Origin of the sequence: Sagittula marina, from assembly GCF_014196795.1 — a bacterium.
Lineage (GTDB): Bacteria > Pseudomonadota > Alphaproteobacteria > Rhodobacterales > Rhodobacteraceae > Sagittula > Sagittula marina.
In genome coordinates, this window is the sequence record NZ_JACIEJ010000012.1 from 1 (window position 1) to 115343 (window position 115343).

At 60.3% G+C, this 115343-nt stretch carries 104 protein-coding genes, 1 tRNA gene, 2 pseudogenes and 1 riboswitch (1 of these 108 running past the window's edge); of the genes and pseudogenes, 45 read left to right on the forward strand and 62 right to left on the reverse strand.

Annotated features, from left to right (window positions below):
* Positions 1-421: 421 nt before the first annotated feature.
* From msrQ to GGQ68_RS19470, 3 genes are all read right to left on the reverse strand, one after another.
* Positions 422-1021, reverse strand: coding sequence for a protein-methionine-sulfoxide reductase heme-binding subunit MsrQ (msrQ, locus tag GGQ68_RS19460; RefSeq protein ID WP_183968963.1), 600 nt, complete (start codon positions 1019-1021; stop codon positions 422-424).
* Positions 1021-1920 carry a protein-methionine-sulfoxide reductase catalytic subunit MsrP gene (gene msrP, locus GGQ68_RS19465; RefSeq protein WP_183968965.1) on the reverse strand — a complete coding sequence of 300 codons (900 nt, stop codon included), beginning with the start codon at positions 1918-1920 and terminating at the stop codon, positions 1021-1023. Before msrP ends, msrQ begins: the two co-directional genes overlap by 1 nt.
* A gap of 166 nt (positions 1921-2086) precedes the next feature.
* On the reverse strand, positions 2087-3652 hold the full coding sequence (locus GGQ68_RS19470; protein WP_183968967.1) for an FMN-binding glutamate synthase family protein: 1566 nt from the start codon (positions 3650-3652) through the stop codon (positions 2087-2089).
* 116 nt (positions 3653-3768) lie between these two features.
* On the opposite strand from GGQ68_RS19470, the gene GGQ68_RS19475 reads away from it, so the two are divergent.
* Positions 3769-4209 (forward strand): DUF302 domain-containing protein, encoded by a 441-nt coding sequence (locus GGQ68_RS19475; RefSeq protein WP_183968969.1) that lies wholly within the window; start codon positions 3769-3771, stop codon positions 4207-4209.
* 195 nt (positions 4210-4404) lie between these two features.
* Positions 4405-4887: a fasciclin domain-containing protein gene (locus GGQ68_RS19480; protein WP_183968971.1), complete on the forward strand. Its 483-nt coding sequence runs from the start codon at positions 4405-4407 to the stop codon at positions 4885-4887.
* A gap of 81 nt (positions 4888-4968) precedes the next feature.
* Here GGQ68_RS19480 and clpB read toward each other — a convergent pair whose 3' ends face one another.
* Complete coding sequence (clpB, locus tag GGQ68_RS19485) at positions 4969-7581, reverse strand: ATP-dependent chaperone ClpB (protein WP_183968973.1); 2613 nt, start codon at positions 7579-7581, stop codon at positions 4969-4971.
* Positions 7582-8000: 419 nt separating this feature from the next.
* On the opposite strand from clpB, the gene pyrF reads away from it, so the two are divergent.
* Both pyrF and GGQ68_RS19495 read left to right on the forward strand, forming a co-directional pair.
* Complete coding sequence (pyrF, locus tag GGQ68_RS19490; protein ID WP_183968975.1) at positions 8001-8735, forward strand: orotidine-5'-phosphate decarboxylase; 735 nt, start codon at positions 8001-8003, stop codon at positions 8733-8735.
* Between the two features lie 398 nt (positions 8736-9133).
* Positions 9134-9406 (forward strand): hypothetical protein, encoded by a 273-nt coding sequence (locus GGQ68_RS19495; RefSeq protein WP_183968977.1) that lies wholly within the window; start codon positions 9134-9136, stop codon positions 9404-9406.
* A gap of 260 nt (positions 9407-9666) precedes the next feature.
* Here GGQ68_RS19495 and GGQ68_RS19500 read toward each other — a convergent pair whose 3' ends face one another.
* The 3 genes from GGQ68_RS19500 to GGQ68_RS19510 are packed head-to-tail and all read right to left on the reverse strand — an operon-like array spanning position 9667 to position 11247.
* Entirely contained in the window at positions 9667-10095 is a 429-nt protein-coding gene (locus GGQ68_RS19500) for an NUDIX domain-containing protein (protein ID WP_246429457.1), read from the reverse strand.
* Positions 10088-10354, reverse strand: coding sequence for an NfeD family protein (locus tag GGQ68_RS19505; protein ID WP_183968979.1), 267 nt, complete (start codon positions 10352-10354; stop codon positions 10088-10090). Before GGQ68_RS19505 ends, GGQ68_RS19500 begins: the two co-directional genes overlap by 8 nt.
* The gene (locus GGQ68_RS19510) at positions 10354-11247 is read right to left on the reverse strand and encodes an SPFH domain-containing protein (protein WP_183968981.1); all 894 of its coding nucleotides are present in this window, start codon (positions 11245-11247) and stop codon (positions 10354-10356) included. The genes GGQ68_RS19505 and GGQ68_RS19510 overlap by 1 nt, the downstream gene beginning before the upstream one ends.
* Positions 11248-11345: 98 nt before the next feature.
* Between GGQ68_RS19510 and GGQ68_RS19515 the strand changes: the two genes are divergently transcribed.
* Entirely contained in the window at positions 11346-12599 is a 1254-nt protein-coding gene (locus tag GGQ68_RS19515) for a DNA polymerase IV (protein WP_183968983.1), read from the forward strand.
* On the opposite strand, the gene GGQ68_RS19520 is transcribed toward GGQ68_RS19515, so the two are convergent.
* The 5 genes from GGQ68_RS19520 to GGQ68_RS19540 all read right to left on the reverse strand — a co-directional run bounded on the left by GGQ68_RS19520 (position 12596) and on the right by GGQ68_RS19540 (position 16360).
* The gene (locus GGQ68_RS19520; protein ID WP_183968985.1) at positions 12596-12937 is read right to left on the reverse strand and encodes a DUF3775 domain-containing protein; all 342 of its coding nucleotides are present in this window, start codon (positions 12935-12937) and stop codon (positions 12596-12598) included. The genes GGQ68_RS19515 and GGQ68_RS19520 overlap by 4 nt on opposite strands.
* A gap of 72 nt (positions 12938-13009) precedes the next feature.
* Complete coding sequence (locus GGQ68_RS19525) at positions 13010-13741, reverse strand: SDR family NAD(P)-dependent oxidoreductase (RefSeq protein ID WP_183968987.1); 732 nt, start codon at positions 13739-13741, stop codon at positions 13010-13012.
* Positions 13738-14295, reverse strand: a complete 558-nt coding sequence (locus GGQ68_RS19530) for a DUF3833 family protein (RefSeq protein ID WP_183968989.1) — start codon at positions 14293-14295, stop codon at positions 13738-13740. The genes GGQ68_RS19525 and GGQ68_RS19530 overlap by 4 nt, the downstream gene beginning before the upstream one ends.
* Positions 14292-15068 carry a DUF1365 domain-containing protein gene (locus GGQ68_RS19535; protein ID WP_183968991.1) on the reverse strand — a complete coding sequence of 259 codons (777 nt, stop codon included), beginning with the start codon at positions 15066-15068 and terminating at the stop codon, positions 14292-14294. Before GGQ68_RS19535 ends, GGQ68_RS19530 begins: the two co-directional genes overlap by 4 nt.
* Positions 15065-16360 (reverse strand): NAD(P)/FAD-dependent oxidoreductase, encoded by a 1296-nt coding sequence (locus GGQ68_RS19540; RefSeq protein WP_183968993.1) that lies wholly within the window; start codon positions 16358-16360, stop codon positions 15065-15067. The genes GGQ68_RS19535 and GGQ68_RS19540 overlap by 4 nt, the downstream gene beginning before the upstream one ends.
* 234 nt (positions 16361-16594) lie before the next feature.
* Here GGQ68_RS19540 and GGQ68_RS19545 point away from each other — a divergent pair, with 234 nt between their 5' ends.
* Together GGQ68_RS19545 and GGQ68_RS19550 are read left to right on the forward strand one after the other, a co-directional pair.
* Positions 16595-17173: a sigma-70 family RNA polymerase sigma factor gene (locus GGQ68_RS19545; RefSeq protein WP_343056004.1), complete on the forward strand. Its 579-nt coding sequence runs from the start codon at positions 16595-16597 to the stop codon at positions 17171-17173.
* Entirely contained in the window at positions 17170-17817 is a 648-nt protein-coding gene (locus tag GGQ68_RS19550; RefSeq protein ID WP_183968997.1) for a ChrR family anti-sigma-E factor, read from the forward strand. Before GGQ68_RS19545 ends, GGQ68_RS19550 begins: the two co-directional genes overlap by 4 nt.
* Positions 17818-18385: 568 nt before the next feature.
* Here the strand turns inward: GGQ68_RS19550 and GGQ68_RS19555 are convergent.
* From GGQ68_RS19555 to GGQ68_RS19585, 7 genes are all read right to left on the reverse strand, one after another.
* Positions 18386-19363 carry a hypothetical protein gene (locus GGQ68_RS19555; RefSeq protein WP_183968999.1) on the reverse strand — a complete coding sequence of 326 codons (978 nt, stop codon included), beginning with the start codon at positions 19361-19363 and terminating at the stop codon, positions 18386-18388.
* A gap of 451 nt (positions 19364-19814) precedes the next feature.
* The gene (lpdA, locus tag GGQ68_RS19560) at positions 19815-21539 is read right to left on the reverse strand and encodes a dihydrolipoyl dehydrogenase (RefSeq protein WP_183969000.1); all 1725 of its coding nucleotides are present in this window, start codon (positions 21537-21539) and stop codon (positions 19815-19817) included.
* Between the two features lie 5 nt (positions 21540-21544).
* On the reverse strand, positions 21545-22819 hold the full coding sequence (locus tag GGQ68_RS19565) for a 2-oxo acid dehydrogenase subunit E2 (RefSeq protein WP_183969002.1): 1275 nt from the start codon (positions 22817-22819) through the stop codon (positions 21545-21547).
* Positions 22820-22895: 76 nt separating this feature from the next.
* Positions 22896-25553, reverse strand: a complete 2658-nt coding sequence (gene aceE / locus GGQ68_RS19570) for a pyruvate dehydrogenase (acetyl-transferring), homodimeric type (protein WP_183969004.1) — start codon at positions 25551-25553, stop codon at positions 22896-22898.
* 242 nt (positions 25554-25795) lie between these two features.
* The gene (locus tag GGQ68_RS19575; protein ID WP_183969006.1) at positions 25796-26965 is read right to left on the reverse strand and encodes a DNA recombination protein RmuC; all 1170 of its coding nucleotides are present in this window, start codon (positions 26963-26965) and stop codon (positions 25796-25798) included.
* Positions 26962-28866, reverse strand: coding sequence for a DNA mismatch repair endonuclease MutL (mutL, locus tag GGQ68_RS19580; protein WP_183969008.1), 1905 nt, complete (start codon positions 28864-28866; stop codon positions 26962-26964). Before mutL ends, GGQ68_RS19575 begins: the two co-directional genes overlap by 4 nt.
* Before the next feature lie 390 nt (positions 28867-29256).
* The gene (locus tag GGQ68_RS19585) at positions 29257-30483 is read right to left on the reverse strand and encodes a urate hydroxylase PuuD (protein ID WP_183969010.1); all 1227 of its coding nucleotides are present in this window, start codon (positions 30481-30483) and stop codon (positions 29257-29259) included.
* A gap of 192 nt (positions 30484-30675) precedes the next feature.
* On the opposite strand from GGQ68_RS19585, the gene GGQ68_RS19590 reads away from it, so the two are divergent.
* Both GGQ68_RS19590 and GGQ68_RS19595 read left to right on the forward strand, forming a co-directional pair.
* Positions 30676-31569, forward strand: coding sequence for an MBL fold metallo-hydrolase (locus GGQ68_RS19590; protein ID WP_183969012.1), 894 nt, complete (start codon positions 30676-30678; stop codon positions 31567-31569).
* 11 nt (positions 31570-31580) lie between these two features.
* On the forward strand, positions 31581-31955 hold the full coding sequence (locus GGQ68_RS19595; RefSeq protein ID WP_183969014.1) for a rhodanese-like domain-containing protein: 375 nt from the start codon (positions 31581-31583) through the stop codon (positions 31953-31955).
* A gap of 99 nt (positions 31956-32054) precedes the next feature.
* Here GGQ68_RS19595 and GGQ68_RS19600 read toward each other — a convergent pair whose 3' ends face one another.
* Complete coding sequence (locus GGQ68_RS19600; RefSeq protein WP_183969016.1) at positions 32055-32636, reverse strand: DUF1285 domain-containing protein; 582 nt, start codon at positions 32634-32636, stop codon at positions 32055-32057.
* 69 nt (positions 32637-32705) lie between these two features.
* On the opposite strand from GGQ68_RS19600, the gene GGQ68_RS19605 reads away from it, so the two are divergent.
* From GGQ68_RS19605 to GGQ68_RS19620, 4 genes are read left to right on the forward strand one after another with little or no spacing between them, the layout of a single operon-like run.
* The gene (locus GGQ68_RS19605; protein ID WP_183969018.1) at positions 32706-33725 is read left to right on the forward strand and encodes an AAA family ATPase; all 1020 of its coding nucleotides are present in this window, start codon (positions 32706-32708) and stop codon (positions 33723-33725) included.
* Complete coding sequence (locus tag GGQ68_RS19610) at positions 33722-34597, forward strand: DUF58 domain-containing protein (protein ID WP_183969020.1); 876 nt, start codon at positions 33722-33724, stop codon at positions 34595-34597. The genes GGQ68_RS19605 and GGQ68_RS19610 overlap by 4 nt, the downstream gene beginning before the upstream one ends.
* A complete protein-coding gene (locus GGQ68_RS19615) occupies positions 34594-37371 on the forward strand; it encodes a DUF4159 domain-containing protein (protein WP_183969022.1) in 2778 nt (925 codons plus the stop codon). Before GGQ68_RS19610 ends, GGQ68_RS19615 begins: the two co-directional genes overlap by 4 nt.
* The gene (locus tag GGQ68_RS19620; protein ID WP_183969024.1) at positions 37368-39422 is read left to right on the forward strand and encodes a glutamine amidotransferase; all 2055 of its coding nucleotides are present in this window, start codon (positions 37368-37370) and stop codon (positions 39420-39422) included. Before GGQ68_RS19615 ends, GGQ68_RS19620 begins: the two co-directional genes overlap by 4 nt.
* Positions 39423-39732: 310 nt before the next feature.
* Here GGQ68_RS19620 and GGQ68_RS19625 read toward each other — a convergent pair whose 3' ends face one another.
* The gene (locus GGQ68_RS19625) at positions 39733-40458 is read right to left on the reverse strand and encodes a DUF599 family protein (protein WP_183969154.1); all 726 of its coding nucleotides are present in this window, start codon (positions 40456-40458) and stop codon (positions 39733-39735) included.
* Entirely contained in the window at positions 40458-40868 is a 411-nt protein-coding gene (locus GGQ68_RS19630) for a CopD family protein (protein WP_183969027.1), read from the reverse strand. Before GGQ68_RS19630 ends, GGQ68_RS19625 begins: the two co-directional genes overlap by 1 nt.
* A gap of 207 nt (positions 40869-41075) precedes the next feature.
* Between GGQ68_RS19630 and GGQ68_RS19635 the strand changes: the two genes are divergently transcribed.
* The 6 genes from GGQ68_RS19635 to GGQ68_RS19660 all read left to right on the forward strand — a co-directional run bounded on the left by GGQ68_RS19635 (position 41076) and on the right by GGQ68_RS19660 (position 46961).
* Positions 41076-42521, forward strand: a complete 1446-nt coding sequence (locus GGQ68_RS19635; RefSeq protein WP_183969029.1) for an FAD-linked oxidase C-terminal domain-containing protein — start codon at positions 41076-41078, stop codon at positions 42519-42521.
* Between the two features lie 46 nt (positions 42522-42567).
* Entirely contained in the window at positions 42568-43677 is a 1110-nt protein-coding gene (locus tag GGQ68_RS19640) for an FAD-binding protein (RefSeq protein ID WP_183969031.1), read from the forward strand.
* Positions 43677-44015, forward strand: a complete 339-nt coding sequence (locus tag GGQ68_RS19645) for a hypothetical protein (protein WP_183969033.1) — start codon at positions 43677-43679, stop codon at positions 44013-44015. The genes GGQ68_RS19640 and GGQ68_RS19645 overlap by 1 nt, the downstream gene beginning before the upstream one ends.
* Positions 44016-44029: 14 nt before the next feature.
* The gene (gene glcF, locus GGQ68_RS19650) at positions 44030-45316 is read left to right on the forward strand and encodes a glycolate oxidase subunit GlcF (protein ID WP_183969035.1); all 1287 of its coding nucleotides are present in this window, start codon (positions 44030-44032) and stop codon (positions 45314-45316) included.
* A 157-nt stretch (positions 45317-45473) separates the two neighbouring features.
* Positions 45474-46196, forward strand: coding sequence for a trypsin-like serine protease (locus tag GGQ68_RS19655; RefSeq protein WP_183969156.1), 723 nt, complete (start codon positions 45474-45476; stop codon positions 46194-46196).
* A gap of 294 nt (positions 46197-46490) precedes the next feature.
* Complete coding sequence (locus GGQ68_RS19660) at positions 46491-46961, forward strand: Hsp20 family protein (RefSeq protein WP_183969037.1); 471 nt, start codon at positions 46491-46493, stop codon at positions 46959-46961.
* Here the strand turns inward: GGQ68_RS19660 and GGQ68_RS19665 are convergent.
* The 7 genes from GGQ68_RS19665 to GGQ68_RS19695 form a co-directional block, all read right to left on the reverse strand.
* Positions 46954-47184, reverse strand: a complete 231-nt coding sequence (locus GGQ68_RS19665; RefSeq protein WP_183969039.1) for a zinc-binding dehydrogenase — start codon at positions 47182-47184, stop codon at positions 46954-46956. The genes GGQ68_RS19660 and GGQ68_RS19665 overlap by 8 nt on opposite strands.
* Positions 47178-47627, reverse strand: coding sequence for a zinc-binding dehydrogenase (locus GGQ68_RS19670; protein ID WP_183969041.1), 450 nt, complete (start codon positions 47625-47627; stop codon positions 47178-47180). Before GGQ68_RS19670 ends, GGQ68_RS19665 begins: the two co-directional genes overlap by 7 nt.
* Positions 47628-47890: 263 nt before the next feature.
* Positions 47891-48442, reverse strand: a complete 552-nt coding sequence (locus GGQ68_RS19675; protein WP_183969043.1) for a hypothetical protein — start codon at positions 48440-48442, stop codon at positions 47891-47893.
* A 125-nt stretch (positions 48443-48567) separates the two neighbouring features.
* Positions 48568-49632 (reverse strand): Hint domain-containing protein, encoded by a 1065-nt coding sequence (locus GGQ68_RS19680; RefSeq protein WP_183969045.1) that lies wholly within the window; start codon positions 49630-49632, stop codon positions 48568-48570.
* A 170-nt stretch (positions 49633-49802) separates the two neighbouring features.
* Positions 49803-50867, reverse strand: a complete 1065-nt coding sequence (locus GGQ68_RS19685) for a lipid A-modifier LpxR family protein (protein WP_183969047.1) — start codon at positions 50865-50867, stop codon at positions 49803-49805.
* A 360-nt stretch (positions 50868-51227) separates the two neighbouring features.
* Entirely contained in the window at positions 51228-52007 is a 780-nt protein-coding gene (locus GGQ68_RS19690; RefSeq protein ID WP_183969049.1) for a metallophosphoesterase, read from the reverse strand.
* A gap of 80 nt (positions 52008-52087) precedes the next feature.
* Positions 52088-53485 carry a polysaccharide biosynthesis/export family protein gene (locus GGQ68_RS19695; RefSeq protein WP_183969051.1) on the reverse strand — a complete coding sequence of 466 codons (1398 nt, stop codon included), beginning with the start codon at positions 53483-53485 and terminating at the stop codon, positions 52088-52090.
* 318 nt (positions 53486-53803) lie between these two features.
* On the opposite strand from GGQ68_RS19695, the gene GGQ68_RS19700 reads away from it, so the two are divergent.
* Complete coding sequence (locus tag GGQ68_RS19700) at positions 53804-56005, forward strand: NADP-dependent isocitrate dehydrogenase (protein WP_183969053.1); 2202 nt, start codon at positions 53804-53806, stop codon at positions 56003-56005.
* Between the two features lie 556 nt (positions 56006-56561).
* Here GGQ68_RS19700 and GGQ68_RS19705 read toward each other — a convergent pair.
* The 4 genes from GGQ68_RS19705 to GGQ68_RS19720 form a co-directional block, all read right to left on the reverse strand.
* Positions 56562-56637 (reverse strand) — tRNA-Thr (locus GGQ68_RS19705).
* Between the two features lie 822 nt (positions 56638-57459).
* Positions 57460-59007 carry a heme biosynthesis protein HemY gene (locus GGQ68_RS19710; RefSeq protein WP_183969055.1) on the reverse strand — a complete coding sequence of 516 codons (1548 nt, stop codon included), beginning with the start codon at positions 59005-59007 and terminating at the stop codon, positions 57460-57462.
* A gap of 13 nt (positions 59008-59020) precedes the next feature.
* Positions 59021-60586, reverse strand: a complete 1566-nt coding sequence (locus GGQ68_RS24735) for a mitofilin family membrane protein (protein WP_183969057.1) — start codon at positions 60584-60586, stop codon at positions 59021-59023.
* A gap of 19 nt (positions 60587-60605) precedes the next feature.
* Positions 60606-61373, reverse strand: a complete 768-nt coding sequence (locus GGQ68_RS19720) for a uroporphyrinogen-III synthase (protein WP_183969059.1) — start codon at positions 61371-61373, stop codon at positions 60606-60608.
* A 93-nt stretch (positions 61374-61466) separates the two neighbouring features.
* Here GGQ68_RS19720 and tsaD point away from each other — a divergent pair, with 93 nt between their 5' ends.
* From tsaD to GGQ68_RS24430, 4 genes and pseudogenes are all read left to right on the forward strand, one after another.
* Positions 61467-62546, forward strand: coding sequence for a tRNA (adenosine(37)-N6)-threonylcarbamoyltransferase complex transferase subunit TsaD (tsaD, locus tag GGQ68_RS19725; protein WP_183969061.1), 1080 nt, complete (start codon positions 61467-61469; stop codon positions 62544-62546).
* Complete coding sequence (locus GGQ68_RS19730; RefSeq protein ID WP_183969063.1) at positions 62543-63505, forward strand: NAD(P)H-dependent glycerol-3-phosphate dehydrogenase; 963 nt, start codon at positions 62543-62545, stop codon at positions 63503-63505. The genes tsaD and GGQ68_RS19730 overlap by 4 nt, the downstream gene beginning before the upstream one ends.
* A gap of 3 nt (positions 63506-63508) precedes the next feature.
* Entirely contained in the window at positions 63509-63778 is a 270-nt protein-coding gene (locus GGQ68_RS19735) for a YciI family protein (protein WP_183969065.1), read from the forward strand.
* Between the two features lie 300 nt (positions 63779-64078).
* Positions 64079-64446 (forward strand): annotated as a pseudogene (locus tag GGQ68_RS24430) (IS3 family transposase); the annotation flags it as partial.
* Positions 64447-64483: 37 nt separating this feature from the next.
* On the opposite strand, the gene GGQ68_RS19740 reads toward GGQ68_RS24430, so the two are convergent.
* On the reverse strand, positions 64484-64930 hold the full coding sequence (locus GGQ68_RS19740) for an EVE domain-containing protein (RefSeq protein WP_183969067.1): 447 nt from the start codon (positions 64928-64930) through the stop codon (positions 64484-64486).
* A 1574-nt stretch (positions 64931-66504) separates the two neighbouring features.
* On the reverse strand, positions 66505-66846 hold the full coding sequence (locus GGQ68_RS19745; protein ID WP_183969069.1) for a DUF2853 family protein: 342 nt from the start codon (positions 66844-66846) through the stop codon (positions 66505-66507).
* Between the two features lie 211 nt (positions 66847-67057).
* On the opposite strand from GGQ68_RS19745, the gene GGQ68_RS19750 reads away from it, so the two are divergent.
* Positions 67058-69319 (forward strand): response regulator, encoded by a 2262-nt coding sequence (locus GGQ68_RS19750; protein ID WP_221235649.1) that lies wholly within the window; start codon positions 67058-67060, stop codon positions 69317-69319.
* Here the strand turns inward: GGQ68_RS19750 and GGQ68_RS19755 are convergent.
* Both GGQ68_RS19755 and GGQ68_RS24435 read right to left on the reverse strand, forming a co-directional pair.
* The gene (locus GGQ68_RS19755; protein WP_183969073.1) at positions 69316-69639 is read right to left on the reverse strand and encodes a transposase; all 324 of its coding nucleotides are present in this window, start codon (positions 69637-69639) and stop codon (positions 69316-69318) included. The two genes, GGQ68_RS19750 and GGQ68_RS19755, sit on opposite strands and share 4 nt — an antisense overlap.
* Before the next feature lie 163 nt (positions 69640-69802).
* Positions 69803-69985, reverse strand: a pseudogene (locus tag GGQ68_RS24435) (transposase); the annotation flags it as partial.
* 212 nt (positions 69986-70197) lie between these two features.
* Between GGQ68_RS24435 and GGQ68_RS19765 the strand changes: the two are divergent.
* A complete protein-coding gene (locus tag GGQ68_RS19765; RefSeq protein ID WP_183969077.1) occupies positions 70198-70620 on the forward strand; it encodes a hypothetical protein in 423 nt (140 codons plus the stop codon).
* 7 nt (positions 70621-70627) lie between these two features.
* On the opposite strand, the gene GGQ68_RS19770 is transcribed toward GGQ68_RS19765, so the two are convergent.
* The 6 genes from GGQ68_RS19770 to pncA all read right to left on the reverse strand — a co-directional run bounded on the left by GGQ68_RS19770 (position 70628) and on the right by pncA (position 77292).
* Positions 70628-71263, reverse strand: a complete 636-nt coding sequence (locus GGQ68_RS19770) for an extensin-like domain-containing protein (protein ID WP_221235650.1) — start codon at positions 71261-71263, stop codon at positions 70628-70630.
* A gap of 12 nt (positions 71264-71275) precedes the next feature.
* Positions 71276-72202, reverse strand: coding sequence for a prephenate/arogenate dehydrogenase family protein (locus GGQ68_RS19775; protein WP_183969079.1), 927 nt, complete (start codon positions 72200-72202; stop codon positions 71276-71278).
* Complete coding sequence (gene hisC / locus GGQ68_RS19780; RefSeq protein WP_183969081.1) at positions 72199-73284, reverse strand: histidinol-phosphate transaminase; 1086 nt, start codon at positions 73282-73284, stop codon at positions 72199-72201. Before hisC ends, GGQ68_RS19775 begins: the two co-directional genes overlap by 4 nt.
* A gap of 110 nt (positions 73285-73394) precedes the next feature.
* On the reverse strand, positions 73395-74684 hold the full coding sequence (gene pncB, locus GGQ68_RS19785) for a nicotinate phosphoribosyltransferase (RefSeq protein WP_183969083.1): 1290 nt from the start codon (positions 74682-74684) through the stop codon (positions 73395-73397).
* Positions 74621-76585 (reverse strand): hybrid sensor histidine kinase/response regulator, encoded by a 1965-nt coding sequence (locus tag GGQ68_RS19790; protein WP_183969085.1) that lies wholly within the window; start codon positions 76583-76585, stop codon positions 74621-74623. The genes pncB and GGQ68_RS19790 overlap by 64 nt, the downstream gene beginning before the upstream one ends.
* A 113-nt stretch (positions 76586-76698) precedes the next feature.
* Entirely contained in the window at positions 76699-77292 is a 594-nt protein-coding gene (gene pncA / locus GGQ68_RS19795) for a bifunctional nicotinamidase/pyrazinamidase (protein WP_183969087.1), read from the reverse strand.
* A 102-nt stretch (positions 77293-77394) separates the two neighbouring features.
* Here pncA and GGQ68_RS19800 point away from each other — a divergent pair, with 102 nt between their 5' ends.
* The gene (locus GGQ68_RS19800) at positions 77395-78612 is read left to right on the forward strand and encodes an Hsp70 family protein (RefSeq protein ID WP_183969089.1); all 1218 of its coding nucleotides are present in this window, start codon (positions 77395-77397) and stop codon (positions 78610-78612) included.
* A gap of 39 nt (positions 78613-78651) precedes the next feature.
* Positions 78652-79581 (forward strand): oxygen-dependent tRNA uridine(34) hydroxylase TrhO, encoded by a 930-nt coding sequence (gene trhO, locus GGQ68_RS19805; protein WP_183969091.1) that lies wholly within the window; start codon positions 78652-78654, stop codon positions 79579-79581.
* Here trhO and GGQ68_RS19810 read toward each other — a convergent pair.
* From GGQ68_RS19810 to fliF, 5 genes are read right to left on the reverse strand one after another with little or no spacing between them, the layout of a single operon-like run.
* Positions 79578-80789 (reverse strand): MFS transporter, encoded by a 1212-nt coding sequence (locus GGQ68_RS19810; protein WP_183969093.1) that lies wholly within the window; start codon positions 80787-80789, stop codon positions 79578-79580. The two genes, trhO and GGQ68_RS19810, sit on opposite strands and share 4 nt — an antisense overlap.
* A gap of 58 nt (positions 80790-80847) precedes the next feature.
* The gene (fliP, locus tag GGQ68_RS19815) at positions 80848-81579 is read right to left on the reverse strand and encodes a flagellar type III secretion system pore protein FliP (RefSeq protein WP_183969094.1); all 732 of its coding nucleotides are present in this window, start codon (positions 81577-81579) and stop codon (positions 80848-80850) included.
* 4 nt (positions 81580-81583) lie between these two features.
* Positions 81584-81868, reverse strand: coding sequence for a FliM/FliN family flagellar motor switch protein (locus tag GGQ68_RS19820; protein ID WP_183969096.1), 285 nt, complete (start codon positions 81866-81868; stop codon positions 81584-81586).
* Positions 81861-82478, reverse strand: coding sequence for a FliH/SctL family protein (locus GGQ68_RS19825; RefSeq protein ID WP_183969098.1), 618 nt, complete (start codon positions 82476-82478; stop codon positions 81861-81863). Before GGQ68_RS19825 ends, GGQ68_RS19820 begins: the two co-directional genes overlap by 8 nt.
* Positions 82475-84079, reverse strand: coding sequence for a flagellar basal-body MS-ring/collar protein FliF (gene fliF, locus GGQ68_RS19830; RefSeq protein ID WP_183969159.1), 1605 nt, complete (start codon positions 84077-84079; stop codon positions 82475-82477). Before fliF ends, GGQ68_RS19825 begins: the two co-directional genes overlap by 4 nt.
* Before the next feature lie 126 nt (positions 84080-84205).
* Here fliF and GGQ68_RS19835 point away from each other — a divergent pair, with 126 nt between their 5' ends.
* From GGQ68_RS19835 to GGQ68_RS19860, 6 genes are all read left to right on the forward strand, one after another.
* Positions 84206-84727 carry a flagellar basal body-associated FliL family protein gene (locus GGQ68_RS19835; RefSeq protein ID WP_183969100.1) on the forward strand — a complete coding sequence of 174 codons (522 nt, stop codon included), beginning with the start codon at positions 84206-84208 and terminating at the stop codon, positions 84725-84727.
* An 11-nt stretch (positions 84728-84738) separates the two neighbouring features.
* Positions 84739-85083: a hypothetical protein gene (locus tag GGQ68_RS19840; protein WP_183969102.1), complete on the forward strand. Its 345-nt coding sequence runs from the start codon at positions 84739-84741 to the stop codon at positions 85081-85083.
* Positions 85084-85092: 9 nt separating this feature from the next.
* Positions 85093-85749, forward strand: a complete 657-nt coding sequence (locus tag GGQ68_RS19845; protein WP_183969104.1) for a MotE family protein — start codon at positions 85093-85095, stop codon at positions 85747-85749.
* Between the two features lie 134 nt (positions 85750-85883).
* Entirely contained in the window at positions 85884-86432 is a 549-nt protein-coding gene (locus tag GGQ68_RS19850; protein ID WP_183969105.1) for a L,D-transpeptidase, read from the forward strand.
* Between the two features lie 32 nt (positions 86433-86464).
* Entirely contained in the window at positions 86465-87625 is a 1161-nt protein-coding gene (locus GGQ68_RS19855; protein ID WP_343056007.1) for a geranylgeranyl reductase family protein, read from the forward strand.
* A gap of 36 nt (positions 87626-87661) precedes the next feature.
* Positions 87662-87859, forward strand: a complete 198-nt coding sequence (locus GGQ68_RS19860; protein ID WP_183969107.1) for a hypothetical protein — start codon at positions 87662-87664, stop codon at positions 87857-87859.
* Position 87860: 1 nt separating this feature from the next.
* On the opposite strand, the gene GGQ68_RS19865 is transcribed toward GGQ68_RS19860, so the two are convergent.
* Positions 87861-88559 (reverse strand): arylesterase, encoded by a 699-nt coding sequence (locus tag GGQ68_RS19865; RefSeq protein WP_425502990.1) that lies wholly within the window; start codon positions 88557-88559, stop codon positions 87861-87863.
* On the opposite strand from GGQ68_RS19865, the gene GGQ68_RS19870 reads away from it, so the two are divergent.
* From GGQ68_RS19870 to GGQ68_RS19890, 5 genes are all read left to right on the forward strand, one after another.
* Positions 88558-89256, forward strand: a complete 699-nt coding sequence (locus GGQ68_RS19870) for an ABC transporter ATP-binding protein (RefSeq protein ID WP_183969108.1) — start codon at positions 88558-88560, stop codon at positions 89254-89256. The two genes, GGQ68_RS19865 and GGQ68_RS19870, sit on opposite strands and share 2 nt — an antisense overlap.
* Positions 89253-91769 carry an ABC transporter permease gene (locus GGQ68_RS19875; protein WP_183969109.1) on the forward strand — a complete coding sequence of 839 codons (2517 nt, stop codon included), beginning with the start codon at positions 89253-89255 and terminating at the stop codon, positions 91767-91769. The genes GGQ68_RS19870 and GGQ68_RS19875 overlap by 4 nt, the downstream gene beginning before the upstream one ends.
* A 145-nt stretch (positions 91770-91914) precedes the next feature.
* Entirely contained in the window at positions 91915-92799 is an 885-nt protein-coding gene (locus GGQ68_RS19880; protein WP_183969110.1) for an inositol monophosphatase family protein, read from the forward strand.
* Positions 92800-92856: 57 nt separating this feature from the next.
* Entirely contained in the window at positions 92857-94092 is a 1236-nt protein-coding gene (locus tag GGQ68_RS19885; RefSeq protein ID WP_183969111.1) for a putative DNA modification/repair radical SAM protein, read from the forward strand.
* Positions 94092-95510 carry a UdgX family uracil-DNA binding protein gene (locus tag GGQ68_RS19890; protein WP_183969113.1) on the forward strand — a complete coding sequence of 473 codons (1419 nt, stop codon included), beginning with the start codon at positions 94092-94094 and terminating at the stop codon, positions 95508-95510. Before GGQ68_RS19885 ends, GGQ68_RS19890 begins: the two co-directional genes overlap by 1 nt.
* A gap of 5 nt (positions 95511-95515) precedes the next feature.
* Here GGQ68_RS19890 and gcvP read toward each other — a convergent pair whose 3' ends face one another.
* The 5 genes from gcvP to GGQ68_RS19915 form a co-directional block, all read right to left on the reverse strand.
* Positions 95516-98362, reverse strand: coding sequence for an aminomethyl-transferring glycine dehydrogenase (gene gcvP / locus GGQ68_RS19895; protein ID WP_183969115.1), 2847 nt, complete (start codon positions 98360-98362; stop codon positions 95516-95518).
* A 96-nt stretch (positions 98363-98458) separates the two neighbouring features.
* The gene (locus GGQ68_RS19900) at positions 98459-98782 is read right to left on the reverse strand and encodes a hypothetical protein (RefSeq protein WP_183969117.1); all 324 of its coding nucleotides are present in this window, start codon (positions 98780-98782) and stop codon (positions 98459-98461) included.
* Positions 98751-99110: a glycine cleavage system protein GcvH gene (gcvH, locus tag GGQ68_RS19905; RefSeq protein WP_183969119.1), complete on the reverse strand. Its 360-nt coding sequence runs from the start codon at positions 99108-99110 to the stop codon at positions 98751-98753. Before gcvH ends, GGQ68_RS19900 begins: the two co-directional genes overlap by 32 nt.
* A gap of 17 nt (positions 99111-99127) precedes the next feature.
* Complete coding sequence (gene gcvT, locus GGQ68_RS19910; RefSeq protein ID WP_183969121.1) at positions 99128-100249, reverse strand: glycine cleavage system aminomethyltransferase GcvT; 1122 nt, start codon at positions 100247-100249, stop codon at positions 99128-99130.
* 147 nt (positions 100250-100396) lie between these two features.
* Positions 100397-100495, reverse strand: a riboswitch (glycine riboswitch).
* Positions 100496-100503: 8 nt separating this feature from the next.
* Positions 100504-101022: an RrF2 family transcriptional regulator gene (locus GGQ68_RS19915; protein WP_246429458.1), complete on the reverse strand. Its 519-nt coding sequence runs from the start codon at positions 101020-101022 to the stop codon at positions 100504-100506.
* 53 nt (positions 101023-101075) lie between these two features.
* On the opposite strand from GGQ68_RS19915, the gene GGQ68_RS19920 reads away from it, so the two are divergent.
* The gene (locus GGQ68_RS19920) at positions 101076-101705 is read left to right on the forward strand and encodes a gamma-glutamylcyclotransferase family protein (RefSeq protein ID WP_246429459.1); all 630 of its coding nucleotides are present in this window, start codon (positions 101076-101078) and stop codon (positions 101703-101705) included.
* Between the two features lie 78 nt (positions 101706-101783).
* Here the strand turns inward: GGQ68_RS19920 and gltX are convergent, their stop codons facing one another.
* Positions 101784-103103: a glutamate--tRNA ligase gene (gene gltX, locus GGQ68_RS19925; protein ID WP_183969123.1), complete on the reverse strand. Its 1320-nt coding sequence runs from the start codon at positions 103101-103103 to the stop codon at positions 101784-101786.
* Between the two features lie 144 nt (positions 103104-103247).
* On the opposite strand from gltX, the gene GGQ68_RS19930 reads away from it, so the two are divergent.
* From GGQ68_RS19930 to GGQ68_RS19945, 4 genes are all read left to right on the forward strand, one after another.
* Positions 103248-104189 (forward strand): 1-phosphofructokinase family hexose kinase, encoded by a 942-nt coding sequence (locus GGQ68_RS19930; protein WP_183969125.1) that lies wholly within the window; start codon positions 103248-103250, stop codon positions 104187-104189.
* An 81-nt stretch (positions 104190-104270) separates the two neighbouring features.
* Complete coding sequence (gene thpR / locus GGQ68_RS19935) at positions 104271-104795, forward strand: RNA 2',3'-cyclic phosphodiesterase (protein ID WP_183969127.1); 525 nt, start codon at positions 104271-104273, stop codon at positions 104793-104795.
* Between the two features lie 92 nt (positions 104796-104887).
* Complete coding sequence (locus GGQ68_RS19940) at positions 104888-105244, forward strand: metallopeptidase family protein (RefSeq protein ID WP_425502991.1); 357 nt, start codon at positions 104888-104890, stop codon at positions 105242-105244.
* Between the two features lie 135 nt (positions 105245-105379).
* Positions 105380-105901, forward strand: coding sequence for a PRC-barrel domain-containing protein (locus tag GGQ68_RS19945; RefSeq protein WP_183969131.1), 522 nt, complete (start codon positions 105380-105382; stop codon positions 105899-105901).
* A 54-nt stretch (positions 105902-105955) separates the two neighbouring features.
* On the opposite strand, the gene GGQ68_RS19950 is transcribed toward GGQ68_RS19945, so the two are convergent.
* Positions 105956-107614: an NAD+ synthase gene (locus tag GGQ68_RS19950; RefSeq protein ID WP_183969133.1), complete on the reverse strand. Its 1659-nt coding sequence runs from the start codon at positions 107612-107614 to the stop codon at positions 105956-105958.
* A gap of 149 nt (positions 107615-107763) precedes the next feature.
* Between GGQ68_RS19950 and GGQ68_RS19955 the strand changes: the two genes are divergently transcribed.
* Positions 107764-109215: an MORN repeat-containing protein gene (locus tag GGQ68_RS19955; RefSeq protein ID WP_183969165.1), complete on the forward strand. Its 1452-nt coding sequence runs from the start codon at positions 107764-107766 to the stop codon at positions 109213-109215.
* Positions 109216-109286: 71 nt separating this feature from the next.
* Here the strand turns inward: GGQ68_RS19955 and GGQ68_RS19960 are convergent, their stop codons facing one another.
* From GGQ68_RS19960 to dgt, 6 genes are all read right to left on the reverse strand, one after another.
* Positions 109287-110813 carry a cryptochrome/photolyase family protein gene (locus GGQ68_RS19960; protein ID WP_183969135.1) on the reverse strand — a complete coding sequence of 509 codons (1527 nt, stop codon included), beginning with the start codon at positions 110811-110813 and terminating at the stop codon, positions 109287-109289.
* Positions 110807-111472, reverse strand: coding sequence for an SDR family NAD(P)-dependent oxidoreductase (locus GGQ68_RS19965; RefSeq protein WP_183969167.1), 666 nt, complete (start codon positions 111470-111472; stop codon positions 110807-110809). The genes GGQ68_RS19960 and GGQ68_RS19965 overlap by 7 nt, the downstream gene beginning before the upstream one ends.
* 31 nt (positions 111473-111503) lie before the next feature.
* Complete coding sequence (modC, locus tag GGQ68_RS19970) at positions 111504-112571, reverse strand: molybdenum ABC transporter ATP-binding protein (protein ID WP_183969137.1); 1068 nt, start codon at positions 112569-112571, stop codon at positions 111504-111506.
* Positions 112571-113260 (reverse strand): molybdate ABC transporter permease subunit, encoded by a 690-nt coding sequence (gene modB / locus GGQ68_RS19975; protein ID WP_183969139.1) that lies wholly within the window; start codon positions 113258-113260, stop codon positions 112571-112573. Before modB ends, modC begins: the two co-directional genes overlap by 1 nt.
* Positions 113261-113263: 3 nt before the next feature.
* The gene (gene modA / locus GGQ68_RS19980) at positions 113264-114013 is read right to left on the reverse strand and encodes a molybdate ABC transporter substrate-binding protein (RefSeq protein ID WP_183969141.1); all 750 of its coding nucleotides are present in this window, start codon (positions 114011-114013) and stop codon (positions 113264-113266) included.
* Positions 114014-114092: 79 nt separating this feature from the next.
* Positions 114093-115343, reverse strand: partial view of a dGTP triphosphohydrolase gene (dgt, locus tag GGQ68_RS19985; RefSeq protein ID WP_246429460.1) — the 3' portion only. It continues 99 nt past the right edge of the window; 1251 of the gene's 1350 nt are visible here — the last part of the coding sequence; its start codon lies beyond the right edge, outside the window; it ends in the stop codon at positions 114093-114095.

The following is a 115343-nucleotide window of genomic DNA, read 5'->3' on the forward strand; positions in this document are numbered from 1 at the left end:
AAATAACGTTGAGGGCAAAAACCAGACCGCCGCGCTAATCTCTCAGCGCGCCCGCCTGACAATATCCTCGGTATGCTTCAACCTCGCTTCGCTTCAGTGTCGCCTCTCAGCGCCTCGTCCGCTCCGTCCGGTCCGTCCCGCAGCGCCTCAGCGCCGCCGGTGAAGGGGCTTCTACGGCTACCCCAAACGACTCGCAACCCCTTTTTTTGGCGCTTCGTCACATTTTCTTCGCAAAACGCCACAAGGCTCTGAAAACACACGCATTAAAACGGGCAACCGAAAGAACTATCGGTCGAAACGCGTTCGTTGAAACAGCTTCAGGAGGTTCCGGATGTTATTGCGGGCCAGTCACCCGCAAGGTCACCACCTATCATGCAATGACTATAGCCGTTTTTCCCGACAATGACTGTTGCCCGAGTGCCTAGGCAAGCCGCTGGTACAGTCCTCGACGCGGCAGACGCAGCGCCAGCAGCGATGCGATAAGTGCCATGTATAAAATCGGTTCGATCTGGAAACCCTTCACAAGCATGACGAAATGCAAGGCCCCCAACAAAGCGACTGCATACGTAACCTTGTGCAGTTGCCGCCAGCGGCTGCCCAGCGCACGGATCGCTCGGTTGGAGGAGGTGATCGCCAATGGGATCATCAGCACAAACGCCCCCATTCCAACGGTGATGTACGGGCGTTTCACAATATCGGCCCAGATCTGTGAGGGCTGTTGAACATCAAGCACCAGCCAAACCAGCAAATGCAGCGCCACGTAGTAAAAGGCCATAAGCCCGATCGCCCGTCGGAACTTCAGCAGGTTTATCCCCGCATGTTTGCGCAACGGCGTTATCGCCAGACCCGCGATCAGAAGCCACAGCGCCCACTTGCCCAGCTCATGCTCCAAAGCCTTTATAGGCTCGACACCGAGGCCCCCTGTGAGGCCCAGGTACAGAAGCCACGGCGCCGGAAGCGCCAATCCCAGATACACCATCCAGGTTGGCACCCGCCGGACATATGCGTTGAGCGCCTGCATCAGAAGTTTTTAACCAAGTCCATGCCCTCGTACAGGCCTGCGACCTCGTCATACCCATTGAACATCAAGGTTGGTTTCCGCCGGGCGAACAGGCCACCGCCCAATGGGCGCTCGGACGCCTGTGACCAGCGAGGGTGATCCACCTCCGGGTTCACGTTGGAATAAAACCCGTATTCTCCCGCATTTGCTTTATTCCATGCGGTCGCAGGCTGGGTGTCGGTCAGAGTGATCCTGACCACCGACTTGATCGATTTGAAACCGTACTTCCATGGCACGACCAGGCGCAACGGTGCACCATTCTGGTTTGGCAGCGGTTTGCCGTACAGGCCGGTTGCCATCAGAGTCAGCGGGTGACGCGCCTCGTCCAAACGCAAACCTTCCACATAGGGCCAGTCGAGGACGGGATACCTGACACCCGGCATTTCTTCGGGGCGCAACGCGGTTTCAAAGGCAACGTATTTCGCCTCCGGCTTTACCCCGACCATGTCGAGCAAGTCTGCCAACTCAAATCCATTCCAAGGCACCACCATCGACCACGCCTCGACACAGCGGAAGCGGTAAATGCGCTCTTCGATGTCCATCTGGCTCATGATGTCATCAAAGCTGTAGTCGCCGGGCTTGTCGACCATACCGTCGATCTGCACAGTCCAAGGGTCGGTGGTCAAAGCGCCCGCGTATTTCGCAGGATCTTCTTTGCCCGTGCCAAACTCGTAGTAGTTGCAGTAGTTGGTGATGTCTTCAAAGGCGTTGGGCTCCAGTGTTTCGGCATTTGCCGCGCCCGCCAGACCACCAGCAATGCCCAGAGCTCCCGCACCGGCCATCACCTGGCGACGATTCAGAAACAATGCTTCGGGTGTCACGTCTGAAGCGGTCAGGTCATTGGTCCAGCGGCGGCTCATGGGGCTCTCCTCGATATCGGTTGCCCCATAGGTAAGGTGAAGCCGTCAATGCACCAACAAACACTATCTCACGATGACGGTAGAGCGCTGTAACAAAGCATCGCTGGAAGGTCGGGAGTTGGCGCTTTCGACCTGTCGGGGCTCAAAGAGATCACCCACCTGCGTGCTACAGAGTCTCGCCCTCGATCTGCAAGCGACGCATGGCGTCCTCGAATTGCTTGTGACCGCGTGCGCGCTCCAGCCCGTCCAGCCCAAGATGCACCGACGGGTGAATGTCGTTCATCTGCACGGATGATCCATCGTTCACCACGACCCTCACATGGCGTCGACGCATCTGGCGCGGCTCGGCCACACCGACAGAGTGCGCAATGGTCTCCACCTCGTTGATAACAGCCTTGGCGTAAGCCGCGACACGCTTGTCCTTCTCTTCGACCACCAACCCCTTTTGCAGCGAAGGAATATGTGTCGTGATCCCCGTGGGGCAGGTGTTCTTGTTACACTTGAGGGCCTGAATGCAGCCGAGCGAAAACATGAAGCCCCGCCCCGACACAACGAAATCCGCGCCCATGCAGATAGCCCAGGCCACATCGCCCGGCGCGACCATCTTGCCCGCCGCGATGATACGGACGCGATCATGCATCCCGGCCAAGTCGCGCAGGTCCACCATACGGATCAGCGCGTCGCGCAGCGGCATCCCTACAAGGTCGATCAGCGGCATCGGCGCCGCGCCTGTGCCGCCTTCACCACCATCCACAGCGATAAAATCCGGCGCGCATTCGGCGCCACGCTCCTTGATCCGTTTGAAAAAGTCGAACCAAGGGTCGGCGGATCCGATGCAGGTCTTGATCCCCACCGGTTTGCCCGTGACCTCGCGGATGTGGCCGATGAGGTCCAGCAGATCATCCCAATCGTCCACCTCACGGTGACGGTTTGGCGAAATCGCATCCTTGCCCATCGGCACACCACGAATTGAGGCCACTTCTTCGTCGATCTTGGCGGCCGGAAGGATCCCCCCCTTTCCAGGCTTTGCCCCTTGGCTGAGCTTGATCTCGAACATCTTCACGTTGGGTTTTGCCGCCATATGGCGCAGCTTTTCATCTGACAGGTTGCCCGCTTCGTCGCGCACGCCGAACTTCGCCGTGCCGATTTGATAAACAATGTCACAGTTCCCTTCGAGGTGGTCCGGTGCCAAGCCGCCCTCCCCCGTGTTCAGCCAGATTCCCGCCAGCCCTGCTCCGCGGGACAATGCGCGGATGGCAGGCTTGGACAGCGCACCATAACTCATGCCTGAGATGTTGAAGATCGACGTGGCTGCGTATGGCTCCCGGCAGTGCGGTCCGATGATCATCGGCTCCGTTGAGGCGAACTGGTCATCCAGCGGCGGAAACACCGCATTCATGAAGATCGGCGTCCCCGGCAACGACAGGTTCCGCGTGGAGCCAAAGGCCACCGTGTTCGATTTTGTTTCTGCCGCGCGATAGACCCAGTTGCGTTGCGCCCGATTGAACGGCATCTCCTCGCGGTCCATGGCAAAGAAATACTGGCGAAAGAACTCCCCCAGCTCCGTGAACAGTCCGCGAAACCGGCCGATCACCGGGTAGTTGCGCCGGATCGCGTCACCAGTTTGCCGTGTGTCCAAGTAGAACATGGCGCAAACGGCCATTACCCCCAGACCCACGACGAAGACGAAAAGCAACGCCAGGTATTGCAGGGCGGTCATCGCGTATTCCATATTCACCTCCAGGAATGCTTTGATTTGACTGAATGCAAATGCACAAATTTCACGCTACCTTGTCATCATCACACCCAAATGGCACCCCGGCCAATCACAAGTGTAAGGGAGAGAGCATGAAAAAATTCCTGACATCTGCCGCTCTGATGCTGGTAGCGACCACCGCAACCGCAGATATCGTCCGCTATGACACAGAACAATCGTTCGACGACGTCATATTTGGTCTGGAAAACGCCATCCTCGACGAGGGTCTGGTGGTTGACCACATCAGCCACACCGGCGAAATGCTCGCCCGCACCAAGGAAGACGTGGGCGGCACGGTCGACCTGTTTATCCACGCGGACGTTTACAGCTTTTGCTCGGCCCGGATCTCGCGCGAGGTGATGGAGGCCGATCCAATGAACGTTTCCTTCTGTCCCTACCAGATCTTCGTGATCGTGCAGCCGGATACTCCGGACACCACGACCATAGGCTTTCGCAGCTATCCCGAAGGCGCCATGCAAAAGGTTGAGGCATTGCTCGACGGCATTGCCCGCGCTTCTATCGGGTTGGAATGACGTTCAATCCGTTCACAATGGATCACTTGGAATAACGCTATTGTCATTCGACGGCGAAAGGTGGTGCGGCTTAGGGGGCTCGCGCCACGTTTCAAGTCGAAGGACAACACTTATACGCGAAGTCCAATCGCGCTTCTCCTCCGTAGTCCTATCCGATGCAACAAGCATCACGGACTGACCAACAGGAGAGACAAAATGCTACGTTCAACCATTCTCGCCGCATCGATCGCCCTTGCCGCGCCAGCCTTTGCCGAAAGCCACGCCATGTCCAAAGACATTGTGGAGACTGCCACCGAGGCAGGCACATTTGAAACTCTGCTCGCTGCAGCACAGGCTGCCGATCTCGTTGATACCCTTAAGGGCGACGGACCGTTTACCATCTTTGCACCGACCGATGCCGCCTTTGATGCCTTGCCGGATGGCACTGTAGAAGACCTGCTGAAGCCGGAAAACCAGGACAAGCTGGCAGAAATTCTGACCTACCACGTCATCGCAGGCAAGGTCATGTCCACAGATCTGACAGATGATATGAAAGCCGCCACTGTCGAAGGCGCGGACGTCACGATCGACCTCGACAACGGCGTCATGGTGAACGATGCCACCGTGACCCAAGCGGATATCGAAGCGTCAAACGGCGTGATTCATGTCATCGACAAGGTAATCATGCCGCCGATGTAAGGCCAGAGAGCGGCGAAGCGCGCTCGCCGTATCGTAAAAAAGGCCCGCCAGATCGGCGGGCCTTTTCAGTTTTGGCAGACCTCAGTGGACGACCGCATCATCCGGTTTGGGCCGGTTGGTCGCACCGACCCGATCGCCGATCAGCAGCCCCTCGGCCCCGGCGGACACTGGCACGACGTCACCGTCAGACACGTCTCCGGACAGCAGCATCTCGGCCAGCGGATCCTGCAACGCACGCTGGATCACCCGCTTCAAAGGCCGCGCGCCGAACACCGGGTCATACCCGTCATCCGCCAGCCACTGCTTCGCCTCGTCGTCCAGCTCCAGCCGGATCTTGCGGGCTGCCAGTCGCTTGAGCAGACGCCCAAGCTGAATGTCCACGATCCCGCCCATGTCCTCGCGCTTGAGCCGATCAAATATGATCGTCTCGTCGAGACGGTTCAGGAACTCGGGGCGGAAATGCGCCCGCACAGCGTCCATGACATCACGCTTGGCCTGCGCCGCGTCGCCACCATCAGGTAGCTGCGACAGGGCTTGCGAGCCAAGGTTCGACGTCAACACGATCAACGTCTGCTTGAAGTCCACTGTCCGGCCCTGACCATCGGTCAGCACACCATCATCGAGAACCTGCAACAGCACGTTGAACACATCCGGGTGCGCCTTTTCGACTTCGTCGAACAAGACAACCTGATAAGGCCTGCGCCGCACGGCCTCGGTGAGGACACCGCCTTCATCGTAGCCCACGTAGCCCGGAGGCGCACCGATCAAACGGCTGACCGCGTGTTTCTCCATGAACTCCGACATGTCGATCCGCACCATTGCGTTGTCGTCGTCAAAGAGGAACTCCGCCACAGCCTTCGTCAGCTCGGTTTTACCCACGCCGGTCGGGCCCAAGAACAGGAACGAGCCCAAGGGCCGCCCTTCGTCGTTCAGCCCGGCACGCGCCCGGCGCACCGCATTGGCCACCGCCGTCACTGCCTGGTTCTGGCCGACAACCCGACGATGCAGGTTGGCCTCCATGCCCAGCAGCTTGTCGCGCTCCCCTTCGAGCATCTTGCCCGCCGGGATACCGGTCCAGCGTTCAACCACCGAAGCGATCTGATCCGGGCGTACAGCCTCTTCGACCATCATGTCGTCAGCGTTCTCGGCCTCCGCCAGCTGCTTTTCGAGCTCCGGGATAGAGCCATACTGCAACTCACCGGCGCGCGCGTAGTTGCCCTCGCGCTTGACGATTTCCAGCTCTGCCTTGGCGTGGTCGAGCTTTTCCTTCAGATCGCGGGCGAGGCTCAGCTTGTCACGCTCCGCTTGCCACTGTGCCGTCATCTCGGCACTGCGCTCCTGAACCTCGGCAAGATCCTTTTCCAGCTTTTCGAGCCGGTCCTTGGACGCCTGATCCTCTTCGAGTTTCAGGGCCTCGACCTCGATCTGCATTTGCAGAATGTTGCGGTCGAGCTGGTCCAGCTCCTCGGGTTTGCTGTCGACTTCCATCCGCAGACGCGACGCAGCCTCGTCCATCAGGTCGATGGCCTTGTCCGGCAGGAAACGGTCCGTGATATAGCGGTGCGAGAGAGTCGCCGCCGCCACGAGGGCCGAGTCCGAGATCCGCACACCGTGGTGCAGCTCGTACTTTTCCTTGATGCCGCGCAGGATGGAAATCGTATCCTCCACGGTAGGTTCCTGCACCATCACAGGCTGGAAACGACGGGCCAAGGCCGCGTCTTTTTCCACGTGCTTGCGATACTCGTCGAGCGTTGTTGCGCCGACGCAGTGCAATTCCCCGCGCGCCAGAGCCGGTTTCAGCAAGTTGGACGCATCCATCGCGCCATCCGCCTTACCCGCGCCGACCAGCGTGTGCATCTCATCGATGAACAACACGATCTCACCGGCAGCTGTAGTGACCTCGGACAGGATGGCCTTCAGCCGCTCCTCAAACTCGCCGCGATACTTCGCACCAGCAATCAGCGCGCCCATGTCCAGCGAGAGCAGGCGCTTGTTCTGCAGGCTTTCCGGTACGTCGCCATTAACAATGCGCAGCGCCAGACCTTCGGCAATCGCGGTTTTACCCACGCCGGGTTCGCCGATCAAAACCGGATTGTTCTTTGTCCGGCGGGACAACACCTGCATGGCACGACGAATTTCCTCGTCCCGACCAATGATCGGGTCGATTTTCCCCTCACGCGCACGCTCGGTCAAATCCAAGGTATATTTCTTCAGCGCCTCATAGGCATCCTCGGCAGACGCGCTGTCTGCCGTCCGTCCTTTGCGCACGTCATTGATCGCGCCGTTCAAGCCTTGCGCGGACACCTTGCCCGCATCCAATGCCTCTTTCGCCGGGGATTTCACCATGGCCAACGCCATCAGCATCCGCTCCACCGGAACAAAGCTGTCGCCCGCCTTCTTGGCGATCTTTTCCGCCTCATCCAGCACCTTGCCGGTGGCGGAATCAAGGTAGACCTGCCCAGCGTCTCCAGACACCTTTGGGATCTTTGCCAGTTTGGTATCAAGCACTTGCACAACGCGCTTGGGATCGCCCCCGGCCGCGCTGATCAAGTTGGACGCCAGCCCCTGGTCATCATCCATCAGGGCTTTCAATACATGCTCGGGTGCCAGCTTTTGATGGCTTTCCCGCATCGCAATCGTCTGGGCGGCCTGAATGAAACCGCGCGCACGATCCGTGAACTTCTCCAAGTTCATCACACTTCTCCTTTAACAAGCACCCAACCTCGGTCACGCCCACGATCTGTGGCACGCGCCCCTTTTCGGGCCTCAGAGTAAAGATGGGGCACTGGCGGTGCTGGTTCAAGCGCCTTGTTGTAAAAATATCACTGAACTGATGCTGCCTATTTTAAACCTCTCATCGCATCAGGTTTCGATTGAGGCACCTGAAAGAAGTTCGTGACGGATATCGAAATCGCGGGTCCCCAAACGACGTCATACATAGCCGTCAGCAGTGGGCCGGCCGATGCTGCCGACCAAAACGCTGAATCAAGCCCGATGGGTTCCAGATCACATGGTCCACGGTTTGCGCCCGGCATGCAACGAGTTGCACTGACCCGCGCTTGACGTGGCCTCTCCAGCCCGCCAAACGGAAGGCGCGTTAGAGGAGCCCTGCCATGAGCCAAGCCACCACCAAGCCCGCCGATGACCGCCTGATCGTCGCCATTGATGTGCCCAACGTGATCCAGGGCCTTGAACTTGTTCAGACACTGGGGCCATCCGTCTCTTTTTATAAAATCGGTTTGGGCATGCTGACCGGCGGGGGCCTCGCTTTGGCCAATGAACTCAAGCAGGAGCACGGCAAACGCATCTTTCTCGATATGAAATTTTTCGACATCGGTGCCACCGTCGAAGCTGCCGTGCGCGGCATCGCGCAGTTCGATCTCGATTTTCTGACGGTGCATGGTGACCCTCATGTGGTTCGCGCCGCCAAAGAAGGCGCGGCAGGCTCTGATCTGAAAATCCTTGCCGTGACCGTCCTGACCTCGCTTGACCGCGAAGATCTCAACAATTCGCTATATAAAGACGGTGCCATCCCCGATCTGGTGACCGAACGGGCCGGACGCGCTTTTGACGCCGGAGCCGATGGGGTCATCGCTTCTCCGAATGAAGCCGCGCTGATCCGCGCGCTTCCAGAATCCGATGGCCGCCTTATCGTAACCCCCGGTGTGCGCCCCGCAGGTGCCGACAAGGGCGACCAGAAACGTATTGCAACCCCCGCTCAGGCAATCCGGGACGGCGCTGACCATATCGTTGTGGGACGTCCGGTGCACCGCGCCAAAGATCCTCGCGCCGCGGCAGCGGCTATTGTTCAGGAAATGAACTCCGCGCAGGCAAGCCGTAGCCAATAACACGTCGCCAGCCTAACCCCGTGCGGGGCATTCCTGATGACAGCGGATGCCCTGCGCGCAGCTTTCCGGCTCTGAAGCGGCTTGAACGAAGCTCCCTCCGTCACACACACTCACGATAAGGAACCTGCATGCCTGCACATCCGTTGGGAAGGTGGGCCGCGTGCGAGGGTGTGAGAATTGTGAATGTCACGCTCGAATGCCGGTAACGCCCGAATCACATACCAGTGTGTGGATAACTCTGGGCATAAATCCACTCATTGTTGCGCCGATTCCCGCCAACGCCTTGAGCTCAGAAGAAAACCTTTTTCAAAAGATACGTGAAACTTTTCCACAGGTCGTTACGTTAATACCACATGAAGGTTAACGAAGAGCAGTCAAGGACAGAAGGGAATAGAAGCATGAGCGATATGACACCACGCATCCATGACGTCCGTTACAACGCCGTCGAACAGTGTTTTGAAGCCTTGGTCACCCTCCACACCCCCGGTGGACGCGTTAGGGTAGCAAGCCAGTTCGATGCTCCCATGACCACAGATTTTGAAGCTGCATCTCGCGGCCTGTTGAACGCCGCCCTGATTGGCCTGAGCGATCGCAGCGCCCTTAAGTCCCGCGAAATGCGCAAGCCGATCATGCCGCCGCGGCGCGTTGGCGATATGTCACACGCAGCCTGAGCTTCAGACAAAGTTTAGCCTTGGAGGCTGTCCTCCCGCAGCCTTGGGCTCACCCCTGTGCCGTCTCTTGCCATTGATGGCGCAACACTCGCCGAATCACGATTACGTGGTGTTCGGCTCCCCTCCGGGGGAGATCTGCCTGCGGTTCATACACCTGTATGAGCCTGCCATCTGGTTCTCTGCTTGTCCCCTGAGAGCCGGAAAACTGACCGGGGCGTCGCTGGATTTTCAGCACGCCCCGGTTTTTTCTTTCCCAAAAGCTAAAGTGTCTTCAGATACCCGGCCAGCACGGTGCGGAACTGCGGTATTGCGTCCTCTGCCGCGACGAAGTCCTTGGGCCGCATGGCTTTCCAGCCTTGCCCCTCGTCGCCGAACCGGACCTGATCGATCAAATCCTCAGACCCGTGTGCAGCGAAAAACCACTCCACCCCTTTCGGACCCTGATACAGATGCACCGGACGCAGCAAGGCAGACGGCACGTCCAACCCTAATTCTTCCCGTGTTTCACGCAAGACGCAGGCCTCAGGCGTTTCGCCCGGGTCACGCAGTCCACCGGGAAAGTCGAGATATCCAGGCCAGTCGATCCACGACAGATCGTCCCGGCGCAAAACCAATACATCGTCGCCCGCAAACAACATCAGCTTTGCACCACGAAACCGGGCACGCGGCGCGCCGGGCCAATCAATCATTAATGTCGGTGTCCCATATTTTAACTTGTCCTTTGCGCTCCCCCGCCATTTTGCGAATGGCAAACCATGCTATGGCAGAAACCACCGCCCAAATCAGCAGCGCCCAAGGCAAAGAGCCAATCCCGACCGTCAGTAACAACAGTCCCACGACAATGGCCCCGACCGCCAATCCCAGCGCGACAAAGCCGGGTGCCAAAACCTCGACAATCAACAGAACCACACCGAAGGCCACCCACAGCCACCAGGCATCCCACCCCATCAGGTCCGCCTTTTCAACAACTTGAATGCATCACCAAAGGCGTCCAGCGCACTGGACGGCAACAAGATTGTCTGAGTGCCAGGCCCCTCGGCCACCTTGCGCAACGCCTCGACCTGTTTCAAAGCAACCTCGTACTGCGCGGCCTCAATGCCATTGTCCTTGATGACGCGGGCGACGATCTCTGTGGCATAGGCCTCTGCCTCGGCGGTGATACGGCGTGCCTTGGCCTCTTGTTCAGCGGCATACAGCTGTGCATCCGCAGCCAATTCCACGGCCCGGCGCTTGCCCTCCGCTTCCGTCACTTGCGCGCGACGGGCGCGTTCGGCATTGAGCTGTTGCAACATGGCGTCCCGCGTTGCCTGGTCGAGATTCACATCAAGAATTTCGGCGCGCGTGACCTCTATCCCCCAGTTATCTACCGCGTCCTCGACGCTGGACTTGATCTCGGAGATCAGCCGATCCCGGTTGGACTGCACTTCGTCCAGCTCCATCTTGCCGATCTCGGCGCGCACGATACCTGCAACGGTCGTGGCAATCGCCCCGTCCACATCGCGGATCCGGTAGACGGTCTTTTCCGGCTCCAGAATGCGGTAAAACACGCTGGTTTCCACCTGCACCAACACGTTGTCCATGGTGATCGCGTCCTGCGACGCCGTGGGCAACTGGCGTTCCAGGATGGAGATCTTGTGCCGGACCTTATCTAGAAACGGGATTATGAAGTTGATCCCCGGCCCCAAAACCGCGCGCAGTCGCCCAAAGCGCTCCACCACGAACTTCTCCGACTGCGGCACGATCCGCACACCGAGGAAGATACAAATGATAACGAACACCGCCAGCAGCAGCACGATGATGTTGGACCCGACAAAATTCGCCAGCATCTCTTCGGGTGGCATAGGAAAACCTTTCGCTGAAAATAACTGAGACCTATGTAAGCATAAGGGCGCCCACGCGCCAGATTGTCCGCACCCGCTACAGGCGATATTCTCCGCACATGCCCTCCCTTTGCCGCGATTGCCTCACCACGTTCGACAGCGGACAGCGCTGCCCCGCTTGCGGGCGGCCGCGCATTGTGGCGCATCCGGAACTCTTCAGTCTGAGCATCGCGCATATGGATTGCGACGCATTTTATGCGTCTGTGGAAAAGCGTGACAACCCGGAGCTCGCCTCCAAACCTGTCATCATCGGTGGCGGGCGACGCGGCGTGGTGTCCACGGCTTGCTATATCGCGCGGATACGCGGTGTGCGCTCGGCCATGCCGATGTACAAGGCCCTGCAACTGTGCCCAGATGCCGTGGTCATCAAGCCGCGCGGTGCAGTCTACGCCGAAGTTTCGAAACAGATCCGCGCATTGATGGAGGAACTGTCCCCTGCCATTGAACCGCTCTCGCTCGACGAGGCTTTCATCGACCTGACCGGCACCGCGCGCCTGCACGGCCATCCGCCAGCGGTGATGCTGGCCAAGCTGGTCAAACGCATGTCCGAAGAAATCGGTGTCACAGGCTCTATCGGTCTGTCACATAACAAGTTTCTGGCAAAGATCGCCTCTGATCTCGACAAGCCGCGTGGTTTTGCAGTGATCGGCGCAGCAGAGACGCAAGCGTTTCTCCGGCCCAAATCCGTGCGTATGCTATGGGGTGTGGGCGAGGCCGGACAGGCGTCCCTTGATCGCGCAGGCATTCGTACGTTCGAGGATCTGTTGCGCTGGGAAAAGCGCGATCTGATGCATCGTTTCGGCAGCATGGGTGAGCGGCTTTATCACTTGGCACGCGGCGAGGACCGCCGCCGCGTGACTCGCAATGCACCGGTCAAATCCATCTCCAACGAGACGACATTCAACGAGAACACTGCGGACAGCGACATTCTTGACGGGCATCTGTGGCGGCTGTCAGAAAAGACCACGGACCGCGCCAAGGCCAAGGGTTTGGCCGGCCGGACCGTCACACTGAAGCTGCGGCGAAGCAATTTCAGCCTGCTTTCCAAACGCATGACCCTGCCTGATGCGACACAAATGGCCGACACGCTGTATCGTGCTGCACGCGGGTTATTCGACCAAGTGCCCGAGAACGGACCGTGGCGGTTGATCGGCGTAGGCCTGTCGGACGTGGTGCCGGACAGCATGGCCGACCGCGTGCCCGACCTGCTGGATCCGCAGGCGCAAACCCGCGCCAAGGCTGAACGCGCCGCAGATGAGATCCGCAAGCGTTTTGGCGATGGCGCAATCCTCAAAGGGCGCGCGCTGCGTTAGGTTCCGCGATTCAGCAGACCATCTTCTTCCTCGGTGACGTCGTAGCCCATGGCCTCCAGCCCCGCCTCCAGATTGTCAGCCAGATGTGGTGTGCCGATCAAATAATCCGCTGTTGGGGTCGAAGCCTCCGCCAGAGCGGTCTGATAGGCTTCGCTCGCCTCGGCGCTCTCGAAGGTGCCACGTCCGATCCACATGATCGCGGTGAGCGCAGCCGCTTCCTCTTCGTCCATTCGATCAATCAGACCGCGCAACTCTGCTTCGCCGCGATCCAATTCGCGGGCCATCAGGATGACCGCAGCCACCTGCCGCGGGCTAATTTTGTCGTTAAATCTGTCCATGACACGCCTCCTGTCGCCTTATCTGCAAGATGGTGGGAAAAGAGATATGTTTCTTTGACCTTAAACAAGTTCTCAGGCGAAGATTCGATAGTATAGCCAATCGGGAAGAAACTGACTGCCTCGAAACACCCATGAAAACATTCTGGGAAACGCCTTTTGGAATCCCCCCTTCGACATGTGATCGAAATAGACCTGAGCGGCTTCTTCCGGCTGCATTTTGAACGGCATTTTGAAATCGTTTTTATCGGTCAGCCGCGTCTCAATGAAACCGGGGCTGAGCAATTGCACCTCCACCCCGGTTTTATGCAGGTCCGCGTAAAGCGATTCTGCCAGGGACATAACCGCGGATTTGGTCGAAACGTAGGCCGCCGACCCCGGCAACCCGCGGTATCCTGACAGCGAACCAGTCATGACAAAATGGCCTTTGTTCCGCTCTACAAAGCGGGGGATGACGGCACTCACCAATCGCATCGCGCCGCCAATGTTCACATCCGTCATAAGATTCGCGTGTTCCGGCTCCCATGCCTTCGCACCAAAGGGCCAGTACACCGCCGCCAGTTGGACCACACCGTCAATGTCCCCGATGTCATCGGCGACCTTTTTCAACGCGTCGTAATCCGTCACATCAACCGGTTTTACAATTGCATGACCGGGCAGACTGTCTGCCACCTCCTGTAACTTATCCTCTGATCGTGACGACAGGATCAACTCGACACCGGCCCCGCTCATCTTTTTGGCCAGAGCCGCGCCAAGGCCTTCGCTTGCGCCAACAATCCAGTAGCGTTTACCAGTCCAGTTTCTCATGTCTTCTCCTTTGGCCGCATCACCGCGACAAGTTCGGCCACCTTGATACCAAACTTGCGAAACTGGGATCGGTTCACCACTGCGCCGTCGGGGGCAAGATACATCCAGTCGGTCGCGCTCAGGACATGGCCGCCCGCATCGTCGGGCAATTGCAACCGATAGCGCAACCGCAGGGCTGGCCCCGCCAATTGCCCGCGCGCCTTGCCAATAACATCGTCCGCTTCGCCGGTTACAGTCGCATCATTCCCCAATATCAGCCGCCATTCACGAGCTTCCTCACGGCCTGACGCATAGCGGTAGTGTTCCTTCAAGATCCCAGTGTTGCCTTGCCACGTTCCGACAAAATCAGCGGCAAAGCGCGACACAACCCGCCCTGTGGGTCCGTAGATCACACCATGTGCTTCTATTGGTCCGCTCAGATGACGGCGAAGGTCCAGCGCCTCACCCGGCTCATCACGATAATCGCCCAGATGTTGCGCCGGAAAATCTGCCAGTCTGCGCCGTGCCAACACCATCAGCGCCACGATTGCAGCCCCCGCCAAGGCCCAAATCATGACGCCTCCTGCTGGTGCATCGGCAACTCGCCAGAGACCTCGTCCGCCGGCGGTTCAGGTCGTGGGCGATACCCAGCGCCTTTCCACCAAAGTTTCAACGCTTGCCAATGGATCAGCGCCAGGACGCGCCGCGAGCCAAACGGTCTGCGCAAAGCAGAGTACAGCATTGCGCGATTGCTCAACTTTGCCCGAGGCCCCACGAGCGTTGCGACCAGACCGCCATGTCCGTGGTCCAGATCGATCCATATCCCAATTCGGTCGGGCCGAATATCGAAGCGGAATTCATACTGTCCTTGAATGGGCTGAAACGGAGAGACGTGGAAAATCTTCTGCGCCGTGATCCGGTCCTCCGGCGTGATCCCTGATCCGTCGGATTTCGCACAGAGGTAGGAGTGACGGTCGCCAAACGTGTTCGACACTTCCGCGATCACCGCGCGCAAGGTTTCTCCGTCATAGGCCAGCCAGAACGACACCGGGTTGAACACATGCCCCAGCAAGCGTGGCTGGGTCAGCAGCTTCAACGGTCCGGAGAAAGTGACACTGTTGGCGGCAAAGACCTCACGCGCCCAAGCGGCCCCGCGTCCCTGTTTCGGCGCACCACCGTGATCGCTGTCCTGCACCGACATGAGGCCCGCGCGGTTGCGCCCGAACATAATGGGCTCCTGCGTCTCGGTTTCCGGCTCCAACAGCACGTAATCCACGGAATAGCGAAAGGCGTTTTCAATCGCCCCTTTGCGCCCGTGGAAGGTGTGTGCCCGAATGAAGTCGGTCATGCGGCCTCCTCACAGCGCGCACGTTCGGCGATGCCGCGGGCGACCTCAGCCGCGCTGGCCAAGCCATCCTCGTGGAAACCATTGCGCATCCAGGCACCGCAGAACCAGGTGTTCTGCGCCCCATTAAATCCCGCGACCGCGCGCTGCGCCTCCAGCATTCCCGTATCGTAGACCGGATGGCGGAGGGTCACTTCGTCATGCACCTTCGACGGGTCTATGGGCCGGGTCGAATTCAGCGTCACAAACAGCGGCAGAGTTTCGGGGATCGGCTGCAAGCGGTTCATCCAGTAGGTCAGGTCGATCGCCTCGGTCGTCTTGTCAGGCGCCTCGACGTAATTCCACGACGACCAGCAGGCCCGGCGTGTCGGCATCATCGTTTCATCGGAATGCAAGACGACCTTGTTGGGCTGATAGGCGACTTTGCTCAACGCTGCGTGCTCCTCGGCAGATGGATCGGTCAGCAGCTTCAGCGACACGTCCCCATGTGTTGCAAACACGACGTCATCGAATGCTTCCCAATCGCCGCGTGCCTTCACCATGACCTGCTGGCCCGACCGCTGCACCGCGTCGACCGGGGTGCCCGCGCGCAGTACAGTGCCTTGTGCCTTCAAGGCAGCCACCAATCGCTGCACATATTCGACCGAACCGCCCTGCACGGTGTACCATTGGTGCTGACCCGTCGCGCTAAGCAGGGCATGGTTTTCGAAAAAGCGGACCAAGGCATGGGCCGGGAAGTCCATAATCTTTTCCGTAGGCGTTGACCAGATTGCCCCGGACAAGGGCAAAAGATAGTGCTTCTGAAACCATTCCCCGGTGCCCAGCTTTTCAAGAAACTGGCCAAGCGTGAGGCTTTCATCCTTGGCAACCGCGACAGCGTGCTTGTTGAACCGCATCACGTCGCGCAGCATCCCCCAATAACGTGGGTTCAAAGCGTTCCGCTTCTGGGCAAAGATCGCTCCGACGTCGCGCAAACCATATTCCAGACCACTTTTCAGCGATGCGGAAAAACTCATGTCGGATTTCACCACCGGCACATCCAGCTCGTCAAACAGCCGGGTCAGAAGCGGGTAGTTGGCGTAATTGAACACGATGAAGCCTGTGTCCACCGGCTGATCGCCGACTTTACGGGTACGGGCATGACCGCCCAACCGGTCCTCCGCTTCATACAGCACGACCTCCGCATCGGCCCCAAGCATATGTGCCGCCCCAAGACCAGAGATCCCGCCCCCGATCACGGCAATGCGGCGACGCGCACCGGAACGCGGCGGGATTGGGCTGTTTTCAAACGGCATGCAGTCGGTCCTTTTCGAATGTAATACTGATAACTACGCACGCGACCGCCAAATGGATGACAACGCAGCGGAAATTTTTTAACGCGGCACTGTGATCCAATGCCGAAAGCGTTGCGTACCAGTTTCATGTACAGCCTTTTGACCACCGACGCGCAACGCGACCCTCCGCCCCTTGCACCGACCCGTCGGGACAGGCCATCAAGGACGTCAGCGACCAAGGAGCGACCCAAGCCGGTGACAAGCCGTCCGTCAACACCACGCGAAAGCGAGGCCGCCACTTGGGCTGCCTTGCTCATTCGCATCCGCGACGACCGGGACGAGGCTGCATTCGCCACGCTCTTCCGGCACTTTGCGCCGCGTCTGAAGGGCTTCCTCATGCGATCCGGGGCCGATGCGACCGAGGCTGAGGAATGCGCACAAGAGGTTATGACCACACTGTGGGTCAAGGCCGCGCAATTCGATCCCGCCCGGGCCTCGGCGGCGACATGGCTGTTTACGATTGCACGGAACAAGCGAATTGACCGCATCCGCCGCCAACGCCGGCCCGAGCCAGAGGATCTTCCCTGGGGCCCTGAACCGGACCCGGATCAGGCAAGTCTGTTGGGCCTGCAACAGGAAACCGAACAGTTGGCTGCGGCCATGAATGCCCTGCCTGAAAAGCAAAGAGATCTGATCCAAAAGGCTTATTTCGGCGATATGACGCACAGCGAAATCGCTGATGCCACCGGACTGCCGCTCGGCACGATCAAATCCCGCCTGCGGCTGGCGCTGGACCGCCTGCGCCATGCGATGACCACGAGAGACCAATCATGACAGACCCGATTCATCATTTAACCGAAGACCTGCTTCAAAGCTATGCCACCGGCACGTTGCCCGAAGCGGTCAACCTGATCGTCGCAAGCCATGTGTCGTTGTGCGACACCTGCCGCGCGGCGGTTGAAAGTTACGAGGCTCTCGGGGGAGCCGTGCTCGACACGCAAGAGGTCGAAGCGCTTTCTGACGATGCGCTGGACCGCGCTATGGCCGCCATTCGCTGTGTCGCGCCAGAGACGCGGCCGATCCAACTGCCCGACCCGGATCCCGTTGTGCCTGCGCCTTTACGAAATTACATAGGCTCGCTGGACAAGGTCCGGTGGCGGCCTTTGGGTCTGGGCGTGAAACAGGCAATCCTCGACACCACGTCCGAGGCCACTGCACGTCTGCTGTTCATCCCGGCAGGAGTCGCTGTGCCTGACCACTCGCACAAAGGGCTGGAATTGACGCTGGTTTTGCAGGGCGCGTTCTCTGACGAGGACGGGCGTTTTGAACGCGGCGACATAGAGGTGGCGGATGACTCCGTCGAACACATGCCTGTGGCCGATATTTCCGAAGATTGCATATGCCTCGCCGTGACGGATGCCCCCCTACGCTTTAACGGTTTCCTCCCGCGGATGTTGCAGCCGATCTTTAGGATCTAGCAACTATGTTTATTCGCCGGGTTGAACCTTTCAGGGTGAGCGGATGATCCGTCTGGCGATGGGAACAATCATTCGTGCGGTTGCGATGAAGAGCGTTGATGTGGAATTCGACCCTCTTTCAAACGTATGACAACTGATTTGAGAATTTGGGTGAGCAGACGAATATGTCGTAGAGACCGGCTCCGGCCCCTAATGGTTCTCCTTCGCCTCGACCGGTGTCATGAGGGGCCGACGCCAGACCGGTCGTGCCTGCGGCATCGCCTGATTTCATTCGGCCGAATTGAAGCAAATCCGCGATTATTATCACCGCGCGAACGGGCACGATTTCAGGAATTGATCACCGTAAGTACGCCCTCGCAGAAAGCGGCGCCGATTGTGCAATATAGCCGGATGTTATCATGCATCGCGACCATCAGTTGCCCGCACTGGGATAGAACTTGGCATGCACGCACACGATCCCAAACTGTCTGAAACCGACGCACACATTTACAAGATCTGACACCAGCGCCGGATCGTTTCACCCTAAATTTAATCATCCAAATGCCGGGACTGATCTCAAAAGCTCAGTTCAGGCGGTCCTGTCCAGCGCTGCGTTGAGGTAAGTAGGCTCTCCCCAACCGGTCGGCAGCACCGCCACTGTTCCTGCCTGCATCATTCCCCTAAAGGTGATCGAACCATTGCCGAAATCGAGACGCATCATATCACCCTCGCGGGTTACGCTATATGCCTCAGGCGCCGACGATCCATCAGGGCGCGCGCCCAATTGCAGCAAAACGTCCGTACCAGCGCCGATTTTCACAACGTCATGACCATCCCCAACGCCGTAGTGCAGGCCGACCGTCCGCCCCGATATCGAAATAAGGTCGTCCCCCGCCTCGCCCGCGACATGGATCGCCTCAGCCCCGCTGACGTTGATGGCGTCGTTTCCGGCCCCACCATTCACATCAGCAATGTTGCTTTGGACAGCGCGATACCGCGCCGCCACGTCGCCCGACAAAAGCGCCGTGCGTTCCGCCGCAGTTGTTTCGTTAAGCGAAAGGCGACGCGCGACGCCCCCTCCCAAGGTAGCATCCACTGTGATTGCGTCCGATCCGTCGCCACCATAGATGCCGCCTGCGATACCCGCCTGAACGCTGATCGCATCGTTGCCGCCTTCGGTGTAGATGCTGCTAACCACCGTTCCGCTGACCGCGACCGCATCCGCGCCTGCGCCGCTGTAGACACTTTGCACCTCTTGCCCGTTGACCGCCACTGCGTCCATGCCTGCGCCCGTGTAAACGCTTTGCACCCGCACTCCTGTTACGGTGACTGCGTCGTTGCCATCTCCGGTCTGCACGGCCTTCACCCAGTCCGCCCGGGCAGACACGGCGACACCATCCGGCCCGGATGCTGCCGCAAACAGCACGCGCCCTTCGTTCTTTGAGCCTCCCGTCAGCTTATTCAAAGCTGCCTGATAGGCTGCGGTCTTTTCCTGTAGGCGCTCAACCCGTCTTGCGGAGGCCTCCGATGATCGCCTGGGGCGCTGCATCTCCTGTATCTTGGACATGCGGTCCTCATGCTCAACATGCTCGCGACTGACCTTCGCGTCGTACAACGTCAGTAGGGCCTCAGTATCCGTCGGGCGAGACCGGGTATGGGCGATCCCAGCCTGTGAGATCATCCCACCAGTGCTGACCTGAGCTGTCAAAAGAGAGAGAGACATCATCGTGCTCCTGTTCCGGTATCACACCAGAAATAATGTCATCAGCATCTTTCCAGAGAGTTTTCTGCCACCAACGGCATCCTCAAAATGTCCTGTGCATTTACATCAATAGCCGGTTTGAACGTTGGACAGACGCGGAGATGTCTCGAACTATGACCATGGGCCAACCACTATTTTTCGTGTATTTTAAGAGACCAATCTCGCCCGCTACCATGAATGCGCGAAAAAAAGGCGTCCGGTGCACACCGGACGCCCTGTAGACCATCACATGCCGGGCATTCGCCACAGCCCGCGATCAGTGCTTTTTCTTCTTCGGCGGCATCAGATCTGTAATCGTGCCTTCGAACATCTCGGCGGCAAAGTTCACCGTCTCCGACAGCGTCGGGTGCGGGTGAATCGTGTGTCCAAGATCGACCGCATCTGCGCCCATTTCGATGGCCAGTGCGACCTCGGCGATCAGATCACCGGCGGACGGACCGACAATGCAGCCACCGATCACCCGTTGATCTTCGGGATCGAACAACAGCTTGGTCATGCCCTCAGAGCGGCCCAGTGACAACGAACGGCCCGAAGCGGCCCAGGGGAACACGCCTTTTTCGAACTTGATGCCATCGGCCTTTGCCTGCGTTTCTGTCACGCCAACCCAGGCCACTTCAGGATCGGTGTATGCCACCGACGGGATAACCTTGGCGTCGAAATGGCGGTTTTCGCCGCTGGCGGCCTCTGCGGCGACCTTGCCTTCGTGCACGGCCTTATGTGCCAGCATCGGCTGACCCACCACGTCACCAATGGCGAAAATATGCTTCACCCCAGTACGTTGCTGGCTGTCCACGCCGATAAAGCCACGGTCATCAACCGACACGCCGGCCTTGTCCGCGTCGATTTTCTTGCCATTGGGACGACGACCAACAGCCACCAGAACCTTGTCGAACGTATCCGTAAAGCTCTCGCCCTTATCGTCCTCAAAGGTAACGTGCATACCGTCATCCTTTGCCTCGACCGCAGTCACCTTGGTCTTGAGGAAGATGTTGGCATAGCGGCCTTTGATCCGCTGCATCAGCGGCTTGACCACGTCCTTGTCCGCGCCGGGAATGATCTGGTCCATCAGCTCGACAACCGTAACCTTGGAGCCAAGCGCATCATAAACACAGGCCATTTCCAGCCCGATGATACCACCCCCCAGAACCAGCAGACGCTCGGGAATATCCGCCAGCTCCAGCGCGCCGGTGCTGTCGATCACACGCGGATCGTCATGCGGAATAAAGGGCAGCGTCACAGGCTCGGACCCGGCGGCAATGATGCAATTGTCGAACGACACGGTGGTGCCCTCGACGTCGATCATGTTGGGGCCGGTGAACTTGCCGTAGCCTTTGACAACCTTCACCTTGCGCTGCTTGGCCAAGCCATCGAGGCCACCGGTCAGCTTGTTCACGACACCGTTTTTGAAGTCGCGCAGACCGTCCAGATCGATCTCAGGTGCACCGAACTTCAGACCGTGATGCGCGGTTTCCTCGGCTTCGGTGATGACCTTTGCCATGTGCAACATCGCCTTTGACGGGATGCAGCCCACGTTCAGGCAGACGCCGCCAAGGTTGTCGTCTTTCTCAATGAGAACAACGCTCTGTCCCAGATCCGCCGCGCGGAACGCCGCAGAATAGCCGCCCGGGCCGGACCCCAGAACAACAAGCTCCGCATGGATGTCGCCGGGGCCTGACGCAGTGCCAGTGGCCTCGGTCGCCTTGGGTGCCTCGGATTTGGGAGCCTCTTTCGGGGCCTCCTCGCTGGCGCCCTCAGCGGCCTCAAGCACGACAATCACGTCGCCCTCTTTGACCCTGTCACCTTCTTTAACCTTGATTTCCTTGACCTTGCCGGCACCGGAGGACGGCACCTCCATGGTGGCCTTGTCTGATTCAAGCTCGATCAGTGCATCTTCCTCGGCAACGGTGTCGCCAACGGAAACCAGCACGGTCACGACCGGAACGTCCGTGAAATCGCCGATATCGGGTACTTTGATGTCCATATCGCTCACCACATCAGTTTCCGCATATCACCGAGCAAGCCCTTGAGCGTCACGCAGAAGCGCGCGGCCAAGGCACCGTCGATGGCGCGGTGGTCATAGGACAGCGACAGCGGCTGCATCAGGCGCGGCTCGAACTCGGAGCCGTTCCAGACCGGAGCCATCTTCGACCGGGTCAGACCAAGGATTGCCACTTCCGGCGCATTCACGATGGGCGTAAAGGACGTCCCGCCGATCCCACCAAGCGACGAGATGGTGAAGGTCGCGCCCTGCATATCCTTGGATTTCAGGTTGCCATCACGGGCGGCCTTGGACAGCTCCATAAGATCCTTTGAGATTTCCACCAGACCCTTGCGGTCGGCGTCCTTGATCACGGGGACCATCAGGCCATTGGGCGTGTCCGCCGCAAAACCGATGTTGTAGAAGTCCTTCTTGATCAGCTTGTCGCCGTCCGGGTGGATCGAGGAGTTCACTTCCCAATGCTGCTTGAGCGCGGACACGGAGGCCTTGATAACAAAGGACAACAGCGTAACGCGGTAGCCCTCTTCCTTGGCGTGGGTGTCCATCTCCTTGCGGTACTTGTCCAGCTCGGTGATGTCCGCCTCGTCGTTGTGCGTGACATGCGGAATGTTGAGCCAGGAGCGGTGAAGCGCAGGACCGGAGATCTTCTTGATCCGCGGCATATCCACATCTTCAACCGGTCCGAATTTGGAAAAGTCCACCGCAGGAATTGGCGGAATGCCCATGCCACCCTGGGACGGGGCACCGCTGGACGCTGCAGGCGCAGCCGCCTTCAGTGCACCTTCGACATCTTCGCGCAGGATGCGACCTTTGCGCCCGGACCCATTCACGGTGGTCAGGTCAACCTCGACCCGCCGGGCAAACGCCCGGACAGACGGCGAGGCATGCACTTTGTTGAAACCGGCGTCCGTTTTCGGCGCGGGGGCGGCGTCCTGCTTGGGCTCCTCTTTCTTCGGGGCCTCCTGCTTGGGCGCGTCTTCCGTTTTCGGCTCTTCCTTGGGCGCGTCCTTCGCGTCGTCGCCCGTCTCGTCAGCCTCAAGGATCAGAACCACGGTGCCTTCGGACACTTCGTCCCCCTCGGCAACCTTGATCTCCTTCACGACACCGGCGTGAGAGGACGGAACCTCCATCGTCGCCTTGTCGGATTCCAGCTCGATGATGGCGTCTTCTACCGCGATGGTATCACCCACGCTCACCAGAACGGTGACGACGGGCACTGCATCGAAATCGCCGATATCCGGCACTTTTACTTCGGTTGTCATTCTTTACTTTCCTCCTGATCGGTTTGCCTGCTTTGGGTGAGGCACCACGGCCCTCAGTCCCAAAGCAGGCCTCCCATCAAACCAAACGCGGGTTCGGCTTGCCGCCGTCGATGTCGTATTTGTCCATGGCTGCTTGCAGGTCCTTTTCAGAGACCACGCCCTCCCGGAAGAGGTCCACCATGGCAGCGGCCGCGATGTGATTGGCGTCCACCTCGAAGAAGCGACGCAAATTCACCCGGCTGTCCGAGCGGCCAAAGCCATCTGTGCCCAGCACGGTAAAGCGCTGCTTCACCGCACCGCGGACCTGCTCCGCGTAGTTCTTCATGTAGTCAGTGGCGACGATGATCGGGCCTTTGGCATTCGCCAGCGTTTGCGTGACGTAGGGCACACGCTCCTCGGCAAATGGGTTCAGACGGTTGTGCCGCTCCGTGTCCTGGAAATCACGCGCCAGTTCGTTGAACGATGTTGCCGACCAGATATCAGACGTGACGCCGAAGTCCTCTTCCAACATCTTCGCCGCCTTGATTGCCTGAACCAGAATGGTGCCGGAGCCCATCAGGTTCACGTGTTTCTTGGCGGGCTTTTCGGCCTTCTTCATCCGGTACAGGCCCTTGATGATGCCTTCCTCGGCGCCCATCGGCATTTCCGGGTGATGGTAGTTCTCGTTCATCAGGGTCAGGTAGAAATACACATCTTCCTGATCCACGAACATCCGCTGAAGCCCGTGCTGCACGATCACCGCCACCTCGTAAGAAAAGGTCGGATCGTAGCTGATGCAGTTCGGGATGGTGCTGGCCAGAATATGGCTGTGGCCGTCCTCGTGCTGCAAACCTTCGCCGTTCAGCGTGGTCCGCCCGGCGGTGCCACCCAGCATGAAACCACGCGCACGGCTGTCGCCAGCGGCCCAGGCGAGGTCGCCGATCCGCTGGAAGCCAAACATGGAGTAGTAGATGTAGAACGGCACCATCGGCACGCCGTGATTGGAATAGGACGTCGCCGCCGCAATCCAATCGGCCATGGCGCCTGCCTCGTTGATGCCTTCCTGCAGCACCTGACCGTCGAGCGATTCCTTGTAGTAGGACATCTGTTCGCGGTCTTCCGGCGTATAGTTCTGCCCCAGCGGGTTGTAGATGCCCACAGACCGGAACAGCCCTTCCATCCCGAAGGTGCGGCTTTCGTCCGGCACGATCGGCACGACCTGCTTGCCGATCTTCTTGTCGCGCAGCAGCGTCGTCAGGATGCGGACAAATGCCATGGTCGAGGAGAATTCCCGCTCGCCACTGTCCGCCAGTTCCTTTTTGAACGCATCGAGGCCGGGGATCTCCAACTTCGGCGTTTCAGTTTCCCGCTTCGGGAAAGAACCGCCCAGATCCTTGCGCCGCTCGGCCATATAAGCCTTTTGCGCGTTGTTCAGCGTGACAAAGGGGATGTCCTTTTCCAGCTCCTCGTCGGTGACGGGAATCCTGAACCGGTCGCGCATCGCCTTGAGCTGTTCAAGCTGCATCTTCTTTTGCTGGTGCGTGGTGTTCTGGCCTTCGCCAGCGGTGCCCATGCCGTACCCTTTGACCGTCTTGACCAGCAGCAGCGTCGGCTGGCCCTCGGCCTCCGTCGCGCGCTTGAAGGCGTTGTACACCTTCTTGGGGTCGTGACCGCCGCGGCGCAGCGCCCAGATCTGGTCGTCGGTCCAATCCTTCACCAGCTCCGCCGTCTCCGGGTATTTGCCGAAGAAATGCTTGCGGATGTAGGCGCCGTCCTTGGATTTGAACGTCTGATAATCGCCGTCGACGGTCTCATCCATCAGCTGACGCAGCTTTCCAGAGGTGTCCTGCTCCAGCAGTTGATCCCAGCCCTTGCCCCAGAGCAGCTTGATCACGTCCCAACCGGAACCGCGGAAGTTGCCTTCGAGCTCCTGGACAATTTTGCCGTTGCCACGCACCGGGCCATCAAGACGCTGCAGGTTGCAGTTCACGACAAAGATCAGGTTATCGAGACCTTCGCGCGCCGCCAGATGGATCGCGCCGAGGCTTTCGGGTTCGTCCATTTCGCCGTCGCCGAGGAAGGCCCAGACCTTGCGGTCGGATTTCTCGATCAGGCCACGGTTCTCCATGTATTTCATGAAGCGCGCCTGATAAATCGCCATCAGCGGGCCAAGGCCCATGGAGACCGTCGGAAACTGCCAGTAATCGGGCATCAGCCAAGGGTGCGGGTAGGACGACAGCCCTTCGCCGGACACTTCGGAGCGGAACATCTTCATCTGATCTTCGGACAAACGCCCTTCCATGAAGGAACGCGCGTAAATGCCAGGGATCACGTGGCCCTGAAAGAACACCAGATCGCCACCGTGAATCGCAGACTTGGACCGCCAGAAGTGGTTGAGACCCACGTCATATAGCGCCGCAGACGAGGCGAAGGACGCGATGTGGCCGCCGTATTCGCTGCTTTCCTTGTTGCGTTTGACCACGGTCGCCATGGCATTCCAGCGATTGATGGTGCGGATGCGCCATTCCATCTCTTGATCGCCGGGGATTTCCACCTCGTCGTCAGGCGAAATCGTGTTCTGATATGGCGTGGTCGCAGAAAAGGGCAGCTTTGCCCCCGCTGCCCTTGCACGTTGAACCGCCTTGTCGAGCAGGAAATGCGCACGGTCGGCGCCATCCCGTTCAATCACATCCTCAATGGCTTCTTGCCACTCTTGGGATTCTATCGGGTCCACGTCCTGGGGAGTGTCTTTCATGTGTCCTCTTCCCTCCTCTGTCGATCCAAAGCTGCAGTGCAGCAATTGTTCAACGTTAAACCTTTTCGGATGACTGTTCTGCCAGACGCCCGAGTCGGGACCACATTAGCAGGTTCGTCACATGGTTAAAGGTGGGTCTATCAGGGGTCGAAACCTAGCGGCATTAGGGCAATCGCATATCGCCCATGCGTGCAACGCATGACTGTTAGCGCACCCCATAAAGCCATTAGTTCAATGGTAAACTATTCTACGCGCTGATCGGGTCGCAGGACTGCAAGACCGGTCTCAGCCTCTTTCGAGAGGTCTTCAAAATCGAAATTATCCAATCTTCTCGCGCGCTTACCTGCTTTGTCCGCGCTGATCTTAATCTCTTCAATGTCCTTGGCGGCCTGCCCGAAATGGCGGTCAAGGTTCGCCACGCGCCCTCCAAGCCGATCAACGTCAGCATAAAGCGCATGCAATTCCTTACGGATTGCTCCGGCTTGCTCTTGCATGCGCGCGTCTTTCAGAATCGCCCGCATGGTGTTGAGCGTCGCCATGCAAGTGGTCGGAGAAACGATCCAAACCCGCGCAGTGAAGCCTTCGCGCACCACATCGGTGAAGTTGGCATGTAATTCTGCGTAGACCGCCTCGGACGGCAGGAACATCAACGCCCCATCCGCCGTCTCTCCCTCGATAATGTAGCGGTCGGAAATATCACGGATGTGTTTGCGAACCGACAGCCGGAATTGCTGCGCCGCCCGGGTCCTTTGTTCCGGCGTATCGGCGCGGCGCATGGCCTCGTAGCCTTCGAGCGGGAATTTCGCGTCCACCACGATTGGTCCCGGCGGGTTCGGCAAGTGGATCAGGCAATCGGCACGCCGCCCGTTGGACAGAGTTGCCTGCAACGTATAGCTGTCCGAGGGCAGCGCCTTTGATACGATGTCATGCAGTTGGATTTCGCCAAATGCCCCGCGTGTCTGTTTGTTCGACAGGATGTCCTGCAACGACAGCACATCGCCCGACAATTTGGTGATGTTGGCCTGCGCCTTGTCGATGGATTGCAGCCGCTCCTGGAGTTCGCCCAAGGAATGCGCCGTGCGCCGGGCAGAGCCATGCAGGTTCACGGCCATCTTGTCCTGCACTTCGGCAAGCCTTTGTTCCATCAGCTGGATCATGGCAGATTGGCTTGTCGCCTGTGCCTCCGACACATGGTGCAGACCGCCCGCCAGCCGCTCCTGCCCCTCCCCCAACTGTTGAACGCGCCCCGCAACGCCGCGCATCTGCTGTGCCAAAGGCTCCACCGATCGCGCCGCACGCGAGGCAGAGCGCGCTGAGGATACCAGCAAGAACAGCAGCAGACAGACGACGCCCAGCGCAATCAAGGTCACAGGATCAGAGAGGTTCAGCGATACGTCGCCAATCTGGATCATGAGCGCCCAAACAGCCGTTCGATGTCCGTCAAGCGCAGCTCCACATAGGTCGGTCGCCCGTGGTTGCACTGGCCGGAATGCGGTGTTGCCTCCATCTCACGCAGGAGCGCATTCATCTCTTCGGCACGCATGATGCGGCCTGAGCGGATCGAGCCATGGCAGGCCACGCGGCTCAGGATCGCCTCGATCTTTTCCTGGACCAGTTGGCTTTCGCCAAGGTCGTCGAGCTCGTCCAGAATATCGCGGATCAGCCCCTGACTGTCCACTTCGCCAAGGATCGCCGGGGTCTCTCGCACCGCAATCGCCCCGTTGCCAAAGGCTTCGACGGTCAGCCCCATACGCGACAGATCATCGGCCACCGCCAGCAGACGCTGCGCCTCGTCATGGGACAAGTCGATCACGTCAGGAATCAGCAAAGCCTGCGCCGCAACGCCATTTTCGGCCATCTGTTTTTTCAGCTTTTCGTACACCAGACGTTCATGCGCGGCGTGTTGATCCACGATGACCATGCCCGTTTCCGTCTGGGCAATGATGTAGTTCTCATGAACCTGCCCCCGTGCCGCGCCAAGCGGTTTGCGGATGATGTCCTCGCGTGGCTCCTGCGGGGCCTCTGGCTCAACCACACGCCCCGAATAGCTGCCGCCGAGCTCGGCAAAGCCGCTGTGTTGCGCGGGGTAGGCCGGCGCGGGCTGGAAATATGCTGGCGCTTGCGCCGCGTAGCTGGCTTGCCGCGCGCCAAGACTGGGCCTGTCCATCTGGTACACGCGCGGCTGGTGCAGAGGCTGGGGGGTATGTCCCAACGGGCCCACCTGTTCAGGCCTCAGTGCGTTCAAAGTCGCATCCGCCACGGTGGTCGACGCCCGATGCCCGGCGTTCGCAAGCGCGTGCCGCAGTGAGGTCACGATCAGCCCGCGCACCACGCCGGGATCGCGGAACCGCACCTCTGATTTCGCGGGGTGTACGTTCACGTCGACCTTGTGCGGGTCGCAATCGACGAACAGCGCCACCGCCGGGTGCCGATCCCGCGACAGGAAATCCTGATAAGCCCCGCGCAACGCACCGATCAGGGTTTTGTCCCGCACCGGCCGACCGTTTACGAACAGATGCTGCGCCACCGATGTTCCACGTGAATAGGTCGGCAGTGCGGCATACCCGGTGAGGCGAAAGCCCTCCCGCTCCGCATCTATGGCAAGCGAATTCTCCGCAAACTCGCTGCCCATGACGCGCGCCAGTCGTCCTCGCAGCGCGTCGAACAGATCGCCCTGCTCAGGCTCCACACGAAAGGTCACGCGATCGTTGCCGCCAGACACATCGCGCAGGGTAAAACCAACCGACGGCTCTGCCATGGCGAGACGTTTGATCGTGTCGGAAATCGCCTGCATCTCGGCACGGTCCGTGCGCAGAAACTTCAGCCGTGCCGGAGTGGCAAAAAACAAATCCCGCAGCGTGACAACTGTGCCGCCGTTCAGCGCACATGGTTTTGCTATGCCGCGATGCCCACCATCAACAGACAGTTCGACCGCCTCGTGGCCCTTGGCTCGGCTTTGCAGCGTCAGACGCGCCACCGCCCCCAGCGAGGGCAACGCCTCCCCCCGGAAGCCAAAAGAATGAATGTCGAGCAGATCGCTGCCGTCGATCTTTGAGGTTGCATGCCGCGAGAGCGCCAAGGGCAGATCGTCTGCGGTCATGCCACAGCCGTCATCGGTGACCCGGATCAGGGTTTTACCCCCATCCGCGATTTCAATGCCGACCCTACGCGCGCCAGCGTCAATGGCGTTTTCGACCAATTCCTTAACCGCAGACGCGGGCCGTTCCACCACTTCGCCAGCGGCGATACGGTTGATGGAGGCGTCGTCCAGTTGCCGGATGGTTGGGCGCATATTGGGGTCGTGCGTGTTCATGCCACCAGACCTAGCACCACATTTCCGATTCTGAAACCGCCGTTCAGCGGTAACGCCGCACCTGCATCAAACAAGGTATCGCGTGATGACTATGCAACATATGTACCTATGTATCATATTTTTCGAAACTTTATTGCGTTAATAAAGTTATCATCAATATAGCCAACCCGAGTAAAGGATACGAAGATGCTGGTTCCCCTGATCGCGTTCGAAACGATTTCCTCCGTCTACGGCGAAAGCTTTGCGAAGACGTGGTTTCAACCCATCAAGCTGGTCCAACGCTGACACGACAGCTTCTTAGAACCGTCGCAGCGCAGATGACAGTGCGGGCCATTTCCTTGGCCAACTTGTCCCGCACTGGGGCCTAACAGCCCGCAGCATCAAACACGCTTAGCCGCCTGTTGCGTCGGCGTACCACTTGCGGATGGCGGCACGCTCGTCGTCTTCCATCCATGACAGGTTCGCCGGCGGCATGGCATGTGTCACCCCGGCCTGCAAAAATATCGCGCGCGCATGTCGGGCGACCTGCGCCTCGGTTTCCAGACGCACGCCCTTGGGCGGCCACAACAGGTTGCCGTAGACCGGCTCTGCCGCGTGGCACATGGAACACCGCCCCAGCACGATGTCATGCACGTCCTCAAACCCCTCGGCCTGCGCAAACCGCAGCGCGGCCGGCCCTTGCGCCTCTTCCGGCTCTTCCGTCTGGAACAAAGGCGCCGTGGACAGCCACATGATCAGTAGAAACAGCACGGCCGTCGCCAGCCACGTCCAAGTGGGCGTCCCCTTGCGCGCGTGCACCGTGTTGAAGAAATGCCGGATCGTCACACCCATCAGGAAGACCAGCAGCGCGATCAGCCAGTTGAACTCGCTCGCAAAGGCCAGCGGGTAGTGGTTCGACAGCATCAGGAACAAAACTGGCAGCGTCAGGTAGTTGTTATGGGTGGACCGCTGCTTGGCGATAAAGCCGTATTTTGGATCGGGTGTCTTGCCAGCGATCAAATCGGCCACGACGACCTTTTGGTTGGGGATGATGATCATCGCAACGTTGCCGGTCATGATCGTCGCGGTGAAGGCCCCCAGATGCAACAGCGCCGCCCGCCCTGAGAACACCGACGTGTAAAACAGGGCCATCAGCACCAGCACGCCGAACAGAACGACCATCAGCAGGTTCAGGTTCTTGCCCAGCGGCGATTTGCACAGCTGGTCATAGACCACCCAGCCAAGGCCAAGGGACAGAACGGATATTCCAATCGCCTGCCACGCCGCGAGGTCCATGACATTTGGATCGACCAGATAGAACTCCGCCCCGAAGTAATACACCGCCGTCAGCAGGGCAAAGCCGGAGATCCATGTCCAATAGCTTTCCCATTTGAACCAAACGAGATCAGAGGGCATCTGCGACGGCGCCACGAGATATTTCTGAATGTGGTAAAAACCACCGCCATGCACTTGCCATTCTTCGCCATCCGCGCCGGAGGCGAGATTACGGTCGCGGTGCAATCCAAGGTCCAGCGCGATGAAATAGAACGAAGACCCAATCCACGCGATGGCGGTAATCACGTGCAGCCATCGAATGGCAAATTCGGCCCAAGCGCCGAATGTGGCGAGATCGTACATGTAGTGTCTTTCCTTATGACGCTTGGCCGAGTGTATGTACATCACGCTATCTCACGTAAAGTGCCATGCAAAGGCTCCCACTTTCTCCATCCTTGGATCGCAGCGCAAATCTCCTTGAATTTGGGATGGAACTGACCAACTGTCGCGGCGTTACATTCCATTAACAGAATTTGAAAACGACAGGAGATATGCATGTTCACCCGCAAAAGCCCGTCGACGGGGTCCGGCTCTCCAGAGGTCACAGGGTTCTACGATCGCGACACCGGCTCGATCATGTATGTGGCCGCCTGTCCGGAGACAAAGCAAGCCGCGCTGATCGATGTGGTTCTCGATTTCGACCCGGAGGCCGGACGCACCCGCACGGACAGCGCGCAGGAGGTTCTGGATTTCGTCAAGGCGCAGGGGCTTACCGTGGCTTGGGTGCTCGACACGCATCCGCACGCAGATCACATGATGGCCTCCCACTGGCTGACACGGCAAACCGGTGCGCCCAATGCCATTGGCGAGAAGATCCGTGAAATTTCCGCGTTGTGGCGTGGCATCTACCACCTGCCAGACGCCTTTGACCCCGACCGCGATTTTGATGGGCTCTTTGCTGACGGCGAGCAATTCTCTTTCGGCAATGTGCAGGTGAACGTGATGCTTTCGCCCGGGCATACGCTGGGTTCGATCACCTATGTCATGGGTGACGCAGCTTTTGTACACGACACGTTCATGCATGTAGATACAGGCACGTCCCGTGCCGATTTTCCCGGCGGATCATCGAAAGACCTGTGGAATTCGTTGCAGGAGATACTGACGCTTCCAGATGACACGCGGCTGTTCGTCGGTCACGATTACCCACCGGTCAAGGACCGACACGATCCCGCATGGGAGGCGACAGTGGCCGAACACAAGCAACGGAACCCGCATCTTGCGGGCAAAACCGAGGCGGAATTCATCAAGCTGCGTGATGATCGCGACGCGACGCTGTCTCTCCCGGATCGAATGCTCTTTGCGCTACAGGTCAACCTGCGCGGTGGCCGACTTGCGCCGCTGGAGGATGATGGCCACTTCTATTTCAAGATACCCGCGAACAAGTTCTGAAAGGACAGCACATGAAAAGCGAAACCGTGAACGGCGCAACGTTTGAGACCTGGACAGTGGACGAGGTCGAGGCTGGCATGGAGAGCGGCAAGATTATTCTGATCGACGTGCGCACACCGCAGGAATACATGTTCGAGCACATTCATGGTGCGTTGCTGATGCCCATGGCGGGCTTCGACGCGGGCGCTCTGCCCGGTCAGTCAGACAAGCAGATCTTGCTGCATTGCGGCTCTGGCGTGCGTTCGGAAAAGGTGAGCCGTGCGGCAATGGATGCCGGGATCACCAGGATTGGCCATATGGAAGGCGGGTTCGGCGCGTGGAAAGCCGCCAAAAAGCCGTACATCGGTGTGAACATGGGCACCGGTGCGCCACAACGTATGGAGTGATGTGAGGCAGCTTTTCCGTCGCACCCAAGTGCGACGGTGGGGCACGCTGCCCCGACGCTCCCGGAGTATTTTTGAAGCAAAGAAACAGGGGCCGTTCTCTTAAACCTCAACGTCGCTTGACGGGATAATCGGGAAGAATTTGCCGCCAGACCACAACCCGAACCAATCGTCATGATGTGCGCCGATGTCCACCAATCGGTAGAAACTCTTGCGATCAATAAGCGCTTCGAGGTTGCGGCGGACCAAGACGTAAGGAGACGGCTCACCTGTTTCCGGATCGCGCTCGACGCGGATCGGGTGTTCTGGACCTGCGGTGGCAAAATCGCCCACATGGGTCTCAAACGCTATGGTCTGCGCCTCACCTTTGCCCTCCACCGTGAAATCGACCGCGACAAATGGTGCATCTTCGACCGTGATTCCGACTTTTTCGACCGGAGTCACGAGAAAGTAATCCTCGCCATCTTTGCGCAGGATGGACGAGAACAGCTTGACCAGTCCGACCCTCCCAATGGGCGTCCCGAGGTAGAACCAAGTGCCGTCCCGCGCGATCCGCATGTCCAGATCACCGCAAAATGGCGGGTCCCACTTGTCGACCGGCGGCAGTCCCCTGCCCTTTTTTGCAGCTTGCGCTGAGGCGGCGATGCCATCAGCCGAGGGTGTCACGATATTTTGTGCCGACATTGCTTTTGCCATTAACCTAACCAAGGATACATTGAACAAAAGACTATAGGTCGGAAACGGAGAGATGCCATGCCCCCCCTAGACACCGACGCCGAGGATCTGGTCGCCGATATCGAAGCATTGGAGACGAAGCTGGCAGAGGCCAAACGCTCCATAACTGCGAGATTCATCGGCCAGGAGCGCGTCGTTGACCTGACGCTGGCCTCCATGCTCTGCGGCGGTCACGCGCTGTTGATCGGCCTGCCCGGCCTGGGCAAGACCCGTTTGGTCGAAACCCTCAGCACCGTCATGGGGCTGCACGGCAACCGCGTGCAGTTCACACCGGACCTGATGCCTGCCGATATCCTAGGCTCCGAGGTTCTGGAAACCGGAGAAGACGGCACACGTGCCTTCAAATTCATCGAAGGCCCGATCTTCTGTCAGCTTCTCATGGCCGACGAGATCAACCGCGCCTCTCCCCGGACGCAATCGGCGTTGCTGCAGGCGATGCAGGAAAAGGTGGTCACCGTTGCCGGGCAGACGCGCCCGCTGGAGGCCCCGTTCCACGTGCTCGCCACGCAAAACCCCATCGAACAGGAAGGCACCTATCCCCTGCCCGAGGCGCAGCTTGACCGTTTCCTCGTGCAGATCAACGTGGCCTATCCGGATCGCAAGACCGAGAAGGATATTCTGCTTGCCACAACCGGGACAGAAGAAGCGGACAGCCATCAGGTCTTTACCGCGGCAGAGCTGATCGCCGCGCAGAGACTACTACGTCGGATGCCCGTGGGCGACGCGGTTGTTGAGCAGATCCTCGACCTTGTGCGCGCATTCCGCCCCGACGATCCCAGCGCGCCTGAGCGGGTGAAGGACATTGTTGCATGGGGACCCGGTCCCCGCGCCGCTCAGGCGCTGATGCTGACGGTTCGCGCGCGGGCGCTACTTCAAGGTCGACTGGCCCCCTCGCCCGAAGATGTACTGGATATGGCCAAGCCGGTTCTGGTCCACCGCATGGCGCTGACATTCTCCGCCCGTGCCCGCGGCGAGGATCTTGGCGCGCTGATCGACGATGTGGCAGGCGGGCTGTTGCAAAAAGTCGCCGCAGCGTGAGTTCCGTCGCCCATCTCCGCACCCGGGCGCAGGAGGAAGCCAGCCGCTTCCCCGCGCTTCTGGCCCGTGCCGAACATCTGGCTGGCACCGTTCTTCTGGGTGACCACGGCCGTCGGCGCGCTGGGCTGGGCGACGATTTCTGGCAATACCGTCCGCTCCAGGCAGGCGACTCGTTTCGGCAAATCGACTGGCGGCGTTCTGCCCGTGGCGACGAGCAATTCGTGCGGGAACGTGAATGGCAGATCGCGCAATCGGTCCAGATGTGGGTCGATCCCGGGGCCTCCATGCGCTTTTCCAGTCACAAGGACATTCCGACCAAGTCCGACCGCGCGCGGCTGACCGCGCTTGCCACGGCAGTCTTGCTGGTGCGCGGCGGCGAAAGGGTGGGGCTGACCGGCTGGGCCTTGCCGCCACGCCGGGGTAATGCGCAAACCCTTCGTCTGGCGGAATATTTCAGTACCGATGGCGAGGACGACTACGCCGAGCCAGAGGCGCGCGGCATGTTGCCCGACGCCAAAGCGCTGTTCGTTTCCGATTTTCTCGGCGACCTCGCCCCGGTGGAGGCCGCGCTGACCAAAGCCGCCGACCGTGGCGTGCGTGGCGTTCTGTTTCAGGTGCTCGACCCATCGGAGGAAGCCTTCCCCTTCCACGGGCGCACCATATTTGAAAGCGTGAACAAATCCGTCGCCTATGAGACACTGAAGGCCAATGACCTGCGCGACCGCTATCTTGAACGTCTCGCGGAACGCAAAGACCGGCTTGATACCCTCTGCCGCCTGACCGGCTGGCAGTATTTCACGCATCACACGGATCACAGCGCCCAATCGGCCTTGCTATGGGTTTATCGCGCGCTGGACGGGAGCCAAGGATGACCTTGTTCGGACTGGGGTTTTCCGCCCCATGGTTGCTAATGGGACTGATCGCGCTGCCGATCCTCTGGATCATTTTGCGTGCCATCCCGCCTGCTCCGGTTCGGCGGATATTCCCTGCGGTGGTGCTGTTGCTTGGCCTCAAGAATGACGAGCAGGTGACGGACCGAACGCCATGGTGGCTTTTGTTGCTGCGGATGCTGGCCGTTGCGGCGGTGATTATCGGCCTGTCCGGACCAATCCTCAATCCGCGCGATGAGGGCGATGCCGCAGGGACCGGACCGCTTTTGGTGGTGATGGATGCAAGCTGGGCCTCGGCCGCAGACTGGCGGCTGCGGATGAACACGCTCGACGGGCTACTGGCGGAGGCCGGGCGCGACGATCGCCGGGTCGCCTTGATACGGCTCACGGACCCGCAGGAGCCGCAATTTCTGTCCGCAGAGGCCCTGCGCTCTCGCCTGACAGGTATTGAGCCAGAACCATGGGAGCCGGGACCGGACGCGCTGGACCGTGCCATCGACCTGCTTCCGGACGAGAATTTCGATACTTACTGGATGTCCGACGGGCTGAACCGTGATGGACGCGCGCCGCTGCTGGAGGCTGCGCAGGATCGTGGGCAGGTCACGGTCTTCGAAGCACCGCGCAACCTGCTTGCCCTGGAACCAATGGTATTGGCGGATGGCAATTTGACCGCCACTCTGCGCCGTTTGCGCCCGGGCCCCGAGGCAGAAGTGACGCTTGAAGGTCATGGCCGCGATCCCGCCGGCAACCCGGCGGTCCTGATGCGCACGCCAGTAACTTTTGAGGCACAGGCCCTCACAACCCAGATTGAACTGTCGCTCCCTTCCGAACTGCGCGCCCGCATCGAAAGGTTCGAGATCGGCGGCGCGGACAGCGCCGGCGCGGTGACCCTGCCCGACGACTCCCTACGGCGGCGTGAGGTGGCGTTGATCGCCGCCCGCGAGGACCGCGAGGGTCTGCAACTGCTTGACCCACTGCACTATCTTCGCAAAGCGCTTGCCCCGACGGCCGACATTCTGGAAACCGATCTGAAGACCGTGATCCCCGCCAACCCGGATGTGATCGCGCTGGTGGATGTCGCACAATTGACCGGTCAAGAGGGCGCCGACGTGCTCGACTGGGTGAATGCTGGCGGCACCTTGCTGCGGTTTGCAGGACCACGGTTGGCGGCCTCTGACATCAGCCGCGACACCGAAGATCCGCTGATGCCCGTGCGTCTGCGCGCCGGAGGCCGGACCGTCGGCGGCGCGATGAGCTGGGGCGAACCCAAGTCGCTTGCCCCTTTTACCGAAGGCAGTCCATTCATGGGCCTGACCATCCCAGACGATGTGGCCGTGAACAGTCAGGTTATGGCCCAGCCCGACCCGACACTTGCTGACCGCGTGATCGCGCAATTGGCCGATGGCACGCCGCTGGTCACCCGCAAACAGGTCGGACAAGGGCAGGTCATCCTGTTCCACGTCACGGCCAACGCGGAGTGGTCTTCCCTGCCGCTGTCTGGTCTGTTTGTGCAGATGCTTGAACGGCTTGCCGTGTCCTCTGCCACCGCGCAACCGGACATTGAGGATATGGAAGGTACGATCTGGAAACCAGTGCGCGTGCTCGACGCCTTTGGCGTGCCACAGGATGCGGGCGTTCTGCCCGGTGTTGAGGGGCCCGCTCTGGTCTCTGCCCCGCTTGGCCCCGACTTGCGCCCCGGACTGTATCAAGGCGAAGATCGCAGCATCGCGCGCAATGTCGTCACCGCCGAGACGGAGCTGATCCCGATGACATGGCCCGACACTGTGCCCGTCGAGGGGCTGAACCGCTCTCAGGAGCAACCGCTGGCCGGATGGCTTCTGGCCGCGGCGCTGCTGCTGCTGGCAACCGATGTGATCGCGACATTGTCTCTGTCCGGTCGCCTGCGCGGTGCGGTGGCAGCGGGCCTAGCCTTGATGCTTCTGTCTGCCACGCAGCAAGGTGCGCGTGCCCAGGACGAACCGCAAGCCGATCCCGCTGCCGACGCGCGGGCGCTTGCCGCCACGTCTGAAGTTGTGCTCGCACACGTGCTGACCGGCGACGCGCGGCTGGACGAGACGGCCCAAGCGGGGCTACGCGGCCTGTCCGACACGTTGTTTTTCAGAACCTCGGTCGAACCGGCGGAGCCTATCGGCGTCGATCTGGAAACCGACGAACTCGCGTTCTATCCAATGCTGTACTGGCCGATCACCCCGGACCAACCGACTCCCTCGTCCGAAGCCTATGCCAAGCTCAACACTTACCTCCGCTCCGGCGGCCTGATCCTGTTCGACACCCGAGATGCGGATGTGGCAGGGTTCGGCTCCGGCACGCCGGAGGGGCGCAAGTTGCAGGAACTTGCCGCACCGCTCGACATTCCACCACTGGAGCCGGTCCCGCAGGACCACGTCCTGACCCGCACCTTTTACCTGCTCAACGACTTTCCCGGCCGATGGCAAGGTCGCGACGTCTGGGTTGAAGCCGCACCGCCCGACGCCGAGCTGATTGACGGAATGCCCTTCCGCGATCTCAACGACAATGTGACCCCCGTGGTTATCGGCGGCAACGATTGGGCCGCAGCCTGGGCCATGGACGAGGCGGGCAATCCGCTGGTGCCGCTGGGCCGAGGCTTTACCGGCGAACGCCAACGCGAAATCGCCTACAGGTTCGGAGTAAATCTCGTGATGCATGTTCTGACCGGCAACTACAAAAGCGATCAGGTCCACGTTCCTGCGCTGCTGGATCGGCTGGGCCAATGAACGCTGCTCAGATCGTTTTCGACCCGCTTCTGCCTTGGGGCGCTATCTTTGGTCTTGGCGCTGTGGCGTTGGCAGGCGTGGTGCTTGCTCTGTGGCGCGGGCTCAAGGGCTGGTGGCTGCGTGCGCTCGCTGCGTTGGTGGTAATCGCCGCGCTGGCACAGACGTCGTGGCAAAAGGAGGAGCGCGCGCCACTGTCTGACATCGTGCTGATGCTGGTGGACGAAACCGCCTCGCAACGGCTGGCAGAGCGCGCAGGCGTCACCTCCGCCGCAGCCGATGATTTGGAGGCGACGCTGCGCGCCCGCCCGAACACAGAAGTCCGCCGCGTTCCCGTGCCGGATGGCGATGGCGATGCGGGCAGCCAGTTGATGACCGCGCTGTCGGCCGCCATGGCAGAAGAACCCCGTGGCCGTATTGCAGGCGTTGTGCTGCTGTCCGACGGGCGATTGCATGATCTCGAACGCGCGCCTGACCTGCCCGCGCCGCTGCATCTTCTGCTCACCGGGCAAGAGGACGATTGGGACCGCCGCCTGATCGTACGCAATGCCCCGGCCTTTGCCATCCTGGGCGAACCGGTCGAACTGACCCTGCGAATCGAAGATGACGGCGCAGCCCCCGGTGAGTCCACCACCGACATCCAGATCTCCGTGGATGGCGCAGATCCTGAAAGCTACCGCGTGCCGATCAACGAGGATCTGGTGCTGCCGATCGAGTTGCCCCACGGCGGACTGAACGTGATCGAATTCGTGGTCCCCGAGGCCGACGGTGAGCTGACTGATCGCAACAACCGCGCGCTGGTGCAGATCAACGGCGTGCGCGACCGCCTGCGCGTCTTGCTGGTGTCTGGTGAGCCGCATGCCGGCGGACGCACGTGGCGCAACCTGTTGAAATCAGACAGCTCCGTGGACCTTGTGCACTTCACCATTCTGCGTCCGCCAGAAAAGCAAGACGGCGTGCCGGTCACCGAATTGTCGCTCATCGCCTTCCCCACGCGAGAGCTGTTTCTCGAGAAAATCGAGGACTTCGACCTGATCATCTTTGACCGCTACAAACGGCGCGGCATCCTGCCTGCGATCTATCTCGACAACGTGCGTAACTACGTCGAACAGGGCGGTGCAATGCTGGTCGCCGCCGGCAAGGATTTCGCCAGCGCGGATTCGATCTACCGTTCGCCGCTTGCCGACATCATCCCCGCGGAACCCACTGCCCGTGTGATCGAGCGCGGCTACCGTCCTGCCGTGACCGAGATGGGCGAACGCCACCCGGTGACCGCCGGTCTGGAAGGCGCGGAAACGTGGGGCCGGTGGCTGCGTCAGGTAGAAGTGGAACCGACCTCCGGCGACGTGGTCATGCAGGGTGTCGACGACAAACCGTTGCTGGTGCTGGACCGGGTCGGCGAGGGGCGCGTGGCGCTGCTGGCGTCCGATCAGGCGTGGCTGTGGAACCGAGGCTTTGAGGGCGGTGGCCCGCAACTGGAACTGCTGCGCCGCCTCGCCCATTGGATGATGAAGGAACCGGAACTGGAAGAAGAAGCGCTTTGGGCGGAACCCACCGGCCAGACAATGCGTATCATCCGACGCTCTTTGTCGGGCGACGTGGGCAACGTTACCGTTACCGGACCTGATGGCGAACCCGTTGAAGTCCCGCTGGAAGAAGTCAGCCCCGGTCGATTCGAAGGGACGTTCGAAGGGCCCGAAATCGGCCTCTATCGCCTGACTGAATCCGATCTGGAAACGGTGGTCGGCCTTGGCCCCTCCGCCCCGCGCGAATTCATCCAGACCATCGCCAGCGGCGAGGCCCTGACGCCCTTGATCGATGAGACACGCGGGGGTGTGTTGCGGCTGGAAGACGGCATGCCATCGGTACGCAACGTCCGACCTGGCCGTCCCGCGGCCGGACGTGGCTGGATCGGCATCACCCCGCGAGAGGCGTTTGAAACGCTCGACGTGCGCCAGACCGCGCTTCTGCCGCCTTGGCTGGTGCTGCTTCTAGCGGCGGCTCTGATCGTTGGCGCTTGGTTGCGAGAGGGGCGAGCCGGCGCCGCAGCTTAACGCATGGCGCGCGGCGCAGTAGCGTCGCTCCCTCCGTCCGCCGAACATCGGTCCAGCGCCCCAAGCCCCCCTCGGGGATCACAGCCACTGTCAGACGTCAGGGCAAAGGCCTGCTCGGTTTCATGCGGATGCAAAAGAACACGCATTCCCAGCACCAAGTTCGTTGCGCCCTCAGCATGATCGGCCAACCGCGTATCAGCGCAGCTTGACGCACATCTGACCAGGCTCGGCCACGGGTCATCTTGATCGCCAAGCGCTCCGCTCCACCCCACAACTCAGAAGCAGGACGTATCGCGTGCGACGAAGGCGATCACGACCCCGGCGTCTGTCCAGTGGTCCGATCCGTCGGCTCCAGAAGGACCGCGCGACTGACAGAGGCAAATTCGCGCCGCAGGACGACCGCCAAGGTCACGATCGTCGCCAGTGTCAAAGGCAACGCGCCGCCAAGCCACGCCGCGGAGGCGATGCCGAAATAGACCGAGCGAAGGCCACGATTGTAGCTCCGCGCGCCGGTGACGTTGATCTCGGCCGCCTTTTGAGCGCGCGGCATGGTCACCGGGTCGCTCACGTCTTCCGGCACGGCGGCCATCAACACGGAGGTGTACCCAAACAGACGATGTGACCAAACGAATTTCAGAAACGCATTGGCCGCGAACAGCAACATCACCATCAACTTGATCTCGAACACCACCACGGGGTCGGCGCTTTCTGTCAGGTCGGCGGCCACACCGCGTAGCTGATCCGCATTGCCCAGCAGCGCAAAGCCCCCACCGATGGCAATCATCGACGCCGAAGCAAAGAACGCCGTCCCTTGCCGCAGGTTCGAAACGATCTGACTGTCAAAGATCCGCGGACTGCGATGCACGAATTGAACCATCCACTCCCGCCTGTAAGCGGCCATCAGCGTCGACATCGACGGGCGGCGCTTGGGTGGATGTTCAATAATCAACGTCGCCCCCATCCAGCATAGCGCCAGAAACAGCACCGCGGCGGCGTCCCAAGGCGTGAACCCGGACAAGAGGGTCTGAACTTTTATCAAAACGGCTGCACCACGACCACCCAAAGGATGGCAATGGTCCCGATCACACTGGCTTCGTTGAAAATGCGCAAAAACAGGTCGGATTCACGGAATTCGCCTTGTTGCGCACGGCGCACCAGCTTGCCGATCCATAGGTAGTGGACGGCCAGCAGCAGCACCAGAGAGGCCTTGAGATGCAACCACGCAGGCCAGCCAAGCCATGTTCCGTACCATATTCCCGTCAGAATCGCGATGACACCCAGCCCGAAAGAGAACCGATACAGACGGAACGTGAGATCCCCCAACGGACCATTTTCGCCAGTTTTGGCATAATCGCGTTTCCAGTAAATGAGCGCGCGCGGCACCGCAAAGATCGACGTCATCCACCCCATCACGCAAAGAATATGTATGATTTTGACCCAAGCCATGCGGGATCCCTTCTGTTTGCTGCAGATGACCTTTGCCAAGGGGCACATGCAAGGTATCGCGCGACATTCCGCCCTCAATTCGCAGTTTTGGTTATTTTAGTTGACCAATTATGCGGATTTTGGTTTCTGGTGACACGGCGCGGGTGCGTCGTGCTGTGCAATGCCTTACCTTTTGGCAAGGGGCGCACACCTGAGGAGGAGACACCCATGCAGATGCCGGAACCCAACGCCGCCGTGATCGCTCGAAAGGCCCGCATCGTCGAAATGCTGGAGGCCGCCCTGCCCGGTGGTATCATTCATGATGAGGCCGAGGTCCGCGCCTATGAATGTGATGCACTCACGGCCTATCGCTGCCCGCCGCTTGCGGTGGCTTTGCCCTCATCGACCGAGCAGGTCTCTGCCCTGCTGAAGATCTGTCATGACGAAGGCGTGCCCGTGGTCCCGCGTGGGGCGGGCACCTCTCTGGCGGGCGGATCGCTGCCCACCGCAGATTCGCTGATCCTGGGCGTGGCGCGCATGGCCGAGGTTCTGGAAACCGACTACGACAACCGGTTTATTCGCGTGCAGACCGGGCGCACCAATCTGTCGGTGACAGGCGCCGTGGCCGAAGATGGGTTCTTTTATGCACCCGACCCCTCGTCGCAACTGGCCTGCGCCATTGCCGGGAACATCGCCATGAACTCTGGCGGGGCGCACTGTCTGAAGTATGGCGTGACCACCAACAACCTGATGGGCGTGACACTGGTGCTGATGGACGGCACAGTGGTGGAACTCGGCGGCGCGCATCTGGACGCGGGCGGGCTGGACCTGCTGGGCGTGATCTGCGGCTCCGAAGGGCAGCTGGGTGTGGTCACAGAAGCCACCCTGCGCATTCTGCACCAACCCGAAGGCGCGCGACCCGTTCTGATTGGCTATGACAGCAACGAAGTTGCGGGGGCCTGTGTGTCGGACATCATCAAGGCGGGCGTGCTGCCCGTCGCGATCGAGTTTATGGACCGTCCTTGCATCCGCGCCACGGACGCGTTTTCCGGCGCTGGCTACCCCGATTGCGAGGCGCTGCTGATCGTCGAGGTCGAAGGGTCAGACGCGGAAATCGACGAACAGTTGCAAAAGATCACCGCGATTGCGCGCCGTCACAATCCGGTTGAACTACGCGAGGCCACCGACGCCGATGAGGCCGCGCGTATCTGGCTGGGCCGCAAATCGGCCTTTGGTGCCATGGGCAGCATCAACGATTATATGTGTCTGGACGGAACGATCCCGGTGAACGAGCTGCCCTATGTCCTGAAACGCATCAGTGAGATGTCAAAAGAGTTCGGGCTGGAAGTCGCAAATGTCTTTCACGCGGGCGACGGCAACATGCACCCGCTTATCCTGTTCAATGCAAATGAGGCGGGGCAGTTGGAGCTTTGCGAAGACCTTGGCGCGGAAATCCTCAAGCTGTGTGTCGAGGTTGGCGGCTGCCTGACGGGCGAACATGGCGTCGGGGTGGAAAAGCGCGATCTGATGCACCATCAATACGCGCCGCAGGACTTGGAAGCGCAAATGTTGATCAAGGACGTCTTCGATCCGAAGTGGCTGCTGAACCCGGCGAAAGTTTTTCCTCTGGATGCCTCGAACGCCCGCCGGACGGCAATGCTGGCGGCGGAGTGAGAATTTTGAGTGTTTTCAACCCAAAGAAGCAGGGGGCACGGCGCGGATGAGACCGGGGAGCGAGGCGGAACTGGCCGAGATGGTGCGTGATGCGACAGGCGGCCTCAGGGTGCGCGGCGGCGGCACGCGGCCCGTTGGCAGCGGCGCGGGAGAGGTTCTGGACACCACTGGTTTGTCAGGCATTCATCTTTACGAGCCGGGCGCGTTGACGGTGGTAGCTGGCGCCGGAACGCCGCTGTCGGAGATAGAACGACGCCTTGACGCCGAAGGGCAACGGTTGGCCTTTGAGCCGATGGATCATCGCGGTCTGCTTGGCACCTCTGGCGACAGCACCATTGGCGGCGTGGTCGCAGCCAACGTCTCTGGCCCGCGGCGCATTCAGGCCGGAGCCTGCCGGGATTTCTTGCTGGGCGTTCGCTTTGTCGATGGGCAGGGCACCGTGATCAAGAACGGAGGCCGTGTGATGAAAAACGTCACTGGCTACGATCTGGTGAAGCTGATGGCGGGGTCGCGCGGCACGTTGGGCGTGTTGTCCGAGGTGTCGCTGAAGGTGCTGCCGAAACCCGAGGCTGCTGCCACGATCTTGTTCGACGGCCTGGATGACGCGCAAGCCGTTCGGGCGATGGCGCGCGGCCTGGGATCGCCCTTCGACGTGACCGGCGCGGCGCATTTGCCCGAAGGGCCGGAGGGGCATCCTGTCACGCTGCTGCGGGTTGAGGGTTTTTCAGGGTCCGTCGATTATCGCGCCGACACCATGGCGAAGCTGTTTGGCGCTCTGCCGGTCCGTGTGGAGCGTGACCCTGTACGTGTCGCGCAGCTATGGACCGACATTCGCGACGTGACGTCGATGAAGGGAGCAAATGGCGATGTCTGGCGCATTTCCTGCAAGCCCAGCGACGCGCCGGCATTGGTCGAAGCGCTTGACCCGACCTCTCATATATTTGACTGGGGCGGCGGTCTGATCTGGGCCCTGATGCCTGAGGGCACCGATGCGCGCACCCGGTTGGGTATGATCGACGGCCACGCCACCCGCGTGCGCGGAGCGGGCACCACACCGGTCTTCCCGCCGGAATCAGCCCCGGTGGCGGCGCTGACCCGCGCCATCCGTCAGCGCTTTGACCCGCGCGGGATCTTGAACCCCGGGTCGTTTCACTGATGACGGCCTCTGTGCTCACGGCTTTTGCCTTGTCCTTCCTTGGTGGCCCGTTGCTGTGTGCGTTCCTCCTTCGGCTGCGGTCGACGTTGATCGTCCTGTTCGCTCTGGCAACTGTCGTCGTCGGCAGTATGGCCATCGCGCTGTGGGTGGAAACAGGCGCCCCCTTGCTGTCCCTCGCCTTGATGTGGGTCGGCTGGGTGTCGGCCTGCGCGATGGTTGGCCACGCCTTTCTTCGACGCCTGGCAGGTCCCCGCATCCGGCGCTGGATCACCGTCGTCACCATTCTCGCCACCACCTTGCCCTGGTTCGGTCTGGCCACGGCCCGGCTGATGGGCTGACACAGGATACCAGCATGCAGACGACCTTTACCCCCGAACAACTGACCGATCCCGGCACCGCACGCGCCAATGAGATCCTGCGCGCCTGTGTGCATTGCGGGTTTTGCACAGCCACCTGTCCGACCTATCAGGTGCTTGGCGATGAACTCGACAGCCCCCGCGGCCGCATTTATCAAATCAAGGATATGCTGGAAAACGATCGTGTGCCCGATGCCAAGACTGTCAAGCACATTGACCGCTGCCTGTCCTGTCTGGCCTGCATGACCACCTGTCCGTCCGGCGTCCATTACATGCATCTTGTTGACCACGCTCGGGAATATATCGAAGAACACTACGAGCGCCCAAGGTCGGAGCGCGCGCTGCGCTGGGTGCTGGCACAGGTGCTGCCCTATCCCACGCGGTTCCGCGCGGCGCTGCTCGGGGCCAAGATCGCCCGCCCCTTCCGCCACCTTTTGCCTGATCCCCGCCTGCGCGCCATGCTCGACATGGCACCGAAACACATCCCGCCTGTGTCGCGCAACGATGACCCGCAAAGCTTTACGCCTGAGACGCCGAAGATGCGTGTCGTCCTGATGACAGGGTGCGCGCAAAAAGCCCTGAACACCGACATCAACGACGCGACCATCCGCTTGCTCACCCGCTTGGGGGTGGAGGTCGTCATTCCCGAAGGCGCGGGCTGTTGCGGGGCGCTGACCCATCACATGGGCAAGACCGACAGCTCTCACCGCTTTGCCGGCGCCAATATCCGCGCCTGGGTGCGCGAGATGGATGGCAAGGGACTGGACGCCATCGTCATCAACACATCGGGCTGCGGTACCACGGTAAAGGACTACGGCCACATGCTGCGCAACGATCCATTGGCCGAGGACGCCGCCCGGGTCGCGGGGCTGGCTTGCGATATTTCGGAACTGCTCTCCCGACTGGACATCCCCGAAGGCGCGCCCAAGGATCTGCGCGTTGCCTATCACGCGGCATGCTCCCTGCAGCACGGCCAAAAAGTGACCACCGCGCCCAAGGCCCTTCTGCGTCGCGCCGGATTTGAGGTCGTCGAACCTGCAGACAGCCATCTGTGCTGCGGCTCGGCGGGCACCTACAACCTGATGCAGCCCGAGATTTCTGGCCAGCTCAAGGCACGCAAGGTCAAAACGCTGGAGGCCAAGCAGCCTGACGTCATCTCTGCTGGCAACATCGGCTGCATGATGCAGATCGGCAGCGCCACCGGCATCCCGGTGGTGCACACGGTGGAACTGCTCGACTGGGCCACGGGAGGGCCGAAACCTGCGGCGCTCCGCCAGGACTAAGAGCCTCACGGAGGCGTGAGACGGCCTCGCACCCGCCGCCCCATTTTCGCCTTATTGTCTGAATAAATCCGGTAGAAAAGGGGGCGACGTGCGGGCAGTCATTTCTACAATATTGATTTTCCTCGCGAATTTCGCGTCTGCACAAAGCCTGTTCACGATGGAAAGCACCGAAGGCGCCCGTCAGTGGGAGGCCGTCGGACGTCTGGAAATCGCCGGAGAAGCGTTTTGCACCGGCGCGCTTATTACCGAGCGGCTCGTTCTGACTGCCGCGCATTGCCTTTACGATGCGCGCACTGGCCTGCGGGCCGACATCAGCGACATCCAATTTCTCGCCGGTTGGCGCAATGGACGTGCCGCCGCGTATCGCCGCACGCGTCGCGCCGTGGCGCACCCTGATTACGACTACGCAGAGACCTCCAGCACTGCGCGGGTACGCAACGACGTGGCCTTGCTCGAACTGCAACATCCGATCCGTAACACCACCATAACGCCTTTCGACACCGGCCCGCTGCCAATGCCCGGGGCAGAGGTCGGCGTCGTCAGCTACGCTCACAACAGGTCAGAGGCCCCCACAATGCAGGATCTTTGCACTGTGATTGCGCATCAACAGGGGCTGCTGGTGCTGTCCTGCGATGTAGACTTTGGCGCGTCTGGCTCTCCGGTGTTCAGCTTCGGCGCGGATGGCGTCCCGCGCATCGTCTCCGTCGTTTCGGCCAAGGCCGCCGCGGATGGGCGAAAGGTTTCTCTGGCAGTCGATATGCTCGAACCGCTGACAGAGCTGAAGGCCGCGCTCGACACCGCACAAGATCCCGGTGCAGGGCTGGAAACCATGCCCGCAGGCAGCCGCCGCGACACCGGTGCCAAGTTTATAAAGCCCTGAGATACCCAATCGCGTCGTATGAGCAGCGCATCCGTGGCGCAGGATGGGAAACACCCGGTCATATGTACAGCGGACCTTAAAGATATCGGCCCGTGTCGGATGGGTGTCTGCAGGCGGGTGGAATACTGCCCGTAGGGCATGCGGCCCTGACCGCGCAAATAGGGTCTTGAAACCCGAAAAACCGCTCCCAAATTAATCTCACCGGAATGCCTGAACAGGGTTCCGGCGCAGACCCCGGGCCTGTCCATCGCGGAAGGCCCAGCAAACTTAGGTATCGCTCAATTGGAGGATTCCATGAGACAATATGATTTTGCCCCCCTGTACCGTGCCACCGTTGGTTTTGATCAACTGGCCGAGATGATGGATCGCGTGCTGACCAGTGACGCACCTCAGCAGGGCTATCCCCCCTACAATATTGAAAAAACCGCAGATGATGCCTACCGCATCTCTATCGCTGTGGCCGGGTTCGCCGATCAAGACCTGTCCGTAGAGGTTAAGGAAGGCGCGCTTGTTGTTTCCGCTCGCAAGGCCGACGACACCGAAACCCGCGCCTACCTGCATCGCGGCATTGCCACCCGCGCGTTCGAGCGCCGCTTTCATCTGGCGGACCATGTGCGCGTGATCGGCGCAAGCCACGAGAATGGTATGCTGCATATCGACCTCGCACGCGAGATCCCTGAGGCGCTGAAACCGCGTCGGATCGAAATCGCAAAGCCGCAGGCGGCCATCGCAAAAGACGTGGTCGAGTCTGACAAGGTCAACTGAACAGTTTTACATAATGCACCATGGCCCCGGAGATCTCTTCGGGGCCTTCTTGGTTTTCGATCATGCGGTTCTGGACCGCTCTTGCGCAGTTTCTGTCGCAGCACCACGGCCACCGCCTTGGGCCCCCCTCCACATGGCGAAGCGCGTCAACCACCTCGTTCAGTGGATACCCCCTGTCGATCACCGGGCGCAATGTGCCCTCGGCCCACATTTCGGTCAGCACGGCCAGATTCTCTGGGCTGTCGCCAGAAACCGTCCGAACCAGACGCGGCCCTCCAAACAGCTTTTCCGCACCAGGTGCGACAGATCTTTGCCCTTGAAATTCAGTGGGCTAAACACGCCGTCCGGTTTCAGGCTGGCCCGGATATGCCGCCAGTCGGTTGCTCCTATGCAACCCAGCAGAACGTCATGCCCGCGCTCTGCCTCAATGCGGCCCCGCTGGTACTCCAGCACCCGATCCGCGCCCAGTGCCGTCAGAAATGGCCCATGGACGGGCCCTGCTACCGCTGTCACCCGTGCGCCGAAAGCCCGCGCGATCTGCACCGCATAAGCACCAATTCCGGCGGAGGCTCCGAGGATCAGCACACATTGTCCCGGCTGCACCTGCGCCATGGCACGCATGATCAGGTTCGAGGACAACGCCATCGCACTCAGGGAAAAGGACATTTCTATCCAGCCTGAGAACTTCGGTATCCGGGCCGGCTCGCACGCTGCGCATCTGGAACTTGCAAGGCAAGGGTTGAGCCTCGGGGTCTGTCCGGTGCCTTTGGGCGACAGCGATCCGGCCAAGCAAGCGCGTTCTGCCAGAGATCAAATTCGACTATCCGCTCTGACTGATCGCACACCGCGAGCTGCGCACGTCGCCTCGCGTGCGCCTCGTTTGGGAGCTATTGGACGAAATGCCTCAGACGCTTTCGCATGGCGAGCCGCTACGGGCCACGGTTTCGCCCCCGGAACACCCATGACAAGGCAGGCCGCGCAAGCAAATCCTCCCTTGACAACGGCAGTCCGCATTCCACCAACCACAGAGTCGCTGACAGCCGATCCGCCATGCGAAACGCCTGCATAAACCCAGCCAAGGCCAGCCCACTGGAAAGCCAGGCGCCCAGCGGCATGGAATGCGCAAAACACGCGGCACAGCCGGAAAGCAGCACGACAGACCAGACCTGAGCCTCTGCCCGCATCTTCGTCGCCATCTGGACCGGGCAAGTCACGGCGTCCCCGCGCGGCCGACCCAGGAGCGCCATCTCAATGATTTGCTGGCGACGCTGCGCGTTGATGTAGCTTTGCGGAAGATCATCCCGCACCAGAAGATCATTGGCGATGTTGTCATCAAGCCAGCAAATCCGGAGCAAGATCAAGAATCCCAACGCGCCTGACACCGCAGGCGCGAGGTGCAAGACACCCAAGGCCCCTGCGGCAATCGCAAGACCACCGCACAGCACACATAAGACGAAAGATAGATCCTGATCCTCTGGCATATGCGGACACTCTTTTTGCTCACCACGCAGTTTGACAGCAAAAATATAAAACCGTGTTACCCGGCGACAGGATCAAAGCGCCGACGGGCAAAGCCGCTTTGACACAGGTCTCGACCCCCGATGGATCAGGCCGCTTCGTGCAGCAGGATGGCCGCCTCGGAACTGGACAGGTTGCGACGCGCATATGAGCCATAGGTATGCGGATTGTCCGCCACCTGGGGCAGCCGCAGCAAAAGACGGGCACGGTCGCCTTCGGAGATCGTCGACAAGGCCGTGTTGGCCGGATGAAAGCTCTCAGTCTCTACCCCATTGGCGAACAGCACTTCGTGACGAGCGAGCATGAGATGGATATAGGTCACCTCCTTCACATGCGTGTCGAGGCGCACTGACCCCCCGTTCACCAAATCACGCGCAGCCACCAGCACCTCCGGGGTATTGAAAAGCGCGCGGGCGACGACGCCCTTGACCACAATGCGGTGCTCTGGCGAGACGAGAATTTCCTCGTCCGGTTCCCCAATACCAAAAGCGCCCGGACGAATCCGGATCGGACGCAGCCGCGGCATGGCAAACAGCCTTGCACCCGTCATCCGTCGCGAACCAATCCACTGGATCGGTTGCGCGCCGCTGTCCTTGGTCTGGACCATGTCGCCTTCGCGCAGATCTTCGATGAATTTCGCGCCGTAGGGTGTCAGAATGCGCGTCCCCGGCGTGAAACAGATGACTCCGCTGGCCTGCTCGCCAGAGGCATGTGTTCCCAGAGGGTCAAGGGTATGATGCACGATCCACAGATCGCGGCCGGACGGCGGGATCTCGTCAAGGAACATCAAAAGTGGTCGCCCGCCGCGTTCCACATCAATCAATGTCACCGTGTAGCTGGTCGACCCATCCGTTACGACGAAATTGGAATCCGACAAAGGATGGTGAACCTCGATGTCGTCGTGACGGTCCTTGGTTGTGACTGCAGCGCCCACCAAGCGACGCACCATGCGGGCCGCTCGCTTACGCAAATCTGCTTCGCCATCGGCCTGATCAAGCCGCAAAATCGAGCTTGGGCCATCGACCCGAACCGGTTCTCCTTGCCAGGACCATGCGGCCCCAACAGTCAATGCAGACGGGGATGCGGCCTGAACACCGTCTATTTCCGTCTGTGACCAAGAGATGACGAACGTGCCTCGATAGCCCGTTCCCATGCCTGTATTATCCTGCCTGTTACTGCCGTTACTTATTATTTCGTTACTTGCTAACCAGTTACCTTTTGGCTGAAAACCTCCTCGAAACTGTAGAAAACGGAGGGTACTGGCTTACGGCTGAAACGTGTTCCCATCCAGCGTAGCCATATGTTCTTTGCACGTGCCTTCGATCAGAACTTGAAGTCCAGCCGCACCGAGCCGACTGTCTGGCCGGTATCTTGCGCCTCGAATTCCTTGGAAAGATAGGTCAGCCCGTAAAAGGCTGCGCTGCGTTCGCCCTGCCAGTGGACACCGGCCCGCATCCGATTGCGCGAGCCGCTCAGCTCATAGCCCCGATCCTCCGGAAGATACGCTGAGCTGTCCACATAGGCCATGTCACCGCCCACAACATAGGAGAAGCCCGTCAGCGGGGCAGATATGGACCGGTAACGCTGACCTGTGACCGCGTCGCGGATGAGCAATTCGCCCCGCCCCACTGTCCCGATGGTCAGATCCGCACCGACCCGCACCATGGTTTCGACACCGGCGCGCGCCTCGGCGAAGGGCCGCAGCACAGCCTGACCGCCGACGCTGATGGAATTCGCAGCCTCCAGAACCAATGTCGGATGAAAATCGTTCTCAATCTGGTCCGACAGCACGGAGATCGACGCCGGATCTTGTCCCAAAACATCATGGATCGCCGTCTGAAGGGACCCCAACCCGGTCTGGGGCCCTGTAATCACCAGGTCGCCGCCCATGCTCAACTCGACCGGGCCGCGCATGAAGTGCGTGTGCACGCCAAAGGTAACCGCGCCACCCCAAGGGCGGTCGCCCTGTTCGGGGTTGCGCATATTCTGAGGCGCCATCACCTGCGCCGCCAAGCGATATTCGATGATGTCGAAGGGTTTCTCGGGCAGGACACCTGTCCAGCCGCTCCGCCCCACCACACGCGACGTCGAGACGGAGCCTGTCTGCCATCGATCCTTGCCATCACCCAGCAGGTCGTTGCTGGTCAGCCGACCATGGCCCAAAATCTCGCGACCAAGAAACCCTCGTTTTTCATAGCTAACAGTATCATAGGAAGATTGTGCATAGCCGTCGGCGGTGTCCTCGGGACCCGCGTAATCCGCGCCGTAGGCCGCCGTCTCACTGGCATACCCCGCATCGGAATATGTCGTGGTCTCAATCTCTTGGGCCTGCGCATTGGGGGCGAGCGCAGTCGCGACGCAAAACGCCACGGCATAACGACGGATCATAGCAGTCCTCGGCCTTCGTGCCCCCCCGGGCAATCGATCCGTAGCACGGAAAACCGCGTCTCACAAAGTGTCTCAATGGCATTTTCGCAACGATGTTGCGGCTTTGCCCCGTTTCTCTGCTCGCTCTCGCCTCCTCGCGTCACCGAGAGGTCGAAACCGCTGGGACCGCCGCGCTTTGCGATCTGGCGTTTAGCGTTTCTGTCTAGCTATATCTGTGCGTTTTTCCAAAGACAGGAAAAGCTCAACATCCCGTACGGACACCTGCATCCACGACCCTGATCTTGTAAACGCTTAGCATCCTCGAAAAGTCGTACCTGAGCATCAACTGATTTTTTCTCAACTACAGCGAATACGGACCAATCACGTCGCCTCGATAAACGACACGTCGCCCGGCCGCACATAAGCGCAAGTCAGCCGCCCGGTGGCGTAGGCTCCAGTGTCCGTGGAGATACGACCGTTTTCAGCTTTGGGTTCGCGGACAATGGTGTGTCCGTGCACGATCCAAGTTCCGTCAGGGCGCGGAATTTTGGTGAAATCACTCGTTCCCCACAGCAACAGTTCATCAGATTGGAGGTTCATCGGCACCAAAGGATCAGCGCCGGCGTGCACAACTGCGACATTGCCGGATTGCCATTTCACCGGCAAAGCGCGCACCCAGTCCACCATGTCTTGTCCCATTGCCTCTACCAGTCGATCACGCAGCGCAATCAGGCTGGTGCCCGGACTGCGAGAGACCCTGTAGCTCGACAAGGTTTGCAAGCCACCGTTTCGCAACCAGCGGTCACCGCTTCTGTCGGGATCATCGATGAAATCCAGCATCATGGCTTCGTGATTTCCCTTCAATGAAAGGACAAGATCACCAAACTCACCATTCAAGCGGCGCAGCATGTTCAAGACGGCCGCGGAGTCATCTCCTCGATCGACCAAGTCCCCGACGCAAATTACCTGAGGGACGTCTTCCAATTTTTCGATTTTAACAAGCAGATCGCCAAGCTGCCTGATGCACCCATGCACATCACCTATGGCGAAAAACGGGGCATCGGGCTCGATCTGGGCCGTAAAGGGAATCGAAGCCTCGGCTTTTCGCGAGGTGCCGGTTGGGTGCCCTTTGCGGCCCAGGATCTTGTTCAATAACTTCATGTGTTTTTATATGAGGCGTCTGGCATGGCTCGCAAGGTTCAGAACTGCGCGAATACCAAAGAATCCGCGCAGTCTTTAAATCAACCCGCCGCGGCGCTTCGCGCAGCACTCAGGACCGATGGCAGGAACTGCTGCAACGTCCGGTTCCATTTTGTGATCGGCTGTTCTTCGACGAAGATGACATCGCTCGGACGCATCTCGAACTTTGTCGCCAAGACAAGCTTCGCCGCGTTTTCAGCATTCAAGTGATAGGCCGTGATGCCTTCGCCCTTTGATGTTGTCTCCGCCCGCAAGACGTAAATCTGCGATGGGTCACCCGTGGTGGTGTCAAAGCCTCCCTCGGCATAAAGCACATCCGCGAGCGTGGCACGACGACCATAGGGCAGCGCAAATCGGCTTTGATCGTTCACTTCGCCGGTAAGATAGACGAATTCCTGCGTTTCCTCGCCCAGCGCGCGGCGCCGTTCGAAGTTGCTACGCTGTTCCTCCAAGGCGGAGCGGCGCAAGCCGACCTCGGCCTGAAGGATTTCCATTGACGAGATGCGCGTGCTGGTGCGCAGCGAAATCACATCAATCTTGGCTTGGTAGAAGGCCAGAGCACGATCCAGGTCGTAAGTTGTGTCAACAAACACCGCATCGCCCGCCTTGAGGATCTTATCCTTCAGGCCGGGGTTCTCGACATAGGTGTCGAGCGGGATCTGGTACAATGTGCCATCTCGGTACACTCGGATCGAAGCGAACTGTCGATCACGAACGTCAAAGCCACCGGCAGCGATCAACGCCTCGCCAAGGGTCAAATCACTTGGGGTGATCGGCACGATAACCGAATTTTTCACGGCACCGCCCACGGCGACCCTCTGTGAGTTGAACTCGCTGATTTCCAAGCTGAAAGTCGGATCAATACCGGCGTCGACCAACGCGTTGAACAGACGGTTCTCGGCGACGTCCTGCGTCAGACCAGCCACCTGGATCGGTCCGATTGCCGGAATTGCAATCGTGCCGTCGCCACGGACGCTGTAGCCTTGGCGGCTGTTTTCCGCAGCCAGAAGTCCGGTAAGTTGTTCGACTGAACTGGCGTTCGACTTGGTTGCAAGCAAAAGCTGATCACCAACACCGATGCGATAAGGCTCCGGGGTCACGTCCGGGAGAGGACGGTACTGCATCGCCTGCTGGCTTTCATCCGGCAAATAGGGCGTTTCCGGCAAGGCGCCCACACCACGACCAGCACCTGTGCCGGCTGCAGAAAAGAAAACCGAAGGCAGGCTTTGCGAAGCGTAGGGTGACGCATTGGCCACGGAAACCGTCTGCGGCGACATGCTGACCACGACGACCGGCTGCCCGTCGGCCTGATTGCGCACGCTGGGAGATTTATAAGTGACGCCGCACGAGGCCAGCGACAAGGCAAAAACACCCGCGAGCAGGCTGCGACCCAGAAAGGAGCCACCTCGCGTACTTCCGATCAAAGACGTGCCACCCATTCGTCCATCCATTCCAAGTTAAATAAGTTGCCTGCTTCTCACAGGTGTATTTCAATCGCCACCGCATTAAACCACCGTTGCACGATGTGATACCGGCAAAACGTGCGGTCCGCGACTTATTTGGGCTTTTGAACCAGCCGCAACGCCGATGACCGGGTCATATCTGCAACAAGACCGTGCTTTTCTTCCGCACTCCGGCACGACGTCAAGAAGATGCGCTTCGAGTTTTGAATGCGTCAATGTATACCGCCGCATACTGTAGACCTTTGCGCAGCATTACCCTAAATAGAGCGCAAAGCACTCAAACAGGGGAATCCCATGTCTGATACCACACCCGACATTATCTACACAAAAGTTGACGAAGCGCCCGAGCTGGCCTCCGGCTCTCTGCTGCCCATCATTCAGAAATTCGCCGCAGCAGCAGGCGTGTCCGTCGGCACCAAAGACATCAGCCTCGCAGGCCGTATTCTGGCGACCTTCCCTGAGGCACTGAGCGCCGAACAGCAACAATCCGACGACCTGGCCGCGCTGGGTGAGCTGGTGAAGCAACCCGACGCCAACGTCATCAAACTGCCGAACATCTCTGCGTCGGAGCCGCAGCTGGTTGCAGCCGTAAAGGAACTGCAGGAGCAGGGCTACGCGCTGCCCGACTATCCCTATTCCCCGTCCACCGACGCGGAAAAAGCCGTGCGCGCCAAATACGACACCATCAAGGGCTCCGCTGTGAACCCGGTTCTGCGTGAAGGCAACTCCGACCGCCGCGCCGCCGCCGCGGTGAAGAAATTCGCCCAGAACAACCCGCACCGCATGGGCACATGGTCCGCAGACTCAAAGACCCGCGTTGCAGCGATGGACGGCGACGATTTCTTCTCGAACGAGAAATCCGCCACTTTGGACAAGGCCGCGACCGCCAAGATCGTGCTGGAGACCGCCGATGGCGAGACCGTCCTGAAAGAGGGCGTTTCCTACCCCGAAGGCACCGTTGTCGACGCGACCTTCATGTCCGCCGCAGCGCTTGACGCCTTTCTGGCCGACGAAATCGCCAAGACGAAGGAAGAAGGCACCCTCTTCTCGCTGCACATGAAGGCCACCATGATGAAGGTCTCTGACCCCATCATCTTTGGCCACGCGGTGAAGCAGTGGCTGAAGCCGGTGTTCGACAAGTACGGCGACAAGATGGCCGAACTGGGCGTGAACGCCAACGGCGGTCTGGGCTCCCTGCTGGAGCGTGTGAAGGACGAACCCGAGATCCTGAAAGCCATCGAAGAGGTGCGCGCCGAGCGTCCGCCCATGTACATGGTGGACAGTGATCGTGGCATCACCAACCTGCATGTCCCCTCCGACGTCATCATCGACGCCTCCATGCCCGCCTTGATCCGCGCCGGCGGCAAGGGCTGGGGCCCGGACGGCAAGGAGCACGACACCAACTGCGTGATCCCCGACAACTCCTACGCTCCGGTCTACGATGCCTCCATCGAGTTCTTCAAGAAGAACGGCGCGCTGAACCCCGCGACCGCAGGCACGGTACAGAACATCGGGCTTATGGCGCAAAAGGCCGAGGAATACGGCTCTCACCCGACCACCTTTGAAATGCCCAAAGCCGGCACGGTGAAGATGATCCTCGACGACGGCACCGTCCTGCATGCGCACGACGTGGCCGAGGGCGACATCTGGCGCTCCGCCTCCGCACGAAAGGCCCCGATTGAAGACTGGGTGAACCTCGCCATCGAACGTCAGAAGGCGACAGGCTACCGCTCGATCTTCTGGCTGGATGCGAACCGCGCCCACGATGCCGAGCTGATCGCCTATGTGAAGCCGATCCTCGAAGCCAAAGGCGTTGCCGACAAGTTCGAGATCATGGCCCCGCGCGACGCAACCATCGCTTCGCTGGAGACGATCACCAAAGGCGAAAACACAATCGCCATCACCGGCAATGTGCTGCGCGATTACCTCACCGATCTGTTCCCGATCCTTGAGCTGGCGACCTCGGCCAAGATGTTGTCGATCGTGAAGCTGATGAACGGCGGCGGCTTGTTCGAGACGGGTGCCGGCGGTTCTGCGCCCAAGCACGTTCAACAGCTGCAAAAGGAAAACCACCTGCGCTGGGATTCCCTGGGTGAGTTCTGCGCATTGGGCGAGTCGTTCAAATTCCTCGCGGATCAGAAAGACAACGCCAAGGCACGCGTTCTGGGTGAGGCCGTGGAGGTCGCCACACAAGGCATCCTTGACCACGACCGGTCCCCCTCCCGCAAAGCAGGTGAACCCGACAACCGCGACAGCCACTATTGGTTCGCGCGCTACTGGGCCGAAGCACTGGCAGCACAGTCCGACGACCCTGAACTGGCGGCGCATTTCGCACCCATCGCGAAGGCACTGGCCGACAACGAATCCGCGATTGTTTCGGAATTGGCAGATGCGCAGGGCAATCCGGCGGACCTTGGTGGCTATTACCACGGTGACGCAGACAAGGTGTCCTCCGTCATGCGCCCCTCGGCGACGCTGAATGGCATCATCGGCTAATCAGCAGCCCGAAAAGAACATAGGAAAACCCGCCGTTATTTCGGCGGGTTTTTTTGATGTATAACTCGACCGCTGATGTGGAGGCATCAGTCAACCTCCCCGCAAAGCCCGCTTTGAGCATGGGCAAAAGTCTACGCACCACCTTCAATTGCAAGCGCAATCCGATGACGGCACAACACGCGTCTATGATGAATTACGCGCCCGCTGGCAGCATCAGCGTGCCGCAAAACCCCATCGGGCAAGGGTTGGCTTAAGGCAGAGTCTAGAAGCCTCTGGTCGCCGCGGCACAAGCCGACACAGGTCGCGAGGACATCGAAGCACTTTGGCGCAATCGTCGCGAGACGGGATAGATGTGCACGAGTAAGGCTGATCCTGTCGGAGGCCTCAAAGGGAAAAGACCGAACCCTTCGCCGCAGCCGCTGTATCGACCACGTCCGGCAGGAGCTTTTCGTATCGAAGTCTGCAGCTGTCACGCCTTGGGGCAGACTAAGCTGCATCGAGTTATCTCGAAATTAATCCAAGGAAAAACACGACTTCATTGGCGCGGAACGAATAGTGGTGCCTCAAGAGGGACTCGAACCCCCGACCTTGTCCTTACGAAGGACCTGCTCTACCAGCTGAGCTATTGAGGCTGACTGGCCGAGCGTTTAAATGCATGCGACGCGCCGTTCAAGCGTCTTTCGCGAAAAAGGCAACGTGAATCTCTTCGTCGCTGGGCGGGCCACTCTCCGCCCCCACCATGTAGAACCAGTCCCCGGCTTTCGGGTCAGTGACAATAGCACTGACCGGATGCTCCGCATTCAGATCCTCAGCGCGCCATCGCCGCTTAAAGCGTGCGGCGCACCCAGTCGTGCTGGCCGTAGCGTTGCGTCTTGAGCGGCTTGAATAGCCCCCACCACGTGACCCATTCTCAATGTGAGTGCATGAGACGACCTCTGGTCTGCGGCCCTCTGTTTGGGCGTATGCGGACTTTACCTCGCCCCGGAGCTTTGTTGGGATGACCGATTGTATCTTGGGGCCATGATCTGGTCCTTGCGCACCGCGTCAAAGATCTCAGCCCTCCAGACCTCATCTATTCGACGGCACGCGGATGCATTGTAATCTGCCGAGAAAGGCAGAAGTTGAAGCTGTCGAATGAGCAAGTCGTCCACCCTGATCTTGGCGGCAGGCAGACCGTTTGTTGACCGCGGCGCCGTCCAGAACAGCCAGACCGCGCTCAGCAAACCACACGGTGCCCCAAGATTAAGCGCATCTCGGGAAGTGCAAGGTCCGAGCTTCATGAACTTTGCGCAATAAAGCCTACGGTTTTCAATAACGCAGTTTCTAAAAAGCCTTAGGCTTTGTGATCATTCGGAAAAAAGGGGATACGCGCTCATCGCGAATGATCTGCTCTACCAACTGCACAACAGCGGCTTCCGGTGGGCGGCCGATCGGGCGGCCGCCCAGGGCAAGCCCTAGCTTGCGTCTTTCTTGTCGCCGGGTTCGACAAGTTCCGCGTCTTCGGGTTCGGCGGCTGTCTTGCCTTCAGGACGCGCTGCTGCCTTGGGACTGATGTCAATCACCTCGGCGCGCTGCGAATCCTCCGCGACGGACACCTCCGCAGATTTGTCCTCCAACGCGCCGATGATCAGCGGCAGCATGTTGGCGCCTGCAGGCAAGACCACTTCGGACTGCGGCGGTGTTTTCCACGCCAGTGTGTCGAATGCCCCGCAGTTCGTGCAGGTCGGGCGCCAATCGCCATGGATCGTGTTGCAGTTTTCACAAACCCATTGCGGACCACGCGGCGCGGTGACCGCCTTGGCCAGCCAACCGCGAATAACCTGATCCTTCGCGCCCTCGCCCTTTTCGATGGCCGCCATGATGGCCAGAACGCGCGCGTCGGGCTCCTTTTCCACCAACTGACCCAGAGCGCGACGCGCTTCGGGGAAGTGCTCCGCGGCGAGGTTCAGTTCAGCCAACAGCAACTTTGTCTCGCGGTGCTCGGGATTGATCCGGGTCAACGGGACAAAGCGTTTGATGCGCGCGTCGGGCGTCTCGTTCGGCTCGATCGCGGCAAAGGCGGCAGCGAGGTCCGGATGCGGATGGCTTTCCCAGGCTTTCTTCAGCACGCGCACAGCGTTCCGAGGCCGTTTTTGCGCGATGAAGTGGCGCGCAGCCATGGCCGCTGCGGGCACGAGGTCCGGAGAATTCCGGTTCGCTTCGATGGCCTTCTCTGCGGCGGCGGCACTTTCGTCCCGATCCTCGATCTCTGCGGCCTGGCTGAGGGCCAGAACCGCATCGCGGCGCTTGTAAACATCGCGCGGCAACGACCCATGCTTGAGCTTGGCCGACAGCGTTTGACGCGCGCCGGCCCAATCCGCCTTCTCTGCCTGCAGGCGTAGAAGCGTGTCCTGCACCTCTTCGTGCTTGGGCTTGATGGCAAAGGCGCGCTCTGCGAGTTGCAGCGCCGTGTCGGTTTCACCGGCTGCCAGCTTTTGCTTCATGATCCCACGAATGCCGACAAAGCGCGTCGAGTCACGCTTAAGCAGACGCTTGTAGACCTCTTCGGCCTTGGCGCGGTCACCCATCATCTCGGCGGCCTGCGCCGTGACAAGGTCCGTCAATTCCGGCTTGTGCAAATACTTTTCTGCACGCTGCGCCTTGGCGATTGCGACGCGCCCCTCACCGGAGGCCAGCGCCATCATCCCCTCGGACAGAGCCTCATAGCCCTTCCGCTCACGATTGCGGTGAAAATGCCGCGACAGAGCGGTTTCGTCCCCGTTGATGAAATGCAGCGTCGCAATGACGATGCGGAAGGCCTGAATGAACAGCCAGACCAGCGCGATCAAAACCAACGCGCCGAGGAACATCAACAACGGCGTCAGGGTATATTCAACCCCTGCCAGAGTGATGCGCGCCTGCGCAAGGCCCGTGCCGTCCGCTTCGATCAGATACCCCAGCCCAAGGGTGATTGCCGCCACCATGGCGACGAAAACGACGATCTTGATAAGTGACCACAACATGTTTTCGTAACCCTTATTGCTGGTTCAATTGCTGGGCGAGGTCGGATGCCTGCGCCAGAGCATCACGCCGCAGTTCCGCCTGTGAAAGCCAGTCGGAGAGCGCGTCTTTTGCTTCAGTCGGCAGAGCCTCTAGTTCGGTCAACGCCTTGTCGAGGTTGCTGTTCCGTACCGCATCTTCGGCACGCGACAGGATCGCATCCGTCGAATTACCTTCCTTCGGGACAACAGATCGTGCGCCAAGCTGGCTTTGGAAAAAGGCTCCAAGCCCACCACTGGTCGCGGCATCCGCCTCTCCCTCAGGCGCCGCGCTGCTGCGCGAGGCGGCCAGCGCCTGACGTGCGGCGTCCGGGAAGCTGCCGGACAGCGACGCCATCGTTGGCACGCCGTCCTCTGCCGTGGCTTGCAGTGCGTCCGGGACGGTGACGTCATTATCAGACAGAGCCGCAAGCGGTTCGGCAAAGGCCTGACCTTCTTGGATACGGGCGATGACATCGGACACGGCGGCACGCGCGGCGGCGAGACGGGCCTGATCCTCTGCGGACGTCTCCAGCGCGCGGGCCTCGTCAACAATGCTCTGCATTTCGGCGGTGCGCTGTTCAAGCTGTTCGTTCAGCGCGGCTTTCTCGGCCTCCAGCGCCGTTTGCTGGTCTGAAACCGCGCCCCGCAGCTGTTCCAATTCACGCTCGTAGGCTGCGATGGCCTCGGGTGAGACAGACTCTGCCAAAGGCTGCTTTTCCAGAGCGGTCATGCGGCTGTCCATCGAGGCAATCTGGTCGTCGATTGCCGTCAGACGTGTGTTCATTTCAGACATGGCATCCTGAACACCGGCCAGCCCTGTGTCCAGCGCGCTGAGGTCAATTCCATCTACTTGCGCCTGCAGGTCGGTGACCGCCTGCGGCAGCGCATTCAGCCCGTCAAGTTCCGAACGCTGTGCCGCCAAGGTGGAGCGTGTCTCCGTCTCGAATGGATTTTCACCACCGCCGACAAAACCGAGGTAGGCCGCGCCATACCCCAACCCGGCAGCGATCACGCCGCCCAGCACCATCGGGACAAAACCGCTGCTTTTCTTTTCTTCACGCACTGCGGGAACAGCTGCCGTCGCCGTGCTGGTACGGGACCTGTCCTCCACGACCGTTGCCTCGTCGTCGACCGGCTTTTGCTCGTGCTCAGGCTCAGCGGATGGCGTGACAGCGCCCAAGGTGCCGTCAGTCTCCGGCGTGGTGTCAACATTGGACGTGGTGTCGGAAGCAGGTGTTTTTTCCGGCTCGGGAGCACGTTCAAAGGCGGCAGGCTCCGCCTCGGTGCTGTCATTTGCCTCGGGCTTGGCCTCCGCCACGGATTCGCCTTCGGCCTCGGGGTTTGGCTCCACATCCTGTGTGGCCTTTGGCACGTCGGTGGCATCAGTGGTCGCGTTGGCGTCCGGCTCGCCCTCGACAACAGAGGCGCCGCTTTGCTCCTGCGCAAGCGTGTCGTCACCAACGGGCGCGACGCTGTCCTCAGAAACAGAAGCCTTTGCATCGGTTCCGCTTGCCGCCTGGGTCTTCCCCTTGGCCGATCTGTTTTTTCTCGTGCCTGCCACGTCCCGTCACCCTTTCACCCTATCGCCGAGGGTCTCCCCCCGAATGTCTTTTCTCGGCTTGCGCCGTGTTCAACAGTGCCGCCACCGCATTCAGCATCGCGCCTGAATCGGGCCGCGCGGCCACCTTCAGGGACACTATATGGAGCGATGCTAGGTTGAAGGCCACTGCTTCGCTCATCGCCGCGACAAGAAGAGGCGCTTTAGGCCGCTCCTCAGTTAGCAATTGTGCGGTTCTGGGTGAGAACACGGGAACAATCACCGGTACAGTTCCATGCAAGACCGCCCGCGCCTCGGATGTCAACGGCATCGGCGGTTGATCGTATAGAACGGCCCGACGTGTTTCGACCCCCATGGCGGTCAATTGCCCTGCCACATCACCCCGCGTGTGCCGCCCGGAAAGGTGCAGCAAAGGTCCCTGCACGTCCTCCTTGCGCAGCTCGTCCACAAGCGACACGGCATTTTGCGCCATGATTTCAGGGTTCAAACCAATGCTGCGCGCGGCAAGGGCCGTTGAGGGCCCGACCACATAGGTTGGCAGATTTGCCCGTAATCCACGCGCCGTCCATGCGGCCACCCCGTTGGACGATGTAAAGATCAACCCGCGCACGCCATCGATGTCTATGGGATCATCAGTGAAAACGATGCGCATAAGGGGCGAAATGACGGTATTGAAGTGCAACTCGCGCTGCTTCAGCCCCGCGATGAAATCTTCGGAGTCCGCCCGAGGGCGTGTCATCAGGACCACGGGGGTATCCAGACTGCTGTCCGAAGTTGTCTGTGATGCCATCGGGGCTCCGACATTGTGGGGCAACCATTCTGGTGATACGCGCTGATGCAACACATGGCAATGTCGGCGGACCGCCAATTACAGGAGCACGGCATGACGGACCCCCTGATACTTGGTTTGGAAAGCAGTTGCGACGACACCGCTGCAGCGGTGCTGCGGGGACGCGACGTGCTGTCCTCTGTCGTCGAAGGTCAAAACAATCTGCACGCGTCCTTTGGCGGCGTTGTGCCGGAAATCGCTGCCCGAGCCCATGCGGAACGGTTGGACATCTGTATCGAGCGCGCATTGGCACAGGCCGATGTGACGTTGACCCAGATCGATGCCATTGCCGTGACGTCCGGCCCCGGCCTGATCGGCGGCGTGCTGTCGGGGGTGATGATGGGTAAGGGTCTCGCCACGGGGCTTGGGAAACCTCTGATCGGAGTGAACCACCTCGCCGGCCACGCCCTGACGCCGCGACTGACCGATGGGCTGGCCTACCCCTACCTGATGTTGCTGGTCTCTGGCGGACACTGCCAGTTCCTGATCGTGCGCGGTCCGGAGGATTTTACTCGACTTGGCGGTACAATTGACGACGCGCCGGGCGAAGCCTTTGACAAGACCGCGCGCCTTCTGGGGCTGCCGCAGCCCGGCGGCCCCTCCGTTGAAGAGCAGGCAAAGCACGGCATCGAAAGGGCCTACCGATTGCCGCGCCCGCTTCTGGATCGGCCCGGATGCGATATGTCCTTTTCCGGACTCAAAACAGCTTTGATGCGGCAACGTGATGGAATAATTACAGAAAATGGCGGCCTGACACGTCAGAATCGCGCAGATCTCTGTGCCGAATTTCAAGCGGCAGTGCGTGATGTTCTGGCGGAGAAGACGCGACGCGCCGTTGCGCTTTACCTTGAAGAAGAGCCCGCCGAGCCCGCTTTTGCCGTGGCGGGCGGGGTGGCCGCCAATATGGCGATACGCGCGGCCCTGCAAAAAATTTGCGAAACCGCTAAGGTGACATTTACTGCCCCTCCCCTAAGGCTGTGCACAGATAATGCCGCAATGATTGCCTATGCAGGATCGGAATTGCTGGCGAAAGGAATCACGCACGATATGACTTTGTCTGCTCGCCCGCGTTGGCCACTTGATCGCAAGGCCTCTCCGCTAGTGGGACATGGCAAGAAAGGAGCCAAGGCATGAGTGTTTCGATTATTGGCACGGGAGCCTTTGGCACCGCCTTGGGCATCGCACTGGCCCGCGATGAGCGCGAAGTGACCATCTGGGGCCGCGATCCATACGCCGTCTCGCGCATCCGCGACCATAAGTCGTCACCGCGGCTACCGGGTGTGAAGATGCCACATAGCCTGAGCGCCACAACCGACCTGGAAAAAGCCGCTGCGGCGGAGACCGTCCTGATCGCTGTCCCGGCTCAAAGCCTGCATATGGTGTTGAAACGAATAAAATCCGCAATGGTCGGCACGCGTATCGTGTTGTGTTGCAAGGGCATTGACCTGGAAAGCGGCCTTGGCGTGACGGAGTTGACGCAGCAAGTCAAACCAAGCGTCACCGTTGCGGTTCTGACGGGCCCCAGCTTTGCAGCCGACATTGCAAACGGATTGCCGACGGCGCTGACACTGGCCTGCGCGGACGAGCCCTCGGCCCGCATATTGCAGGAGAAACTGTCTACACCTGTGCTCCGGCTTTACACCACGACCGACTTGGTGGGGGCAGAGCTCGGTGGCGCGTTGAAAAACGTCATAGCCATCGCCTGCGGTGCCTGTATCGGTGCCGGACTGGGCGACAGCGCCCGCGCCGCTCTGATGACCCGTGGATTCGCGGAGATGACGCGACTTGCCTCTGCGCTTGGTGCCCGCCCCGAAACGCTGGCCGGACTGTCTGGATTGGGCGACCTGACCCTGACCTGTACGTCCGAGGGGTCGCGCAACTTCCGTTTCGGCCTGTCACTGGGCCGAGGCGAGGATTTCGAGCCCACCATCACGGTAGAGGGTGCCGCCACCGCCCGCGCCGCGGCAAAACTGTCAGATCTTCACGGGATTCCGCTGCCAATCACTCAGGCGACCGCGGCCTTGACCACGGGTGACCTGACGGTGCAGGAGGCAATGGACCAATTGCTGTCCAGACCCCTGAAGGAAGAATAGATCATGCTTATTGCCCTTATGGCCTTTGACAAAACCGGCGCGCTGCAAATCCGCAAGGACAACCGAGAGGCTCATCTTGCCTACATCGAGGCCACAGGCGTGGTCACTCAGGCCGGGCCGCTGCTTGATGAGACGGGCGAAATGACTGGATCGCTGGTTGTCTTGGATGTCCCAGATATGCCTGCCGCGCAGGATTGGGCAGACAACGATCCCTACGCAAAGGCCGGGCTATTTGAAACCGTGACCCTACGCGCTTGGAAAAAAGTGATCTGACGACCTTTTGGCTATTCAAGTCGGAGACAGCCAACTGGTCGTGGGACGATCAGTTGGTGAAAGACGGCATGATGTTCGGAAATCCCGAACGCTCATTTGAACGCGCGAATTGGTTTTCGGTGACCTGGATTTGTCCTTTGGCAAAAGCCAAATGGCCCCAATGGAAAAACAAAATAAGGTCGATATTTTACAGAGGTCGAGACGACACGCCTCAAGACTGCTTCAGCTCGCGTAATCCCACCCGACCTTGAGGGGATGCGGAGATAGAATTTTCTCGGCAGGATGAACGAGGCGTTTCTGATGAAGAAAACACGATTGACCGAAGCGCAGATCATGAGTGTGCTGCGCCAGATTGAGTGTCGTGTCCCTGCCGCCGAGCTGAAGCGCATGTATGCCGACGTCAGCATGCAGAACGATCTGCTCAAGGAGGCTTTTGGAAAAAAGTCATTAGGCCAGCGAACCGCCGCGCGGTGGCCGAGAGAGCGATCGCAACGAAAGGCGTCACTATCGCGCTGGCGTTTTGGGCATTCTTCAGCGAGACCTGCTGCCGCTACATCCCGAAACTCGATGATAATAACGAGCAGATTGACGACCTGCCACTCGGGTTGACGAAGGCAAAGAAGAGGTGGGGCTTTGGCCTTTGTCTCCTGTACATGCGCAACGTGCGCGCTAGCCGTAGGTTGTTTTCAACCCTCCTCGGTGTCGTCAATCCAGTGGCCGACAGTGCTCAGGTGAGAGGCCACCCAAGTCACACACAATGCGCCATTCATCTTCTTTTACGGGCTGGACCGAGAGGCGGGAATTTTTGACCAAGACCATTTCGGCAAGCCGAGGATCGGCCTTGATCTGATCGAGCGAAACGGGTGTCGGCAGACTTTTGATCGCCTTGATATCCACGCATTCCCACCGCTGATCTTCCGTCGAACTTTCAGGGTGGGCGACAGTAATAACTTCGACGATACCTACAATCACTCTATCTCGCTGCGATAGGTAGAAGAACCCTTGGTCGCCCACTTTCATCTCGCGCATGAAGTTGCGCGCTTGGTAGTTGCGCACGCCGTCCCATTCTTCACCCGTATCGCCCCGCGCGACCTGATTTTCCCAAGACCACGTGGACTTCTCCGTCTTGAACAACCAGTATTTCTTTGACACTTGAGCGATCCTTCTGGGCTGGCGCCACTCAAGGCTGAGGTTCGCGACGCCTCAATCTTCCCGGGCGCAAATTCGTTCTACGTTGGTTGAACAGTTTTTATTTGGCGACAGTTGGAAGCAGTAAGCTGATTCAGCCGGAAATGGAAACTGGAGTTGTGAGGACAATGACCGAACACCAAGCTAAACGGCACCGTCGTCACACAAATACATTCATGAATGAAGCGGAGAAGGCTGCCGCTCTGTCAAGCGCGTCTCAGAGCGAAACCACATACTGGTAATCCGACACACGGTTGCCGAGGTAGGCCTTGCTGAAGAAAGAGATGTCGACGTGGTCACTCGCGCAAAAGGCGCTCACAATGCTGACCGTCAAAAATAGGAACGCTTGCAGACGCGCCCGCCGATGACACCACGCGTCTCGCCAAAATCCACGACCCTTGGCTGGGAGCCTGCGGCAGTGGGACGATCCCTTCCTTCGATCCGCGTTCGTTGATGGGCGTTGCTTTTCGCGGATATAATTCGTGACGATCATTATCCTACCTGTGACGTCATGCATGACCCGCGGCTGTGCTTACATCGACAAGCGGAATCTGCCCAGGTTAGGCCGCAAATGTGAATGCCTAGGCAGGCGTGCGGCGCTGGCCGTCGTCAGCCTTGCCAGACATTGACAGTTGCCAGCCCTTTGTCTGGAGTGAGGCATCGAACGTCATCCGCTCGAGAGAGATGCCGAAACCGTCTTGTTGAATCCCAGCAGCAACGCCACCGTGCGAAAGCCGAAGGAGGGTTCCTCCTCGGTTCACTGCCCGGCAGCACATGCGCGGCATGTGTGAGAGGGATATTCTTGATCGGTTCGGCCAAGCGAGAATAGACCTTCGGCGCGGATTTCACCGGCGTGGAATAGACCGTTCACCTCGGAACACCGAACCACCAGGCAAAGAGCTTGGCGATTAAAACAGCGCCGCCGTCCGCCAGGTGGCCCTGCAGCTTTTTTCGGGTCAGAAGCTCCGGCATGGCCTCGCCCTAGGCCTCCTGAAGGTCTCTGAGCTGCTTCTCGTATTGCTCACGGTTGTCTTGCCCTAGATGATCTCGTTGACAAGCGCGGTCTTACGCTTCGCCGACACCACCGTTTGGTGCCGTCGTCCATCGCCATACTCATCGCTACTTTCTCCCGCCCAGCATGAGCAGAAAGACAGTGGGTCAATTCAAGCTGTTATCGCAAGCCAACCACTTCATGGTCTCATCGGTTTTTAGCTGCCTTTGCGTTTCAGAAGTCATGCTGGGAGTCGCACAATATACCCCTCCGACGAGGCTCGTGCAAAAACGCCGATCACCCTACCACCGATCGCGGTAGAACCAGACCTGCTTGTGAAAACCGAAAAGGGAGACCCTGGCTATAGCCAAGGCCCCCCTCTCACCCACGTGCTCCCTACGCACCACACGTGTAACTGAATTTCGGGCCCAGCCGTTCTAGCCAGATTTGAATCCAAATTACCCGCGATGGTCTTTCTTGGCAAATCCGAAGTCATAGCAATTTGGTGCAATTCCGAAGTGTCGCGGATCGCCTTGGCGAGGTGAGCTTAAACGTAAAGGGACTCTTTCCCGAAATGCTTTGTCAGCATGTAGTAGACAACCGCGCGATACTTGTTGCGCTCTGATTTACCGTAGGTGTCGATCACCTGGTTGATCGCCTCCATCAGGTCCGGACCGTCGGGCAAGCCCAGCTTTTTCATCAAAAAATTGACTTTCACCGTCTCCAATTCGCCGTCTTGGCTGGAGGCTACAATCGAACTGTCAGCGTTGTAGATTGACGGTCCGCATCCGATCGTGACTTTCGTCAGCAGGTCCATGTCCGGTTGCATGCCGCATTTGCTACGCAGATCATCGGCATATTTTTCTATCAACTCATCACGTTTTCCCATGACAGTCGCTCCCTCTCATTGGACGGCAAATTGGTGCTCGTCTTTGGTTTTCCCGGCCGTTCAGACCTTGGGCACCATGGTTAACGAGAGGGTCAAGGAGGGCAAGGAAAATGCGCCTGCAGAGCTTCCCGCTCCGTCTGCGTGTTGCGCGAGCTGGCTCGGGACTGTTCAGAAGACCTTAATCTCGCTCCCGTATGCCTGCGGCGGTATCATGGGATTTTGGCGCATGCGTCGCTTCTTTTACATCTTGGCTGCGACCGTGATGGCAATAGCGCTCGCGCTGTGGCTTGGAAATCGTTTTGCTTTGCATACGGCAGATGTGGATTTGCACAACCGGGCGCGGGCGGCGGCCTACGTTTGGGGCAACCATCTGGAGATTTACGCCAATGAGCTTGCCGACGCCCGCAAAGGTATCTCCTTTCCCCAGTCTGCGTTCAACGATCTCAACAGACATGCGACAGCCGAAAATGTTTTTGATTTCAAAATCTTCGATACGGACGGTCGCATTTTACTTTCGAAGCTCAACCCGGAAAGGCCCGTGAATCGCGGCGTCGTGTACAAGGACACCTCAATCGTCCAAAGGGTCGCTCGTACGGGGCAGTCAGAGATTACATTCGCGACAAAAGATGGCGAAAATGGTCAGGTCCGTCACTACGCCGAAGTCTTTCATCCCCTTGTAAGGGGAGGCAACGTGATTGGCGTTTACGAAGTGTACATGGATGTCACTGACGCTGCAGAGGATATCCAGTCGCTTTATCGTCACTTGGTTCTGGAGGTGGGTCTCCTCATCGCTGCTCTGACGCTCATCCCCTTTGCGGTGGGACTGTTCTTCTGGTTTCAGTTGAAGAAAACCGCCCAAAATCTGGACCTTGCCCGGCAACAGGCGGAAGAGGCGGAAAAAATAAAATCCGCATTTCTTGCAAACATGAGCCACGAAATTCGCACGCCCATGAACGGCGTCATAGCCATGGCCGAACTTCTGGAGCAGACCAGTCTGTCATGTGAGCAGCGCTCTGTAACCGCGACCATCACATCGTCCGCAGTCGCACTTTTATCAATCATAAATGATATTCTCGACTTCTCCAAGATTGAGGCGGGGAAGATGAAGGTGCGTCCTGAACCGTTCGATTTGCTGGCTTTGGTCGAGGACGTGGCTTGTCTGTTTTCGCCGTCCGCTGCTTCGAAAGAGGTGGAAATCTGTGTTGAAAGCGTGCTCATGGCACCTGTGTATGTGCATGGCGACTCGGCACGACTTCGCCAATGCTTGCTGAACGTGGTTGGCAACGCAGTAAAATTTACGCCACGCGGCCACGTGCACATCACCGTCGACCGTAATAAAAGCGGCCTGCTTCTCATCAAGGTTGCAGACACCGGGGTTGGTATTCCCGAAGACAAGCTCGACCATGTATTCGAAGAGTTCTCACAAATTGACGATACGGACACGCGCCAGTTCGAAGGTACAGGCCTTGGCCTTGCAATCACGCTGCGGCTGGTGCGCTTGATGGGGGGGACCCTGTCGGCGCATTCACAAGCTGGGACCGGGTCGACATTCGAGATTCTCGCGCCCATGCCGGACACAGCGGTGCCTGTAGCAGACGCAAGCTTTTGGCAGACTGCGAGACGTGCGCTGTCTGGTGTGAAGGTTCTCGTGGTTGAGCGCGACCCTTCCACGCGCTCCGCCTTAGGGCAATTGCTCAAGAACCTCGGGATCAGGCCGGTCCTGGCGGCCACGGTTGCGGAATGCGTGGAGCTGTCCAGACATGCAAACGTGGACGGAGATGCCTTCGATCTTCTCCTTATAGAATACGGTTTGTCGGACCTGGCTGTGGATGGATTGCTTGCTCACCGCCAGACGCAAGGCGCAATCACGCTGCCTCCGGCCATCATGACATTGCGCGCGGACCGCAATCTTGCGAAATCCGAAATCACCGCAATGGGCTTCGCCAACGTCCTGCGCAAACCGCTTACGCTTGAAACCACGGCTCGTGCTCTTTGTGAAACCCTGGGACGACAGCTTGAACACGACGGCCCCTCATCGGACAATGGAGCAGCAACTGAGAATACACTGCTCGGGAAACGCATTTTACTGGCCGAAGACAACGCTACAAATCAGTTGGTCATCCAAAAACTACTGGGAAAAAGTGGTGCGACAATCCACATTGCCTCGAACGGTCAGGAGGCCGTTGACCTTTTCTGCCGTCTCAAGCCCGATGTTGTTCTGATGGATGTGTCGATGCCCCTGATGAACGGCTACGATGCCACGCGAATGATACGCACAATTGAGGCGCGCGGAGCACGTGACGCCGTGCCAATTATTGCGTTGACCGCCAATGCCATGGCAGAGGATCGTCTCGCCTGTCTCAACGCCGGCATGTCTGATTTCCTTTCAAAGCCTGTACGTCGCGCAAAGCTACTCGCCAAGTTGGCAAAATGGAGCGATGACACAAAAGCTCCACACTCACGTCGTGCCTAGGTCATGTTGACAAAAGGCGGGAGCCAAAGTCGGATAGCGGCGATACCGATAAAGCCCAAGAAGCTTTTAGCGGGTTTATTGTAGCGTGTAGCGACACGGCCTACGCTTTTAATCGTATTGAAGCACTGCTCGACGAGGTGTTCAAGGAATCGAGCGATTGATTCCCCGACGCGCATCTTGCGTGATTTGCGCATGACAACTTGGCTGAGCACATCAAGCGCCTCCGAGAGGCCCTCGGAACGACGGTTGCCATAGACTGTAATCCAGTCACCAATGAAGCGCATCGCGTGCTGGATGCTCTCGAAGCGGTGGCAAGGCACGCGCTACTCCCTCAGCATCCAGAAGAAGCGTTCAAAAATGCCGTTCTGCTGCGGACAGTCGGGCGTGATAGATTCCTGTTTCAGCCCGTAGCTTCATACAATGTCCGTAAAGCGATGGCAGGTGAATACCAGGCCATTGTCCCAACGCAGCAGGGTTCTGTCACGCTTTGCTGACATTGATGCCGCCAGACTTGGCCTTCCATTTGGAGGCAGTTGCATCGCTGACCCCGTGCTTGCGGCACAGATCAGCCACGGAAATCGCGCTCACGTGTTCCTTCAAAATGCTAATGATCTGGTCTTCGGTAAATGAGCTGCGCCTCGTCTCTGGTCCGTTGGCTTGAGCCAGAGCCTATAATGCCGACAGCACAGGGAAGAAGGTGAAAGCGCGAAACAAAAGACAGTACGGGTGCGTACATCGCGACTTGCCGGTCAGTCGGCCTCAATAGATCGCTTAACTAATTAGCGCAAAAGACATGCTAGAGCTGCGGACGCACGTGATATTGAACTTGCAGAATTGCGCCTCGGGCCGCACAGCGCCTAGGGCTGGTGACGAAAGGCATGCGCTTTCTGACGCGCAACACGGAGAAGTTGACTGTGGTCTGGATCATGGTTCTGGGATTGGGGATTGCTTTGGCGATTGGCGTCAGCGCCCGGTCACGGCCCCGCCAGTTCGCTTCAGAGGAGGAGGCCCGCCGCGCTTGGGCGCGACGTTATCCCGAATTGCCCGCAGGGACCGTAACCCTCACCGCGCACAGTGCCGCCGCTTTGGTGATGACGGCCGATGGGCCCGGTCTGGTCTGGCCAGCGGGAAGTGGTAACGAAACGCGACTGCTTCACGGTGCGCGTGCGCGTCCGACCCCAAAGGGACTGGACCTGCGCCTGCCCGATCCATCCGCCCCGCGCTTGCGGCTTGTGCTGCCTGCTCAACAAGTGGCGGCATGGGCCCGCATCATCGACATCCTCGCCCGGATGCAGCGATAGCGTCGTCTCACTTGCAGTATGGGCCACCGCGATAGTCAGCCACGTCGTAGTGGAAATGATCTTCGTGAAAGCCGTCGGACCCGGGGCCCAAGGTCGTGCCAAAGGTCCCGCAGGCCCCTTTGTGCATCTGCTTCAACATCGGACCATAGGTGCGACTGCGCCAATCGCGCAGAACCGACATCTCTGTACCGTCCACCAGGCGCACCGCCGCGATGTCGATGGCGTTGCCCTTCGAATGCTCCGAAAGCTTTGCGCCAACCTTATGATTTCGCGTCCGGCACGCATAAGATGCAGCCACCTTCAGCTCAGCCACACCGCCGCCTTCGTTGCCCACAGCGGGACGGGCGGCGGTGTTGATCCATGTCTTGAGCTGGCGCGCGGTCTCGCACCGGATCGTGGCGGGTTGCGACAGCGCGACACCGTCCACAGCCCGCAGGCGAATGCCGTTGCGCATCCCACACTCCCCGCGCCCGTCGACCACGCCGATCGTCTCACCGATCAGGGAGGGATCGCCACAGACAGAGCCCATGCCGTCAAACCGCGCGCGCAGTGCATCGATACTGTCCGACGCCCGATCCCGCGCAGACCCGCACCCCGTAAGGATCACCAGCACGGCCAGCATCACATAACGCATCACACCCATTGTCCCACCTGATTACCGAGTCCGGCCAAAGTCCGGTTCATTCGTATCCTGCCCGGCCTCCAGAATGCTACGACGGATGGCACGGGTGCGTGTGAAATAGGCGTGAAGCTGCTCACCATCGCCGGTGCGAATGGCGCGTTGCAGGGCGAACAATTCCTCGGTGAAGCGGCCAAGAATTTCCAGCGTGGCTTCCTTGTTGGTCAGGAACACGTCACGCCACATCGTCGGGTCACTGGCGGCAATCCGGGTAAAGTCGCGAAACCCAGCGGCAGAGAACTTGATGACTTCCTGGTCGCTGACGCGGCTCAGATCGTCGGCCACACCCACCATCGTGTAGGCGATCAGGTGCGGAATGTGGCTCACCACGGCACATACGAGGTCGTGATGCTCCGGGTCCATCCGTTCGGTCATGGCGCCAAGGCGGCTCCAGAACTGCTCCAGCCGCGCGACCTCTGCATCGGGCGTGTGGTCCACCGGCACGATCAGGCACCAGCGGTTGTCAAACAGGCTGGCAAAGCCCGCGTCCGGTCCGGAATGCTCTGTCCCGGCCATGGGGTGACAGGGGATGAAATGCACGCCCTCCGGGATGTGCGGCTGCACCTCCTCGATCACCGTACGCTTGACCGATCCGACGTCGATCACCACGGCGCCGGGCTTCAGATGCGGGGCGATGGACGCGGCCACGGCGCCCATGACACCCACGGGGGTCGCCAGGACGATCAGATCCGCGTCCTGCACCGCCTCCTCGGCGCTGTCACAGACCACGTCGCAGAACCCAAGTCGGCGCGTCATCTCGCGGCTCTTCTCGGAGCGTGCATAGCCCCGGATCTCGGTCGCCATGCCGTCGCGGCGGCAGGCCCAGGCCATGGAGCCGGCGATCAGACCCAGACCGATCAGCGCGATCTTGCGGTAGGCGGGGGCCGGGGTGGCCTCCGTCATCGGGCACCTGCCTTGAACTGGCCGATGCAATAGGCGACGCGACGCACCGACGGTTCATCGCCTACGGTGATGCGCAGGCAGTTGGGCAGGTTGTACCCCGCCACGCGGCGCACGATCAGCCCCTGCTTTTGCAGATACAGATCGCAATCCTCCGCCTCTTGCTGATCGGCAAAGCGCGCCAGCACAAAGTTCGCAACCGACGTGTCACAAGGCACACCATGTTCTGCCAGAGCTTCTGACAAGATGGTGCGCAACCGCGTGTTATCGTTGCGACATTTCTCGGCATAGGCGGTGTCGCGCAGGGCGGCCTCTGCCGCTGCCAGCGCCGTAGAGGACAGGTTGAACGGCCCGCGCACACGGTTCAAAACGTCGATCACATGACGCGGCCCATAGCCCCAGCCGACGCGCAAACCGCCCAGACCATACAGTTTTGAGAACGTGCGCGTCATCACCACGTTGTTGCGCATGTCGACCAGCTTGGCGCCGCCATCGTATCCTTCGACGTATTCCGCGTAGGCCCCGTCAAGCACCAGCAGGCACTGATCCGGCAGCCCTTCGGCCAGCCGTTCGATCTCTGCCATGCCGATCATGGTGCCGGTGGGGTTGTTGGGGTTGGCGATGAACACCAAGCGCGTCTTGTCGGTGCAGCCGTCCAGCAGGTTGTCCACGCAGGTCACGCGGTCGCGTTCCTTGACCTCGACCGGGGTCGCGCCAGCCGCAAGCGCGCTGATGCGATACATGGCAAAGCCGTGCTCGGTGTACAGCACCTCGGTGCCCTCACCCGCGTAGGCCTGGCACAGGAAGGTGATGATCTCGTCCGATCCAACGCCACAGATCACCCGCTCCCAATCGACGCCATGCACCTCGCCAATGGCACGGCGCAGATCCTCGTGGTCGGTCGGGGGATAGCGATGCAGCTCGTGCACGGAGCGCGCCACCGCGTCTTTCGCCGCAGGGCTTGCGCCAAAGGGGTTCTCGTTCGAGCTAAGCTTCACCACGTTGGTGACGCCTTCCACCTTGGATTTCCCGCCCTGATACAGGGCGATGTCCATGATGCCGGGCTGCGGGTCGATGGGGGCCATTGGTAACTCCTTCGCACAGGGGCTTACCCCCGTCCGCGGGCCAAGAAAAGCCCCACAAAGGACGCGGGTCGACGCTCAGGTGTCGGTGACGTTTTCCGGCAACCCGGACGTCAGACGACCACCTTTTGCGCAACTTGTTCGCCGACCCCAAAAACACGCTTGTAGCGCGCGATTTCCTCGGCCGGGCCCATCGCCTTGTTGGGGTTGTCGGACAGCTTCACCGTGGGGTTGCCGTTGGCCGACACCGCCTTGCAGACAAGGCTGAATGGCGCCAGGGCATCGTTTGGAACAAGCCCGCGGAAATCATTGGTCAACAGCGTGCCCCAGCCAAAGGACACACGAACACGCCCCGTAAACTGATGATACAACTCGACGATTTTCTGCTCATCCAGGCCATCGGAAAAGATCACCAGCTTCTTCGTGGGGTCTTCGCCCCGGTCTTGCCACCAACGGATCGCGGTTTCTGCACCGGCGGCAGGATCGCCGCTGTCGATACGAATGCCGGTCCACCCCGCCAGCCAGTCTGGCGCGTGCTTCAGAAAGCCATCGGTGCCGTAAGTGTCGGGCAGGATCATGCGCAGATTGCCGGAATGCTCCTCGTGCCAATCCGCCAGCACGTCATAAGGGGCCTGCGCCAGTGCGGCATCATCCTTGGCCAGCGCAGCGTAGACCATGGGCAACTCGTGTGCGTTGGTGCCAATCGCCTCAAGATCGCGGTTCTTTGCGATCAGGCAATTCGACGTGCCGGTGAAATTCTTGCCCAGCCCTTCGAGCATCGCCTGCACGCACCAGTCCTGCCAGAGGAACGAATGCCGCCGCCGCGTACCGAAATCGGCGATCTTCAGATCCGGCACCTGTCGCAGGTGTTCGACCTTTTCCCACAGCTTCGTGGCGGCACGCGCGTACAGCACCTGAAGCTCGAACTTGCCCATGTCGTGCAGCACGGCGCGGCCGCGCAGCTCCATCAACACGGCCAGCGCGGGAATTTCCCACAGCATGACCTCGGGCCACTTGCCTTCAAAGGTCAGCTCGTATTGGTCGCCGACCCGTTCCAGATGGTAGGCGGGCAGTTGCAGGGTCTCGAACCACTTCATGAAATCCGGGCGGAACATCTGGCGCTTGCCATAAAACGTGTTGCCGCGCAGCCAGGTGCTTTCGCCGCGGGTCAGGGACAGCGACCGGATGTGGTCAAGCTGCTCGCGCAGCTCGCCCTCGTCGATCAGCTTGGCCAGAGGCACCTCGCTGGACCGGTTGATCAGGCTGAACGTTACGTTGGTGTCGCGATGATTGCGAAACACCGACTGGCACATCAACAGCTTGTAGAAATCCGTATCGATCAGGGACCGGACGATCGGATCGATTTTCCACTTGTGGTTCCAGACTCTTGTCGCGATGTCCACGGCGTGCTCCCTTCCGAACGGTCGAGCCCTGTTACGGCATCGGTTCCCGGTTGTGAAACACCTTTATGAAGTCGGGACGCACGCGCAAGTGCCGCGATGAGCACGGATTTCCGAATGGGTTTCGTAAGGAAGTCATCCATCCCCGCCGCCTGACACGCCGCCTGATCAGAGGCAAAGGCGTTGGCGGTCAGCGCGATAATATGCGGCTGCGGGATATCAAGCGTTCGGATACGGCGCGAGGCCTCCAGCCCGTCGAGTTCCGGCATGGCCATATCCATCAGCACCACGTCCGGCTTTATCCGCGCAGTCAAATCCAGCGCTTCGCGCCCGTTCACCACCTGATACAGCGTCACTTGCTCTGCCTTCAGCAACTGCTGCACCAGCAGGCGGTTGGTTTCGTTGTCGTCAGCAAGGATCACGCGCAATGGTCTTGCGATACCCTTGTCCACGGGCACCAGACCGGGTCCGCGCGCCGAAGCCTCTGCCGGCGCACGCTTCAGCGCGACGGTCAGCTCGAAGGTCGCGCCGGGACGGTCCGGATCCGGCGGCAACAGCTGGATGTCGCCATCCATGCGTCGCGCCAACGCCCGGCTGATCGGCAAACCCAGGCCCGTCCCGCCAAACCGTCGCGTGGTGGCCGCATCCGCCTGTTGAAACACCTCGAAAATGGCATCGCTCCGATCAGGCCGCACGCCGACTCCGGTGTCCATCACACGGATCACCATGCGCCAACCGTCCGGTGTCTGCTCCGCCCGAGAGATCACCTTGACCTCGCCCTGTTCGGTAAATTTGATTGCATTTCCCATCAGGTTCAGCAGGATTTGCCGCAGCCTTCCTTCATCCGCACTGGCCCGCGCCGGCAGCGAACCGTCGTCCGCGATCACGACTGTCAGTCCTTTGGCCTGCGCCAAAGGCATCAATAGCCGTGCCGCCGCGCTGATAGATTCGGACGGCGCAAAGGGCAGCGACTCGAACGCCATCTGGCCCGCATCCAGCCGCGAGAAATCCAACACGTCGTTTATGATCCCCAACAACGATGTCGACGCCGTGCGGATCGTATCAACATAGCCGCGCCCCTCGTGGCCGAGCTCGGCCTGGGCCAGCAGATCGCTCATGCCGATCACGGCATTCAACGGTGTGCGGATCTCGTGGCTCATGGTCGCGAGGAAGGCGGATTTGGCCTGTGCCGCCTGCTCTGCCTCTTTCTTCGCCGCCAGCAACTCGCGGTTGGTCAGCTCTTGTCGTGCCGCGCTCTGCATCAGGTCGCGCTCATTGGCCAGCCGCCGCTTCCAACTGCGCACTGCAAATGCAACAAAGGAGAAGGTGAAATAGCTCAACATCGCCACCTGAAGCAGATGGATCAGTTGTGGAATCCCGAAACCGCCCGCTGTCACCACATCCGCCACCAGATAGATTGGCACGCAGGACGACAGCACGCCCAGCTTGACACACGACGCCAGCCGATGATGCGTCATGACAAACCCGGCATTCACAGCCCCCGCCATGAGAAAGCACAGCGCGATCAAAGATGCCTCACCCGTCGTCGCAAAGGCCAGAAGCAGCAAGACACACACGGCAATGGTCAGCGACTGCACCCCGGCGGTGAAGGCCGTGATCCTCAACAAGGGTGTCAACGACGCTCCCAGTCGCAATCGCTTGCGCGCATACTGCAAGCTGAGCAGGTCGATCCCCTCCCCCGCCAGGGCGAGGAAGAGACAGACCATCGCGGCCGCAGGATTGACCACATACCAGACCACCACAGTCCCGATGAGCGTCGCCACCTGCCGAACCAGAAAATCCCGGATGCGCGCGCGCGCATACCGGTCAAGCAAGGCAGCCTGACCGTAGCGGGATTCGAATTTGGCATCTGCGGTCGCTTGGACCGCATCGGGTTGCGACATGAGGCGGGGCTTCCGTCTGAAATAGATGCTAGGTCAACAGAATGTACAAAACCCAATAGTCAGGGAAGACTACAAATCCGGTTACTTTTCGTCTTCATTTCAAACTCTAGTGGCTAAACCAGCGCCACGCCCGCCTGCTGCATCCCCGTCTTTGCCGCCTGAAGGGAGCCGTCAAAATCAATGGCACGGCATAGATGTTCCCGCACCTCCACCCCAAATCCCAGCTTTGCCGCATCCACGGCGGAAAAGTTCACGCAAAAATCCAACGCCAGCCCCACCATGGTCAGCCGGTCGATCCCCCGCGTGCGCAGATAACCCTCCAGCCCGGTTGGCGTGCGATGGTCGTTCTCGAAGAACGCGCTGTAGCTGTCGATCTCCGTGCGGAACCCCTTTCGCAGGATCAGGTCAGCGCGGTCCGCTTCCAGCGCCATATGGAACTGCGCGCCCGGAGAGGCCTGTATACAATGGTCGGGCCACAGCACCTGCGGTCCGTAGGGCATCTCGATCATCTCCATCGGCGCGCGGCCGTCGTGGGTGGAGGCAAAGGACGAATGCCCCGCCGGATGCCAGTCCTGCGTCAGCACCACCGCATCGAACTCTGACATCAGTGCATTAATATCCTGCACGATCTCATCCCCGCCCGGCACGGCAAGCGCGCCCCCGGGGCAGAAATCGTTTTGAACGTCGATCACGATCAGCGCGTGCATGGCGGTCTCCCTATCGTTTGGGCAACCCTAGGATGGCCACAGATGGATTGCCATAGCCGCAACTTCTGGCTATTCCGCCCGCTTCGAACGAAAGGGATTCCCATGGCTCGGCTCGGATTGGATTTCGGCACCTCGAACACCGCCGCTGGCGTGATGGCGGGCAACCAGCCCTACGTGATCCCGCTGGAACCCGGCGAACAGACCTTGCCCACCGCCGTCTTCATCGACTTTGCCGACAAGAAATATGTCTATGGCTCCGCCGCCGCCCGCGCCATGCGCGACGGGGCGGAGGGACGTTTCATGCGCGCGCTGAAATCCATTCTCGGCACGCCGCTGGCCCGCGAACCGCGCCGCATCCTGAACGAGCGCATCACCCTGATCGAGGTCATCGCCCGCTTCCTGTCAGAGATCCGCGAACGCGCCGAGACGCACACGCACATGACTTTCGACACCGCGCTGTCGGGGCGTCCGGTGCGATTTCACTCCGCCTCTGACGAGCGTGACGCGCAGGCGCTGGCCGACCTGACAGAGGCCTACCACCTCGCCGGGTTCAAGCATGTCGACTTCCTCCCCGAACCGGAGGCCGCCGCGCTGGCCTCTGGCGTGCAGGGGCGGTCGCTGATCGTCGACATCGGCGGCGGCACCTCCGACTTTACGCTGTGCGACCGCGCCGGGTCAGACACGCAGGTGATCCATTCCACCGGCCTGCGGCTGGGCGGGACCGACTTCGACAAGGCCCTGAGCCTCGATTTCGCCATGCCGCTGTTCGGTTACGGTGCCGAGATCGGCGCAGAAATGGGCAGCAGCACCCACGCCGCGCCCAAGGCCCTGTTTCACGATCTGGCAAGCTGGGAAAAGATCCCGTTTGTCTACGATGCTGCCCAGTTGCGCGAAGTGGGCCGCTGGATTCGCCTCGCCCCCGACCCCGAACCATTTGAACGGCTGTCCGACGTGCTCGAAAGCCATCTTGGCCACGACATTGCCTACGCGGTCGAGGCCGGGAAGATCGCGGCCAACAGCGCGGACATGGGGCGAATCGATCTGCGTGAAATCGAAAAAGGGCTTGGACTCGATCTGTCTCAACAGGCGATGAACGCAACGCTCACCGACTTCGCCAACCAGATCGCCGCTCAAGCGATGGAGACGCTGCGCGAGGCAGACGTTGCCCCCGCCACCGTGGACAGCGTCGTCTTTGTCGGCGGCTCCTCCCTGCTGGGGGCCGTGCGCAGCGCCATGGCCACCGCCCTGCCCGATGCCCAACCCGTCGACACCGAGGTCTTTACCGCCGTGGTCCATGGCCTTGCCATTGCGGCAGAATAGCCGATTGTCAGCTGACAATTCTGGGAGTACCGCACGCTCATGTACACTGTTTGCGCCCTCTACCACTTCACCCGCTTTCCCGATCACACCGCTCTGCGTGACCCGCTGCTGGCGCTCTGCCGCGAGGCCCATGTGACCGGCTCGCTGCTGCTGGCCGCCGAGGGGATCAACGGCACCATCGCTGGCCCGCGCGACGGCATAGACGCGGTGCTGGCCCATCTGCGCGGCCTGCCCGGCTGTGCCGATCTGGAATGGAAGCTCTCCACCGCCGAGGTGCGCCCCTTCGCCCGCATGAAGGTGCGGCTGAAGAAAGAGATCGTCACCATGGGCCAGCCTGACGTGGACCCCAAGGCCCGCGTCGGTCATTACGTCGACCCTTCGGATTGGAACGACCTCATCCGGTCTCCGGACGTGGCGGTCATCGACACGCGCAATGACTACGAGATCGCCATCGGCACCTTCGAAGGCGCGGTCGACCCCGAGACGACCAGCTTTCGCGAATTCCCGGCTTGGTGGGAAAAGAACAAGGACCGCTTTCACAACAAGCGCATCGCCATGTTCTGCACCGGTGGCATCCGCTGTGAGAAATCCACCAACTACCTGATTGGACAGGGGGTCGAAGAGGTCTTCCACCTCAAAGGCGGCATCCTGAAATATCTCGAAGAGGTCCCGCAAGAGGACAGCACATGGAATGGATCCTGCTTTGTGTTTGATGGTCGTGTGTCGGTTGATCACGGGCTGACCGAGGGGCCCCACGTGATGTGCCACGCTTGCCGTCGACCCATTCTGCCCGAGGATCGCGCGCGCCCGGAATACGAACATGGCGTCAGCTGTCACCTTTGCGTCGAAGAAACCTCTGATGAGGACAAGGCGCGCTTCCGCGAGCGGCAAAAGCAGATCGCCCTGGCCCATGCCCGTGGCGAGCGGCACCTGCACGCCGACGAGGATGATCACCCCCTCGAACGCTAGGCCAGGGCCGCGTTCGCCCGTCTGCCGCGCGTCAGGATCAACACCATCACCGCGATGTTCATGGCGTTCCAGCCGATGCCGTTGATGAAGGCCCATTCGTAACTGCCGGTCAGATCGTAGATCACCCCGGACAGCCAACCGCCCAGCGCCATGCCGATGATCGTGAGCATGATAACGAAGCCCACCCGCTCGCCCGCTTCGCGCGCAGGCAGATATTCCCGGACGATCACCGCGTAGGCCGGGACGATGCCTCCTTGGCTGAGACCGAAGATAAGACTGACGACGTACAAGCTGACCAAACCGCCCGCCGGCAGGTAAAGGAACAGCGCAAGCGCTTGCAGCACCGATCCGATGAGCAGGGTCCGCACCCCGCCCAGCCGATCAGACAACAGGCCAAAGCCGATGCGTGAGACAACGCCGCCCATCAGCATCACTGACAACATCTGCGCCCCCGCCATCGCGCCGAAGCCGTAGTCAACGCACAGCGCGACGATGTGCACCTGCGGCATGGACATGGCCACACAACACCCGATGCCCGCCGCCCCCAAGAGCCAGACCAGTTGGCGGGAGGAGAAACCCGTGGCTCTTGCCTTCTCCCGCGCCTGAGCCTCGGCTTGGCTGAGCGCGTCCTCCGGTACGGTGCGGCCCAGCAGCAATACCAGAGGGATAAAGATCGTGATCGTGAGAACAGCAAGCGCCATGTAGCTCCACCGCCAGCCTGCGTCGCCCGAGAGGCCGGCAAGGACCAACGGCCAGATCGCCCCGGCCAGATAGTTGCCCGAGGCCGTGACCGCCACAGCCAGCCCGCGCCAGCGTTGGAACCACAGCGACACATCGGCAATCAACGGACCAAAGGCAGCTGCCGTGCCGAAGCCAATGAAGAATTGAACCACGCTCAGAATGAGGATCGAGGGCGCGAGGGAGGCCAGCATGTAAGCCAGCGCGATCAGCACGCCCGCCCCGGTCAGCGCCCTCTTCACGCCGTAGCGGTCCACGGCGCGACCGATGAACAGATTGCCCAGCGCAAAGCCGACCATGGTGATGGTGTAGGGCATTGCCGCACCGGCACGGCCCGCATCAAATTCGTTGGCCACATCAGGCAGGATCACAACGATAGCCCACATGCCCGCGTTGCCCATCACGGCAATCGCCAAGGTCAGGGCGAGCCGCCACCACGAGTAGCCACTGTCAAAAGGGGACGGATTCATGGTGAAACCATATGAGGGGCAAACCCTGCACACCAGTCCGAAAACGCCGCTTTGTGTGCTAGAAGTACCCTCTGACGAGACTGCCGGCCAGCAGGCTCCATCCGTCGGCCACCACGAAGAAGGCCAGTTTGAAAGGCAAAGACACAATGGCCGGTGGCACCATCATCATGCCCATGGACATCAACACAGCCGCCACAACAAGGTCGATGATCAGAAATGGCAGGAAGATCAGGAAGCCCACCTGAAAGGCGCGCGCGACCTCTGACAGCATGAAGCTGGGCACCAGAACGGACAGCGGCGATGCAGGTTCCAGGGTCGTCATCGCCGCGTCAGGGCGAAGGTCGGCCATGGCTTGATAGGTATCGGCGTCCGTGCGCCCGGCCATAAACTCGCGGAACGGCGCGATGGCCCGAACGGCAGCCTCTTCAATTTCAATCTGCTCTTCGATCAGGGGTTGAACCCCTGCTTGGTAAGCCTCTGTAAACACAGGCTCCATCACGAAATAGGTCAGGAACAATGCGAGGCTGACGATCAACATGTTGGGGGGTGACTGTTGCAGCCCCACGGCCTGCCGCAAGATCGCCAGAACCGTGACCATAAACGGAAAGCAGGTGATCATGATCCCGATGCCGGGCGCGAGGCTCAGCAAGGTAATCAGCGCGATCAACTGGACCGACGTGGCGGTGATTGATCCACCCTCCCCCACGTCTATGGAAACGGATTGCGCGAGCGCAGGCTGCGCGAGGAGAACCGCCCCGAAGGACAGCGCCAAAATGACCCCCAATCGCATGGCGTCAGGCCGGGCTTTGCAAGTCGACCACTTCGGTCAGACGTACGGCCAATTGGCCGTGGCCGTCTCCCTCCACCACCTCCAAAACGCCGATTCCAATGAGCTTTTCCCCGACATAAAGTTCCACCGGGTCGTCCAGCTGCTTATCGAGGGTGAGAACAGACCCTTCGTTGAGCTGTAAAAGCTCGCGCACAAGAGGGCGTGCCTTGCCGACGGATACGGTGATCTCGATCGGAACGGAGGTAAAAGGCGTGCTGCCCTGCGCCTGTCCGGCCTGCGCATTATCCATGGTTCGTTTTCCTTTGGTTTTCGTAGGCAAATCCCTGCACGGCCTCACTTACGGACGCGATAAGGTCGCCAAGATCAATCTGGCGTTCTTGTTGGGAGAAACGGATGTCGGCCTGTTCTTCGGAGAGGGTATCGTCCTCAACCAGCTGGATCGGAAAGCCGAAATCGGCGTCAAGCACGGACCCGACGGCCTCGAGCTTACCCGGGGCGACCGCGATCTCCACGCTCGCGCCCCCGATTTCGTTACTGAGTTTTTCGAGTTGCTCGGCGATGTGATGGCCCAGGGTGGCTCGGGCCATTTCGGGCAACAGCGCGCCGACCATCTCCGTCAGCAAAGGGCTGACCGCATTCATCATCTGGCTATAGGCCTCCTGATAAGTGAAAGACAGATCCTGCAGATGCTGACCCAACGCGCTGGTGATGTGCGTGCGATCATCGGAATGCGCCTTCACCGCGTCATCCCATCCTGCGCGATAGCCTTTTTCGAAGGCTTCGAGCTTCTGCCCCTCCAGTTCGGATTCGCTGATCGATGCTTCGGGCTGGTTGAGGGAAGGCAAGGTCACAGAGCTGCCGGTTCCGAAGTCTTCCAATAGGTCCTCTAGCGCGCTCAACTTGTTTTCTCCTTGTCCTCTTCCAGCCAACTGCGCAGGATTTCCACGGTCTCCGTCTTGCGTTCCTCGATGAGGTTGCGCAGGCGATCGACAGGATCGTCATCAGAGGATGACCCATCAAAATCGCCCATGCCCATGCCGCTGAAATCTGGTCCATCGCCCATCATCGGCAGATCGCCAAAGCCACCCATCGGCTCGATCTCGCCATCCAGTGCTGGTCCGGCATCATAGGCGCCATCGGGTGGGGGCAAAGCTCCCGCGGCCCCGGCTGCATCAGCACTGGCGAGAACGGGACGCACCACGAACAACCCGAGGATGAGGGCAACGACGGCGAGCACAGCTATCTGAATCAGGCGCATCGTGTCGATCACACCTGTGAAGAGACCGGGTTCGATTGGGCCGGTCCCAAGACCTTCCGGACGCTCGAAGGGCAGCGAGCGAAGTGTGATTTCATCCCCGCGCTCCTGATCGTATCCTACGGCGGAGGACACCAGGTCACGCAACGCTTCGAGTTCGCCATCCGGCAAGGGAACAAAGGTCTGCCCACCATTCCCGTCGTCTGTGTAGGTGCCGTTCACCAAGACAGCCACTGTCAGACGTTTGATCGCGCCCGGCACCTTCGTGATTTCGCGCGTGGTTTCTGATACTTCGTAGTTAATCCGTTCACGCGTTTCGGCGCTCTGGGACGAGGAAGTCTCTCCGCCACCAGCGTTCCCGTCTGGCAGATTGGAGGCCACCGTCACGTCGCCGCCGTCCTGATTCTGCGAGGTATCGGTGCTTTCCTCCGTATCTGTGGAAATGACCACGCGCCCTTCCGGGTCAAAGCTGCGCTGGCGGATCATCTCGCTTTCAGTGACGGTGTCGACACTGACCTCGACCACGGCGTTGCCCTGGCCGACGCGCGCCTCCATCAGGCGTTGCACACGATCGCGCAGCAAAGCGGCCTTGTCATCCGCGCTGGGCCCGCCAGTGTTGTCATCCTCGGCACCGATCAGGCCACCTTTACCGTCGATCACCGCGACGCTTTCGGGTTCTAGGCCGGGGACGGCAGAGGCCACGAGGTACTTGAGCGCTCGCGCTTGGGTCGCCGATAGCGACCCTCCTGTCGTGGTGACCGAGATTGACGCCGTTGGAGTCACATTGCGCTGAAACGGGTTCGCAGAGCTGTTGGCGATGTGCACACGCGCACTGGCGATTTGGGCATTCGCGACGATTGTTCGCGCCAATTCCCCCTCTTTCGCGCGCCAGTACGCCGCATCGAACATCTGGCTGGTGGTGCCAAAGCCCGACAGTCCATCAAGCAACTCATAGCCTTGCCCGCTGTTGGCCGGCAGCCCCTCGCTCGCCAAGGTGAGCCGCAGCTCATCACGCTGCGATTCGGGAACAAAGATTGCCCCGCCGCGCACCTCAAACGGTACGTTGCGCTGTTCGAGCGCTGTAACAACATCCCCGGCGGCTCCGTTTTCGAGCCCGGCGTACAGGAGCGAATAATTCGGGGCGGAAGCGATTCTCGCCAATCCCCAGACTGCCAACACCATGGCCAGGGTTGCACCCAAAACCACCATTCTCTGACGTCCACCAAGGGCCGCCCAACTGTTCATGATCTGGCTCAATCCAACCTCCGTCCAAACCTTCTGTTCGGTTGTTCAGAGTTTTGGCGCATTCGACTTAACAATCAGTTAGCCCCTTTCCTTTAAAACGGCTGCAGATCGGAAAAGAGGTTCTGCATGTCGGATGCGACGGTCGACGACGAAAACGTCGAAGAAAAGAAGCCTTCAAAGTTGCCGCTTATCATCGGCATTGTTCTGGCCCTCGCGGGTGGCGGTGGCGGTTTTTTTGCCGTGCAGTCAGGAATGCTGGGGGGTGACGGTGATCATACTGCGGAGGACAGCGCCGGGAGTGACAGCGGCGCCGAGTCGGAAGAGCAGGTCGATACACCTGCCTTGCCTGCAGTGTCGTTTATCGAGGTGCCGCAGGTGGTTGTGTCGCTTGGCCCCGGGACACGGGCAGCGCATCTGCGATTTCGCGCCAGCCTGGAGGTACCGCAAAACTACGCCGCCGAGGTCGAGGGAATCCTGCCGCGCGTCCAAGACGTACTGAACAGTTATCTTCGCGCGCTTGAACCGCGCGATCTCGAAGCGCCGGGCGCGCTGGTGAAGCTGCGCGGACAAATGCTGCGACGTGTGCGCCTTGTCGCCGGGGAGGACCGGGTCCGCGACCTCCTGGTCCTCGAATTCGTTCTGAATTGAGGAAGAATCCTATGGAAATGATTGCAGATATTCTGTTGGTGGCCGGTGCGCTCGGGGCGGGGTTTTACTGCTTCATCCTGGCCCGCAGGTTAAGCAAGTTTACCGATCTGGAGAACGGCGTCGGCGGTGCCGTGGCTGTTCTGTCCGCCCAGGTCGACGATTTGACGCGCACGCTGACGGCGGCTCAGGACAGTGCCGGCGATTCGTCAAAGTCCCTGCAAGAGCTGACAGACCGGGCGGAAGATGTCGCGCGAAGATTGGAGTTACTTGTCGCGTCAATGCACGACCTGCCTCAAAAGCCACAACCGGCCCCGGAAGCGTCGGAACCGGTCTTTGTCCGCCATTCTCGAAACTGAGGTCGACTTATGAAACTGTTTAAAAAGCAGGCTGATGTTCAGGCGCCCAAAGCGAAATCCGTCCGCAAGTCTCGTAAAAAGCCGAAAGGCACCCTGGCCGCGATCGGCGCTCTGCTTCTGGCGTCGGCCTTGGTGCGCGTTGGTGTTGGCGCTGGCGAGGCCATGGCGAAAGCGGATGCGGACGCGGAAAGCCACGCGCCCGAGGTCCGCGAAGAGCAGCACGCAGCTCAGGGCAGCGCCGCTTCGAGTGTGTCCGACGCCGAGATCGTTCCCCTGATCGCCGCCTTGAAGGCGCGGGAGGCGCGTGTCTCAAAGCGCGAAGAAGACATGAATGTGCGAATGCAGGCACTTTCGGTCGCGGAACAAGAAATTGAGCGCAAAATGCAGGCTCTTGAGGACGCAGAGAAACGATTGCGCGATACGCTGGCCTTGGCTCGGACGGCGGCAGAAGATGACTTGACGCAGTTGACGGACGTTTACGCCAATATGAAGCCCAAGCAGGCTGCGGCACTCTTCCAGGAGATGGATCCGCAATTTGCAGCCGGTTTTCTATCCCGCATGCGGCCCAATTCGGCTGCGGCAATCATGGCCGGGATGGACCCGCAAAAAGCCTATTTGATCAGCGTGATCCTTGCTGGCCGCAACGCGAACGTCCCCAAAGAGTGATAATGGGTGTTGCCTATACGCCACACACAACACACCCCCCACGCCCTTGTGACCCCTCTCACCGGGAAGCCGGGATTGCTTTTCGACCGGCCAGAGGCCACATGTCTAAGATAAACCAATAGATGAGTGTCGCCATGATCAGCCGTCGTACATTTGTCGCCGCAGCAGCAGCGACGCTTGCTACCCCCGCCCTCGCCTTTGAGGTCGATCCCATGTTCAAACCCCAGCGCGTGGGGATGAAGCCGGACGCGGCGACGGGCCAAATCCTGATTCTGCCGCGCGCGCACTTCCTGTATTACATTGACCAGCCTGGCTCAGCGATGCGTTACGGGGTTGGTTTCGGCAAGGCAGGTCAAGCGATATCCGGTGAATTTTACGTCGGTGGCAAAAAAGAGTGGCCGACGTGGCGTCCGACCAACGCGATGATCGAACGCGATCCGCAGTCCTACAGCAAGTTTATCGACAACGACTATGTCCAGCCGGGTGGTCCGGGTAACCCGCTTGGTGCACGCGCCCTGTATCTCTATCGCGACGGTCGATACACCTACAACGCAATCCACGGTACAACGTCGCCCCGGTCTATCGGGCGCTCTGTATCCAACGGGTGCGTTCGGATGATCAATGAGCATGTCCAAGACCTGTATCCGCGGGTGCCCGTAGGAACCAAAGTTACGGTTCTGTGACAGGACGGCCGACGCGATCCTTCGATCTAATTGTGATCGGAGCGGGTCCCGCGGGCACCTCGGCTGCGTGTACTGCCTTGAGGAATGGTCTGCGGACCGCTCTGATCGACAAGCATGACTTTCCTCGGGACAAGTTATGCGGTGGTGGCCTGACCGGACGTGCGATCGGCCATTACGCTCGGATTTTCGGCAAAACCATGCCGGAAATTCCGTTGGAGAAACGGAAGTCTTTCGAGTTTTACGCCTTCGGTCAGAATCTTGAGGCCGGAGAAGATGCACCGCCGATCCACCTGTGTATGCGGCATGATCTCGACGCCTATTTGGTGCGGCTTGCCGTCGAGGCGGGCGCCGAAGACTTCACCGGGCAATCTGGCACGCTCGATCTGGATGCCACTGCCGTGGATTTACCGAACATTCGACTGGTGGCGCCTGTCATTATCGCAGCGGATGGGGTGAACAGTCCGACAGCCAAGTTACTGTTTGGGGAAGCATTCGATCGGAAGCAAATTGGCTTTGCTTTGGAAGTCGAGCGTCCCGGGCCCGCAACGGATGTGCCGCTGCGCATTGACTTTGGTGCAGCTGAATGGGGCTATGGTTGGCAGTTCCCGAAAACCGGCAGCACCACGATTGGTGTTGGCGGCGTGATGCACCGCAACGCTGATATGAAGGCTAAAATGGCCGCGTATCTTGAGCAGCTTGGCGTGACTGAACCGCTGAAGGTGAAGGGGCAATTCTTGCCGTTCGGCGGCTTTCGCGCGACGCCGGGAAAGGGCTGTGTTCTGTTGGCCGGAGATGCCGCGGGTCTGGTGGACCCGATTACGGGAGAGGGCATTGCCCACGCCATGCGCAGCGGAGAACTGGCTGGCATCGCGGTCGCGCAGGCCTTGGCCAATCAAGCACCGCAATCAGCATTGAAGCGATACAAACGGTCCCTGAAGCCTATCCACTCCAGCCTGAAACAGGCGCGCGTCCTGCGTCAGATCATGTTCCGCGAAGCCCTGCGTCCGACTTTTATCCAAAGCTTTCGGCGCTCCAAAACCCTGAAGTCGGAATACTTGAGGCTGCTGGCGGGAGAAACAGAATACGGCGCGATCATGCGGCAGATGGCAATACGTGCGCCCGGTTTTGCGCTGCGCGCCCTTAGAGACGCAAAATCGCCCAGCAAAGGCCCTGATAAGTTCATCTCGCGTTAACGATTTGGCGCGTATGATCGGGTAAGAGGTTTTGTCATGGCTATAATTGCATTCTTGTTCAGCAGTATTCTGGGTACCCTCGTTGGGGTTGCCGCTTGGGCCGTGGCCAGCGTTCCGCCAATGGCCGCATTCGGCCTTTACCTCAGCCTGTCAGTCGTTCTGGGCTTTGCTTTTCTGCTGTACAGCTGGACTTTGCCACCGCAAATGCCGGGTCGAGAGAACGCGGCGGTCTGAATCACCCTTCAATCCGCGCAATCAAATCTTCGACCTTTGGTCCGACGGCCTCGATAACTTGCTTTACGCCTAGGGCGTTCGGATGGATGCCGTCGCTTTGCATAACGTTGCCGACGTCTGCTGGCATCTCCCCATCCTGCAAGACACCTGTGAAAAAATTATCAAGGTAGAGTGTGCCATAGCCCTCGGCGAGTTCCGGGTAAATCCGTTCAAAATCAGCCTTGTAATCAGCGCCATAGTTTCCCGGCGCGGTCATGCCTATCAAAAGGACGTCAACATCCTGCGCCTCGGCCACTTGTAGAATGCCTTCAATGTTGGCGCGAGAGACCGATGGATCAATGCCACGCAACAAGTCGTTGCCGCCAAGCGTGACAATCATACCCTCTATTTCCGGCGTCAGCGACCATTCCACCCGTGACAAGCCGCCAGCAGTCGTGTCTCCGGACACGCCACCGTTCACGATCCTGACATCATGGCCGCGCTCCGTCAGCCATTCCCGCAGCTGCGGCACGAAACCTTCGTCTTCAAGCAAGCCATAGCCTTGCGTCAGACTGTCGCCCAACGCCAACAAATGCACCGTATCGGCACGTGTCATCGCCGGTGTTGTCAACCCAATCGTTACCAAGCCGACCAGTGCTGCCTTGCTGCATCCGCGAAAAACACCATATCTGAATACTGACCACATCGCGGAGCCTTTCATGACCGAACCTGTTCTCTCTCTCCAAGATGTCACTCTGAGCCTCAGGGGCAATGCCGGGATGGTGAAAATCCTTCACGGCATATCGCTGGATGTTGCTGCCGGAGAGACGCTTGGCCTGATTGGCCCCTCCGGTTCTGGCAAGTCGTCGCTGCTGATGATCATGGGCGGGTTGGAGCGTGCGACCTCAGGCGCGGTCTTGGCGCTTGGCCAAGATCTGACGGACATGGACGAAGATGCGTTGGCCAGGTTTCGGCGCGACAACATGGGCGTGGTCTTCCAACGCTTTCATCTTATTCCCACGATGACCGCGCTGGAGAATGTTGCCACGCCGTTGGAACTGGCGGGCAAGGCCGATGCGTTTGGTCGCGCGCAAGCCATGCTGGACAAGGTTGGCCTGGGCCATCGCGGCGATCACTATCCGGCGCAGCTATCCGGCGGGGAACAACAACGCGTGGCGCTTGCGCGGGCCTTGGCGCCGCAGCCGCGCATTCTGCTCGCGGATGAACCGACGGGCAACCTCGATGGGGCCAATGGTCAGGCCATCACCGATCTCCTGTTCGACCTGTCGCGCGAACACGGGGCGACCCTCGTGCTCGTGACCCACGCGCCTGAGCTGGCCACACTTTGCGACCGGACCATTCCGTTGCGAGATGGCTTGATTGACGCTGAGGCCACCGCGACACAGGCTGCCGAATGAGTTTCAAGACGTCCGCCCGTTTCGCCCGCCGGGAACTGCGCGGCGGCCTGTCCGGCTTTCGCATTTTCCTTGCCTGCCTGGCCCTTGGGGTCGCGGCCATCGCCGGTGTCGGATCCGTCCGGTCGGCCATTCAAGCCGGCCTTCAGGACCAGGGCGCAGTCCTGCTGGGCGGCGATGCACAAGCTGAATTCACCTATCGTTTCGCCAATGACGAAGAGCGCGCCTACCTCGACGATATTTCGACCAAGATGTCCGAAATTACTGATTTCAGATCAATGGCGACGGTCACGCGGAATGGCGAAACCGAGCGAGGCCTGACACAAGTAAAGTCTGTCGACGCGGCCTATCCTTTGCTTGGCTCGGTTGCGCTGGACCCGGCCATATCGTTGGATGAAGCGTTGGCAGAACGCGGCGCCGTGATGGCCCCGGTTCTCGCGGATCGGCTTGCGCTGTCGCCGGGCGACACATTTCGCCTTGGCGAGGCGGATTTCACACTACGCGCTATTCTCGTGACGGAGCCGGATGACGCGGGCGACGGGTTCGGGTTGGGGCCAAGGACGCTTGTACGGACCGACGATTTGGACGGCTCAGGCTTGCTGGCACCCGGTTCACTGTTCGAAACGGAATACCGTTTGCTGTTGCCCGAGGGCACGGATCTTGATCTGGCACGCCAAGACGCAGAGGCCAAATACCAGTCGAGCGGTTTGCGGTGGCGCGATTCTCGCCGCGGTGCGCCTGGAATTGCGCGTTTCGTGGACCGCCTGGGCAGTTTCCTTGTGCTGGTCGGGCTGTCCGGCTTGGCCGTCGGCGGCATCGGCGTGTCAGCCGCGGTGAGGGCGTACCTCGCGAACAAGACATCCGTCATCGCGACTCTACGGACGCTTGGGGCCACACGGCAAACGATTTTCTTGACGTATTTTCTACAGATCGGCGTTCTGTCCGTGCTTGGCATTGTGATGGGTCTGATCCTCGGCGCGGGGATACCGTTGCTGCTGTCCCCGATCATCGCCACAGCCTTACCAATCCCTACAATTTTCACCCTTTATCCGGCCCCCCTGATCGAGGCCGCGCTTTACGGGACCCTCACGGCGTTGCTCTTCACCCTGTGGCCACTTGCCCGCGCAGAGGAGGTTCGCGCCGCTACATTGTTCCGCGATGCTTTGTCCGGTGCGAAGGTGCTGCCCGGACCGCGATACATCGTTGCCACGGTTATTCTAGTCATCGGATTGGTGGGCACGGCAGCGGTGTTTTCCGGCAACGCGCGCCTGACGTTTGCAACCGCTGGCGGCATACTCGGCGCACTGATCCTGTTGGCCGGTGCCGCGTGGCTTATCCAACGCGCCGCGCGGCGCGCCACGCGCATCACGCGCGGACGCCCAGCACTTCGGTGGGCTGTGTCCAGCATCGGCGGACCTCGGGAAAGCGCATCTGCCGTGGTTCTTTCACTGGGTCTTGGACTGGCCGTTCTTGCCGCAATCGGACAAATTGATGGCAATTTCAGGCAAGCTATCCAGCGAGAGTTGCCGGAACGTGCGCCCTCCTATTTCTTTGTTGATATCCAAAAGGATCAGATCGACGGGTTCAGGGATCGTGTGGAAAACGATCCCGCTGTAAGCCGCGTCGACAGCGCCCCGATGATGCGCGGCATCGTCACGCGGATAAATGACAAGTCTGCCCAGGAGGTCGCCGGCGGTCACTGGGTTGTGCGCGGGGATCGGGGCATCACCTACGCCGCCCAGCCTGACAGCCGCACCACAGTGACCGCGGGAGAGTGGTGGCCCGAGGACTACACCGGACCACCCCAGGTCAGTTTCGCAGCAGAGGAAGCAGAAGAAATCGGGCTCTCTCTGGGTGATACGATCACGATCAACATCCTCGGTCGCGACATCACCGCGACGATCACGTCCTTCCGCGAAGTGGATTTTTCAACCGCGGGGATTGGTTTTGTCATGACCTTGAATCCGGCAGCGGTCTCTGCTGCGCCGCATACCTTCATTTCCACCGTTTACGCAGAACCTCAGGCCGAAGCTCAGATCTTGCGCGATCTCGCCGACGCCTACCCCAATATCACCGCGATCCGGGTGCGCGATGCGATCGACCGCGTGTCCGAATTGGTTGACGGCATCGCCACGGCGGTCCGTTGGGGGGCTGCTGCCACCTTGGTAACAGGTTTCCTCGTGCTGATCGGTGCGGCGGCGGCGGGAGAAACCGCGCGTACATATGAATCAGCCGTGTTGAAAACGCTGGGCGCGTCCCGATCAAAGATATTGCAGAGTTTCGCCCTACGCTCTGCCTTGCTGGGCGCAAGCGCAGGACTGGTGGCCCTGGCGGCTGGCATCCTCGGCGGGTGGGCGATCATGACATTCGTGATGGACACAACTTTCTCCGTAGTCTGGCCAAATGCGATTGGCGTCGTCACTGGCGGCGTGCTCGCCACATTGATCGCAAACCTGATGTTCGCATGGCGCCCGCTTGCCGTGCGTCCGGCGCAGGTGCTGCGCGCCAGTGAATAGGGCGTTTTTGCCCCGAGAGGCGCAGGGCGGAGTGAAGCCCCTGCGCCTTCCGATTTGCCAACATTCAGCCGTCCCCGCCCTTGAACCCCGGCGATGGCGCTGTCACTTCATGATGCAACCGCAGCAGAATGCCGGAGCGCACCCAATGACCGATTCTCTTCCCGTGCCTGTAACGGCCCCCCTGACGATGGCGCAGCGCGCACAGATCCTGAACCTCATTCGACGCGCCGCCAAGACGGAAATTTTGCCCAGGTTTCGCAAATTGTCGTCGCATCAAATCGATACGAAAACCGGCATCCATGATCTTGTCACGGAGGCTGACAAAGGCGCGGAGGCTATGATTGCCCGCGCGTTGCAAACCATGTTTCCCCACGCGCTGATCGTTGGGGAAGAGCATGCGTCACTGAATCCGGAGATCCTCGAAAAAATTGCCGAAGCCGAGATCTGTTTCACCATCGACCCGGTCGACGGCACCTGGAATTATGCAAAGGGCTTGCCGCTGTTTGGCGTGATGCTGTCCGTCCTTCGGTACGGGCGACCGGTTTACGGTCTGCTCTATGACCCGATGGTTAACGATTTCATCACCGCCTCCGCCGGAGGTCCGACAGAGTTGGTCATGCCACGCAATCTGCGTCGCACGTTGGAAACCACCAAAGGCGGCCCAATCGAAGACCTCGTTGGCTTTGCGCCCGTTGCGCTGGTCCCGAAAGACAAGCAAGCACAGCTTGCCGCAACGTTCCCTAAATTTGCGCGCATCACCTCCCTTCGGTGCGCTTGCCACGAGGCACGAATGGTCGCCTCCGGCAATGCGGATTTCGTTCTATTCGCCAAGATGACCGCTTGGGATCATCCGGCGGGCGCTATCGCAATCCAGCAAGCTGGCGGTCATGTGGCCATGCTTGACGGCTCCGACTATTTGGTCGGAAAGGAAGGCTATTTGTTGTGCGCCTCCGACGCGGCGACTTGGGGGCGGTTGCGCGACCTCTTTGACTTCTTGCTCGACGCGCCGGCGAAGCCCGTCAACGCCTGACAAAGCCGTTACTGTTCCCCTCTTGTTCGCACATCGATGTGAACGTAGAGTGAACACATGAGCACAAAATCGTTGGACCACAAATTGGCGATTCTGTCGGACGCCGCCAAATATGACGCCTCTTGCGCATCAAGCGGGGGGCAAAAGCGGGATTCGCGGGATGGCAAGGGCCTCGGAAGCGTCACCGGGGCGGGCATCTGTCATGCCTATGCGCCGGACGGTCGCTGCATTTCGCTGCTCAAGATTCTGATGACAAATTTCTGCATTTACGACTGCGCCTATTGCATCAATCGTGTCAGCAGCAATGTGGAGCGTGCGCGGTTTTCGCCCGAGGAAGTGGTTCATCTCACTTTGGAGTTCTACCGCCGCAACTATATCGAAGGGCTGTTTCTATCCTCCGGGATTATCCGGTCGCCCGACGACACGATGATCGACATGGTGCGCATTGCGCGATCGCTGCGGCAGGAACATCATTTTCGCGGCTACATTCATCTTAAAACGATTCCGGATGCAGATCCGAAACTGATCGAGGAGGCCGGTCTTTACGCTGACCGGCTGTCGATCAACGTCGAATTGCCCACGGATCGCGCGGTCAAAGATTACGCACCGGAGAAGTCACCCGATCAGATCCGTCGAGCCATGGCCGACGTGCGCGTGCTGAAAGAGGCGCAAAAGGATAAATCGCACACTGGAAAACGGCCGCCGAAATTCGCGCCCGCAGGGCAGTCGACGCAAATGATCGTTGGCGCGGACGGCGCCAATGACGCGACTATTTTGCAAAGCAGTACAAGGCTTTACAGCTCTTACAAACTGAAACGCGTGTATTATTCTGCGTTCTCGCCGATCCCGGACGCGTCCAAGGTGCTGCCGTTGGTCAAGCCGCCCTTGATCCGCGAACATCGGCTGTATCAGGCGGATTGGTTGATGCGGTTTTACGGATTCGAGGTGGATGAGATCACCGCCAATCGCAACGATGGCAACCTTGATCTGGAGATTGACCCAAAGCTCGCCTGGGCCTTGGCAAACCGGACGATTTTCCCCGTTAACGTCAACACCGCGGTGCGTGAAGTGCTGCTGAGGGTCCCGGGTTTCGGCACCAAAACTGTTAACCGCATTCTGACAACCCGCCGGCATCGCACTCTGCGGTATGACGATTTACGGCGCATGGGCGCGAACCTGAAAAATGCGAAACCCTTCATTCATGCACTCGATTGGTCGCCGCGTGCCTTGACGGACACCGTTGATTTACGCGCGCGATTTGCGCCGCCCCCGGAACAGCTTTCGCTCTTCTGATGCACAGCGTTTCGCTTCCGCAGGTTGGGACGTTTGGCGCATGGCGGGATGCGGCGCGGACGTTGTTGTCGGCGGAAACGCCGCCTGAGGACATCCTGTGGTCCTTCGGTGATGACAGCGCGGATCTGTTTGGCGCAAAAATACCACTGCCGAAAGGCGACAAAGCGGTCACAGCGTCCAAACAATTCATTTCACTCGCAAATCTTGTCATTTGGAACCGTGATCCAGAACGGTTTGCGCGTCTCTACGCGGTGCTTCATGCGTTGCAAAGGGACAAGGGCCTGCTGGCAGACCGCGGCGATCCGCGTATCGACCGGCTGCACAAAATGGCCAAAGAGGTCAGTCGGGACAAACACAAGATGACGGCCTTTGTACGCTTTCGGGAAGTGTCACAGCCGGGCGCGAACCGTCGTGCATTTGCCGCCTGGTTTGAGCCGTCGCACTTCATCATGGAACCGAGCGCGCCATTTTTTGCCAAGCGGTTTGGCGACATGGACTGGACGATTTTCACCCCGCATCTGACGGCGCATTACGATGGGGCTGTGACATTTTCGGACGGCGTGACGAAACCGCCCTTGCCCGAAGATGCGACCGAAGAGCTTTGGCGTACTTATTTCCGGTCGATCTTCAATCCCGCGCGGGTGAAGGTGAAGGCAATGCAGGCAGAGATGCCAAAAAAGTACTGGAAAAATCTGCCTGAGGCCGATCTGATCCCCGAGATGATCGCAACGGCTCAGGCCCGCGCGGCCGAGATGGCCGCAAAGGCGCCGACACTGGCCCCGGCCCGCGCCGCGCCGATTCTTGATCGGCTCCATTCCCAACAAGCCGCCAAGCTGGAGACCCAGGATCAGTTCCTGATCGCGCTGCAGGGCTGTCGGCGCTGTCCTTTGTGGGAAAACGCGACTCAGCCAGTGCCAGGCGAGGGGCCGTTGGACGCCGCGCTGATGATCGTGGGGGAGCAACCGGGCGATCAAGAGGATCTGACAGGGCGTCCCTTTGCCGGCCCCGCCGGGGCGGTGTTTGATGCGGCCTTGGAACAGGTCGGAATTGATCGTGACGGGATCTATGTCACCAATGCTGTGAAGCATTTCAAATTCAAGCCGCGCGGCAAACGTCGCCTGCACCAGAACCCGAACCGCGATGAAATTCAGCACTGCAAATGGTGGCTCGACCTAGAAGTTGCGCGCGTTCAGCCGAAACTGATCGTCGCGATGGGCGGCACTGCGCTGGAAAGCCTCACCGGCACGCGAGAAGGTTTGCTGAGAAGACGCGGGCGGTTTGAGCAGACGCAGGATGGAATTCCGTTCATGGTTACCGTGCATCCCAGCTACATTCTGCGCCTGCCCGACGCGGGGCTGAGGGCCGAGGAAGAGGCGCGTTATCGGGCCGACCTCGCACTGGCGGCGAGGTCGGTTTAACGCACTTATTCCGCTGCTTCATCCATGTCTGCGTCCATCGGCGGGCATGTGCAGATCAGGTTGCGGTCGCCGTAGACGTTGTCCACGCGATTCACCGGCGGCCAATACTTGTCGACACGGAAGGCCCCCGGCGGGAAGCATCCCTGCTCGCGCGTGTAGGGGCGATCCCAGTCGCGCACGAGGTCTTCCATCGTGTGGGGTGCCATTTTCAACGGGTTCTGATCGCGGTCCATATCTCCGTTTTCGATGGCGCGGATCTCTGCCCGGATGGCGAGCATGGCGTCGCAGAAACGGTCCAGTTCGGCCTTGGTTTCTGATTCCGTCGGCTCAACCATCAGAGTGCCCGGTACGGGAAAGCTCATGGTGGGCGCGTGGAAACCGGCGTCCATCAAGCGTTTGGCAATGTCGTCCACCGTGACACCTGCGGATTTCTCGAACCCACGTACATCCAGAATGCACTCATGCGCCACCAGGCCGGTGCGACCCCGGTACAGCACGTCAAAGGCGCCCTCCAACCGTTTGGCGATGTAGTTGGCGTTCAGAATGGCGATGCGCGTGGCCTGGGTCAGCCCCTCGCCGCCCATCATCAGGCAGTAGGCCCAGGAGATCGGCAGCAGCGAGGGCGAACCAAAGGCCGCCGCGCTGACTGCTCCATTGCCGGACAGCGGATCGCCCGGCAGGTGTGCCGTCAGATGCGCCTTGACCCCGATCGGCCCCATGCCCGGCCCACCGCCGCCGTGCGGAATGCAGAATGTCTTGTGCAGGTTGAGGTGACTCACATCGCCGCCAAGGTCACCGGGGCGCGACAGCCCCACCATGGCGTTCATGTTCGCCCCGTCGATGTAGACCTGCCCGCCGTGCTCATGCGTGATGGAACAGACCTGTTTGACGGTCTCCTCGAACACGCCGTGGGTCGAAGGATAGGTGATCATGCAGGCGGCAAGCTGATCGCTATATGTCTCGGCCTTGGTGCGGAAGTCGTCGAGGTCGATGGAGCCGTTGGCGTCGCATTTCACCGCGACAACTTTCCACCCGACCATCTGCGCGGAGGCCGGATTCGTGCCGTGGGCGTTGACCGGGATCAGACAAACGTTGCGCTGCCCCTCGCCGCGCGCGCGCTGCCAGTCGCGGATGGTCAAGAGCCCGGCATATTCCCCCTGCGCGCCAGAGTTCGGCTGCATGGAGATGGCATCATAGCCCGTGATCGCGCAGAGCTTCTCCGACAGGTCACGGATCAGCACGTCGTAGCCCTTCGCCTGATTCTTTGGCGCGTAGGGATGGATCATGGAAAATTCGCGCCATGACACCGGCATCATTTCCACGGCGGCGTTGAGCTTCATCGTGCAGGACCCCAGCGGGATCATCGCACGGTCCAGCGCCAGATCGCGGTCGGCAAGCCGACGCATGTAGCGCATCATCTCGGTCTCGGCCCGATTCATGTGAAACACGTCGTGTTGCAGGTAGTCGGACTGGCGGATCAAAGCCTCCGGCAGACGGTACTCGGACTCTTGTGGATCATCGTCGCGGACAAGGCCAAAGGCGCGCCAGACGGCTTCGATGGTCTGGGGCCGCGTGCGTTCATCTACGGTGATGCCGACCTTGGTATTGCCGACTTTGCGCAGGTTCAGCCCTTCGCGCACGGCGGCCTGCAGGACGCCACGTTGCAGCAAGCCCACGTCAACGGTGATCGTGTCGAAGAATTGCTTTGGTTCGACAGCGAAGCCCGCCGCCTCCAGCCCTTTGGCCAGCCGCGCGGCTTTGCGGTGAATGCGTTGCGCAATGGCGCGCAGGCCCTTTGGCCCGTGGAACACCGCGTAAAACCCCGCCATGACGGCCAGAAGCGCCTGCGCAGTGCAGACGTTGGAGGTCGCCTTTTCCCGGCGGATGTGCTGTTCACGGGTTTGCAGCGCGAGGCGGTAGGCCTTGTTTCCGTGGCTGTCGATCGAGATCCCGACGATCCGGCCCGGCATGGCGCGCTTCATCTCGTCGCGGCAGGACATGTAGGCGGCGTGCGGGCCACCGTAGCCGACTGGCACACCAAACCGCTGGGTGGAGCCAACGGCGATATCCGCGCCCATGGCACCCGGTTCCTTCAGCAAGCACAGCGCCATCGGATCGGCACTGACCACGCCGATGGCCTTGGCCGCGTGCAGCGCCTCCATCTCGGACGTGAAGTCGCGCACATGGCCGTGGGTGCCGGGATATTGGAAGATCGCGCCAAACACCTTGCTGGCGTCGAGCTGGTCCACCGGACCGACAATGACATCGATATCCAAAGGCTCGGCGCGGGTTTTGATCACGGCGATGTTCTGAGGGTGGCAGTTCTCATCAACGAAGAAGGCGCGGGCTTTGGATTTTGCCACGCGCATCGCCATGGTCATGGCCTCAGCGCAGGCAGTGGCCTCATCCAGCAGGGAGGCATTGGCCACAGGCAGGCCGGTCAGGTCGCAGACCATGGTCTGGTAGTTCAAGAGTGCTTCGAGACGACCTTGCGATATCTCCGGCTGATAAGGGGTGTAGGCCGTGTACCACGCTGGATTTTCGAGGATGTTTCGCTGGATCGCGGGGGGTGTGACGGTGCCGTGGTAGCCTTGGCCGATGAGCGAGACGAGCACCTCGTTCTGCTGGGCCACCTGATGCATGCGGTGGATGACCTCTCGCTCTGACAGCGCCTTGCCGAAGTCGAGCTTACCCTCCCAGCGAATGTCTTCCGGCACGGTCTGGGCGATGAGGGCGTTCAGATCATCCACGCCCAGCGCGTCCAACATCTGCGCCATTTCGTCTGGCGAGGGGCCGATATGTCGACGGTTGGCGAAATCATAGGGGAGATAGTCGATCGGCTCGTAAGTCATCGTCGCAGTCCTTCCATGAGACGCCAACAGCCCAATGGCTCTGGTGTCTTCTTGGTCATGTTATCCATAGGTCGCCCGCGATTGCGGGCGCCAGTGTCAGGCTTTTGCTTTCGCCGCTTCGAGCAGCATCAACAGCGCCATGCGCGCGTCGCGCGGTCCGCCGAACCCAATTTCAGCGCCGGAGGCCGCCCAGGCATCACGCGCGTCGCCGTCAGCGGCCAGACCTGAGATGATGCCTTGCAAGGCTGCACGCTCCTCGGCGGTAAACGCATCCAGCGCGGCGCCGAGCGCGGCCTCGAAGCTGTCGAACCGGTCAAAGACGCCATCCGACAGCTCCGCCCCGAGACGACGCCACAGCGCCATCTCGGGTTTGCCGAGGGCAACAGGTTCAGGAGATGAACTTTTTGTACGCCGCTTCATCCATCAACTCATCCAGCTCGGACATGTCCTCGATCTTCATCTTGAAGAACCAGGCGTCCCCTTCGGGGTCTTCGTTTACTTTGCCCGGATCAGCGACGAGGGCCTCGTTGACCTCCACAATCTCGCCGTCCAATGGCGCAAGGATATCTGACGCCGCCTTGACCGACTCGATCACCACGACCTCGTCATCCTTGGACACCTCGCCGCCCGGATCCGGCAGTTCGACGAACACAACGTCGCCCAACTGTTCCGCTGCGTGCGCCGTGATGCCCACAACGACGAGGTCGCCGTCTATCATCAACCACTCATGTTCCTCGGTAAACTTCATGCCTGTCTCCTGTCGGCTTACCTTTTGAATCCATTGGGAACAAAGGGCAGCGAAACGACGTCGACCGCCATCCGCTTGCCGCGCACTTCGCCCCATAGCCGTGTGTCCGTGGCCGCGCTTTCCACCGCCACATAGCCCATCGCCACCGGGCCACCGACCGTCGGGCCAAACCCGCCAGACGTCACTTCGCCAACCTGCGCGCCTCCCTCGGCGGCGTCAAACAGCAAAACGCCGGCACGCATGGGCGCACGCCCTTCGGGGCGCAGTCCGACACGTTTGCGGGCAACGCCATCGGCCAGTTGGGCCTGGACAATATCCGCGCCGATGAAACCGCCCTCGGCGCGCCGACGCTTGCCCATGGCCCATGTCAGACCCGCCTCAACCGGGCTGGTGGTGCTGTCGATATCAGACCCGTAGAGGCACAGACCGGCCTCAAGGCGCAGCGAATCGCGCGCGCCAAGGCCGATGGCTTCGACCCGATCATCGGAAAGAAGGCGTTTGGCCAAGGCCTCCGCCGCCGCGTTGGGCACGGAGATTTCATAGCCGTCCTCGCCGGTGTAGCCGGAGCGGGAAACCCACGCCTCTGCCCCATCCAGTGTCACTGTGGCCACATCCATGAAACGCATGGCCCGCACTTCGGGGGCCAATTCCGCCAGCACGTCCTCGGCTGACGGCCCCTGCAAGGCGATCAAAGCGCGGTCAAGCACCTCAACCGTGATGTCCTTCGGTTCCAAAGCAGCGCGCAGCAAAGCGATATCCGCTGACTTGCAGGCCGCGTTAACCACAATGAAAAGATGATCCGCGCGACGGGCGATCATCAGGTCATCCTCGATCCCGCCCTCGGCGTTCATGAGGAAACCGTAGCGTTGCCGATCAACAGGCAGCCCGGCCACGTCAACGGGAACGAGATGCTCCAACGCGTCATCCAGACCGTCACCGCGCAACACCACCTGCCCCATATGCGACACGTCGAAAAGACCGGCGTGCGCACGCGTGTGCAGGTGCTCTTTCATGACGCCAAGGCCATATTGCACGGGCATGTCGTAGCCCGCGAAGGGCACCATCTTTGCGCCCAGCGCACGGTGCAGACCGTTCAGCACGGTCTCTTGCAAATCAGTGTTGGTATCGTCCTGCGCCATAAGGCCCCCGTTCGTTCGCCGGGACCCATGCACCCGGACAGTCCGGGCACCGCGATGCCCATTCTGCCCCCTCTGTCTGTCGGCCTATGGCCTGCCTGAGATCGTTATCCCTTCGGCGGGCGCTGGTGCGCCACTCTCCAGAGTCTGTACCCCTCGACGGTCCGTGGGCCTGAGCGTTTCCGGGGCGGTTGCGCCTTCGGCACTGTGCCGCCAAATCGGGCGGAACAGTTCTCCCATCGAGATTTGGCCGGACGCTAGTCCAGAAGCGTCACATTGGCAAGAGGGGGCGACGCCTGTCTGTCAACCGAGACTTCCGAAGGTGTCGCCGTCTTGCAAATGGCTTGCGGCGAGATGATCTGCAAAAGTTCACCGTTGTCACAGACCAAGGCGTCCAGCGTCACCGGATCCAGCGTTGCATAGAAAGAGTTTGCCGCATTTGTCAGCAAATCGCGCAGGCGACAGGCCTCCGTCAGCGGGCAGGTGTTGTCCACGTCGGCAAAACACTCGGCGAGGGGCACAGGCTGTTCCAGATGGCGAAAGACCTCTCCGATGACGATTTCCGATGCCGGACGGGCCAGTTCCAAACCGCCGTTCCGCCCCCTTTGGGTATGCAAAAACCCAAGTTGCGCCAACTGGTTGATAACCTGCGCCAGATGGTTCTCTGACACATTGCACACGCCGGCGATCTCGTGCTTGGTCACAAGCCGGTCTGTGTGGGCGGCACAGTACATCAGCACCCGCATGGCAATATTCGTTCTCTTGGTCACTCGCATAACACAGCTCTCTGCAAATCCTGGCTCATGGTTTGTGTCAGGTTTTTGCAACCATGTGTTTGACATGCATCAATTGGGCGCTTTACGACAACGCCATGCAGCATATGTATTTCTTCGGCTACGGGTCGCTGGTCAACGCGGGCACCCACGACCACGCACCGCTTTACCCTGCACGTGCCCACGGCTGGCGCCGCGCCTGGGTCGCCGTCCCCAACCAGGAGCTTTGCTTTCTCAGCGCGATAGCGGACCCGGCAAGCTACACCGACGGCGCTATCGCCCCTGTGCCTGGCACCGGCAAGGGCGGTGCGGAAGATCGCGCCTGGGCGGCGCTGGATCTGCGCGAAAGTGGCTACGAGCGTCACGAGCAAAGCGGAGCCATCACCCATGACAGCCCAGCCGAGATCATCGCGCTCTACGCGGTGCCGCCGGAAACCCACCTGCCGTCAAACGAAGATCACCCGGTGCTGCTCAGCTATCTCGATACGGTGATTGCAGGATTTCTGGACATCCACGGGCCGCAGGGGGCGAAGGACTTCTTCGCCACCACCGAAGGATGGAGCGCTCCGATCCTCAACGACCGTGACCGCCCGCGCTATCCACGCACCACCGCCCCGAACCAAGAGGCGCGTGCCATCGTGGATCAAGGACTGATCGACCGTCGCAGCCGCATCCTGACCACCTGAAACGACGAGGGGCGCTCCCTTGGAACGCCCCCGTTTCTTTGCTTTTCAAATACTCGATCGAGCTACGCCAAAAGCACCTCAGCCGGGGCGCTTTTGCAGCAACTGCATAACAGCAGCCATGTCCGGACCACGCTCCATGCCGGTGATTGCCTTGCGCAGCGGCATGAACAGGCCTTTGCCTTTGCGACCGGTTTTTTCCTTTGCCGCGTCAGTGAATGTCTTCCAGGTGGTCGCATCATAGGGCGGCTCGCCAAGAAGCGGCATGGCTTCGGCGATGAAATCGCGGTCTTCGTCTGCCACCATCGGCTCTGCGCCGTCGCGGAACAGCGCCCACCACGGGCCCATATCCTTGCGCGTGGTCAGGTTGTCGCGCACTACGGACCAGAACAGCTCTGCCTTGTCCGCTGGAACGCCCAGCGCCACGACCTCGTCCTGCACTTCCGTGAACGGCAGATCGTGCAGCTTTCGGGCGGTCAGCGGATAGAGATCCTCGGCGTCGAACTTGGTCGGGGCGGAGCCGAACTGCGACAGCTCCCAGCCCTCGGCCACCTCGTCCATGCTCATCCGCAGCTCCACCGGCTGCGAGGACCCCAGACGGGCCATGAGCGAGATCAGCGCCTCCGGCTCCACGCCGTTTTCGCGCAGATCCTTCAGGGCCAGCGTGCCAAGACGCTTGGACAGCGCCTCGCCTTGCGGGCCGGTGAGCAGCGAGAAGTGCGCAAACTCTGGCGGTGTAAAGCCCAACGCCTCGATCATCTGGATCTGTGTTGCCGTGTTGGTCACGTGGTCGTTGCCGCGCACCACATGGGTGATGCCCATATCCGTGTCGTCCACGACAGAAGCCAGAGTATAAAGGAACTGGCCGTCCGCACGGATCAACACAGGGTCCGACACCGAGGCCGCGTCGATAGACACGTCGCCCAGAATGCCGTCATTCCATTCAATCCGTTCGTGCGCCAGCTTGAAGCGCCAGACCCCGGCGCCCCGCTCTGCGCGAAGGGTCGCCTTTTCTTCGTTCGACAAGCTCAGCGCGGCACGGTCGTAGACCGGCGGCTTGCCCATGTTCAGCTGCTTCTTGCGCTTCAGGTCCAGCTCTGTCGGCGTTTCCCATGCCTCGTAAAAGCGGCCCATCTCGCGCAGCTTGTCCGCTGCTTCGACGTAGCGGTCGAGCCGCTCGGACTGGCGCTCTACCTTGTCCCAATGAATGCCCAACCATTCGAGGTCACGCTTGATACCGTCGACGTATTCTTCTTTCGACCGCTCAGGGTCGGTGTCGTCGATGCGCAGGATGAACGTGCCCCCCGCCTTTTTGGCGATGAGGTAGTTGAACAGCGCGGCGCGCAGGTTTCCGACGTGAATCCAGCCGGTGGGCGACGGGGCAAAGCGGGTTACGGTCATGATATGGGGCCTCCTGACAGAAAGCGCTGTTTTCACATTGCGCCAGAATTGTCTAGGCTGACGCGCGCCAGGCAGGGCAAATCCGACTTGTCCTCAGGGGCGCTTGTGCCAAAGTCGCGGCAAGACCTGAGCAGAGGACCGCACATGTCACAAATTCTCACCGTCACGCTGAACCCGGCTCTCGACCTTGCGACGTCGACGGCGCAGGTGTCGCCCAATCGAAAGCTGCGCTGCGGACCGGAAAGCGCCGAGCCCGGTGGCGGCGGGGTGAATGTGGCGCGGGCCATTACGCAACTTGGCGGCGCGGCGCGACCTTTGGTGGCCTTGGGTGGACCGACAGGCGACGCTTTGGCGGCACTATTGGTGGACTACGGCTTGGACCCCTTGCGCGTTGATGCCCCGGGAGAGACCCGCCACAGCTTTGCCGTCACCGACACGGCCAGCGGGGACCAGTATCGGTTCGTGCTGAACGGCCCCATCTGGACCGAGGCGCAATTGGACAGCGTGCTGGATCAGATCGTCGCGCAGGCGCCGGAGGATGCTTTGATCGTATTTTCCGGGTCGATGCCGCCGGGGGCGGAGCCGGGCTTCCTGCCGCGTGCCTGCACGCGCCTGGCACCGCGTCGGGTGATTATCGACACATCCGGGCCGCATCTGGATCTGCAAGCGCAAGGCGTATCGCCCGCACCATATGTTTTGCGGATGGATAGTCACGAGGCGCGCGACCTGTCCGGGTTGCCGCTGGAGACCCGCGCCGACAGCGCCGCCTTTGCCGAGACTCTGCGCCAACGCGGCGCGGGAGAGCTGGTGATTATCGCACGCGGGGCGGATGGCTCGGTCATGGCGACACCGGATGGCCAATGGCACACCTCTGCCGCCAACGACCGTGTGGTGTCGGCCATCGGCGCGGGGGACAGCTTTGTCGGTGGGTTCACTCTGGCCATCGCAAAAGGAGAGTCCCCACCCGAGGCCCTGCGCAGGGGGGCCGCTGCGGCGGCGGCTGCCGTCATCAGCCCGGGCACGCAGCTTTGCCGCCCGGAGGATTACGCCGAGATGCTGCCACGCACGACTCTGCTCAAACTGTAAACGGTGTGTTAACCTGCTGAGACCCCAAGGAAAGCCCTCCGGCTCTGGCGCTGGTCGGTCCTTCCGTGGCAGTGTCGCGGAATGCGCTTGTTCATTGCCCTGACCCTTCCGCCGGAAACCCGTGCCGCCCTGACTGATCTACAGGCCCAGCTGCCGATAGGTCGACCTGTGCCGGAGGAAAACCTGCACCTGACACTGGCCTTTCTTGGCGACCAACCCGAGCAAATCGCGCAAGCGCTGCATGAAGGGCTGGAAACGCTGCGCGCGCCGCAAATCCCCCTGACATTGAGCGGTGCCGCCCTGTTGGGCGGACGTGACGGGCAGGTCGTTGGCTTGGAGGTCGACGGCGACGCGCCCTTGATGGAGCTGTATGACCGGGTCCGCTCACGCCTGCGCGGCGCGGGTCTGACGCTGGAGCGGCGGCGCTTTCGGCCCCACGTCACGCTGGCGCGGCTCAAGGGGGGGGCCAATGCATCTGGTGCGCTGGCAGCGCTGGCCGGAGCACGGATGCCAACGGCGGTTTGCACCAACTTTGCGCTCTTTCAGTCGCATCTGAACAGCGACGGTGCAGTGCATGAATTGCTGGGCTCTTATCCGCTGGGCTGATCTGGGTATTTCACCAAGAGATGCTTTCGCTTGGCGTGCGGCCCGCATATCTGAACCCCATGACACGCACAGATCCTGATGCCTTTCGCGCCATGGCCGAAACCGCGCTGGCCGAATTGCCAGATCCCTTTGGCGCCCCTGCTGCGCAAATATTGCTGCGCGTGGAAGATTGGCCGCCTCAACATATCCTCGATGAAATGCAGATCGATGACCCGGTGGAGCTGACCGGGCTTTACGACGGTGTACCGCTGCCGTTCAAATCCGTGTCCGACCCGGCGCCCTTCCCCGATACGGTCTGGCTGTTTCGACAGCCTATCCTGCATGAATGGAAGACCCGCGGCGATGTGGACCTGCAGGATTTGGTGACGCATGTGGTGGTGCATGAAATCGCGCATCACTTTGGTTGGTCAGATGGCGACATCGCCGCCATTGACCCGTGGTGGGAATAGGACGCGGTTAACACATTCCACACCCTCAATACGGGAAAAGTTCCAGAACGATTAAAAAATATTCAGTCGAAACAAACTGGAACGACTTGCCGCTCTCCCCCGTTAGATACCCAGAAACCAACTAGGGAGCACACCATGAAAACCTTTTATGCATCCGCACTCGCACTGTCCGTAGCCGCAACCGGCGCATTCGCCGAGAGCCACTCCGCCGACGACGCGATGGCCAAGGACACCACGAAGATGGAATCCACTCAGATGGAGACCAACGGGATGGAGACGACCGATACTGCGATGAACGACGGCATGGAGTCTGACGCCAAGCTGATCCGTACCCGCGATATCACCGGCGGCAACATCTACACCATGAACGAAGCCAACGACGAAGGCTCCGCATGGGACATGACTTACGACAAAGTCGGCGCTGACTGGAACGAGATCGGCGAGATCGAAGACATCGTGCTCGACTCCAACGGTCAGATGATCGGCGTTGTGGCTGAGGTCGGCGGTTTCCTCGACATCGGTGACAAGCACGTGATGCTGGAAATGAACGACGTCAAACTGGTCCCGGTCGACGACAAGACCTACGCCATCGTGACGCGTCTGAACGAAGAGCAGCTGGAACAGCGTGAGAGCGTTGACGAAGCGCCCTGGAACTAATTCGGTTCTAGTTTGATGGGGAAAGGGGCCTTTATGGCCCCTTTTTCTTTGCGTTCAGCCTTCGTCGCGCCACCGATTTACAATGGGATACCGACGATCCAGCCAGAAGGCGCGCGGCGTCAGCCGGGCTCCGGGTGCGGATTGGTATCTCTTGTATTCACTGATGTAGAGCAGGTGCTGCACCCGCTGCGCATCTTCACGCGTGTATCCGGCATCGACGCAATCCGCGACAGAGCCGTCCTGATCCACAAGAATATCGAGGATCGCATCAAGCACAGGGTAGTCGGGCAGCGAGTCGCTGTCCTTCTGGTCTTCACGCAGTTCGGCACTGGGCGGTTTGGTGATAATTCGGTCGGGAATGACCTCACCCTCGGGAGCATTCATCCATGCGCGGTGATTGGCGTTGCGCCAGCGGCACGTTTCGAACACACGGGTTTTGTATAGATCCTTGATCGGATTATAGCCGCCTGCCATATCGCCGTAGATTGTGGCATAACCCACTGCGACCTCGGATTTGTTGCCGGTGGTCAGCAGCATTTCCCCAAACTTGTTCGACAGCGCCATGAGCAGCAGCCCCCGCAGGCGGCTTTGGATATTCTCCTCCGCAAGATCGGGCTGCGTGCCCTCGAACAGTGGGGCAAGCGTGTTGGTAATCGCATCGCGCCCTTCGGTGATCGGCACGAAATCATAGCGGACCCCCAGCGCCTCGGCGCAGGCTTTGGCATCTTCCAGCGAATGATCCGACGTGTATTCCGAGGGCAGCATGACGCAGCGCACGTTGTCCGCGCCCAGCGCATCAGTGGCAATCGTTGCCACCAAGGCGGAGTCGATGCCGCCCGACATGCCCAGCAGCACCTTGCCAAATCCGGTCTTGCCGCAATAATCGCGCAAGGATTCGACCATGACGCGGTAATCCTGCTCCCAGGCGTCGGGATGTTTGTCAAAGCGGCCCGGCTCTGCAACCCAGCCGTTGTCGCCTCGGGTAAATTCCACTGTTTCAACCACTTCGTCAAAAACGGGGAACTGCACCGCCGGCGCGCCGTGGGCGTTCAGGACAAAAGAACCACCGTCGAACACCTGATCGTCCTGCCCACCCACCATGTTCAGGTAGGCCAACGGCAAGCTGCTTTCGATCACCCGGGCGACCATCTTGTTCAGGCGGGTTTCGTACTTGTTGCGGAAATAGGGGGAGCCATTGGGCACCACCAGGATCTCCGCACCCGATTCTTCCATCGCCTCGACCACGTCCGGATACCAGGCATCTTCGCAGATCGGCATCCCGAGGCGGACGCCGTTGACCGAGACCGGCCCTTGCATCTGATCGCGGGAAAACAGGCGCACCTCGTCAAAGACGTTGAAATTGGGCAGGAAAAACTTGTGAGTGATGGAGGCAACCTTGCCATCCTGCAGCACGTAGTAGGAATTGTGCAGCTTCGTTCCTTCGGGACATGGACCGCCGATGGCCAGCGCAGGGCCGTCGGCACAGTCGCGCGCCAGTGCCTCGATCGTCGCAACCGCGTCGTTGATGAAGGCGGGCTTCATCACCAGATCCTGCGTCTGGTAGCCCGTGATGAACATCTCTGGCAGCGCCACAAGGTCGGCCCCGGCCTCGCGCCCCTGCGCCCAGGCGGCACGCGCCTTTTCAGCGTTGCCCCTGAGATCACCCACGGTTGGGTTCAGCTGCGCCATGGTCAGGCGGAAACGATCGGTCATCGCGCGTCCTTTCAACTTTGCCCTCCACATAGCAGACCAGAGGGCGGATGAAAGCCGCCCGCAAAGTCATCACCAAAACGGCGTTGCCCCGTGTCGCCCCCTCCTTTACCAATTCCCTACCGGAACACCCGCTGGGAGGGCGGCAGCTCATGAAGACCAAGGCCATTCTCACCCTGATCGCGACGCTCGCCACAACACCTGTGGCGTTTGCGCAGGACGGCGATGTCGTGACCAAGGAATATGACGACGGCGGCGTCTACGAAGGCACCTTTCAGGACGGGTTGCAGCACGGCCAGGGCACTTACCGCCTGCCCAATGGCTACGAATACGATGGCGCATGGGTTGAGGGCGAGATCCGCGGCCAAGGCGTGGCACGCTTTCCGAACGGATCAGTGTACCAAGGCACCTTTGCCAAGGGAAAGCCGGAGGGCGCGGGCCGCATCACCTTTGCCGACGGTGGCACCTACGAAGGGTCTTGGCTGGACGGAAAGATCACCGGACAAGGTGTCGCGACCTATGCCAATGGCGTGCGCTACGAGGGGTCCTTCCGCAACGCGCTGCACCACGGCAAGGGCGTGATGACCGCGCCCAACGGCTACGTCTATGACGGCCAGTGGGTGAACGGTGTGAAAGAAGGCAATGCCGACATCAACTACCCCGATGGTTCGGTCTACGAGGGGCGTGTGGCCAATGGCGAGCGCGACGGCATGGGCAAGCTCACCATGACCGACGGGCTGGTCTACGAGGGCACATGGCGCGACGGTCAGATCGACGGACGCGGCAAGCTGACCCAACCCAACGGCGATATTTACGAAGGCGATCTGGTCGATGGCCGCCGCGAGGGGCTGGGCAAAGTCACCTACAAGAACGGCGACACCTACGAGGGCGCGTTCAACAACGACCAGCGGCACGGCGTTGGCACCTTTACCGGGCAGGACGGCTATCAATACACCGGCGACTGGGTTTCCGGTCAGATCGAAGGTCAGGGTAAAGTCACCTACCCCGACGGATCAGTCTATGAGGGTGAATTTCAGGGCGACCTGGCGAACGGCACGGGCAAGATCACCTATCCCGATGGCGCGACGTATGAGGGCACCTGGATCGATGGTGTGATCGACGGTCAGGGCCGCGCGACCTACCCCAATGGCCTGGTTTACGAGGGCGATTTCATCAACGCGCGCAATGAAGGCCAGGGCGTTATGACATACCCGGACGGCTACCGTTACGAAGGCGCATGGCAGGACGGCGAGCGCCACGGCACCGGCACGGCAACCTACCCCGACGGGACGGTGTACGAGGGGCAGTTCCGCGATGGCCTGCGTCATGGGCAAGGCACAATCGTCATGCCATCGGGCTTCCGCTACGAAGGCGGCTGGTCCAACGGCGAGATCAACGGCAAGGGCGTGGCAACCTACGCCAATGGCGATGTCTACGAGGGCGACTTTGTCGACGGCAAGCGACAGGGCGAAGGCACCATGCGCTACGCCTCTGGTGAACAGGCCACGGGGGAGTGGATCGGCGGCGCGCTGACCCGAAACTCGACGACGACCCCTGCCCCGGATGAGACGCCAGAGGCACCCGAGGTTCCGACGGATCAGTAACGGGTCGATTGATGGTCCAAGGCGTTGCCCACTGATCCGAGCTGCATTGCCCTCGACGGGGCGGCAATCTGTTAGACCGTTTGGCCGTTGTCCATGCTTTTCAGGAATGCGTTGGCGCGGTCCAATATTCGACCGCGCTTATCCTCTGCCATACGATCCCACGTGCGGTACATGTTCCCCATACGACCATTGTCCGAGAACCGGTCGCGGTGCCGATCAAGGAAATGCCAATATAGCAGGTTGAAGGGGCAGGCGTCGTCCTCTCCATCCTTCGCATTGACGTTATAACTGCACTTGCCGCAGTGATCCGACATCTTCTTGATGTAGTTTCCGGACGAGACATAGGGCTTTGACGCGATCACGCCGCCGTCCGCGAACTGGCTCATGCCGATGGTGTTGGGCGCCTCCACCCACTCGAAGGCATCAATGTAGACGCTCAGGTACCATTCGTGCACCTGATGCGGGTCTATCCCGGCCAACAGGGCGAAATTGCCCGTGACCATGAGGCGCTGAATGTGATGAGCATACCCTTCGGTGCGGGTCTGGTCGACCGCTTGGCCCACGCAGCGCATCCGCGTCTCGCCGCCCCAGTAAAACCACGGCAGGTCCCGGGCATGCTGCAAACCATTGCGCTGGGTGTAATCCGGCCCCTCGTGGAAATAGATGCCGCGCACATACTCCCGCCAGCCGATGATCTGACGGATGAATCCTTCGGCGGCGTTGATCGGCGCGTCCCCATTTTTCCAAGCCTGCTCGACCGCTTGGCAGACTTCCAGCGGATCAAGCAGGCCAATGTTGATGTAAGCAGACAGATGCGCGTGCCAGAGAAAGGCCTCCCCCTCCATCATCGCATCCTGATAGTCACCGAATTTCGGCAGCGTGGATTTGACGAAATGCGCAAGCGCACGGCGGGCTTGCGCCTGATCCGTGGCGAGGGTGAAAGGTCGAAGTTCTCCGAAATTTTCACCGAATCTCGCCTCGACCAGATCCAAGACCTCCTCAACCGTCTCATCCGGCGTGAATTGCATCGGGGCTGTATCCACCTCGCCAGAGGCCGGTTTGCGGTTGTCGTGATCGTAGTTCCACTGATCGCCAGCGGGCTGATCACCGTCCATCATCAAATCGGTCTTGCGCCGCATGTCGCGGTAAAAATACTCCATACGCAGGGCATTGCGACCCTTGGCCCACTCATTGAAATCCCGGTGCGTGGCGATGAAACGATCATCCTCCACCTGCTGCACCTTGAGCGGGCAGTGGTTCAAAGCATCGATCAACCGCCATTCGCCGGGTTCGGTGGCGATGACATCGCTGGCGCTGAACTGCTCTGCACGACGCAGCAGCTCTCCACAGATGCTGCCGGAATTGTCGGTGTCGTCGAGCTCAGTATAAGCGACCTGCCAGCCATCGTCCTGAAGGCGCGCCGCGAATTTGCGCATGGCTGCGAAGATCAGCGCGATCTTCTTGGGGTGGTGGCCAACATAGGCCGTCTCATCCGCGACCTCGGCCATCACGACCACATCCCGCGATTTATCGGCGGCTTTCAACGCCGCCATGCGGTCGGACAGCTGGTCCCCAAGGACGAGGACAAGGTTCACCACGGAATGTCCTTTCCGGTGTAATCGAGGAAGCGGCCACTGTCCCGTGACGTCAGGCCGCAGACCACATCCAACAGGCGTGCCGCCGCGACGTCGGGTGTGACCGTTGCATGGCGGTCCTGATAGCCGTTGGTGAAGTCCGTTTCCACCGTGCCGGGGTGCAGGCAGATGCAGCAAAGACCTTTGTATTTACGCCCTAATTCTATCGACGCCCCGTGAATAAATTGGTTCACGCCCGCCTTTGCTGCCCGATATCCATACCAGCCGCCCAACCGGTTGTCGCCGATAGAGCCGACCCGCGCTGACAGAACCGCAAAGACCGATGTATCATGTCGTGGCAGCAGGCGGCGGGCGTGTTTCAGGATCAGGAGCGGTCCGATCGCGTTGACCGCATATTGGTCCGCCAAGGCCCGTGCATCCACCGCGTCCAATGATTTTTCCGGCGCTGCGCCGTTGATCCGCAGCGCACCTGTGGCGACAAAGATCAGGTCAAATGTCCCCTCCAGATGACCCAATGCCTCGGCCACGCTGTCCTCGGAGGTGATGTCCAGCCCGTCGACGGAGCGTGACAGGCCGACGGTCTCTATATCTCGAGCCTCAAGCGCCTGCGCCAAGGCTGCGCCTATGCCGCCGGACGACCCTATGATCAATGCGCGTTTCATCATGCGCCAGTTAGGGGGCGCGTCACTGGCTTCAACCCCGGCCGATGTCCTCCGGCGCAATGGCCACAGTCTTGACCACCGCATGGCACGATACGCCCTCCGCCAGTCCAAGCGCCTGGGCAGAGCGTTGCGTGACCCGGGCGAGCACCCGACCGGCGGGCGTGCGCAAGGCCACCAGCGCGCCGGGGCCATCCCCTGAGCGGATGCTATCCACATGACCCGGAAGGATATTCAGCGCGGACAAACCTTCAGGACGCGACCGAGACAGAATGACCTCCTGCGCCGCGATACGAATGCGCACGACGTCACCGACTGATGAGGAGACGCGCGGCAGAAACAACGGCACGCCACTGGCATCCAGTTCAGTCAGTCCGTCATCGTGATGGCGGGCAACTCGCGCTTCGAGCACGGCACCGACGCCGCGGATGCCTGCTGGCACCAGAGCCGGGTCGCCCAAAACGTCGCGCGCCGTGCCTTGACGCAGCACGCGTCCCTCGTCGAGAACGACGACTTGCGTTGCAAGACGGGCGACTTCTGCCGGCGAATGGGTGACGTAAAGGATCGGGATGTCCCGATCCCTGAGCATTTCGAAATACGGAAGAATGTCGCCCTTTCGCGCCTCGTCCAGCGCGGCAAGCGGTTCGTCGGCAAGGATCACGCCAGGATTCGCCAAAAGCGCCCGACCGATGGCCACGCGCTGCTGTTCACCACCAGAAAGGCCTGCGGGGCGGCGGTGTATCAGATCACCTATGCCCAGCATGTCCACCACATCGGACAGCTCGCCTGTGCCTCCACGCCTTTGCCCGTAAAGTAAATTTTGACGCACTGTCAGATGTGGAAACAGGCGGCCTTCCTGAAATATAACTCCAAGCCCGCGTTTGTGCGGCGGCAGCCAGATGTTGCGGTCGGTGTCCCCCAGCACGCGGTCCTGGAGCACGATCCGCCCCTTGTCCGGACGTAACAGGCCGGCGACCGCCTTGATCACGCTGCTTTTCCCGGAGCCGGAACGGCCAAAAAGCACTGTCAGTCCGGGTGGTAAATGCAGGTCGACGTCCAGCGCAAAGTCGCCAAAACGGTGAGACAGCGCGATCTCAAGCATCACGCGCCAACCCGCGCGGCAATCTTGCGCGACACCCATTCGGACAGCATCAGCGCCGTCATGGCCACCACCACGGACACAACGACCAGCCGCAGCGCAGAGGATTCGCCACCCGGCACCTGCAGAAACGCGTAGATCGCGGACGGCAGCGTTTGTGTTTGGCCCGGAATGTTGGAAACGAAGGTGATCGTGGCCCCGAATTCTCCCATCGCCTTGGCAAACGCAAGAATTGCGCCGGTCAGAACGCCCGGCAGGATCAAAGGCAGGGTGATGGTGCAAAAGACCCCGGCGCGAGACGCCCCAAGCGTGGCTGCGGCTTCTTCTAGTTTGGGATCGACGGCCTCGATGGACAGACGCATGGCACGCACCATCAAAGGGAAGCCCATGATAGCCGCAGCCAGGGCCGCGCCGGTCCAACGGAACGCCAGCGGCAGGCCAATGGTGTCGAGCAGTTGCCCCACCGGAGCCCGCGGGCTGAAGGTCATCAACAACAGATAGCCTGTCACAACCGGCGGCAGGATCAGGGGCAAATGCACCAGACCGTTCAGGACCTGTCGCCCGGGAAACCGCCAGCGGGCCAGGGCGTAGGCGCAGAGCATCCCAAATGGCAGTGAGGACAGCATGGCCCAGAACGACACCTTTAACGACAGGGCCACGGCGGCCCATTCCTGCGGCCCGAGCCAACTCATCACTCAGTCACCCAGAACACGGAAGCCATTGGATTCGAAAAGGGTTTTGGCCTCAGGCGTTTTCAGAAATGACACGAAAGGCAAGGCCTCCTGTGCTTGTCCATCCAGTGCGGCCACCGGGTAGATGACAGGGGGATGGCTGTCGGACGGAAAACTGGCGCGTGCATAAACCCTCGGTTCTGCCTGCGCATCGGTGGCGTACACGATCCCAAACGGTGCGGCGCCCAGCGCGACCAAAGCCAGTGCCGCCCGCACATTATCAGTCTGCGCAACCTGCGGCGCGACGCTGTCCCACAGCGTCAGATGCTCCAAAGCTGCTTTGCCATAGATGCCGGCGGGCACTGCATCCACCAACGCCATGGCCAGTTTGCCGCCGCCCAAGAGCCCCACCAGATCCGTTTCCGGTCCGAGAGTTACAGGGTCACCGGGCGTGCCAGAGACCAGGACCAACGCATTGCCGAGCAAATCGGTGCGCGTGCCCTCGGCCAGCAGTCCCGCGTCCTCCAGACTGTCCATCCAGCCCACGTTTGCCGACAGGAATACATCCGCCGGAGCCCCCTGCTGGATCTGTCGCGCCAGCGCCGACGATCCAGCATAGCTGACCACGACCTCGTCGGCGGTCTCTTGTTCGTAGGCCGCGATGACCTCGTCCAAGGCGGTGCGGAGGGAGGCCGCGGCAAAGACCGTCACCTCGCGCGCGGCCAAAGGCGTGGCGAGACTGAGAGCGACAAGCGAGGCGACGATGCGTTTCATATCAAAGGTGTCGCATGTGGGCAGACACATCGCCAGATGAAAATCACCGGCAGAACCGGATGTTTCAGCTATGGGGCGGTTACGTTCCGGATAGCATTCGCGACATCCTCAGTGCATATCGATCTGTCATGCCAGAAGTAAAATCAGCCAAAGCGTGCAAGGCGCTCTCGGGATCGGTCACGTCGCGCAGGTCCAACTTCAAAGCCCGCACAAGGTGTGTCGAATGCTCTGACAGGTGTTCTGTGTTCCAATTAGAAGACGCAAGATCCTCGTAAACCGGAAGAATGCCGGACATGACATTCGCTATGATCCGACGGCCAGAAATCTCCAGCTCGGTCTTGCGCGTGGCCGTAAAGATCCGCTCGCGCGCCGTGCGTTTGATCCCGGCAAATACCTCGCTCAAACGGCTTGCGCCGACCAGATCGTCCGAAAACCTGCCTGACATGATGTCGGCGTAATTGTTTTGAAATGCTGTGGCGCAAGCGTCGATTGCTGCCCCTATGGCGCGGGCGCGCAGATAGGCGATCTGTTCTTCTTCTGTCATGTCCGCGCGCTGTTGCACATGCGCGCCGATCACATCGGCCAATAGATCACGGACAGTCTGGAACGGCAGTTCACCCGTGGTGAAGGCGTCTTCCAGATCTACGATATTGTACGTGATGTCGTCGGCGGCCTCGACCAAAAACACCAAGGGATGTCGGGCCCAAGCCGATGCGGAATCCGCCCCGATCTGCGACAGACCAAGCCCCTCCGCCACGTTGGAGAATATTGCCAACTCATTGTTGAAAATGCCGAACTTTTTCAGGCCGACGTAATTTTTGCTGCCGAGAAGCGCCTTTCGGTCCGCTGCGGTGACCGGGTATTTGGTAAAGGCTCCGAGGACGGCCTTCGACAAACGCATGCCACCATCGTTGCGGTACATTTCCAGCCGCGTCAGAATGCGAAATCCTTGTGCGTTGCCCTCGAACGCGGTGAATTGGTGCCGAAGCTCTTTGGGAAGGTCCGCGCAGAGGCCACGCTCCTTGGCGAAGGCCTCCGCAAACCAGGCGCCCATGGACTCCTCACCGGAATGTCCAAAGGGCGGATTGCCTATGTCATGCGCAACACAAGCGGCCTGAACGATGTCTGGCAGATCTTGCGCCTGGGCACCGGTCACGTGACCGGTTTCTTCGAGCCAGTCGCTTACTCTCATAGCGAGTGATCGACCTACGCTGCCAACCTCGATTGAATGGATCAGTCGATGATGCACGTGATCGTGGGCATAGAGCGGCTGAACCTGTGTTTTGTTCGCCAACCGACGGAACGGGGCGGAGAACACGATGCGGTCATG

Bases quoted from the DNA above. Each gene is read 5' to 3' on its own strand.
- msrQ (WP_183968963.1), bottom strand. From the start codon at position 1,021: ATGCAGGCGCTCAACGCATATGTCCGGCGGGTGCCAACCTGGATGGTG.
- msrP (WP_183968965.1), bottom strand. From the start codon at position 1,920: ATGAGCCGCCGCTGGACCAATGACCTGACCGCTTCAGACGTGACACCC.
- GGQ68_RS19470 (WP_183968967.1), bottom strand. From the start codon at position 3,652: ATGGAATACGCGATGACCGCCCTGCAATACCTGGCGTTGCTTTTCGTC.
- GGQ68_RS19475 (WP_183968969.1), top strand. From the start codon at position 3,769: ATGAAAAAATTCCTGACATCTGCCGCTCTGATGCTGGTAGCGACCACC.
- GGQ68_RS19480 (WP_183968971.1), top strand. From the start codon at position 4,405: ATGCTACGTTCAACCATTCTCGCCGCATCGATCGCCCTTGCCGCGCCA.
- clpB (WP_183968973.1), bottom strand. From the start codon at position 7,581: ATGAACTTGGAGAAGTTCACGGATCGTGCGCGCGGTTTCATTCAGGCC.
- pyrF (WP_183968975.1), top strand. From the start codon at position 8,001: ATGAGCCAAGCCACCACCAAGCCCGCCGATGACCGCCTGATCGTCGCC.
- GGQ68_RS19495 (WP_183968977.1), top strand. From the start codon at position 9,134: ATGAGCGATATGACACCACGCATCCATGACGTCCGTTACAACGCCGTC.
- GGQ68_RS19500 (WP_246429457.1), bottom strand. From the start codon at position 10,095: ATGATTGATTGGCCCGGCGCGCCGCGTGCCCGGTTTCGTGGTGCAAAG.
- GGQ68_RS19505 (WP_183968979.1), bottom strand. From the start codon at position 10,354: ATGGGGTGGGATGCCTGGTGGCTGTGGGTGGCCTTCGGTGTGGTTCTG.
- GGQ68_RS19510 (WP_183968981.1), bottom strand. From the start codon at position 11,247: ATGCCACCCGAAGAGATGCTGGCGAATTTTGTCGGGTCCAACATCATC.
- GGQ68_RS19515 (WP_183968983.1), top strand. From the start codon at position 11,346: ATGCCCTCCCTTTGCCGCGATTGCCTCACCACGTTCGACAGCGGACAG.
- GGQ68_RS19520 (WP_183968985.1), bottom strand. From the start codon at position 12,937: ATGGACAGATTTAACGACAAAATTAGCCCGCGGCAGGTGGCTGCGGTC.
- GGQ68_RS19525 (WP_183968987.1), bottom strand. From the start codon at position 13,741: ATGAGAAACTGGACTGGTAAACGCTACTGGATTGTTGGCGCAAGCGAA.
- GGQ68_RS19530 (WP_183968989.1), bottom strand. From the start codon at position 14,295: ATGATTTGGGCCTTGGCGGGGGCTGCAATCGTGGCGCTGATGGTGTTG.
- GGQ68_RS19535 (WP_183968991.1), bottom strand. From the start codon at position 15,068: ATGACCGACTTCATTCGGGCACACACCTTCCACGGGCGCAAAGGGGCG.
- GGQ68_RS19540 (WP_183968993.1), bottom strand. From the start codon at position 16,360: ATGCCGTTTGAAAACAGCCCAATCCCGCCGCGTTCCGGTGCGCGTCGC.
- GGQ68_RS19550 (WP_183968997.1), top strand. From the start codon at position 17,170: ATGACAGACCCGATTCATCATTTAACCGAAGACCTGCTTCAAAGCTAT.
- GGQ68_RS19555 (WP_183968999.1), bottom strand. From the start codon at position 19,363: ATGTCCAAGATACAGGAGATGCAGCGCCCCAGGCGATCATCGGAGGCC.
- lpdA (WP_183969000.1), bottom strand. From the start codon at position 21,539: ATGGACATCAAAGTACCCGATATCGGCGATTTCACGGACGTTCCGGTC.
- GGQ68_RS19565 (WP_183969002.1), bottom strand. From the start codon at position 22,819: ATGACAACCGAAGTAAAAGTGCCGGATATCGGCGATTTCGATGCAGTG.
- aceE (WP_183969004.1), bottom strand. From the start codon at position 25,553: ATGAAAGACACTCCCCAGGACGTGGACCCGATAGAATCCCAAGAGTGG.
- GGQ68_RS19575 (WP_183969006.1), bottom strand. From the start codon at position 26,965: ATGATCCAGATTGGCGACGTATCGCTGAACCTCTCTGATCCTGTGACC.
- mutL (WP_183969008.1), bottom strand. From the start codon at position 28,866: ATGAACACGCACGACCCCAATATGCGCCCAACCATCCGGCAACTGGAC.
- GGQ68_RS19585 (WP_183969010.1), bottom strand. From the start codon at position 30,483: ATGTACGATCTCGCCACATTCGGCGCTTGGGCCGAATTTGCCATTCGA.
- GGQ68_RS19590 (WP_183969012.1), top strand. From the start codon at position 30,676: ATGTTCACCCGCAAAAGCCCGTCGACGGGGTCCGGCTCTCCAGAGGTC.
- GGQ68_RS19595 (WP_183969014.1), top strand. From the start codon at position 31,581: ATGAAAAGCGAAACCGTGAACGGCGCAACGTTTGAGACCTGGACAGTG.
- GGQ68_RS19600 (WP_183969016.1), bottom strand. From the start codon at position 32,636: ATGTCGGCACAAAATATCGTGACACCCTCGGCTGATGGCATCGCCGCC.
- GGQ68_RS19605 (WP_183969018.1), top strand. From the start codon at position 32,706: ATGCCCCCCCTAGACACCGACGCCGAGGATCTGGTCGCCGATATCGAA.
- GGQ68_RS19615 (WP_183969022.1), top strand. From the start codon at position 34,594: ATGACCTTGTTCGGACTGGGGTTTTCCGCCCCATGGTTGCTAATGGGA.
- GGQ68_RS19620 (WP_183969024.1), top strand. From the start codon at position 37,368: ATGAACGCTGCTCAGATCGTTTTCGACCCGCTTCTGCCTTGGGGCGCT.
- GGQ68_RS19630 (WP_183969027.1), bottom strand. From the start codon at position 40,868: ATGGCTTGGGTCAAAATCATACATATTCTTTGCGTGATGGGGTGGATG.
- GGQ68_RS19635 (WP_183969029.1), top strand. From the start codon at position 41,076: ATGCAGATGCCGGAACCCAACGCCGCCGTGATCGCTCGAAAGGCCCGC.
- GGQ68_RS19640 (WP_183969031.1), top strand. From the start codon at position 42,568: ATGAGACCGGGGAGCGAGGCGGAACTGGCCGAGATGGTGCGTGATGCG.
- GGQ68_RS19645 (WP_183969033.1), top strand. From the start codon at position 43,677: ATGACGGCCTCTGTGCTCACGGCTTTTGCCTTGTCCTTCCTTGGTGGC.
- glcF (WP_183969035.1), top strand. From the start codon at position 44,030: ATGCAGACGACCTTTACCCCCGAACAACTGACCGATCCCGGCACCGCA.
- GGQ68_RS19655 (WP_183969156.1), top strand. From the start codon at position 45,474: ATGGAAAGCACCGAAGGCGCCCGTCAGTGGGAGGCCGTCGGACGTCTG.
- GGQ68_RS19660 (WP_183969037.1), top strand. From the start codon at position 46,491: ATGAGACAATATGATTTTGCCCCCCTGTACCGTGCCACCGTTGGTTTT.
- GGQ68_RS19670 (WP_183969041.1), bottom strand. From the start codon at position 47,627: ATGTCCTTTTCCCTGAGTGCGATGGCGTTGTCCTCGAACCTGATCATG.
- GGQ68_RS19675 (WP_183969043.1), bottom strand. From the start codon at position 48,442: ATGCCAGAGGATCAGGATCTATCTTTCGTCTTATGTGTGCTGTGCGGT.
- GGQ68_RS19680 (WP_183969045.1), bottom strand. From the start codon at position 49,632: ATGGGAACGGGCTATCGAGGCACGTTCGTCATCTCTTGGTCACAGACG.
- GGQ68_RS19685 (WP_183969047.1), bottom strand. From the start codon at position 50,867: ATGATCCGTCGTTATGCCGTGGCGTTTTGCGTCGCGACTGCGCTCGCC.
- GGQ68_RS19690 (WP_183969049.1), bottom strand. From the start codon at position 52,007: ATGAAGTTATTGAACAAGATCCTGGGCCGCAAAGGGCACCCAACCGGC.
- GGQ68_RS19695 (WP_183969051.1), bottom strand. From the start codon at position 53,485: ATGGGTGGCACGTCTTTGATCGGAAGTACGCGAGGTGGCTCCTTTCTG.
- GGQ68_RS19700 (WP_183969053.1), top strand. From the start codon at position 53,804: ATGTCTGATACCACACCCGACATTATCTACACAAAAGTTGACGAAGCG.
- GGQ68_RS19710 (WP_183969055.1), bottom strand. From the start codon at position 59,007: ATGTTGTGGTCACTTATCAAGATCGTCGTTTTCGTCGCCATGGTGGCG.
- GGQ68_RS19720 (WP_183969059.1), bottom strand. From the start codon at position 61,373: ATGGCATCACAGACAACTTCGGACAGCAGTCTGGATACCCCCGTGGTC.
- tsaD (WP_183969061.1), top strand. From the start codon at position 61,467: ATGACGGACCCCCTGATACTTGGTTTGGAAAGCAGTTGCGACGACACC.
- GGQ68_RS19730 (WP_183969063.1), top strand. From the start codon at position 62,543: ATGAGTGTTTCGATTATTGGCACGGGAGCCTTTGGCACCGCCTTGGGC.
- GGQ68_RS19735 (WP_183969065.1), top strand. From the start codon at position 63,509: ATGCTTATTGCCCTTATGGCCTTTGACAAAACCGGCGCGCTGCAAATC.
- GGQ68_RS19745 (WP_183969069.1), bottom strand. From the start codon at position 66,846: ATGGGAAAACGTGATGAGTTGATAGAAAAATATGCCGATGATCTGCGT.
- GGQ68_RS19750 (WP_221235649.1), top strand. From the start codon at position 67,058: ATGGGATTTTGGCGCATGCGTCGCTTCTTTTACATCTTGGCTGCGACC.
- GGQ68_RS19765 (WP_183969077.1), top strand. From the start codon at position 70,198: ATGCGCTTTCTGACGCGCAACACGGAGAAGTTGACTGTGGTCTGGATC.
- GGQ68_RS19770 (WP_221235650.1), bottom strand. From the start codon at position 71,263: ATGGGTGTGATGCGTTATGTGATGCTGGCCGTGCTGGTGATCCTTACG.
- GGQ68_RS19775 (WP_183969079.1), bottom strand. From the start codon at position 72,202: ATGACGGAGGCCACCCCGGCCCCCGCCTACCGCAAGATCGCGCTGATC.
- hisC (WP_183969081.1), bottom strand. From the start codon at position 73,284: ATGGCCCCCATCGACCCGCAGCCCGGCATCATGGACATCGCCCTGTAT.
- GGQ68_RS19790 (WP_183969085.1), bottom strand. From the start codon at position 76,585: ATGTCGCAACCCGATGCGGTCCAAGCGACCGCAGATGCCAAATTCGAA.
- pncA (WP_183969087.1), bottom strand. From the start codon at position 77,292: ATGCACGCGCTGATCGTGATCGACGTTCAAAACGATTTCTGCCCCGGG.
- GGQ68_RS19800 (WP_183969089.1), top strand. From the start codon at position 77,395: ATGGCTCGGCTCGGATTGGATTTCGGCACCTCGAACACCGCCGCTGGC.
- trhO (WP_183969091.1), top strand. From the start codon at position 78,652: ATGTACACTGTTTGCGCCCTCTACCACTTCACCCGCTTTCCCGATCAC.
- GGQ68_RS19810 (WP_183969093.1), bottom strand. From the start codon at position 80,789: ATGAATCCGTCCCCTTTTGACAGTGGCTACTCGTGGTGGCGGCTCGCC.
- fliP (WP_183969094.1), bottom strand. From the start codon at position 81,579: ATGCGATTGGGGGTCATTTTGGCGCTGTCCTTCGGGGCGGTTCTCCTC.
- GGQ68_RS19820 (WP_183969096.1), bottom strand. From the start codon at position 81,868: ATGGATAATGCGCAGGCCGGACAGGCGCAGGGCAGCACGCCTTTTACC.
- fliF (WP_183969159.1), bottom strand. From the start codon at position 84,079: ATGAACAGTTGGGCGGCCCTTGGTGGACGTCAGAGAATGGTGGTTTTG.
- GGQ68_RS19835 (WP_183969100.1), top strand. From the start codon at position 84,206: ATGTCGGATGCGACGGTCGACGACGAAAACGTCGAAGAAAAGAAGCCT.
- GGQ68_RS19840 (WP_183969102.1), top strand. From the start codon at position 84,739: ATGGAAATGATTGCAGATATTCTGTTGGTGGCCGGTGCGCTCGGGGCG.
- GGQ68_RS19845 (WP_183969104.1), top strand. From the start codon at position 85,093: ATGAAACTGTTTAAAAAGCAGGCTGATGTTCAGGCGCCCAAAGCGAAA.
- GGQ68_RS19850 (WP_183969105.1), top strand. From the start codon at position 85,884: ATGATCAGCCGTCGTACATTTGTCGCCGCAGCAGCAGCGACGCTTGCT.
- GGQ68_RS19860 (WP_183969107.1), top strand. From the start codon at position 87,662: ATGGCTATAATTGCATTCTTGTTCAGCAGTATTCTGGGTACCCTCGTT.
- GGQ68_RS19870 (WP_183969108.1), top strand. From the start codon at position 88,558: ATGACCGAACCTGTTCTCTCTCTCCAAGATGTCACTCTGAGCCTCAGG.
- GGQ68_RS19865 (WP_425502990.1), bottom strand. From the start codon at position 88,559: ATGAAAGGCTCCGCGATGTGGTCAGTATTCAGATATGGTGTTTTTCGC.
- GGQ68_RS19875 (WP_183969109.1), top strand. From the start codon at position 89,253: ATGAGTTTCAAGACGTCCGCCCGTTTCGCCCGCCGGGAACTGCGCGGC.
- GGQ68_RS19880 (WP_183969110.1), top strand. From the start codon at position 91,915: ATGACCGATTCTCTTCCCGTGCCTGTAACGGCCCCCCTGACGATGGCG.
- GGQ68_RS19885 (WP_183969111.1), top strand. From the start codon at position 92,857: ATGAGCACAAAATCGTTGGACCACAAATTGGCGATTCTGTCGGACGCC.
- GGQ68_RS19890 (WP_183969113.1), top strand. From the start codon at position 94,092: ATGCACAGCGTTTCGCTTCCGCAGGTTGGGACGTTTGGCGCATGGCGG.
- gcvP (WP_183969115.1), bottom strand. From the start codon at position 98,362: ATGACTTACGAGCCGATCGACTATCTCCCCTATGATTTCGCCAACCGT.
- GGQ68_RS19900 (WP_183969117.1), bottom strand. From the start codon at position 98,782: ATGAAGCGGCGTACAAAAAGTTCATCTCCTGAACCTGTTGCCCTCGGC.
- gcvH (WP_183969119.1), bottom strand. From the start codon at position 99,110: ATGAAGTTTACCGAGGAACATGAGTGGTTGATGATAGACGGCGACCTC.
- gcvT (WP_183969121.1), bottom strand. From the start codon at position 100,249: ATGGCGCAGGACGATACCAACACTGATTTGCAAGAGACCGTGCTGAAC.
- GGQ68_RS19915 (WP_246429458.1), bottom strand. From the start codon at position 101,022: ATGCGAGTGACCAAGAGAACGAATATTGCCATGCGGGTGCTGATGTAC.
- GGQ68_RS19920 (WP_246429459.1), top strand. From the start codon at position 101,076: ATGTGTTTGACATGCATCAATTGGGCGCTTTACGACAACGCCATGCAG.
- gltX (WP_183969123.1), bottom strand. From the start codon at position 103,103: ATGACCGTAACCCGCTTTGCCCCGTCGCCCACCGGCTGGATTCACGTC.
- GGQ68_RS19930 (WP_183969125.1), top strand. From the start codon at position 103,248: ATGTCACAAATTCTCACCGTCACGCTGAACCCGGCTCTCGACCTTGCG.
- thpR (WP_183969127.1), top strand. From the start codon at position 104,271: ATGCGCTTGTTCATTGCCCTGACCCTTCCGCCGGAAACCCGTGCCGCC.
- GGQ68_RS19940 (WP_425502991.1), top strand. From the start codon at position 104,888: ATGGCCGAAACCGCGCTGGCCGAATTGCCAGATCCCTTTGGCGCCCCT.
- GGQ68_RS19945 (WP_183969131.1), top strand. From the start codon at position 105,380: ATGAAAACCTTTTATGCATCCGCACTCGCACTGTCCGTAGCCGCAACC.
- GGQ68_RS19950 (WP_183969133.1), bottom strand. From the start codon at position 107,614: ATGACCGATCGTTTCCGCCTGACCATGGCGCAGCTGAACCCAACCGTG.
- GGQ68_RS19955 (WP_183969165.1), top strand. From the start codon at position 107,764: ATGAAGACCAAGGCCATTCTCACCCTGATCGCGACGCTCGCCACAACA.
- GGQ68_RS19965 (WP_183969167.1), bottom strand. From the start codon at position 111,472: ATGAAACGCGCATTGATCATAGGGTCGTCCGGCGGCATAGGCGCAGCC.
- modC (WP_183969137.1), bottom strand. From the start codon at position 112,571: ATGCTTGAGATCGCGCTGTCTCACCGTTTTGGCGACTTTGCGCTGGAC.
- modB (WP_183969139.1), bottom strand. From the start codon at position 113,260: ATGAGTTGGCTCGGGCCGCAGGAATGGGCCGCCGTGGCCCTGTCGTTA.
- modA (WP_183969141.1), bottom strand. From the start codon at position 114,013: ATGAAACGCATCGTCGCCTCGCTTGTCGCTCTCAGTCTCGCCACGCCT.